The following is a 115,343-nucleotide window of genomic DNA, read 5'->3' as shown; positions in this document are numbered from 1 at the left end:
GCCCGATGATCGACCTCGTCCAGAACCTGACCCCGAACGGGGACACGGCGCTCTACCGGACCGTGGTGGACGCCAATGACAAGATGCGGCGGGAGTTCGTACCGAACCTCATCAACGCCGTCGTCTTCCTGACCGACGGCGAGAACACCGACATCTCGACCACCAAGGAAAAGGTGCTCCAGGCCGTCGACGCCGAACGGCTGGACAACTCCGTCCGGATCTTCACCATGGCCTACGGCGCGCAGGCGGACAGCGGCGTTCTCGACGAGGTCGCGCAGAAGTCCAAGGCCCGCAGCTACAAGGCCGTCGACCCGCAGGGCATCGACAAGATGTTCGTCAACGTCTTCAGTAACTTCTGACATGGCCGATCACGACCACCGCGCGTTCCACACCGTCGCCGGAGTGCTCACGCTGATCGCCGCGCTGATCGGTCACGCCGTCACTGTGCCGCATCCGCAGGCGTGGTTCTTCGGGGCCGCTGCCGCGTTCGCCGTACTGTTTCCCGCCGAAGTCGCGTACTTCGTGTTGAACGCCAAGCGATCGAAGCCGGAGAGGGCGGTCCGCGCGCCGGAGCCCGCCGACGACCACGATTACTACCGACTGCTCGGGCGGGTACAGGCGGCCATCGAAACGGTGCAGCCGGACGAGACGAAGCTTTCGGGTACCTGCCGGCGGGCGGTGGCGAGACTCGAAAGCCGGACCGACCGGAACGCGCCCGAGGTCGTCGCACTGCGGCTGATGCTGAGTCAGCTCACCGAGAAGATGGTGCGACACGCGCGGGACGAGAACCCGGATCCGGTGATGCTCGCCCAGCGGATGAGGATGTACCGGGAGGATCTCGAAGAGGCCATCGCGGCGGTCGAACCAGGCTGATAGCGTCGAGTGTTCGGTGCCGAACAGACTACGGCCGTGCGTCATGCTGATCTGGCAGTATGCCGTTGATCGGGCGCCGGGTTGTCGAGGGCGTGGAACATGTGGTCGTACCGGTGGAGCACCGGTTCAGCCTGGAGGAGGCCGTGCTGGCGGTGATGGCCGCCAAGAGCACCGTGCGGCCCGCTCCGGGAATCAAGGTCGCTCCGCTGAAGGTGTCAGAGGTACGGTCAGCGCTGCTCTACGCGGCGAAGCACGCCGATAGACGACACCAGATCGTGGACAGTTATTTCGTCGAGGCCGAAGACGGACCGCTGCACCGGCTGGCCGAGTGGATCAGGTCGGAACTGGTCCGGCTGGGCATCTTCACCACGCACGATGGTTCCGCCGCCGGATCGGGTGGCCGATTCGGTTACTCTCCGCGATAGGTGTTCACGACTGCCTGGGAGGGTGTTTCGTGGGTTTGGGCCCGGAGGCCGCCGAAGAAAGAGAACGTCCATTCCTGGAGCGGCTGGACGAACCCGTCCGTGCCCGCTTGCTGGAGATGGGCACCCCGCAGACCTACGAGAGCAGGCAGGCGCTGATGCGGGCCGGTGAGCCCGGCGACTTCGTCATGCTGCTGCGGCACGGGTACGTGAAGGTGACCAGCGCCGACCGGATGGGGGCGACGGTCATCCTCGACGTCGGGGTGCCCGGCGATCTGCATGGCGAGATCGCGGTGATCGCGGGTGGCATCCGGATGGCCGACGTCGTCGCCATCGAGGAGGTCCACGTCCGGCGGATCGCGGCGAGCGAGTTCAACCGGTTCCTGCTGGACCATCCGTCGGCGATGCGGGAGGTGCTCGTCAGCGTCGCCCGTCGGTTCGTGCTCGCCCAGCGGCAGCGGACGCAGTCCTGGAAGCCGCAGGCGGTGGCGCGGGTCGCGACGCGACTGGATTACCTGGTCGGCGTCTGTGGCATCCGGACACCGGCTGGCTGGCGGATCGGGATCCCGTTGAGCCAGGACGAACTCGCGCAGTTCATCCCGATGGGACGGACCATGGTCGCGCAGGCGCTGGACAAGCTCCGGAAGGCGGGAGTTGTGGCCAGTTCGCGCCGTGCGATCACCGTCGTCGATCGCGAAGCGTTGCGGATGATCACGGAAAAAGGTGTGACTTAGCTCACTGGCGTTGACCATGGCGGGGTCAGGTTCTGTTCGGTTCCGAACAGAACTTCCGGTGAGGAGTGGGAACACTGCTTCCTGCCGCCAGTTTTCACCGATCAGGGGAGGGGTCGCAGAGATGCAGGTGCTGACCTCAGGCCAATACAACGCGCACACCCACGCCGTGCTCGCCGTCGACATCGTCGGTTCGTCCAAGGCCAGTGACGACCTGCTGGATCCGATGAAGACCGAAATGGAGACGCTGGTTTCCCGCTCCTTCAACGCGGTCGGGCTCGCGCCGGGGGAAGCACGCCACTTCCGGGAGACCGGCGACGGGCTCATGGTGGCGTACCCGGACCGGGCCGTCGGGCAGCTCTGCGAGGTCGTGTTCCATCTGGACCATCTGCTGCGCTCCCGTAACCGCTACGCCCGCGTCCCGATGCGAGCGCGCGTGGCCGTCCACATGGGACCGATGGCGGACAACCACCGCTACCACCGCACCTATATCACGCTGACCCGGTTGCTGTGTGCGTCCACCTTCAACGACGCCGTGGGCTACTGGTGCCGTCTCGACCCGACCGGCGACAAGTTCGGCGCCGGGATGATCGTCTCGCACTCGGTGTGGCGCAACGTGGTCGAGCCCTTCGGTGTCGCGCTGATCCCGCCGGCGCGCTGCGGCCGGATCAGCGTCACCACACCGGATTTCGCCGACAGCGCGTGGATCCACCTGCCCGGCCTGGACGCCGACGCCGTACTGGCCGAGGTGAATCCGGCGATGCCGGCGCCGCTCGTGTTCGACCGGGTGAGCCGGTTGTCGACGACGGCCTGAGACCGGGCGGTCCGGCTTCCAGGGAGGGAGAGCCGTACCGCTCGCCGGTTTCTGGTCCGGTACCCCTACGCCGGGCCAGAAACCGGACCCCCGGCGCGGGGGGCGGGGGCGCGGGTCATCCCCGCCGCGCCCTCGCATTCTCAAGTCCGTGAAGGCCTCCTTGAGGGACCTGAATCCATGCAGTGGTGCGCAGCGTCCCCGTTGGGGGTGGCGGCCGAGGCATGGATGGACCCTTAAGGAGGCCTTCACGGACTTTCGTCAGGTTCGGCAGCGTTTCCCGCTGTTGACGCATTTCACGAGCTGGTTCATCAGTCGCTGTGACATGACGTTCGCGAAGTCGTCGTGGTCGGAGCGCGGGTTGTGCTTCTCCTGCGCGAACGCGTCGACGGCGTACTGCCCGGCGGCCTGGATGTCCGGCGGGATGTCGTACACCAGCGTGATCCGCAGCTGCGGCACGTTCTTGAAGCCGCGCGGGCATTTCCCGTCGCGGTCGGAGAACACGATATGCGTGCGGTGGTTGGCGCTGTCGGTGTTCTTCCCGTCCCAGCAGTTCGGGAACGCGTGGACGCGGGTGACCTTGCTGCCCCGCGGGCAGATCGGGTACAGCTCGGTGAGCCGGTCCTCGAAGCCGGAGCAGGTCCAGCTCGGCCGGGCGTTGGCCGGGCCGTTGGTGGTCTGCTTGGCGTCGCCGTAGAGCACACGCAGGAACTTCGGCATCGCGACGACCCGGCGGGCGCCGCCGCTGGTGAAGGTCAGGTCGACCTTCGCGGGGCGCTGGATCTCGCCCTCGTTGTCGCCGATCTCGTTGTTGTCGTCGACGCCGGGCAGGTCGGCTGCCTTGCCGTCGGACTTCTTCTCTTCGGCGTCACCGGCGGCATTGACGTTGCTGTTCTCGCCGCCGTTGTCGAGGCCGCCTTCGCCGTTCTGCTTCACCGCGCAGACGGCCAGCTGGTCTTCGGGCTTCGCGACCGGTTTGCCCGCCTGCCGCATGGCGTCACCGATCTGCTTGATCGACGGCTGTCGCTCGTTCTTCAGTTCTCCGAGCACCTGGCCGGCCTGCTTTCCTTGCGCCAGCTGGTTGTTCGCGTTCTCGGCGGCCTGGTCGAGTTTGTCGAGGTTCTCGTCGACCGCGGGCATGGCCTGGTCGGAGACCTCTTCGAGTTCACTGGCGACGTCGGGGCAGTCGACCTGGGCGCCGGCCTCGTCCTTGGCCGCGTTCGCGCGGTCGGCGGCGAGTTTCTCCTCGTTCGCCGCCTCGTTCTTTTCCTCTTCCTCGATGTTGATCCGGATGACGGGCCAGAAGTACGCGGATTTGTCGCCGTTCTTGCAGGTGGTGCCCGCGCGCAACAGGCTTTTGTTGTTCGAGTCCGCGTTGGTCGAAAGGTTCCCGACGTAGTCGTGAAGGTGCTCGGCTCCATTGCGGACGCCGGGCTGCGCGATGAAGTTGTCGCCGTTGAAGTGACCGTTCTCGTTGCGGCCACAGTCGACGGTGAACGTCCCGCGGGCGCCTCGTTTCACGAGGTCGAGGTTGACGTTCGTGCCGCGGGGAACCTTCGTGATGTCGATGAAGAACGACTTGTCCGCGCCGTCGGCCCTGGCGGCGTCGGGGGTTCCGGTCGTGTTCACCACGACGATCCCGCCGACGGCGAGGCACAGCGCGAGGGCGCCGGTGGCGACCTTGGTGCGACGCGCCATGCGGTGGCGGCCGGCGGTTCTTGGGTTACGGGGCATGAAATTGTTCACCTCGTTCGGTGTCGTTGCACGGAGCCCGGGGGATGCGTCACCGGCATCACCGGCGTCACTGACTCCGTGTTGGCTGAAACGGCTCCGGCACGAGGGCGGTTCAAAACGCGACCTTGCCGTTATGTTTTCGTTACCTTGCGACGGTGGTGGTAGGCGATGCCCAGAACGACGGTGATCGGCCCCCAGAGCGCGAGCGGGGCGACGCAAATCGCCGCCAGCGTTTCCCAGCCATCGTTGAGGTAGCCGACACCTTCGGTCACGCCGAAAACGGCCAGCCGACGGTCACCGCCGAGCGGAACGGAGCTGAACAGCGCGGTGAGGATCAAGCCTCCCGCCACGGCGGGAACGACCGCCGCCATCGGCCGGACGGGTTTGCCGCCGAGGAACGGGACCCATCGGGGCACCACCTCGCCCCAGCCGCGGACCAGCCCGATGGCCAGGATCGCGAGCACTTCGGTGAGCACGCTGAGCGTGAGGACGTACGGGATGCTCAACCAGAGTTCCGGCATCCCGCGATCGTGGACCTGCCCCATCTCGAAGTGCACGGCGAACGGCAGTCGCCACAGGCACGAAGGCAACAGGAGCCAGGGGAGCGTGTAGGCAAGGCGCATCGCCCAGCGGGGGACCGGTCGTTCGGTGTCGCTGACGGCCGGGGGACGGTGCAGGATCTTCATGAGACCGATCCTGTCGCCGCACGGCGCCGGAAAGATCACTCGCGCGGACAAGCTTTCTCCTCCGGGAGAGGGAGAAGGCCCGGCCTCGGGGCAGTCGAGGCCGGGCCGGTTTCCCGTGGGTCAGGCGTCCACCTTGTCCTTGGGCTCCGCCTCGGGGGCGGTGGGACGGGCAGGCAGGAAACGCTTGATCACCGGGAAGAACAGGATCACCAGGATGATCACGTAGACCACGATCGCGAACGGGGTGTTGAACAATCCGCCAAGGCTGCCGTCGCTCAGTTGCAGCGCACGCCGCATCTGCTGTTCGGCGGCGGGGCCGAGGATGACGCCGATGATCGCCGGCAGCACCGGCAGGCCGTAGCGGCGCATCGCGAAACCGATCAGGCCGATCACGAACATCACCAGCAGGTCGAAGATGTCCGCGTTGACCGCGTACGCGCCGACACTGGCGAAGAACAGGATGCCCGCGTAGAGGTACGGCCGCGGGATCCGCAGCAGCTTCACCCACAGCGGCGCCAGCGGCAGGTTCAGCACCAGCAGCAAGGTCAGCCCGACGAACAGCGAGGCGATCAGGCCCCACACCAGCGACGATTCCCGTTCGAACAGCAGTGGTCCCGGCTGGATGCCGTACTGCTGGAACGCCGCCAGCATCACGGCCGCGACCGCGGTGGTCGGCAGGCCGAGCGTCAGCATCGAGACCAGCGTCCCGGCGGCCGACGCCGACGCCGTCGCTTCCGGACCCGCGACGCCTTCGATGGCGCCCTTGCCGAATTCGTCCTTGTGCTTCGAGAGCCGCTTTTCCGTGACGTAGGAGAGGAACGTCGGGATCTCGGCACCACCGGCCGGCACCGCGCCGAACGGGAACCCGATCAGCGGACCGCGCAGCCACGGCTTCCACGTGCGCTTGAGGTCGGCGCGCGACAGCCAGGGCCTGCCGACCGGGATCGGTTTGAACGCGTTGCGCCGCAGGTGCGCGGCGACCCACAGCGACTCGCCGACCGCGAACAGCGCCACCGCGACGATGACGACGTCGATGCCGTCGGCCAGATGCAGCGAGCCGAAGGTCAGCCGCTGCTGGCCGGTCATCTCGTCCAGTCCGACGAGACCGATGGTGAGGCCGATCAGCAGCGACGCCACGCCGCGGATCCGGGAACTGCCGAGTACGGAGGTGACCGCGATGAACGCCAGCACCATGATCGCGAACAGGTCCGGCGCGCCGATGTCGACGGCGTGCTTCGCGATCACCGGGGCCAGCACGACCAGCGCGATCGTGCCGAGGATGCCGCCGACGAAGTGCCCGATCGCGGCCGCCGCCAGCGCTTGCGCCCCGCGTCCCTTGCGGGCCATGGGATTGCCGTCGATGGCCGCGACGACCGCCGCGCTCTCACCGGGGGTGTTCAGCAGGATCGACGTCGTCGAGCCGCCGAACATGCCGCCGTAGTAGATGCCGGCGAACATGATGAACGCGCCGGTGGGCTCCAGCCCGTAGGTCACCGGGAGCAGCAGGGCCACCGCCATGGCCGGGCCGATGCCCGGCAGCACGCCGATCGCGGTGCCCAGCAGGACCCCGATCGCCGCCATCGCGATGTGGGTCGGGGTCAGCGCGGTGCCGAAGCCGTCGATGAGCTGCTGGAACATCAGAACACCTCCATCAACGGGCCACCGGGGAGCGGGACACCGAGCAGGTTGTTGAAGACCAGGAAGGTCACGACGGACATGCCCGCCGCGATCAGGGGGTCACGCACCAGGTTCCGGCTGCCGAGCGCGTAGGCCGCGCCCCAGAACAGGATCGCGCCCGAGATCGGGAACCCGACCAGCCCGATCAGTGCCGCGTTGGCCAGGAAAGCACCGCACAGCAACAGAACCGTGCGCAGGTCGGCGGGCTCGGTGAGGTCGATGTCCTCGCCGCCCTCGGCCTCGCCCTTGCCGCCGCGCAGCACGTCGCGCGCCAGCAGCACGGCGACGATCAGCAGCAGCGAGCCGACCAGGATCGGCACCGCTTTCGGTCCGACGGGACCGCGCTGGGCGAAATCGGTGGGAATGCTCAGCGCGTCGGTGAGCACCAGCACGCCGAGCACCACGAGCCCGACGCTCACCCCGAGTTCGGAGCGCTCCTTCAGCCACGTGGTCGTCATGCCAGACCCAGCTCTTTCAGCACCGTTGCCACTCGAGTGTTCTCCTCTTCGAGAAACGAACCGAACTGCTCACCTGGGGCGAACGCTCCGGTCCATCCGTTGCGCTGCAAGGCTTCCTGCCACTGCGGCGTCTTTTGCAGCCGCTCGAACAGGCTCACCAGCTTCGCGCGGTCCGCTTCGGTGATGCCGGGCGGAGCGACGATGCCGCGCCAGTTGGTGAACTTGACGTCCACCCCGGACTCCGAAAGCGTCGGCGCGTCGATGCCGGGGATCCGCTGCCCGCTGGTCACCGCCAGCACCCGGAGCGTGCCCGCCGCGATCTGGTCGCGGTACTCACCGACCCCCGAGACGCCGAACGCGACCTTGCCGCCGAGTACCGACGCGAGCAGTTCGCCGCCGCCGTCGAACTGGACGTAGTTGACCGCCTTGGGCGCGAGCCCGACGGCCTTCGCCATCAGCATCGGCGCCAGGTGGTCCGGCCCGCCCGGTGACGAACCGCCGCCGACCTGGACCGCGCCGGGATCCTTCTTCCACGCCTCGATCAGCTGGCCGATGTCCTGGTACGGCGAATCCTTGCCGACCACGACGATGTCCGACTCTTCGATCAGCTTCGCCACCGGTGTGGTGTCGAGCAGCGAAGACGGCGACTTGTTCGTGAACACGCTGCCGACGACACCGAGTCCCATCGACATGACGAGCTTGCCGTTGCCGCGTTCGGCCACCGTCCGGCCGAGGCCGACCGTGCCGCCGGCGCCGGGGAGGTTGAAGACCTCCGCGTTGCCGAGCAGGTCCGCGTCCTCCATGGCCTTGGTCGCCGTGCGGGCCGTGATGTCGTAACCGCCACCGGGCGCGTTGGGCACGAGTACCCGCAACGACCGGATCTGCGAGCCCTCGTCGGCCTCGCCGCCCGGGGTGAGCAACGGTGGCACCAGCAAAACGGCGACGAGCGCCGCCGCGATGGCCAACCAGCTACTGGGCTTCACTGTGATCCCCGCCTCTCTGCCGCGTGGTTGGACATGGTGCACTCGGGTGAACAGGGAAGTCCCGCTTGCGGGCCCAATGGTTGTTGTGGTCGTTTTGGTCAGGAGGAGGTGGCGATGGGTGTTCGGGGTTCCTTGGCCCGTCAGCTCCTCGCGTGGCAACTGGTTGTCGTCACCTGCCTACTGTGCGCGGTCGGCGTGCTGGCCGTCGTCCAAGCGGGGAGCAACTTCCGCACGACCGAGGGACGCCGGGCGCTTTCGGTCGCGGAGAGTGTCGCCGCGCAGGGTGTCGTGGTCGACCTCGAGAACGGCCCGTTCGAACTGAACGCACCCGCGGCGACCGCGCGGAGCTTCTCCGGGGTGGATTTCGTGGTGATCGCGGGAGCGGACCGCCACGTGCTGGCGTCACCGGATCCGGGTCAGCTGAAGACGACGCTCGACATCGGGGAGAGCACCGTCCTTTCCGGACGGTCCTGGGTCGGCGAGATCGACGGTTCTATCGTGGCGCACGTCCCGGTGCTCGACGAGAAGGGCGGCAAGGTGATCCGCATGGTCGCGGTCGGTTCGAAGTCGCCCGGTTTCTTCGCGGGCGTGCTCGACTCGCCGGACAACGCCCTGCGGGTGCTGGGTGTCGCGCTGGTGATCGGCGTGAGCGGTTCGCTGCTGCTGGCGCGGCGGGTGAAGAACCAGACGCTCGGCCTGGAACCACACGAGATCACCGCACTGGTGGAAAACCGGGAGGCACTCCTGCACGGCATCAAGGAGGGCGTCGTCGGACTGGACCCGCAGCACCGGATCACCCTGGTGAACGACCAGGCCCGCGAACTGCTGGCCCTGCCCGGGGACGCCGTCGGCCGGTCGGTCGAGGATCTCGACCTCAACGAGCGGATCCGCGACCTGCTCACCGGCCGCGCGACCGGCGCCGACCAGATCGTGTTGCGGCAAGGGAAGGTGCTGACGCTGAACCGGATGCCGATCGCTGTGCGGGGCGCCGTCGTCACCCTGCGGGACCGCACCGATCTGATGACCCTGCGGGACGAACTCGACGCCAGCAGGCACGCCACCGACACGTTGCGGGCGCAGGCGCACGAGTTCAGCAACCGGCTGCATACCATCTCCGGCCTGCTGGAACTCGGGGAGTACGAAGAGGTTCGCGGGTACGTCAGCCGGATCAGCTCGGCGCAGGGGGAGTGGCGCGCGGAGGTCGGCTCGCGGATCGGCGACCCGGCGGTGGCGGCGTTGCTGATCGCGAAGGCGTCGCTCGCCGCGGAACGCGGGGCCGGGCTGCGGATGGCGCCGGACAGCGAACTGGACCGGGTCGAGGACGCGCTCTCCACGGATTTGGTGACAGTGCTGGGAAATCTCGTCGACAACGCGCTCGACGCGCTGGGTGGTGAGCGCGGCTGGATCGAGGTCGGGGTGTGGCAGGAGGAGGACGAAGTGCGGGTGGAGGTCCGTGATTCCGGGCCCGGTGTCGCTCCGGAAATCGCCGAGGAAGTGTTCGAGCACGGTTTCACCACGAAGGCCGCGGCGCACGGCCAGCGTGGTCTCGGGCTCGCGCTGATCCGGCAGGCGTGTGTCCGGCGAGGCGGCTCCGTCGAGGTGCACAACGACGACGGCGCGGTGTTCACGGCGAGGCTTCCGCGATGATCCGGGTGCTCGTCGTCGACGACGATTTCATGGTCGCGAAAGTCCACAGTGGATACGTCTCCCGCACGGAGGGGTTCGCCGTCGTCGGGGTCGCGCACACCGGCGCCGACGCGCTCCGGCTGGCACGGGAGCTGAAGCCGGATCTGGTGCTGCTGGACGTCTATCTCCCCGACCTCGACGGGCTTTCCGTGCTGCGCGAGCTTCGCGCGACCGAAGACGTCGACGTCATCCTGATCACCGCGGCGACCGACGTGGAGACCGTGCGGCGGGCGATGCGAGGCGGTGTCCTGCACTACCTGATCAAGCCGTTCGAATACGCGTCGCTGCGGGATCAGCTCACCCATTTCGCCACGCTGCACCGGCGGCTGGACCGGCTGGCCGAGGCCGGACAGGCTGACGTCGATCAGGTCTTCGGCGCGCGGCCGAACGCGAAACCCTCGCTGCCCAAGGGACTCACCGTCCAGACCGCGCGGCTGGTGGAGACCGCGTTGCGCGGCGCGCCCGCCGGGATCTCCGCGAGCGAATGTGCCGAGGCGACCGGCGTCGCGCGGGTGAGCGCGCGCCGGTACCTGGAGCACTTCGTGGCGACCGGGAAGGCCGAGGTGAACCTCAAGTACGGCGGGACGGGCCGCCCGGAGCGCCGCTACCTCTGGTCGTGAGCCCCCTCCGCCGCAACTAGAGGACTACTTGCGGGGATCCACGTGACCGGACGAAGGTGTGTCGGCCGTCCAGTCACGTGTGTTGTCCGTTCCGGTACGGGATCGCCGTCCTGTGCCGATGGGCTTCCCGCAACTAGAGGACTACTTGCGGGGGGTCAGAAGGTCGTTGAGGGTGCCGTAGTCGACGGCCTCTTCGAGACGCGAGTAGGTGCCGGTCGAGAAGAGTTCCCTGGCGCTTTCCCGAGCGACGGCGTACGCGGCCGGGAGCGCCGAGGCTCCAGGCCACCCCGACGCTGGTGGTGGCGATCGCCGCGGCGCCCGCGTCCTCGACGATCCGGGCGCTCGCGACGTCCCACGCGTCGGCCGGCACCAGCGGGCTCGACGGGACGTGCAGGGAACGGAACAGCCGGGCGTGGTCGTTCGTCATGCCACCATCCCAGTAGTCATGCGACATCCTGGTCTGGCGGTTTCGCGACATCGACGTCCGCGCGGAGTCCGGCGATCAAGCGGGAGAGACCGTATTCGAACGATGCGGCCGGATCCTCGGCGTGGTCGCTCTCGGTGTGCTGCTGTTCGTCGATCGCGCAGCCGAGGGTGTACCGGCTGACGGCGAGGATCGCGTGTGTCGCGTCCTCTCCGGTGAAACCGGCTTCCAGCAACGGTTTGATCAGCGGCGTCATCGCCGACCGCTCGGTCGGGCGGGAGCAGGCGTGCAGGCGGGCACCGTCCCGGTAGGACAGCAGGGTGCGGCGGATGGTGCGGGCGCGCCGGGTCAGCCACTCGGCCCAGTCGCCCATCGCCGCGGCATCGTCCAGCGGGGCGAGGTTGTCGTCCAGCATGGTTTCGGCCATCCGGTCGAGCAACGCCTGCTTGCTCTTGAAGTGCGTGTAGAGCGCGGGACCCCGCACGCCGAGCTTCTCCCCGAGTTTGCGCAGGCTCAATCCGTCCAGCCCGACCTCGTCGAGGAGTTCGAGCGCGGCTCGAACGTAGCCATCCCGTCTCACGACCATGCGCACACCTTCGCCCGTCCCCATCGGACTTGACAAGCCGAGCGTATCTTATCACCGTTAAGATCTTAACATGGATAAGAACGGCAGGTAGGATGATCGGTCGTACCGATGACGAGCGCATCACCCCCGCTTTGTGGGGGATGGCTTCGATCTTGACTCTCGGCGGGTTCCTGTCGATGTTCACGGCGACCGTCTCAACGTCGCGCTCGGCACGTCATGGATCCTGGTCCGCGCCGAAAAGTCCACAGTGGACTAGAGGGCGTCTGGTGGGTTTGTTCCCGTCCGGGAGTCGCCGAAGGTTCCGAATGTCGTGAGCGCGCCTCCGCCGTGGCCTTCGGGACACCCCGGGGAGAACGCCGTAGGCTCGGCTGAATGAGCACGGCATCCACCACGGAGCATCCGATGGTCGAAACCCGGCACCAGACCCAGTTGCTCACCCTGCTGCGGGACGAAGGGCCCATGTCCCGCGTCGAGCTGGGGGAGCGGCTGGAACTGCCGCGTGCCCGGGTGGGTGCCGAGGTCGCGCGCCTCGCCGAGGTCGGCCTCGTCGAAACCGCCGGTCCGTCGGCGAGCCGGGGCGGCAGACGTTCGACGCTGGTGCGGCTGGCGGGGGACCTGCGCGTGCTGTCGGTCGACGTCGGCGCGACGTCGGTCGGGGTCGCCCTCACCGACGCTTCGTGCGAGGTGCTGGTGCACACCGTCGAGGACTGCGACGTCCGGCAGGGGCCGCACGCCGTCCTCAAACGCATCGCCGCACTGGCGGAGAAGATCCGCGAAGACGTACCGGGGAAGCTGATCGCCGCCGGGATCGGCCTGCCGGGGCCGGTGAGCTTCGCCGAGGGCATGGCGGTCGCGCCGCCGATAATGCCCGGCTGGGACCGGTTCTCCGTGCGCGACCATCTCGGCGGACTGCTGCGCTGCCCGGTCACCGTCGACAACGACGTGAACTCCATGGCGCTCGGCGAACGGCACGCCGGGGTCGCCCGCTCCATCGACGACCTGGTGTTCGTGAAGATCGGTACCGGTATCGGCTGCGGGATCGTGCTGGGCGGCAAGGTGTACCGCGGTGTCGCGGGCACCGCGGGCGACATCGGGCACATCCGCCTCGACGACTACGGGCCGACCTGCGCCTGCGGCGAGACCGGATGCCTCGAGGCGTACTTCGGTGGCGCCGCGCTGGCCCGCGACGGACTGACGCTGGCGCGCAGCGGCCGGTCGGCGTACCTCGCCGACGTCGTCGCCGACCGCGGCGTGATCACCGCCCAGGACGTCGGCCGCGCGGCGGCGTCTGGCGACTTCGGCGCCGTCAACCTGATCCGCGACGGCGGACGGCGGCTCGGCCAGGTGGTCGCCTCGCTGGTGAGTTTCGTGAACCCAGGCATGGTCGTGATCGGCGGCGGTGTCGCGCAGCTCGGGCATCAGCTGCTCGCCGAGATCCGCAGCTCGGTGTACCGGCGGTCGCTGCCGCTCGCGACCGGGAACCTGCCGATCGTGCTGTCCGAGCTGGGGGACACGGCCGGGGTCATCGGCGCCGCTTGGTCCGCTACGGACCGAGCCTTCACCCTCAGTAGCTGAGTCGCGCCCGGCCCTCTCGATACCGGTGCCCTGCCCACCTGAAGTACATGAAGGCCCCCTTGCTTGCGCCTAGGTACAGGTTGGGGTCCTTCATGTACTTGGGGAAGGTGTGAAGGTCGAGTTTCTTCGGCTGAGCCGAGGGAAGGGGTCCTTCACGGACCCGCCTCGCCCACGGTAGGTAGCGAGATAACCCGAAACGCCACTCACGGCCATCCCGACCGACAGCCACCCCGCCGGTGTCCCGAAGGCGCCCTTCCCCGCATCTAGCGCGGCGAAGGGCGCTTTCCTCGCATCGGATGCGGGGAAAGTCCCCTTCAGCCCCGGCCCGGCGCAGCCTCGTGGCGGCACGGTGGGCACTCACCCGATTCCGGTTAGTAACGTCAAGATCGTGCAGACTTTTGATCGAGAAGTACGAAAGTCTGCGCCGATCTGGACGGCTGATCGGGTGAAGGCGGGCATTTCTGTCCTGTTGTCACCTTGACGAGTGACACGCACCACCCTACTTTCGCTGGCTAAGTAACAAAGTTTGTTACCGCCGAATCGTAAGTGAGGCGTCGTCAAAGGGGGCAGTGTGGCCGCGACCGACCCACGTACGGCGACCGGCGCCGACGGGTTCTCGGCGGGGAAACGTACCTCGAACCTCGCCGCGCTCCTGCGGGCGTTGCGTGCGGGGCCGCTGTCGCGTACCCAGCTCGCGGCGCGATGCGGGCTCACCAAGGCGGCCGTCTCCGGGTTGATCACCGAATTGTCCGGACGCGGCCTCGTCCGGTCCGCCGGACTCCAGGCGGGCGGCAACGGCAGGCCCAGCAAGCTGGTCGAGCTGAACGGCGCCAGTGCCTGCGGGCTCGCGCTCAGTGTCGAGGCCGACCGGTTCGCCGCCGTCGTCACGAACCTCGAAGGCCGCGTCGTCGCCGAACGGGTCGAGACGGCCGACGTCGCCGCGCTCGGCCTCCACCGGAGCATGGACGAACTCGCCTTCCTCGCCGGGCAGGTGCTGCGCGACGAGCGGCCGGTCGGGGTCACGGTGTCCGTTCCCGGCCTGGTCGACTCGGCCGCCGCGGTGCTGCGGTTCGCGCCGACCCTGCGCTGGCGTGACGCCGAGATCGCCGATCTCCTGGCCGCCCGGCTCGGGCTGCCGGTCGACGCCATCGCGGTCGACAACGAGGCCAACCTCGGCGCGGTCGGCGAGGCGATCGCCGGTGTCGGTGCCGGGGTGAGCGAACTGTTCTACCTCAGCGGCGGGATGGGCGTCGGCGGCGGACTGGTGTCCGGCGGCGCGATCCTGCGAGGTGCCAGGGGTTTCGCGGGCGAGGTCGGGCACATCACCGTCGACCCCTCCGGCGAGCAGTGCCAGTGCGGCCGGGTCGGCTGCCTGGAGACCAAGGCCGGGCTCAACGCCGTGCTGCGCGGCGCCGCCTCGCCCGGTGACCCGCTGCACGATCCCGCGCTCGGCGTCGACGGCCGGGTCGGGCTGCTCAAGCACCGCGTCCAGCGCGGTGACCAGCGCGCGGTCGCGGCGGTCTCGGAACTCGGGGTCGCGCTCGGCATCGCGGTCTCCACCGTGGTCGATGTGCTCGACCCGGACGTCGTGGTGCTCGGCGGCTACTTCGCCGAACTGGGCGAGTGGCTGGTCGAGCCGGTGCGCCGCGAACTGTCCGCGCGTCCGCTCGGGCACGAGCCCGCCTGCCGCGTCGAGCCGTCGCCGCTGGGCACCACCGCCCCGCTGCGCGGCGCCGCGCACCTCGCCACCGAACGGCTTTTCGCCGATCCGACGCTCGTTCCGCTTGCCACCGAGGCCGAGGAGGCGCCGGCATGACCTTGCTATCCGTCCGGGGGATCGTGAAGACCTTCCCCGGGGTGCGCGCGCTCGACGGGGTCGACTTCGACGTCGAACCCGGCGAGGTGCACTGTCTCCTCGGCCAGAACGGCGCGGGCAAGTCCACTTTGATCAAGACCCTCGCCGGGGCACACCGTCCCGACGAAGGCGAGATCACCTGGCAGGGCGAGCCGGTCACACTGCCCTCACCTGTCGCCGCGCTGAAGATCGGCATCGCCACGATGTACCAGGAACTCGACCTGGTGCCCGGGCTTTCCGTCGCCGACAACATCTTCCTCGGCCGCGAGCGCGCCACCTTCGGCTTCACGCGGATCAGCGAATCCCGGCACAAGGCCGCCGAGCTGATGGCCAGGCTGGGACATCCGGAGATCTCGCCGTCAACCGAGGTCGGCAAGCTGTCCGCCGCCGGGCAGCAGCTGGTCTCGATGGCGCGGGCACTCGCGTACGACGCGAAACTGCTGGTGATGGACGAGCCCACCGCCGCGCTCGCCGGGGAAGAGGTCGACAACCTGTTCCGCATCGTCGGCGAACTGACCGCCGAGGGTGTCGCGATCGTCTACATCTCCCACCGGCTCGAAGAACTGCGCCGGATCGGGCACCGCGTCACCGTGCTCAAGGACGGCAGGACCGTCTCCACCGGCCTCGACGCCAAGGAGACCCCGACCTCGGATCTCGTCGCGCTGATGGCGGGCCGCAAGGTCGAGACCGTCTTCGGCCCGCGTCACCAGGAGCACGTGGACCCGGACACCGAAGTCCTCAAGGTGGAGAACCTGACCACCGTCGGCGAGTTCGAGAACGTGACCTTCACCGTGCACGCGGGCGAAGTCGTCGGGATCGCGGGCCTTGTCGGCTCGGGCCGCAGCGAACTGCTGGAGACGATTTTCGGGGCGCGCAAGCAGGACACCGGGTCGGTTTCGGTCGACGGGAACGTCATCCGGGGAGGCAGTGTGTCCGCGGCGGTCAAGGCCGGGATCGGCCTGGCGCCGGAGGAGCGCAAGAGCCAGGGTTTGCTGCTGGACCTGTCCGTCGCGCACAACGTGACGCTGGCCAGCCTCTCCAAGTACGCGACGTTCGGCTTCTCCGACCGGTCGCGAGAAGCCGAAGACGCCGGGGAAAGCCTGCGGCGGCTCGATCTGCGGCCTGCCGACCCGCAGCGGATCATCCGCACGCTTTCCGGCGGCAACCAGCAGAAGGCGGTGCTCGCGCGCTGGCTGGTCCGCGGCTGCCGGGTGCTGCTGCTGGACGAGCCGACGCGCGGGGTCGACGTCGGCGCGCGGGCCGAGCTGTACCGGCTGATCGCCGAACTGGCCGCGACCGGGGTCGCGATCGTGCTGGTCTCCAGTGAGATCCCCGAAGTACTCGGACTGTCCGACCGGGTGCTGGTGCTGCGTGAAGGACGTGTCCTGGCTGAAAAGCCGTCTGCGGAGCTGACAGAGGCGGATGTGCTCGACGTGATTCTCGAGGGGAGTGCGGCGTGACTGACCAAGCCGAAGCGGTGCGAACGGGAACCGCCGTGGAACCCGTGCCACCCAAGAAGAAGGGGTTCGCCTTCTCACTCGATTCCCGGCTGCTCGCGCTGACCGGGGTGCTGGTGATCCTGTGCGTCGTCGGGAGCGTGACCCGGCCCGACCAGTTCTTCACCGAAGGCAACATCTCCACGATCCTGCGGCTCGCCGCGGCCATCGGCGTGGTCAGCGTCGGGATGACGTTCGTGATCATCGCCGGCGGCATCGACCTCTCGGTCGGGTCGATCGTGGCGCTCTCCAGCGTCTGGCTGACCACACTGGCCACCCAGTCCTACGGCCCGTGGGTGATGATCCTTTGTGGACTCCTCGTCGGCCTAGGCTGCGGTCTGGTCAACGGGATCCTGGTGTCCTACGGGAAGATCGTGCCGTTCATCGCGACGTTGGCGATGTACGTCTCGGCCCGCGGGCTCGCGGAACGCATCAGCGGACGGCGCACGCAGGTGGTGGCGGAGGCGGGCTTCCTCGACTTCTTCCGCGGTGACCTGCTCGGCATCCCGGTGCTGATCTGGATGTTCGCGCTGGTGTTCGCGGTGGGCTGGGTGGTGCTGAACCGCACCACGTTCGGCCGCCGCACCTACGCCGTCGGCGGCAACGCCGAAGCGTCGCGGCTGGCCGGCATCAACGTCAAGCGGCACACCGCCCTCGTCTACGGCGTCGCCGGACTGTGCTGCGGTATCGCCGCGCTGATGGTCGTCGCCCGCACCACCGCGGGCGCCTCGACCAACGGCATGCTCTACGAACTCGACGCCATCGCGGCGGTCGTCATCGGCGGCACACTGCTCACCGGTGGCCGCGGCTCGCTCATCGGCACCCTGATCGGCGTGCTGATCTTCACCGTGCTGTCCAACATCTTCACGCTCAACAACCTGGACACCGACATCCAGAACATCGCCAAGGGCGTGATCATCGTGCTGGCCGCGCTACTGCAATTCCGCTCCGTAAAGAAGACGAAGACGAGTACTTAGTGAGGGAAGGCCAGACGTGTCGTGGTCGGTACCGGTCCGTGAAGGCCTCCTTACCTACCCTGAAGGTAGTGAAGGGGCCCTTCGCTACCGGCCGATGTGGCCCGCCCATGTCGCGAAAGCCACTTTGGGGACACCAGACGTCGCGAAAGTGGCTTCCGCGACACGCCGGATTTGCCTTACCTCGCAGGAGAACCCGACCCCGGCGCCGTCGCCTTACCTCTCGCTCAGTGGTCACCACCTCATCACCGTGGATGGAGAGTCGTCATGACCGAACAATCCCTGCATCGCCGCCGTTTCCTGCTGGGAGGCGCGGCCGTCGGAGCGGGTGCGCTGCTGACCGCGTGCACCTCGAACGAGGCACCGGCGCAGAACAACGCCGCCAACGTGGCCAACGCCGGGGCTGACTCGCAGCCCGGAACCCCGGTCACCATCGGGTTCTCGGCTCCGGCCGCCGACCACGGCTGGATGGCGGCCATCACGAAGAACGCCCGCGCGCAGGCGCAGAAGTTCAGTGAGGTCACGCTCAACGCGACCGAGGGCACCAACGACGTCAACCAGCAGATCTCCCAGGTGGAGACGCTGATCAACGCCAAGGTCAACGTGCTGGTGATCCTGCCGTTCGACGGCAAGGCGCTGACCGCGGTCGGCCAGCAGGCGATGGACGCCGGTATCCAGGTGATCAACCTGGACCGCGTCTTCGACACCCCGCTCGCGTACCGCACCTGGATCGGTGGCGACAACTACCGCATGGGCGTCAACGCCGGGAACTACATCGCCCAGCAGATGAAGGCGAAGAACATCGCCGCCCCCGTCATCGGCGAGGTCGCGGGGATCGACTCGCTGCCGCTGACCCAGGAACGCAGCAAGGGGTTCAAGGACGCCCTGGCGCGTCAGGGTTTCGCTGTCGGCCCGCGGGTCTCCGCGGAGTTCACGCCGGAGTCGGGCGAGAAGCAGACGTCGAACCTGTTGCAGTCCGCGCCCAAACTGGACGCGCTCTGGAACCACGACGACGACCAGGGTGTCGGTGTGATCGCGGCGATCAACAACGCCAACCGCAAGAACTTCCTGATGGTCGGCGGCGCCGGATCGAAGAACGCGATGAACTTGATCAAGTCCGACGCCGAGCCGCTGAAGGCGACGGTGCTCTACAGCCCGTCGATGGCGTCTTCGGCGATCTCGCTCGCGCGGCTGCTCGGCCAGGGCAAGGGCGCCGGTGACTTCGCCGAGCACGAGATCCCCGCCGAGATCACCACGTACTCCGCGGTGGTCACCAAGGAGAACGTCGACAAGTACATGGACGTCGGCTTCGACTCGTAAACCCGCGTACCCGACACGCAGCAGCACGATCTAGGAGGGGCATGAGCACGGCAAAGGAAACGATCGGGATCGGCATGGTGGGTCACGCGTTCATGGGTGCGGTGCATTCGCACGCGTGGCGCAGCGTGCACCGGTTCTTCACGCCACCGCTGATCCCGAGACTCGCCGTGCTCGGCGGTCGTGACGAGGTGCGGGCGAAGGCCGCGGCGGAACGGTTCGGCTGGGAAGCCGTCGAGACGGATTGGCGTGCGCTGATCGCCCGCGACGACGTCGACCTGGTCGACATCTGCACGCCGGGCGACAGTCACGCCGAGATCGCGATCGCCGCGCTCGAAGCCGGAAAGCACGTCCTGTGCGAGAAACCGCTCGCCAACACCCTCGCCGAAGCCGAAGCGATGGCCGAGGCGGCGGCGAAGGCGCGGGCGAACGGCGTCCGGTCGATGGTGGCCTTCAACTACCGCCGGGTGCCCGCGCTCGCGCACGCCAGGAAACTGGTCGCGAGCGGGGCGCTCGGCGAGATCCGCCACGTGCGGTCGGTCTACCTCCAGGACTGGTTGTCCGACCCGCTGTCGCCGATGACCTGGCGGCTGCACAAGGACAAGGCGGGCTCCGGCGCGCTGGGCGACCTCGGCGCGCACATCGTCGACGCCGCCCAGTTCGTCACCGGCGAGGACATCACCGGGGTTTCCGCGCTCACCGACACCTTCGTCAAGGAGCGGCCGGACGGCAGCGGCGGGACCGGGCAGGTCACGGTCGACGACACCGCCCTGTTCCTCGGCCGGTTCACCGGCGGGGCCGTCGCGAGTTTCGAAGCGACCCGGTTCGCGCTGGGCCGCAAGAACGCGATGCGGCTGGAGATCAACGGGTCGAAGGCGAGCCTCGCGTTCGACTTCGAGTCGATGAACGAACTGTCCTTCTTCGACGGCGGGCAACCCGCCACCGAGGCCGGGTTCCGCCGGATCCTGGTCACCGAACCCGAGCACCCGTACGTCGGGGTCTGGTGGCCGCCAGGGCACCTCCTCGGCTACGAGCACACCTTCACCAACGAGGTCGCCGACCTGCTCACCGCGATCGGCGACAGCACGGATCCCGAGCCGTCCTTCGAGGACGGATTGCGGGTTCAGCAGGTACTCGACGCGGTCGAGCGCAGCGCGCTCGAAGAGGCGCGATGGACGGCTGTGCCCGGTGTCACTGCGAAGGGGAGTAACTGAGGAGTAGATCCAGCCGAAAGTCGCATGACGGCTATCACTGCGACTTGGTTCGATCCGGAAACGTCCGACCATCCGAGGTTGGGCTTTCCGGGTTTGGAAAGGTGGAGAAATGCCTGCTCACGAGCGTACGGGCATCTGGTTGATCGGGGCGAGGGGGTCTGTCGCCACCACCGCGGCGGTCGGGCTGCTCGCCCTCCGCGCGGGGGTGACGGGGGGTGGCGGTTGCGTCACCGAACTGCCCGCTTTCGCCGGTGTTGCGTTGCCGGGCTGGGATGATCTGGTCCTCGGCGGCCACGACATCGTGCACACCCCGCTGGAGAAGCGGGCCGAGCAGCTGGCGCACGCCGGCGTGTTCGGGCACTCGGTGTTCTCGGCGGTCCGGTCCGGGCTTGCCGAAGTGGACGCCGAGATCCGCGACGGCTACCACCCGGCGACACATACGGGTGCCCAGGCCGACGCGGCCGCCCGGCTCACCGCGGACATCCGAGCTTTCGCCGGCCGGCACGACCTCGCGCGGGTCGTGGTGGTCAACGTGTCCTCCACCGAGGCCCCGTGTCCCCACCTTCCCGAACACGACGACCTCGACTCGCTGGAGCAGGCGCTGGGCGATCCGGCGCGGGCGGTGCTCCCGGCCAGTTCGCTGACCGCCTACGCGGCGCTGAAGGCGGGGGCTCCGTACGTCGAGTTCACGCCGTCGGCCGGGATCACCCTGCCCGCGCTGCGGCAGCTCGCCGAGCGGGAAGGCCTGCCGTACGCGGGTTCCGACGGCAAGACCGGGGAAACCCTGCTGCGCACCGTTCTCGCGCCGATGTTCAGCGCGCGGGCGCTGAAGGTCCGTTCCTGGGCGGGCACCAACCTCCTCGGCGGCGGTGACGGCGAGACCCTGGCCGACCCGGTGACCGCGAACAGCAAGCTGGAATCGAAGGCACGCGGACTCGCGGCACTGCTCGGCGAGGACGTCACCGCGCCGCTGCACATCGACAACGTGCCGGATCTGGGCGAGATCAAGACCGCGTGGGACCACGTGTCGTTCGAGGGATTCCTCGGCGCGCGCATGAGCCTGCAGTTCACCTGGACCGGCTACGACTCCGCGCTCGCGGCACCGCTGATCCTCGACCTCGCCCGTCTGGTCACCACCGCGCACGCCGCGGGCCAGCGCGGCGCGCTGACGGAACTCGGCTTCTTCTTCAAGGACCCGCTGGGCAGCGACGAGCACCGCTTCGCCGAGCAGTCCGCCCGCCTGATCGCCTGGGCGGGAGCCCTGTGAAGGCTTACGTGGAACTCGTCCGGGCGCCCGCCGCGCTGACGGTGCTCGGTGACACGGTCGCCGGATCCGCCGCGGCGGGACTCAAGATGACCGGGCGACGGCTGCTGCTGCCGCTGTCCTCGGTCGCCTTCTACTGGGCCGGGATGGCCCTCAACGACTGGGCGGACCGGAAGCTCGACGCCGTGGAGCGTCCCGAGCGGCCGATCCCGTCCGGGCGGGTGAGCGCGGGCGCGGCGCTCACCACCGGGGCCGCGCTGACCGCGGCCGGGCTCGGCCTGGCCGCGCTCGGCGGCGGCCGCACGGCGATGAAGGTCGCGGTCCCGCTCGCGGCCGCGGTCTGGGCCTACGACACCGTGCTCAAACCGACCCCCGCCGGACCGGTGGCGATGGCGGCCTGCCGCACGCTCGACGTCCTCCTGGGCGCCGGTGGCGAAACCCGACTCGCCGCCACGGCCGCGGCGGCGGTGGGCGTGCACACGCTCGGCGTCACGGCGCTGTCCACCGGCGAGGTCCATGGCGCGGATCCGGCGACGGCCCGCGCCGCACTCGCCACGAGCTGTGCGGCGACAACGTTGGCATTGACCGGTCCGGCCCGCGGTGGCTGGCATCGCGCGGCCTCGATGGCGGCCGGTTCGGGCTACGCGGGGATGGTCGGCCGGGCGCAGGCGGACGCGGTCCGCGACCCGTCGGCGAAGTCCGTGCGCACGGCGACCAAGACCGGCATCCACGGCATGGTCCCGCTCCAGGCGGCGGTCACGGCCAAGGGTTCGGTACTGGGGGCCGCGCTGGTCGCGGCCGCGCTGCCGATCGCCCGCAAGCTGTCGCGGAAGGTGAGCCCCACATGACGTTTTCTTTGGGATACGGCACCAACGGCTTCTCCAACCACCGCCTCGACGACGCGCTCGCCGTGATCGCCGACCTCGGGTACACCGGGGTGGCGCTGACGCTGGACCACGACCACCTCGACCCGTTCGCCGGCGAGCTGGCGCGACAGGTCGACCACGTGGCCTCCCGGCTTTCGGCGCTGGGCCTGAACCGTGTCGTGATCGAGACGGGCGCGCGGTACCTGCTCGATCCGTGGCACAAGCACTCGCCGACGCTGCTCTCCGACGACCCCGCCCTCCGGATCGATTTCCTGGCGCGGGCTTTGCGAATCGCGGGCGACCTCGGGGCGGACTGCGTCTCGTTCTGGTCTGGTGTGTCCACTGTGGACAACGACGTCGCGTGGTCCCGGTTGCGTGAGGGCGTCGCGGCGGTCCTGGAGCACGCCGCGCGGCTGAACGTCCGGCTGGCGATGGAGCCCGAGCCCGGGCACCTCGTGCAGCATCTGAGCCAGGTACTGGACCTGCGTGAGGAACTCGGTGAACCGGAACTGTTCGGCGTCACGCTCGACGTCGGGCACTGCGTCGCCGTCGAGCCGGTGGACGCGGCCGAATGCGTCCGGCTCGCCGGTCCGCTGCTGTGGAACGTCCAACTGGACGACATGCTGCCGAAGGTCCACGAGCATCTGGAGTTCGGTGACGGGCGGCTGAATCTGCCCGCGACTTTGGCGGCACTGGCGGAGATCGGCTACACCGGGCTGGCCGCGGTCGAGCTGCCCCGGCACAGCCACGCCGCACCGGACACCGCGCGGCGTGCCTTCACGGCACTGACCGCGGCGATGCCGGAGTCGTGGCTGGACAAGGCGGAACGCCGGATCCGGGAGAAGCCGTCGGTCGTCGGCTCGCTCTTCCCGGCCGTCGGCCGTGAGGTCGGCCGGGCCGCGCTGCGACCCGGTACTGATCCGCAGGGGCTGGTCCACGGCACCGTCGACGACCGGGCGCGCGTCCGGCTCGTCACGGTGCTGGCCGACGTCCTCGACGACGCCGCGCTGGCCGCGGAACTGCGCGATCTCTACCGCTATGGCGACGACGCCGAGCGGCGCGGGGTCTTGCGGGCGCTCAACGCGCTGGAGTCCCCGGGCGCCGAAGTCACCGATGCCGGGATCAAGCTGGTCGAGGACGCCCTGCGCGCCAACGACATCCGCCTGGTCGCCGCCGCCATGGGCGCCTTCGCGCGGCACCTCGACGGGCACACCTGGCGGCACGGCGTCCTCAAATGCGTCTTCGTCGGCGTGCCGCTGGCCGCCGTCGCGGACCTCACTTCCCGCGCGGACGACGAGCTCAGACGCATGCTCGCCGATTTCGCCGACGAACGCAGGGCGGCCGGACGTGACGTTCCCGCCGACGCCCTCGAACTCCTCACGAGCCCGGTGGCGGAGCAGCGGGTGGAAGCGGAAACGGGGCCCACGAGTGGACCCGCCCCGGCCGAAGGCCCCGCGATCGCGGGGGCAGGGCGCCCTTCCCTGCGATCGGGACCTATGCCGCGAACCAGCGCCCTGCCGACGTCGATCGCGGACGCGGGTTCACCATCAGACATTCAGGAGAACTAGCACAATGCGCATCTTCGATCCCCACATCCACATGTCCTCCCGGACCACCGACGACTACGAAGCCATGTACGCCTCCGGTGTCCGCGCGCTGGTCGAACCCGCGTTCTGGCTGGGGCAGCCACGCACCAGCGTCGGCTCGTACACCGACTACTTCGACGCGCTCATCGGCTGGGAACGGTTCCGCGCCGCCCAGTTCGGCATCCGGCACCACTGCACGATCGCGCTGAACCCCAAGGAGGCCAACGACCCCCGCTGCCGCGAGGTGCTCGACGTGCTCCCGAGGTACCTGGCCAAGGACGGTGTCGTCGCGGTCGGCGAGGTCGGCTACGACTCGATGACCAAGGAAGAGGACGAGGTCTTCGCACAGCAGCTGGCGCTGGCGCTCGACCACGACCTCCCGGTGCTGGTGCACACCCCGCACCGCGACAAGCTGGAAGGCACCAAGCGCACCCTCGACGTCGTCCGTGAGGCGGGTGTCGCGCCGGAGCGCGTGGTGGTCGACCACCTCAACGAGGTCACCGTCGAGCTGGTCAAGGATTCCGGTGCCTGGATGGGTTTCTCCATCTACCCGGACACCAAGATGGACGAACACCGGATGGTCGAGATCCTGCGCCGGTACGGGCTGGACAAGATGATCGTCAACTCGGCCGCGGACTGGGGCCGCTCGGATCCGCTGAAGACCGCCAAGACCGGGCAGGCGATGCTCGACGGCGGGTTCACCGAGGCCGACGTCGACAAGGTGCTGTGGCAGAACCCGGTCGACTTCTACGGCCAAAGTGGACGCCTCACCCTCGACCCGCTGCCCGGTTTCACCGGTGAGGCCGTGACCTTCGAGGGCAACTCGGTCCTGCGAGGTGCCCGCAAATGATCTCCTACTGTACGAACGTTCACCCCGCCGAGGACGTCGAGGGCATCGTCGCGCAGCTGGATCGGTACGCGCTCCCGGTGCGTGAGCGGCTGGGCGCCGATCGGCTCGGTGTCGGGCTGTGGCTTTCCGCGCCGGTCGCGCGCGGACTCGCCGACGACGCTCGGGCGCGCAAGGACTTCCGCGCGGAACTCGACGCGCGCGGGCTCAGCGTCTACACACTCAACGCGTTCCCGTACGGCGGATTCCACGACGAGGTCGTCAAGCACGCGGTCTACCGTCCTGAGTGGACGAACAGCGACCGGGTCGCGTACACCATCGACTGCGTGAACGTGCTCTCGGACTTGCTCGCCGAGGACGCGACGTACGGCAGCATCTCCACGTTGCCGCTCGCGTGGCGTGAACCGTGGACCGAACACGACGACCGTCGCGCGGCCGAGGCCTTCGGCCAGGTCGTCCGGGCGATCGGTGACCGGCCGATCAAGGTGGCCGTGGAACCCGAGCCCGGCTGCGTTCTCGACACCGTCGCCGACGCGCTCGGCTGGCTGTCCGGCCGCGTCGACCCGGAGTACGTCGGGCTGTGCCTGGACACCTGCCACCTCGCGGTGTCCTTCGCCGACCCGGCGGAGACCCTCAAGGCGATCGCGGCGTCCGATGTGGACATCGTCAAGGTGCAGGCCTCCGCCGCACTACACGTCGAGAAGCCCGCTGAGGCAAGAGAAGCACTGGCTGCGTTCGCCGAACCGCGCTACCTGCACCAGGTCCGGGAGTTTTCGGGCGGTGTCGTGCACAAGGCCGACGACCTGCCCGAGGCCTGGGCGGAGTTGCCGGGGGAGGGTCCGTGGCGGGTGCACTTCCACCTGCCGCTGCACCAGGCCCCGGCCGCGCCGCTGTCCACCACGACCGACGTCCTGCGCACCGTCGCCGCCGGGCTGCCCGGTGAACCGCATATCGAGGTCGAGACCTACACCTGGAGCGTGCTCCCGGACGCGGGTGACCTCGTCGGCGGGATCGCGGCGGAACTCGAGTGGGCACAGGCGAACCTCGTCAAGGAAGGGGCTTCCGCATGAAGCCGCTGGTCGTCATCGACGTCGTCGGACTGACCCCGAAGGCGTTGCGGGACATGCCGAACCTGTCCGCAGTCGCCCGCGACGGCTGGCAGGCCGAACTGGGCACGGTGCTGCCCGCCGTCACCTGCAGCGCGCAGTCGACGTTCCTCACCGGGCTCATGCCAGCGCAGCACGGGATCGTCGGCAACGGCTGGTACTTCCGCGAACTCGGCGAGATCTTCCTGTGGCGCCAGCACAACCGGCTCGTCGGTGGCGAGAAGCTGTGGGAGACCGCGCGGGCGGCGCACCCCGGTTACACGTCGGCGAACGTGTGCTGGTGGTACGCGATGGGGATGAGCACCGACGTCACGGTGACCCCGCGGCCGATCTACCACGCCGACGGCCGCAAATCCCCGGACGCCTACGTGCGCCCGCCGGAACTGCATGATCAGCTGACCGGCGCGCTGGGGGAGTTCCCGCTCTTCCAGTATTGGGGCCCGACGGCGTCGATCAAATCGAGCAAGTGGGTGATCGGCGCGTCCCGGCAGATCCTGCGGGAGAAGCGCCCGGATCTGCTGCTGACCTACGTGCCACACCTGGACTACGATCTCCAGCGTTTCGGCCCCGACGCGCCGCAGGCCGCGTTGGCGGCGCGGGAACTGGACAACGCGCTCGCGCCGCTGCTCGACGACGCCCGCAACGCCGGGGCGACCGTGGTCGCGCTCAGCGAGTACGGGATCACGAACGTCAGCAGGCCGGTCGACCTCAACCGGGCGCTGCGTCGCGAGGGCCTGCTGGAGGTCTACACCCAGGCGGGCATGGAGTACCTCGACCCGTGGGCGTCGCGCGCGTTCGCCGTCGCCGACCACCAGGTCGCGCACGTCTACGTCCGTGACTCCTCGGATAGGGAGCGAGTGCGCTCGATCGTCGGCGAACTGACCGGCGTCGACGAGGTCCTCGACCGTGAGGCGCAGGCTCGATATGGATTGGACCACGAGCGCGCCGGCGACCTCGTCGCGGTCGCGAATCCGGACTCGTGGTTCACCTACTACTACTGGCTCGACGACGAGCGGAAGCCCGACTTCGCGCGTGGCGTCGAGATCCACCGCAAACCGGGTTACGACCCCGCCGAACTGTTCTTCGACCCGGAGGACAAGTTCGCCAAGGCGCGGGCCGGGCTCAACCTGGCGAAGAAGTTCGCCGGGCTGCGGTACGCGATGGACGTCGTCCCGACCGATCCGCGCTGGGTGCGCGGTTCGCACGGACGGCTTCCGGATTCCCTTGAGGACGGTCCGGTGCTGCTCTGCTCGGACCCGTCGTTCCAGCCGTCCGGTCGGGTGGGGGCGACCGACGTCCATCCGCTGCTCCTTTCCCTGCAAGGCCTCAAATGACGGGAGGGGCAGAGGTCGCCTAGCCGGGACGTGTCGCGAAAGCCACTTTCGCGACGTCTGGTGTCCCGAAAGTGGCTTTCGCGACACCCCCCACCCCCAGATCCCACGAAAGGAAGCTCCACCGCATTCCGTTCCTTGATCGCCGCCGCTCATCGAAAGGATCGCCACAGCTATGTCCTTGAAACGACGACTAGGCGTGCTCGTCACGTCGATGGTCACGGCTTTGACAGGCGTCGCGCTACCGGTGCAGGCCGCACCGGAGCACGAAGCGGCGACGGTGCTCGTGTTCTCCAAGACCGCGGGCTTCCGTCACGATTCGATCCCCACCGGGATCGAGGCGATCAAGGAACTGGGTGCGCAGAACCACTTCGCGGTGGAAGCCACCGAGGACGCGGCGGCTTTCACCGACGCGAACCTCAAGCGCTTCAACGCCGTGGTCTGGCTTTCCACCACCGGTGACGTGCTGAACGCGGATCAGCAGGCCGCGTTCGAGCGGTACGTGAAGGGAGGCGGCGGGTACGTTGGCGTGCACGCCGCCTCCGACACCGAATACGACTGGCCCTGGTACGGCGACCTGGTCGGGGCGTACTTCAAGTCCCATCCGCAGATCCAGCAGGCGAACGTCAAGGTCGAAGACCACGACCATGTGTCCACTCATGCTCTTCCGGAGACCTGGCCGCGCACCGACGAGTGGTACAACTACCGCGAGAACCCGCGTAGCAAGGTCAACGTCCTGGCCAGCTTGGACGAGAAGAGCTACCAGCCCGGTGACGGCGCGATGGGCGACCACCCGATCGCCTGGTGTCACGAGAACTCCGGCGGCCGCTCCTGGTACACCGGCGGCGGGCACACCAAGGAGTCCTACAGTGAACCGGCGTTCCGCGCACACCTCGCGGGCGGCATCAAGTACGCCACCAAACTGAGCGAGGCGGGTTGCGCCAAGCAGACCCCGGATCCGGTCGACGCGGACTTCGACCAGATCACCCTCGCCAAGGGCGAAGAGAAGACCGGCGAGCCGATCGCGCTTTCCGTGCTGCCCAACCGCGATGTCCTGCACACCTCGCGCGACGGCCGCGTCTGGTACACCAGCTCGTCGGCGACGACCAAACTGGCCGCGACGATCCCCGTCTACAACCACGACGAGGACGGCCTCCAGGGTGTCGCCATCGACCCGGACTTCGCCAAGAACCGCTGGGTCTACCTGTACTACGCGCCCAAGCTGAACACCCCGGCCGGTGACGCGCCGGAGAACGGCACTCCCGCCGACTTCGAGCCGTTCAAGGGCCACAACCAGCTCTCGCGGTTCAAGCTCGGCGCCGACAACAACCTGGACCTCGCGAGCGAGCAGAAGATCCTCCAGGTCCCGGCCGAACGCGGCATCTGCTGCCACGCGGGCGGCGAGATCGACTTCGACGCGCGAGGAAATCTGTATCTGTCCACAGGGGACGATTCCAACCCGTTCTCCTCCGACGGTTTCACCCCGATCGACGAGCGTGCCGACCGCAACCCGGTTTACGACGCGCAGCGCAGCTCCGGAAACACCAACGACCTGCGCGGCAAGGTGCTGCGGATCAAGGTCGACGCCAAGGGCAAATACACGGTTCCGAAGGGCAACCTGTTTCCGAAGGGCAAGGCCAAAACCAGGCCCGAGATCTACGCGATGGGCTTCCGGAACCCGTTCCGGTTCGCCGTCGACCGCAAGACCGGCTGGATCCACCTCGCCGACTACGGCCCTGACGCCGGCGCCGCCGACCCGAAGCGCGGTCCCGGCGGCACGGTCGAGTTCAACCTGATCAAGAAGCCGGGCAACTTCGGCTGGCCGTATTGCGTCGGGGACAACCAGCCGTTCATCGACCACGACTTCGCCACCAAGCAGTCCGGCGCCGCCTTCGACTGCGCCAAACCGAAGAACACCAGCCCGCGCAACACCGGGCTGACCGACCTGCCCCCGGTCGAGAAGGCGTGGATTCCCTACGACGGCGGCTCGGTGCCCGAGTTCGGTACCGGCCCGGAGTCCCCGATGGGCGGTCCGGTCTACCAGTACGAAGCGAAGAACCCGTCGCAGACGAAGTTCCCGGAATACTTCAACGGCAAGACCTTCGCCTACGAATGGGAACGTGGCTGGATCAAGGAGATCACCGTCGGCAAGAACGGTGAACGCGGCGCCGTCAAACCGTTCTTCGACTCGATGGACCTGGTCCGCCCGATGAACGTCGAATTCGGCCCGGACGGCGCGATGTACGTCCTCGACTACGGCACCGGGTACTTCGGCGGCTCCAAGGAATCCGCGGTCTACCGCATCGACTACACCAAGGGACGCCGGACGCCGGTGGCCAGGGTGGCCGCGGACAAGACCTCCGGGCAGGCACCGCTGACCGTCGAGTTCGACCCGGCCGGGACGAACGACCCCGACGGCGGAGCACTCGCCTACGCCTGGGACTTCGACGGGAACGGCACCACCGATTCCACCGAAGCGGCCCCGGTTTCCCACACCTACGCCGCGAACGGCCAGTACACGGCGAAGCTTTCGGTCACCGACCCCACCGGTCTGACCGGTTCGGCGAGTGTGGTGGTCACCGTCGGCAACACCGCGCCGGTGGTCACGCTCAAGACCCCGGTCAACGGCAGCGTGTTCAGCTTCGGCGACAAGGTCCCGTTCAAGGTCGAGGTGAACGACGCCGAGGACAACCCGATCGACTGCGCCAAGGTGACCGTCGAATACATCCTCGGTCACGAGGGCCACGGGCATCCGCTGAGCCGTGCGACCGGCTGTGAAGGCACCATCGCCACCCCGGCGGACGAAGGCCACGGCGCGGACGCCAACGTGTTCGGCGTCATTAATGCCAGCTATACCGACAAGGGTGGCAACGGTGTCCCGGCGCTGACCGGCGAGGCGGAATCCCTGCTGCAACCCAAGGTGAAGCAGGCTGAGTTCTACACCCGGTCCAGCGGGATCGAGGTCGTCGGGCACGACGGCGCCAGTGGCGGCAAACGCGTCGGTCACATCGAATCCGGTGACTGGATCAACTTCGACCCGGTGAATCTCGTGGGTGTCAGCGGCATCGGCTACCGGGTCTCCTCCGGTGGGGCAGGCGGCACGATCGAGGTCCGCTCGGGTGCGGTGGACGGCCCGCTGGTGCAGACGGTCGCCGTCGCCAACACCGGCGGCTGGGACACCTATGCCGACATCCCGGCCTCCGCCATCACCGACCCCGGCGGGACCGGCCCGCTGTTCCTCGTGTTCAAGGGCGGTTCCGGCGGCCTGTTCGACGTGGACGTAATCACCTTCGAGGAGCAATGATGAGCCGTCCGATCACGCTGTTCACCGGCCAGTGGGCGGATCTCCCGTTCACCGAGGTGTGCAGGCTGGCCGGCGAATGGGGCTACGACGGCCTCGAGATCGCGTGTTCCGGCGACCACTTCGAGGTCGACCGCGCACTGTCCGAAGAGGACTATGTGCCAGGGCGGCTGAAGCTGCTCGCCGAGCACGGTCTCAAGGTGTGGGCCATTTCCAACCACCTCGTCGGCCAGGCCATCTGTGACGACCCCATTGACGAACGCCACCAGGCCATCATCCCGTCCAGGGTGTGGGGTGACGGTGAACCGGAAGGCGTCCGGCAGCGGGCCGCGAAGGAAATGGCCGACACCGCCCGTGCGGCGGCGAAACTCGGTGTGGACACGGTGATCGGCTTCACCGGTTCGAAGACCTGGAAGTACGTCGCGATGTTCCCGCCGGTGTCGCAGGCGGTCATCGACGACGGCTACACCGACTTCGCGGACCGCTGGAACCCGATCCTCGACGTCTTCGACGAGGTCGGCGTGCGGTTCGCGCACGAGGTGCATCCTTCGGAGATCGCTTACGACTACTGGACGACGAAACGTGCGCTCGAAGCTGTCGGAAACCGTCCGGCATTCGGGCTGAATTGGGATCCTTCGCATTTCATCTGGCAGGACCTCGACCCGGTCGGCTTCATTCTCGATTTCGCCGACCGGATCTACCACGTGGACTGCAAGGACACCAGGAAACGGTTCGACGGCCGGAACGGACGGCTCGGCTCGCATCTCCCCTGGGGAGACCCCCGACGCGGCTGGGACTTCGTTTCGACCGGGCACGGCGACGTGCCTTGGGAGGACTGTTTCCGCGCACTGAATTCGATCGGCTACGCCGGTCCGATCTCGGTGGAGTGGGAAGACGCCGGCATGGACCGGCTCCGGGGCGCGGCGGAAGCCGTGACCTTTCTGCGGGGGCTCCTGTTCGACAAGCCGTCGACGGCCTTCGACGCGGCTTTCAGCAACCAGAAGTGAGGGCGGTTTCATGTGCGGTGAAGAAGCTGAGCGGTTCCACTCTCGACGGTCGCTCCTCCGAGGTGCCGCGACGGCGGCGGTCGCGGTGGGTGCGGCGGTAGCCCTGCCGAACGTGGCCAGTGCCGCGACCGAGGGACACGGCCATCACGGCCGGGGCCGGGTCCCGGTGGACAAAATCAGCATCCAGCTCTACTCCCTGCGCACCGCGTTGCAGGCGGATCTGCCGGGCACCCTGTCGGCGCTGGCGGACATCGGCTACCGGAAGGTCGAACTGGCCGGCACCTACGGCCGCACGGCGCAGGAGTTCCGCGGTCTGCTGGACAAGAACCACATCAAGGCGACGTCCACTCACATCGGCATCGACGGGGATCTCGACAAGACCATCGCGGACGCGAAGGTCCTCGGGAACACCCGCGCCAACGTGCCGTTCGCGGCCTTCGACACCATCGACGGCTGGAAGCAGTTCGCCGGACGGCTTGACACGGCGGCGCGGAAGTTCCGCCAGGCCGGGATCCCGCTCGGATACCACAACCACGCGCACGAGTTCGCGCCGATCGGCGGCGTGCGTCCGTACGACGTGCTCACCAGGAACACGAATCCACGTCACGTGCACCTGGAGATCGACCTGTTCTGGGCGGTGGAGGGCGGCGTCGACCCGATTTCGCTGTACCGCCGTCACTTCCCGCGCGTGGTGCAGTACCACGTCAAGGACCGGACGGCCGACGGGAAGATGGTCGACCCCGGCAAGGGGGTCATCGACTTCCCGCGCATCTTCCGGAACACCCGCGCGAACCTGCACGAGTACATCGTCGAGCACGACAACCCCACGGATCCCCTGAGCACCGCCCAGACCGGATTCACCTATCTCCGTAACGTTCGCTTCTGACTGGGGAATCCACCATGGACAAGAACAACCGCGGGCTGTCCCGCAGATCGATGCTCGCGGGCACCGCGGCCGGGGTCATCGCCCCGGTCGTGGTGTCGGCCAGCGCCGGTTCGTCACCCGCCGCGGCGGCCGGGATGACCCGCGACATCACCGTGTACGCCGACTACGTTCCCGGTTCGACCCGGGTCGGTTACGGGCTCGAGCCCGGCAAACCGACCATCCCCGGGCCGCTCCTGGAGTGCTACGAGGGCGACACACTGGTGATCGAGCTGGTCAACAACACCGACCAGCGGCTTTCGATCCACCCGCACGGCGTCAACTACGACACCAAATCCGACGGCTCGCCGTTCAACGATTCCTTCAACAAGCCGTACGAGACCAAGATCTACACCTGGAAGACGCGGACGGCTTACCAGGCGGCCAACGGTTTCTGGATGCCCGGCAGCGCGGGGTACTGGCACTACCACGATCACGCGTTCGGCGGCGACCACGGCACGGTGGGCCTGATGAAAGGGCTCTACGGCGGCCTGATCGTGCGCAAACGCGGGGATCTGCTGCCCAGCAAGCAGTTCACCGTGGTGTTCACCGAAATGTGGATCAACCACCAGATCGCCCCGAACACGCCGATCTTCGAGGCGAACCTCGGCGAACGCGTCGAGTTCATCTGCATCGGGCACGGCAACCTGATGCACACCTTCCACCTGCACGCGCACCGCTGGGCGGACACCCGCACCGGCATGCTCACCAGCGCGACCGACAACGCCCCGATTCTCGACAACAAGACCCTGGACCCCGGCAACTCCTTCGGGTTCCAGGTGATCGCCGGTGACGGCGTCGGGCCGGGCGCGTGGATGTACCACTGCCACGTCCAGCAGCACTCGGACGACGGCATGTCCGGGGTGTTCCTGGTCCGCAACGCCGACGGCGGGATGCCCGCGGGCGCCCAGGCGGCGATCGACCGCTTCAAAGGACACCAGCACTCCACGGCCAAGCCGGACGCCAGCGGCGTCTCGGCCCACGCCCACCACTCGTGAGAGGCGAAGGGACGGGTGGACCCCTGTACCGATCCGGAGGTTTCGCGTGACTGAACGGACGACACGCGTGATCCAACGGACGACACCCGTGTCGTCCCGTCAATCACGCGAGTCGTCCGCCTGATCACGCGAGTCGTCCCTCTGATCACGCGAAATCGCCACCGCCGCCCTGCCCTGATGTGTTTCCCCTCGATAGACTTTGAAAGGAGCGAGACCTTGAGACGAGTCTCTTCACAACGACGCCTCCGCAGACGGTCACTGGCCGCGTTGGCGGTCGGCGCCGTCGTCACCTCCGGGCTTCCACTGGCCATCGCACCGGTGACCGCCGAAGCCGCCCCGAACGTCCCGGTCAACGTCCTGGTCTTCCACGGCACCGCCGCGGACCAGAAGGACCCCGTCCTGCGCGCCACGGACGCGATCACGAGCCTCGGCCAGGCGAACGGGATCTCCGTGTCATCCTCTTCGGACCCCGCGGTGTTCACGAGCGCCAACCTCGCGAAGTACCGCGGCGTCGTCTTCCTTTCCGCACAGGGCATCACGCTCAACCGTGACCAGGAAACCTCGCTGCAGAGCTACATGAAGGCGGGCGGTGGCTTCCTCGGACTGTCGGACGCCGCTCGTGCGCAGGACGGATCGCAGTGGTTCTCCGGGCTGATCGGCGCGCGTCCGGTCGGCGCGCGTCCCACCCCGGAAGCGGTCGCCTCGGTCAGCGCGAGCGCGGAGAACCCGCCCAACGAGAGCAAGGAAAAGCTCGCCGACAACAACGAGAACACCAAGTGGCTGGCTTTCTCCCCGACCGGCTGGGTCGCCTACAAGCTGGCCGCCCCGGTCGCCGTGAGCAGCTACGACCTCGTCTCGGCGAACGACTTCGCCGGCCGTAACCCGAAGAACTGGACCGTGCAGGGGTCCAACGACGGGACGACGTGGACGGATCTGGACACCCGGACCAACGAGGTGTTCACCGACCCGTTCCAGAGCCGCAAGTTCACCTTCGCCAACACCACGGCGTATGCGAACTACCGGCTGAACATCACCGCCAACGCGGGTGACCCGCTTATCCAGTTGGCCGATTTCAAGCTGTACAAGGACAACTCGACCACCCCGCCGCCGCCGGAGAACGACCCGGCCCAGGCGACGGTCGACGTCCTCGACAAGGCGAACCCGGCCACCGCGGGCCTGCCGAAGAAATGGGTCCGCACCGACCGGTGGATCAACTGGGAGGTCAACCCGGTCGGCACCGTGCACACCGTCGCCCAGGTCGAGGAGTCGACCTACAAGCCGGGAGTCGGCGCGAACGGCGCCTTCCACCCGGTGTCGTGGTGCCGTGACTACGACGGTGGCCGTTCCTTCTACAGCGGGATGGGCCGCACCGAAGCGAGCTACGGCGAAGCCCAGTTCCGCAGCCACCTCCTCGGCGCGCTGAAGTGGACCACCGGCATGGTGCGCGGTGACTGCAAGGCGGGCATCGCGGCCAACTACAAGGTCGAACGCCTGACCGCGAAGAACCAGCCCGGTCAGCTCGACCAGATCGGCGAGCCGCACGGGCTCACCATCGCCCCCAGCGGCCGGGTGTTCTACATCGGCCGCGCGGCCTGCCCGACCGGTTTCGTGGAGAGCTGGGACGACCCGAACGTCGGCCTCGGCTGCGGCACGGTCCACCAGTGGGACCCGGTCACCAAGAAGGCGAAGCTGCTCACCACGTTGAAGGTGATGGGCAACCGCGGCAACACCAACGAGATGGTCAAGAACGAGGAAGGCCTCCTCGGGCTCACGCTGGACCCGAAGTTCAGCGAGAACGGGTTCATGTACGCCTACTGGATGCCGCACGAGTCGATCAACCGTGACACGCGGATGGGCAAGCGGGTCGTTTCCCGGTTCACCTACGACCTGAAGAACCAGACGCTGGACCAGGCGACCCGCAAGGACATGCTCTCGTGGGACGTCCAGATCCACAGCTGCTGTCACGCCGGTGGTGGCATGGACTTCGATTCCGGCGGGAACCTCTACATCGGTTCCGGTGACAGCAACTCGTCGGGGGGCTCCAACGGGTACTCCGGCAACAACTGGACCCAGGACTACAAGGGTGTCTCGTTCCAGGACGCGCGCCGCACCGCCGGTAACACCAACGACCTCAACGGCAAGATTCTGCGGATCCACCCGGAGGCCGACGGTACGTACACGAACCCGGCGGGCAACCTGTTCCCCGAGGCGAACGATCCCGGCAACAAGACCAGGCCCGAGATCTACGTGATGGGCGTGCGGAACATCTCGCGTCTGCAAGTCGACAAGAAGACCAACTGGCTGACCGCGGCCTGGGTCGGTCCGGACGCGTCCTCGCCGAGCCCGGAACTCGGCCCGGCGAAGTACGAGACGGCCACGATCATCACCGAGGCCGGCAACCACGGCTGGCCGTACTGCATGGGCAACAAGCAGCCGTACCGCGACCGCAGCAGCACCGACGCCGCAGTCCTCACCGGCTGGTACGACTGCGACAACCCGGTCAACACCTCGCCGCGCAACACCGGCCTGGTGAACCTGCCGCCGGTCAAGAAGAACATGATCTGGTACTCGCCGGACGGCGGCGGACCGGTGTTCCCCAACCGTCCCAACAGCTCCGTGCCGACGTACAACGCGGCCGAGGCCACCTACACACAGCCCTACCTCAAAGGCGGCGGCCAGGCGGTCATGACCGGGCCCACGTACCACCGCGACCTGGTCAACACCAACAGCGGTGTCGCGTGGCCGTCGTACTGGAACGACAAGTGGTTCATCGGTGACCAGAGCAACGGCCAGAACCGGATCGCGGTGACCGTCGACCCGAACGGCGTGCCGAAACAGGATCCGCCGGTGTTCGCCGAAACGGTGCGGCAGATCGTGCCGGCCGGTGGCGGCGACCAGAAACTGCAGAGCTGGATGGACGCCAAGTTCGGCCCGGACGGCGCGCTCTACGCGCTCGACTACGGCAACGGGTTCTTCACCCTGGACGCCAACCAAAAGCTGCTGAAGATCAGTTACACCGGCGGTGAGGCCACCCCGTCCGCCGCGGCGGTGTCGACCATGGTGCAGAACAAGCCGCTCACCGCGGCCTTCACCGGGTCGAAGTCCGGCGGCGTCTCCTACAAGTGGGAGTTCGGCGACGGGACCATCTCGACGCAGGCCGACCCGCGGCACACCTACCCGCGCACCGGGCTCTACACCGCCAAGCTGACCGTGAACTACGCGGACGGCGAGACGGTGACCACGCGGAACTCGGTGAGCGTCGGGTGTCTGGTTGCCGATCCCGGTGCCACGGTGACCATCGGTGACACCGATACCGGGGTGACCAACCGGAACGCGGGCGGCGGTTGCACGGTCGACGACATGATCGACGACGACAGCACGTGGACCTCCCACGCCGGTTTCGTCAACCACGTCACGCAGGCCGTCGACCGGCTCGGTGACCTCGGGGTGCTGAACTCGGCCGAGTCGGACAAGATCAACGCCGCGGCCGCCGCGTCGCCCATCGGCAACAAGGGCGTCACCGGCTACGACGCGATCTACGACGGCACGGCGGAATCGTTCCGCAACTGGTCGCAGGCGCCGTCCGGGCAGTTCGCCATCCAGCCGGACGGGTCGCTGCGACCGTCCGGTGGGCTGGGGATGCTGTGGTACTCGGCACGGCAGTTCGGCAACTTCTCGGTGAAGCTCCAGTTCAAGGACATCGCGCCGACCGGCAGCGCCAACAGTGGTGTGTTCGTGCGGTTCCCGGACCCGCGGACCCCGCTGGAGCAGCGTCCGCCGGGCAGTTGCGGCACGGTCGGGTCGGCGAAGACGTCGCAGGCCTGGGTCGCGATCTACTGTGGACACGAGGTCCAGCTGTACGACGGGGCCACCGGTGAGCCGCAGAAGACCGGGTCGATCTACAACTTCGACCCGCGGCCGCTCGACCAGGCTGGGGTGAAGCCGAAGGGGACCTGGAACGAGTACGAGGTCAAGGTCGTCGGGCAGAAGTACACGATCAGCCGCAACGGCGTCGTGCTCAACGAGTTCGAGAACGCGCCGGGGATCAACTCGTCGCGGGCGGGCGACCCGTCGACCGACTTCCGGCAGTTCGTCAGCGGGTTCATCGGTCTGCAGAACCACGGTGACAACGACCTGATGGAGTTCCGCAACATCCGGGTGCGGCAGCTGTAGCCAAGACCGGCCGGGCGCGACCTCCCTCGCGCCCGGCCGGTCTTCCTGTACGGAAGGTTTTCCCGCGATGTCCCCAAGAAACCTCGCTGTGGCCCTGCTGGCCGCGGTGTTCGCCTTACTGGGCCTGGTAATGCCGGGCTACGCCGCACCCGCCGTCGCCGCACCCGTCCAGACCCTGGAATGGACCGCCGGCGACAGCACCGACCACTACCTCAGCGCGCCCACCACCGCGGTGGCCGGTGAGACCAAGATCCTGTTCAAGAACACCGAAGCCCTCGGCTCGACGATGTCGCACTCGCTGACGTTCGACACGTCGACCCCGGGCTACAACCACGACGTCACCCTCAACATCCTCGCGAACCCTTACGACGAGCAGAACGGTGAGCACGAAGCGACCGTGACGCTGACGCCCGGGAAGTACCGGTTCTACTGCACGGTGCAAGGCCACACCAAGATGATGGGCGAGCTGATCGTCACCGACGGTGGCGGAAACCCCGACACCACCCCGCCGACCGTGACAGCCAACGTCACCGGAACCAAGGACACGGCGGGCAACTACGTCGGTTCCGCGACGGTGAACTTGGCCGCTTCGGACAGTCAGTCCGGTGTGGACAAGGTCGAGTACCAGCTCGACGGCGGCGCGTGGACCGTGTACACGGCGCCCGTGGTGGTCTCCGCGGTCGGCTCGCACATGGTCCACCATCGCGCCACGGACAAGGCGGGGAACGTGTCCACGGAAGCGATGTCGTCGTTCAGCGTCGTCGCGGGCCAGCCCGGTGACCGGACGCCGCCGACGGTGACGTCGGAGGTGACCGGGACCAAGGACGGCGCGGGCGACTACCTCGACACCGCGACCGTGAAGGTGACCGCCACCGACGCCGATTCCGGTGTCGACAAGGTCGAGTACAAAGTGGACGATGGCGCGTGGACCGCGTACACCGCTCCGGTCGCGGTCTCCGCGCCGGGCATGCACATGGTCCACTACCGTGCTTCGGACAAGGCGGGCAACGTCTCGCCGGAAGGCATGGCGCACTTCACCGTCGTCAGCGGTGACACCACCGCCCCGGCCGTGACCTCCGAAGTGACCGGCACCAAGGACACCGCCGGGAACTACGTCGGCAAGGCGACCGTGACACTCACGGCCACCGACGCCGGTTCGGGGGTCGGCAAGGTCGAGTACGAATTGGACGGTGGCCCGTGGCTGACGTACTCGGCGCCGCTCGCGCTCACCGTCGTCGGTGCGCATACGGTGAACTTCCGCGCGACCGACAAGGCGGGCAATGTTTCGCCGGAAGGCACGGCGACGTTCACGATCGTCGAAGGCGACGACAGCACCGCGCCGGTCGTTTCCGTGGTGGTGAGCGGTGATCTGGACGGAAGCTGGTCGTACATCGAGGACGCGACCATCAACCTGACCGCGACCGACACCGGGTCCGGGGTGGACAAGGTCGAGTACAAATTGGACGGTGGTGCCTGGACGGTGTACGCCGCGCCGGTCAAGGTGACCGCGCTCGGTACACACACCCTGACGTACCGGGCCTCGGACAAGGCGGGCAACGTCTCGGCGGAACAGGGCGGCGCGTTCACCATCGTCGCCGCGCCGCCGGGCCCGGACGCGTGCCCGGATTCCGATGTCCGGGACACCGTGATCCTCGGCACGGCGGACAGCCAGGTCGAGAACCGCGACACCGGCAACGGCTGCACGATCAACGACGTGATCGACGACGAGTCGGACTACTCGTCGAACGACCAGTTCGTGACCTACGTGCGGGCCGTGACGCAGGAGCTGCTGGACGGCGAGACCATCTCGTCCGACGAGCGGAACCTGATCGTCACGGCGGCGATCGACTCCGGCATCGGCGGCTCGACCGCCGAACCGCAGAAGCGGCCGGAGACGAAGAACCCCGGCATGAAGAAGGTGGTGAAAACACCGATCCGGGACGTCTGAGCGGAGCCTGTTCGCGCGGCTGTGGCCGCACGCAAGTAGTCCTCTAGTTGCGATCTCGCGATGCGAGGTCGGAGTCCGCCGCGTGATCTCCGTCTGATCACGCGTGTCGTCCGTCCAGTCACGTGACGTGCCCCGCCACCGGTTACCTTTCTCGCGCCGCGTTCGTCATGGCCATGACGGATTCGTCGCGAGAAAGGGAACGACATGACCGGCGAAACCCTGGCGAGCGCGTTCGAGGAGCAGCGTGGTCGTCTGGTGGCGGTGGCCCACCGGATGCTCGGCTCGCGGGCGGACGCCGAGGACGCCGTCCAGGAGGCTTGGCTGCGGCTGGCCCGCCAGGACGCCGGCACGATCGACAACCTTTCCGGCTGGCTGACCACCGTCGTCGGCCGCGTCTGCATCGACGTCCTTCGCTCCCGCAAGGCCCGGCCCGAGGACTCGTTCGACGACGAGCCGCCCGAACTGCTGGTGCTCGAAGACTCTCCCGAAGAAGACGCGGTGCTCGCCGAGTCGGTCGGGCTGGCGCTGCTGGTGGTGCTCGACACGCTCGGCCCGGCCGAGCGGCTGGCCTTCGTGCTGCACGACCTGTTCGCGGTCCCCTTCGCCGAGGTCGGCGAGATCCTCGGTAAATCCGCGGACGCCGCCAAGATGCTCGCCAGCCGCGCCCGCCGCAAGGTGCAGGGCCGACGCCCCGCCGACGAGCCTCAGCAGCGCGCGGTCGTCGAAGCGTTCCTGGCGGCCGCTCGCGAAGGAGACTTCGACGGGCTGCTGAGGGTGCTCGACCCCGACGTGACGTGGCGTTCGGAGACCGCGCGCGGCGTGGTCGTCAGGCTGGGCTCGGCCGAGGTGGCCACCCGCGCCCAGCGTGGCGCCCGTGCCGTGGCGACCGTGCGTCCCGCGCTGGTCAACGGCAAGCCCGGCGTCGTGACCTGGGACAAGCGTGGCAGGCTGGGCGGCGTGATGGCGTGCACGATCGTCGACGGCCGCATCGTCGCGATCGACTCCGTGAGTGACCCACGTCGCCTCGCGGCCATGGGTGTTACCTCTCCGGAGGCCTCCTCGTCCAAGTAAGTGAACCTGGACGAGAAGGAGAAACCCATGCAGGCACGACTCGAAGTCTTCAAGACCGCTCTCGCGCCGAAGCTGGTGAAGCACCTCGTCGCGGCGGGACGGGTCCTCGAAGATAGTGAACTTCCCGCTGCGACAAGGGAACTGGTGAACATCCGGGCCAGCCAGATCAACGGCTGCTCGGGTTGCCTCGACATGCACACCAAGGACGCGGCGCGAGCGGGGGAGACGTCGACCCGGCTGAACCTGGTGGCGGCGTGGCGGGAGGCGACGGTCTTCACCGAGGCCGAACGCGCCGCGCTGGAACTCACCGAGCAGGGCTGCCGTCTCGCCGACAGCGCCGGTGTCACCGACGAGGCGTGGGACGCCGCCGCCAAGCACTACGACGAAGAGCAGCTTCTGGCGCTGGTGACGCAGATCGCGCTCATCAACGCCTTCAACCGGCTGAACGTCATCACCCGGCAGCCGGCGGGCGACTACCAGCCGGGACAGCTGGTGCACTGATGGACACGACACTGTGGATCGTCGCCTCGCTGCTGGCGATCATGTATCTCGTCTCCGGTGTCGGCAAGGTACTGATACCGAGGGAAAAGATCGCCGGGGTGGCGTCGGCCGCGGGCTGGGTGCTGGACTTCAGCCCGGGGGCGGTCAAAGCGATCGGGGCGGTCGAGATCGCGGGCGCCGTCGGCCTGGTCCTGCCCGCGCTGCTCGACATCGCGCCGGTATTGGTGCCGCTGGCCGCAGTGGGATTGGCGCTGGTCATGGCGGGGGCGGTGGTCGTGCGGATCCGCCGTCACGAACCCTGGGTCGCGTTGCTGGATCTGGGCTATCTCGCCCTGTGCGTCTTCGTGGCCATCGGCCGCGCCTGATACGCGTGAAGGCCCCCTTCCCTCGATTGAGCCGAGGGAAGGGGGCCTTCACGCGCGGATCAGCTCAGGACTTCTGCTTCGAGCGTCCGAGGATGCGACGGCGTCCGTGGCCGCTATTGGTGCGTTCCTCGTGCAGTTCCTTCAGCGACAGCATCATCGCGTCTTCCTGCTTCATCAGCGGGTCGTTGCGCAGGTCCTTCCAGACCGACGCGCACAGCCCGACCATCACGAACACGAACGGCACCGCGATCAAGATGGTGAGATTCTGCAGACCGGTCAGCGCCTTGTTCCCGCCGACCAGCAGCATCACCGCCGCGACGGCGCCCATCAGGACGCCCCAGAAGATGACGACACCCTTCTTGGGATGCACGCTTCCGCGCTGGGACAAGGTGCCCATCACCACCGACGCCGCGTCCGCGCCGGAGACGAAGAAGATGGACACCAGGATCATCACCAGGATCGCGATCGGGATGAACCACGGCAGTGTCTCGAGCAGTTCGAACGTCGCCGACTGGGCGCTGCCCGCACCCGCGATGTCCGTCCCCGACCGCTGCCTGCTGATCGCCGCGCCGCCGAAGATCGCGAACCAGATCAGGCTCACGATGCTCGGGATCGCGATGACGCCGAAGATGAACTGCCGGATGGTGCGGCCGCGGGAGATCCGCGCGATGAACATGCCGACGAAGGGCGTCCACGAGATCCACCACGCCCAGTAGAAGACCGTCCAGCCACCGAGCCAGGTCTGCATTTCGTCGCCGCCGGTCATCCCGGTGCGGCCGGACATCTCCGCCAGTTCGCGGAAGTAGTCGCCGATCGCGCCCGGCACGATGTTGAGGATCAGCACGGTCGGCCCGACCACCAGCACGAACACCGCGAGCACCGCGGCGAGCACCATGTTGATGTTGGACAGCCACTGGATTCCCTTGGCCACCCCGGACACCGCCGACGCGATGAACGCGATGGTGAGGATCGCGATGATCGCGACCAGCAGGCCCTTGCCGGGGTCGTCGATCCAGCCGACGGCGCCCATGCCGCCACCGACCTGAAGCGCGCCGAGCCCGAGGGAAGCGGCGGAACCGAACAGGGTGGCGAAGATCGCCATGATGTCGATCGCCTTGCCCAGCGGGCCTTCGGTGCGCCGCTTGCCGATCAGCGGCGCGAACACCGAACTGATCAGCTGGGTGCGGCCCTTGCGGAAGGTGCTGTAGGCGATCGCGAGGCCGACGACGGCGTAGATCGCCCACGGGTGCACGGTCCAGTGGAACAACGTCGTGGCCATCGCGGTGTGGACGGCTTCGTCGGAGTTCGGGGCCACGGTGCCCGGGGGCGGGCTCGCGAGGTGGGAGACCGGCTCGTACACGCCGAAGAACATCAGGCCGATGCCCATACCGGCGCTGAACATCATCGCGATCCACGACGACGTCCGGAATTCGGGCAGTTCCTTGTCCCCACCCAGCGGGATGCGGCCGTAGCGGCTGATGGCCAGACAGACCGCGAAAAGGACGAAACCGCTCGCGATGAGGACGAAAGCCCAACCGCCGTAAGGGATCACCGCGTCATTGAGGAGGGTCGACGCGACACTCGCGAGGCTCTCCGGCGCGAGCACGCCCCAGACGATGATCGCGAGCGCGAGGGCCGCGGCCACACCGAAAACGGTCCGGTCGGTCTCAGCGGGTCGTTCGGAGGCGAGGTCGAGGGGCACGTGCTCATCGGGCGTGTGCCCGGGACCTGTCGTATCCGGTGCGTTGGCGAGGTCTGTCGCGGCACCCGCGACACCCTCTTCTTCCGCTTGTTTACCGTCCTGCGAACTCATGTTCAGCCACGCGCCGATGACAGCGCGATCTCCTTCCGCCCGAGTTAACCCGTTTGCACCACTGCACCCTAACCAGAAAACTGGTAACCGGCAGAAAATACGGATCGAGAGGTTTAACCCGTGATTATGGGTCTGACCACGGCGGGGAAGGTGTCGCTCGTGACACCGGCGGTCAGGAGATCGGGCCGATCTTCGCGCAAAGAGCCCAGTTCAGACCGTGATGCCGCCACGCCAGAAGGGGCGGCCGAGCGGGTCGCCACCAGCGGCGCCGGGGCGGCCCTGCCTCGTGTGGTTGCGCTGCAGGAGGTAGGCGACGAGGGCGATGAAGGCGAAGGTGACGATGAGTGCGGTCATGGCAGTAAGTTTGCGCCAAGGGATATCCTGCCAAAAGTGGCAGTTCTGTCGTTGTGCGTCAAAATCCTGCCAGCTATGCTTCGGTCATGCTGACGAGCGTCGCGGTAGTGCTGCTGGACGACTTCGCCCCCTTTGAATTCGGGGTCGTCTGCGAGGTGTTCGGCTACGACCGCACCGACGACGGGGTGCCGCTGCTCGACTTCCGCGTATGCGGGGAGCGGGCGGGAGAACCGCTCAGCCTCGGCTATGGGGTCAAGATGACCCCGGAACACGGTCTCGAGGCGACCGAAAACGCGGACCTCGTCGTCGTCCCCGCCTGCGACGTGCGCGACGAGTATCCGTCCGCGGTGCTCGAAGCGCTCCACGCGGTTTCGGCGCGGGGCGCCACGCTGCTTTCGGTCTGCACCGGCGCTTTCGTGCTGGGCGCTGCCGGGCTGCTCGACGGGCGCCGGTGCACGAACCACTGGCGGCACAGCGCCGGGTTCCGGAAGCGGTTCCCGCTGGCCCGCCTCGACCCGGACGTTCTCTTCGTCGACGACGGCGACATCATCACCAGCGCGGGGACGGCCGCCGGCATCGACGCCTGCCTGCATCTGGTCCGGCGCGAACTGGGGTCCGCCGCGGCCACCGCGATCGCTCGGCGCATGGTGGTGCCGCCGCAGCGTGAGGGCGGGCAGCGGCAGTTCGTCGAGGTGCCGATCCCCGAGTGCGCCGGCGACAGTCTCCAGCCGGTGCTCACCTGGATGCTCGACACCATCGACCGGGAGCATCCCGTCGCCGATCTCGCCCGCCGCGCCCAGATGTCTGAACGCACCTTCGCCCGCAAGTTCGTCGCCGAGACGGGCACCACGCCACACCGGTGGCTCTCGACGCAGCGGGTGCTGCACGCACGGTCTCTGCTGGAGGAGACGACGATGGGCATCGACGAGGTCGCGCGCCGCTGCGGGTTCGGCTCGGGCGCCCTGCTGCGTCACCATTTCCACAAGGTCGTCGGTGTTTCCCCACAAGACTATCGCCGGACCTTCGCACCGCAGCGCGTCTAGTCCACAAGGGACGATCCAAGGGCGAAAACAGTGACGTATTCCGCGTCTCGCACGACGTAACCGAAGCGTGCGCGGAGTTCACGGACGACCGCGTGCAGGTGTTCGGCGCCGTAGACCACGCCGACCGTCCCTGGCTCGTGATGGCGCCGCTCGTGCCGTCCGGCCAACGCGTCCACGAGGAGTTTGTCGCGGCTGCCGTTGATCAGGCCGTCGAATTCAGGCATGGTCTCGGCCGGCTCGACCCAGGAGTCTTCTTCGCCGTCGACGGTCAGGAACACCCCCAGCGTCGGCGCCAGCACGGAGATCATCAGCCTGTCGCCGAGCGGGACGCGCCGCCGGCCCTCGGAGAAGCCGGGGCCGTCGAGGTCGGGGCGGACGGTCGGCGCGATGAAGGTGTCCGCCTTCAGGTCCTGCACCACCAGTCCGAGCCGGTTGTTCCGTACCGCGAGCCGATAGCTCGCGGTCAGCCGCGACACTGGCTTCACGTCGCCGACCCCGTCGGCCACCACCACGTCGCAGGCGTTCGCCTGCCGCCGCACGGTGTCGAAGTAGGCCTGCGTGCCGATGTGCGCGGCGGGTCCGGAAGGTCGCCGTGGCTCAGGCGCGACGTCGCCCGACGGCGTCCGAGATGTCGTTGGCCAGCAGGGCGGCGCCTTCGGTGAACCCGTTGATGAGGATCTTCTTGCCGTCGGTGAGCTTGACGAGGCAGCCGACGTCGCCACCGAGGGCCTTGGCGAGGACGTTCTTCTTGGTGTGGTCGATGACCGCCTCGACGTCGTGCCACGGCACGACGGTGGTCGACTTGCTCCAGGTGTGCACGAATCCCCGCTCGTACAGGGTGAAGGTCTCGCCCCGTTTGCTGATCGCGTGCCAGCAGGCCCAGGCGCCCATCAGCATCAGCCCCAGTCCGCCGCCGATGACGACGCCGAGGAACATCTCCCCGCCGGAGGCCCCTGCCTCCTGTCCCATCAGGAACAGGACGACTCCGAAGAAGGCGATCGGTGCGCCGATCGCCATCGCGGCCAGCCCCCGGAGTGCGCGGCTGCGGGAATTCGTCTCGAAGCGTTCGATGTAGGCACCCAGTTCGGTCACGCGCGGAACGCTAACGGCGAGCGCGGGGACCGGTCCCTGATCCTTGTCTCGCGAAGCGCGCGGCCCGCCTCCGCGAATCCGAGGCCTCCGACCGAAAAGAAACGCGCGCGCGTGCCCTCGTCCCACCTGCCGACTCCAGTCCGGGAGACACGCCCTAATCCTTCGGTGCCTTGGTGAAGAGACCGAGGGACTGGGCGACGACCGCTCCGCCGACCAGCACGGCGATGGGCAGGGTCCTGACCCAGAAGGCGCCCGCCTCGAGCGAGACCAGCAGCGCGATCGTTGCGCCCGCCAGCACCACCAGTACGAGCATTCCCAGCGCGACGCGGGGCTTCGAGACCATGTGTCCTCCAAAGTGGATCGGAGGAGCAAGCCTTGCGACGGCTCAGCCGCGGAGCGAGGTCATTTTTGCCGCTTCCGGACTCGTCTCCGTGCAGAGCACGACATGCGGCATGCCGCTGTCCGGGTACTCGCCGAGCCGTGCGCCAGTGGTACCCGTCCAGCTTCACCTTGCTCCGACGCCTTGACCACCGAGTTTGCGGCGAGACCGCAACCGGGCATACGATCAGGGCAGTCGTACAAGACGAACGCCCTAGGAGGCGGATGTGGCAGGCTCCCCGGCCGCGGAACGTGGTCAGGCCGTGCGGCGGCGGTTGCTGGAGGCCGCGGTCGAACTGGTGCCGGAACGAGGCTGGTCCGCGGTCAGCACCCGGACCCTTGCCGAACGCGCCGGGGTCACGCCGAGCGTCGTGCACTATCACTTCCCTTCGTTGCAGGCCTTGCTGATCGAGGGCGTGCTGGGGGCGATGCGCGAGGTCGCCGGCGCCTTCGAAGCGGCGCTGGAAACCATCGGCACGCCCGCGGGGGCGGTGGACGCGCTGCTGGCGTCGGTCGGCGAGTACAGCGGCGTCGATCCGATGTCGTTGCTGTTCGCCGAGGCCTCTTTGACGGCGACTCGCGACGACACCTTGCGCCAGGGCATCCAGGAGATCCTCGCCGGTTTGCGCGCCCGCTTCGGCCGTTGGCTGGCGGAGCACGGGGTGGCCGACGCCGACGGCACGGCCGGGGTGCTCCTCGCCGCGGTGGACGGGCTTCTGCTGCATCGCGCGCTCGAACCGGAGTCCGATCGCGGTGTCGCCGCGGCCGTCCTCCGTCGTCTGGTCAGCTGAACCCACAAGGGAGGAACCTCGATGAAGGTGGCGATCTGCGGTGCCGGGATCACCGGACTGGCGCTGGCGCACCGGCTCGCGGCGCGGGATGTCGAGGTCGTGGTGCTCGAGCGTGCCGCGGGCCCTCGGGAACAGGGCTACATGATCGACTTCTTCGGGCCGGGTTTCGACGCGGCCGAGGAGATGGGCCTGCTTCCACAGGTCGAAGCCGCGGCGTATCGGGTGGACGAAGCGAGTTTGCTGGACGATCGGGGACGCCGCCGGGCGGCGATCGACTATGTCCGGTTCGCCAAATCCGTGGGCGGCAGGCTGTGCAGCATCATGCGGCCGGACCTGGAACGGGTACTGCGCACCACTCTGCCGTCCACAGTGGACATCCGGTTCGGCGCCGGGGTCGCCGGAGTCGAGGATCTCGGCGATCGGGTGCGGGTCACGCTCGCGGATGGTGAGACACTCGAAGCCGATCTGCTGGTCGGCGCCGACGGGATTCACTCGACCGTGCGGCGGCTGGTTTTCGGTGACGAGAGCGGGTTCCTACGGCACCTCGGTTTCCATACGGCGGCGTTCGTCTTCGAGGACGAAGAGATCCGTGAGTGGGTGGGGGAGCGGTTCTGCCTGACCGACACCATCGGGACACAGATGGGTTTCTACGGTCTCCGCGACGGCAAACTCGCGGCGTTCGCCGTGCACCGCGTGACGGATCCGGCCCTGCCGGACGACGCGCGAGCGGCGTTGCGCGCGACCTACGGTTCGCTCGGCTGGGCGGTGCCGAAGGCGCTCGATCTCTGTCCACCCGCCGAAGAGGTGTACTACGACCAGGTCGCGCAGATCGAGATGCCGTCGTGGAGTCGCGGTCGAGTCGTTCTCGTCGGCGATGCCTGCTACGCGGTCTCGCTGCTCGCCGGTCAAGGCGCTTCCCTGGGAATCGCGGGCGCGTTCGTGCTGGCCGAACAACTCACCCGGACGCCTTCGACCGAAGCCGCCTTCGCGGAGTACGAAAAGCTGCTCCGCCCGGTGGTGACCGAGAAGCAGCAGGTCGCCCGCAGGGGAGCGCGCTGGTTCCTGCCCGCGAACCGGTTCCTGCTCCAGGCACGCCGGGTCTTCCTCGGGGTGGCACGGCTTCCGGGCCTCGAACGTCCGCTCGCGGCTGCCGTCACGGGGAAGTCGACGGCATTGGTGACGAATCCGAAGCATGGGGCCGTGATCCGGACCCGGTGAGGCACGGCTCGGCCTAGGACCTGGGTGTCGTGAAAGCCACTTTCGCGACGTCTGATGTCCCGAAAGTGGCTTTCGCGACACGGCCACTAGGCAGTCGCGAGGAGACCTCACGGCGGGCTGGACGACACGCGCGTGGCCGGGCTACGCGGCGAGTTGTCCCTCTGGACACGCGTGTCGTCCATCCCATCACGTGAGTCGTCCCGCTAATCACGCGAGACCGCCCTAGGACACCGTTGGCACTGCTCATCCTTACCGCTCACGACCCCACGACGCTTCCGGTGCCGCCTTTGCCCACCTGAAGTACGTGAAGGCCCCCTTCCTTGCGCCGTGATCACCAGGTGGGGCGCGCGGACACGCCTCCGTCCACGGTCAGGTTGTGCCCGGTGATCCACGCCGCGAGCGGCGAAGCGAGGAACAGGCAGGCGTTCGCGACGTCACCGGGGGTGCCGAGCCTGCCCAGCGGGGCGGCCTGTTCCCAGCGGCGGACGCCTTCCGGCCAGGCGGCGCCGAGTCCTGGACGGTCGATGAGCCCAGGGGAGACGGCGTTGACACGGACACCTCGCGGGCCGTATTCGAGTGCGGCGGCGCGGGCGTGCATGACCAGGGCGGCTTTCGCGCTGCTGTAGTGCGCGTGTCCCGGTGCGGGCCCGGCCGCCTCGATCGAGGCGATGTGGACGACGCTGCCGCCGTTCATCACCTCGGCCGCGGCCTGCGTGCACGAGAACGCGCTGGTGAGGTTCGCGTCGAGGACGGCACGCCAGCTTTCCGCCGACATCCCCGGCAGTGGTTCGACCGGCTGCACGCCGGCGTTGTTGATCAGGGTGTCCAGCCGTCCGGTCCAGGCCGCGGCGGCGGCCACGAGCCGACGGCACTCGCCGTCGTCGGTGAGGTCGGCGGTGAACGCGGCGGCCGTGCCTCCGGCCGCCTCGATGTGTTCGACGAGAGCGAGCGCCGAGGCTTCGGCGCGGTGGTAGTGCACAGCGACGGCGCTGCCCGCTTCGGCGAAACGCAGGGCGATTCCCCGCCCGATGCCGCCGCTGGCCCCGGTGACGAGTGTGGTGGTGCCGGTCAGATCCATGGGTCTCCCTGTCGCTTCCGCAGTGCGAGCACGCCCGAAACGGCGACGAACACCAGACCCGCGACGATGTAGCAGTTCCCCAGCCACTGCTGGGTGGCCGTCCACGTCTGCCCAGGCCGGTCGAAGGCGGGGAAGTACCGGAACGGCGCGGTGACGAAGATCGTGGCGACGACCCCCGTGACAGCGAGCCAGGCCAGGGCCCGGCGGTGATTCCGGCGGTGCAGTACCGCGCAGGCCGCCGTGGTGAACAGCGCCGGGGCGATCCACACCCAGTGGTGTGACCACGACGTCGGCGAGATGAGCAGGGCGAAGGCCGCGTTCAGCAGCAGCGCGGGCACCACCGCCGAGCGGTACATCGTCAGCGTCACCAGCACCAGCAGCACGCCGGTCAGGATGAGCCACAACGGCTTCGCGGCGGCGGAATCGACTCCGAACCGCGCCAGCACGGCTCGCAGGGTCTGGTTGGTGTGGAACGAGGTGCCACTGATCCCCGACGCTCCGGCCAGCCCGCCGAACCAGTAGCGCGCGGAGGCCTCGGGGGCGACCGCGAACGCGACGGCCGAGGCGGCCACGAACGTGCCCATCGCGGTCAGCGCGCCACGAAAGTCCTTGCGTATCAGGAAGAACAACAGGAACGCCATCGGGGTCAGCTTGACGGCCGCGGCGAGGCCGACGCCGATCCCGCGGTAGCGGCCCCGTGCCAGCAGGCAGTCCGCCGCGACCAGCCCCATGAGCAGCAGGTTGATCTGGCCGAAGCCCAGTGTCTGGCGGACCGGTTCCAGGAAGAGCGCCGGTGTGATCGCCGCCGACGAGACGAGCAGCGCCTTCCACCGGTCGCCGGACGGCCACAGCGTGCGGGTGATCGCGTGGAACGTGACGCCCAGCGCGGCCAGGCTGAGCACGAACAACAGGAACACCGCGCCAGGCCACGGGGCCAGTGCCAGCGGGGTGAGCATCAGCGCGGCGAACGGCGGATAGACGAACAGCAGCGGGATTCCGGCGTCCGAAAGCGGCAACGCGCCGTAGAGGTCGCCGCCGTTCCACAGGGTGTCGACGCCGAAGCGGTAGATCTCCAGGTCACTGTGGGAATTGCCCGCCGTCAGCATGGCGACGACGTACGCCACCGCCAGCGCGGCGAGCGCGCCGGCCGACCACCAGGACCGCCCGCGCGACGAGGCAGGAGACATCGCGTGGTGAACCCTTCAACGGCGGTGAGGGATCCGACTGTACCGGGCCGGGCCCACCGCGCCCGCCGGGCTCACGCCGCCAGACCTGCCCGAGTACCGGACGGGGCTGATCACGCGACGCCGGCCGACGTATCGCCGTGGTGAGCATCGGGAACGACCACGGCGGGGGACCCCGAGGCAGGCGCTGATGCACGGCTTGTCGATTGAGGTCAGGCAAAAGCGCCGGCGTCCGCACCTGTCCCCGGCCGGGATCGCAGGCCGATCCGGCTCGATCAAGCGACTTCCGTCGGCAGCGGTGGCACCGCATATTGGTCTAGACTTTTATCCCCAGTGTGGTGAAAGGGACCGGTCCATGCGTGGAACAACGGTGTTGCCGAGGACGCCTTGCCTGCAGCCGAAGGCTGGCGAATTGCCATTGCACCGGCTGGAGGTCCGCGCGCCGGACGCCCTGCCGTTCACAGTCGGCACTTTCGACACGATCGGCCCGATGTCGCGGGCGTCTTTCCCGCACCGGCACACTTTCTACGAAATCGTCCACGTCACCGGCGGTACCGGTGACCACGTCGTCGATTTCACGCGCTGGGAATTGGGACCACCACAACTCGCGGTCATAACACCGGGGCAGGTGCATCATTGGGATGCCCGCGATCTCACCGGATTCGTCGTGTTGTTCACCGACGACTTCCTTCTCGAGCATCCGGCGGACCGCGAAACCCTGCGACGGCTGAGTCAGCAGCCGTGGCGGCTCGACGAACGCGCGGCCGAGGAGACGGCGCGGCTGGTCGCCGAATTGGACGAGGAGTTCCGTTGTGGCGGCCAGGGCACCGAATCGGTGTTGCGTGCCTTGATGCACGTGCTGATCGTGCGGGCGGGGCGGCTTCCGGGACTGGCGGACGCGCGTCCGCCGGCCAGGGCGCAGTCGGTGGGAACGGAATTCACCCGGCTGCTCGGCAGACCCGATCTCGGACTCTGGTCGGTGGGCGCGCTCGCGGAACGCATCGGGGTCACCCCGGGATACCTGACCGACGCGGTCAAGACGGCGACCGGCCGGACGGCGGCGCAACTGATGCGTGAGGCCAGGACGAGGGAAGCGAAACGGTTCCTGCTCGGCACGGATCTCACCGTGCGGCAGGTCGCCAGCCGGGTGGGATTCGCGGATCCCGCCTATTTCTGCCGGTTCTTCCGGCGGGAAACCGGATTGAGTCCCGGTGATTACCGCCGGACCGGCGACGCGCCCCCGGAGATTCACCACGACTGACCACACCAGTCCATCGTCCGCAGCTGATCTTCTCCATACCGTCGAGGGTGATTCCCGAAGCCCCCACGAGGAGCAGGTATGGACGAAGAAAAGAAGCTCAGCCGAAAGACTGTGCTGAAAGCCGCACTCGCCGCGGGCGTCGCGGCGCCGGTCGCGCTGATCGGCGGCCCCGCCCTCGCGCGCACCACCGTCGCGACCGGCCAGACACCCGAGCTGACCCCGTCCTGTGACGACGGCGACGACCCGACCCCGGCGCAGACCGAGGGGCCCTATTTCAAGCCGAATTCCCCGCAGCGCACCTCGCTGGTCACGCCGAACACGCAGGGTACGAGGCTCACCGTCTCCGGATACGTCTTCGGTCTCGGCTGCCTGCCGATCGCACGGGCCCTGCTGGACTTCTGGCAGGCGGACGTCAACGGCGCCTACGACAACGTGGGGTACACCTTCCGCGGTCACCAGTTCACCAACGACCAGGGCGCGTTCACGCTGAGCACGATCGTGCCCGGCCTGTACCCGGGTCGTACGCGGCACATTCACGTCAAGGTCCAGGCGCCGGGCGGGCGGGTGCTGACCACGCAGCTCTACTTCCCCAACGAGCCGCGCAACAACACCGACTCGATCTTCGACCCGCGGCTGCTGATGACCGTGCGTGACGCGCCTCCCGCCAAGCAGGCCGCGTTCGACTTCGTGCTCAACGTGCCGCAGACGCCGACGTCGACCACCCGGCCGACGCAGACGCAGACGACGTCGAATCCGCCCACCACCTCGACCTCCAACCCGCCCGGCGGGACGACCTGGGCGGCGGGAACCGGCTATTCCGCGGGCGCCCGGGTCACCTTCAGCGGTCGCGGTTATGTGTGCTTGCAGGGGCACACGGCCCAGCCTGGCTGGGAGCCGCCGTCCACGCCCGCGTTGTGGCGCGCGGAGTGACGAGCAACCGCTGCGGAGGGAGATAAACGCGGGTGGACTCCCGCCGCCGGGACCCACACCCCGGCGGCGGGGTCCACCCGCTTTTCGCGGGGTGGGGTTTTCCCCCATCCGAAGTCGGGGTCCTGCTACAGCGCGCCACCCTCGATGCGCGGGCGATGATCGCCAACGACATCGAGTGAAGGGTGGACGACATGACGGACACGAAAAGGCACTGGGGCAGACGGGGACTGGCGGCGGCCGCGGTGGTCGTGACGGGAGCGGTGCTCGCTTCGCCGGCGAGCCCGGCTTTCGCGAGTCCCGCGGAGACGGCCTGGCGGGACCCGGTGCGGTCGCTGGATCGGGCGGCGCATCCGCTGTTCTCGACCGAACCCGGCCGGAACACGGCCGACCTGCGGGCGCTGGGCACGATGATCGGCGGTGCGAAGGTGGTCGGCCTCGGCGAGGCCACCCACGGGTCCCACGAGTTCTTCACCATGAAGGAGCGAGTCTTCCGCCACCTGGTCGAGGAAAAGGGATTCCGGGCCTTCGCGCTGGAGCTGAGCTGGTCCGCCGGTCTCGAGATCGACGAGTACGTCCAGACAGGCAGGGGTGACGCGCGAGAGGTCGCGAAGCGGACCTTGACCGGTTCCCCTTGGGACCGCGAGGAGTTCGTGAGCCTGATCCGGTGGATGCGTGACTACAACCGCGCCCATCCCGGCCGCACCGTGCACTTCGTCGGAGACGACCTCGGCGCGCCTTCGGTGAACGACGCGTTCTTCGCCAAGATCACCGACTACGTGCGGCAGCACCATCCGGCGGCGCTGCCCCGGCTGAATCAGCTCTACACCGGCCTTCGCCCGATCGATGACGCGTTCGCCTACCTCCGCAAGCCCCTCGACGAGCGCCAGCGGCTCGCCGGTCAGGCGGAGCGAGCCTTCGAGCTGGTCCAGGGCCTGACGGGCATCGACTCCCTCGACTGGACCCGGCAGCACGCCAAGTTCGTCGCGCAGACCGCCCGATTCCTCGCCGTCGACCTCACGGACCCGAAGTCGCTGCCCGCCGCGCAGATCCTGCGTGACCGCGCGATGGCGGAGAACGTGGCCTGGTGGCAGCGGCGGACCGGCCACAAGGTCCTGCTCTCCGCGCACAACGGTCACGTCTCCTACGTCTCCGACAACCCGGCGCTGTACCCGAAGACCCAGGGCGCCTTCCTGCGCGAGACGCTGGGCAGGGACTACCTGCCGATCGGGTTCAGCTTCGACCAGGGCTCCTTCCTGTCCAAGGACACCGCCGTCGGCGGGGACTGGAAGCGGTTCTCCGTCCCGTCCGCGCCGCCCGGCTCGAACGAGGACACCCTCGACAAGGTCCGCTTCCAGGACTTCTACCTCGACGTCCGCACCGCGCCGCCCGCCGCGCGCACCTGGCTGGACACCGCCCGGCCCACCCGCACCATCGGCACGCTGTTCCCCGTCGACCCCGCGGCCATCTCCCTCGGGCGTTCCTACGACGTCGTCATCCACCTGCACGACGTGCGTCAGGCCGAGCCGAGAAAGTAGTGACATCGCGCCCGTTCAGGGGGTCTTAACCCGATTTGCCTGGCGTGCCACGGCGAATCTCGGTAGTAGTCGAAGTGTTCCGGCACCCTTGTTCCAGTACCCAGCGGAGGAAATCCCTGATGTTCAAACGGATGCTCAGCGCCTTCGGGGTCGGCGGCCCGTCCGTCGACACCGTGCTCGACTCACCACACGCCGTGCCCGGCGAGGTGATCACCGGCCAGGTCCGCATCCAGGGCGGTTCGAGCGACGCCCAGATCGAGGAGATCCTGCTTTCGCTGGTGACCAGGGTCGAGGTCGAGCACGGCGACCACGAGCGTGCCGGCACCGCGGAGTTCCTGCGGGTCAGCGCCGGCCGGAAGGTGCGGGTGGCGGCGGGGGAGCTGACCACCGTCCCGTTCCGGATCGCGCTGCCGTGGGAGACGCCGATCAGCGCGGTCGGCGGACGTGAACTGCCGGGCATGGTCGTCGGCGTGCGGACCGAACTCGTCATCGCGGGCGCGCCGGACAAGGGTGACCTCGACCCGGTGCTGGTCGGGCCGCTGGACTCGCAGGACCGGGTGCTGGAGGCGTTCGGCGAACTGGGCTTCTCCTTCCGCAGCGCCGACGTCGAAGCCGGGCGCCTGCACGGTGTCCGGCAGGAACTCGGGTTCTTCCAGGAGATCGAGTTCTTCCCGCCGTCGCGTTACGCCGGCCGTGTCAGCCAGGTGGAGCTGACCTTCGTCGCGAGTCCTGGCGAGCTGGTGGTGGTGCTGGAGGCCGACAAACGCGGTGGCATGTTCCGCTCCGGCGGCGACACCTTCGGCCGTTTCCACGTCTCGCACGAGGAGGCCCTGCGCACCGACTGGGCGGCGGCCATCGACGGCTGGCTGGCCAACGTCGCCGAATCCGGCGGCGGGCACGCCATGTTCGGCGGTCACCAGGGGCACCACGACTACGACCACCATGGCCACCACGGTCATCACGACAGGCGTGGCCCGGGGATGGGCGGAGTGGTCGCCGGTGCCGCGGCGGGTGTGGTCGGCGGCATGATCCTTGGCGAGGTCGTGGAGGACGTCTTCGAAGAGTGAGACGGCTCCAGGGCGCCCTGGCCTGATCCCGCGTGAAGGCCCCCTTCCCTCGGCTGAGCCGAGGGAAGGGGCCTTCACGCGCAAAGTGGCAGGGCTCAGGTGTACCAGGTGGGTTCCGGGAGTTCGTTCAGCAGCGCGTAAGCTCCGACCTCGCGGCGCTTGTAGGCCACCGGGTCGTGGAGCGAATGTGTGCGCAGGTTCCGCCAGAAGCGGTCCAGCCCGTATTTCGTGGCGGTCGCGCGGGCACCGGTCAGCTCGAAGACCTTCGTCCCGATTTCCAGTCCGGTGTCGATCACGCGCTGCTTGGCGGCGGCGATGAGGACCGCGACCTCGCCGCGCGCCTCGGGCGTGAGTTCTTCGCGCGGCGCGTGCAGGACGGCCGAGATCGCCGCTCCTGCCTTGTCCACGAGCGCTTCGGCGGCCCACAGTTTCGACTGGAGATCGCCGTAACCGTCGAGGATGTACCACTCCTCACCGGAGGACGTCTTGTTGTCGCCGCCGTACGGCCACGCGCGGGTGTGCTCACGGGTGTAGGCCAGCGCGGTTTCCAGCGCTCCTTGCGCGATGCCGAGGTAGAAGTTGGCGAACACCAGCTGGATCGTCGGAACGTTGAGCGTGTTGTAGGTGAGCGGGTGGAATTTCTTGTCGACGTAGCCTGCCGCGCCTGCCCATGGGACGCGTACGTCGGTGATGGTCACACTGCCCGACTCGGTGAGCCGTTGACCGATGTTGTCCCAGTCGTCGTGGAAGACGATACCGTCCTGTTCGGACGGAACGATGGCGAAAACGTGCTCCTCGGTGCCATCGTGGATGCCTTCGAGCACGGTCAGGTCGGAGACCTTGCTGCCGGTGGAGAACGACTTGTGTCCGTTGTAGACGATCTCGTCGCCGTCTTCGGTGATCTTCAGATCGGCGTCACGCGGGTTGACCGCGCCGCCGAACACGAAGTTGTTCCGGGTGTACAGTTCTTCGACCGCGGCCACCTGCTCGTCGGTCGCCACCAGTCGCGCGGCCCAGGCCCAGAGGTAGTGGTAGCCGAGGAGTTGACCGATCGACCCGTCGCCGCGCGCGACCTCGCGGGTCACGCGGTAGGCGGTCTCCCAGCTCTGTCCGCCACCGCCGTGCTCGACCGGGCCGAGCAGTGTCACCAGACCGGAATCCTTGAGCAGCTGGACTTCCCGGTACGGCGTTTCGTTTTTCCGGTCGCGTTCGGCCGCGTCCACCGCGAGTTGCGCGGCGACGTCCTTCGCGACGGCCAGCCATTCCGTGGCGGACCGGACCCGGTTCTCGGTCGTGGTCATGCTGAATTCCGTTCTGTGCGAGGGTGAATGGGAAATTCGGGCAGGGTGGAGCGCCCGGAATTCCCGGGTGTATCCCAGAGCGAACGCGGAGACTGCGTCAGGCCGTACAGAGAGTGCCTTCCCTGCGTCCGAGTAGAGCAGTGGCACTACGGGGTGTCAACGAACGTCCGCGCTCTGAGACCGGGGTAATCTCCGGGCGTGCCGGATCACGTTGACCACATTCTCCGCCAGTGGGCCGAAGCCCGTCCCGACCTGGACGTCTCCCCGATGGCCGTCATCGGCCGGCTGTCCAGGCTGACCCGGGTACTGGACGCCGAACTGCGCGAGACGTTCGCGCGGCACGGCCTCGACCGGTCCTCGTTCGACGTGCTGGCCACCCTGCGCCGCGCCGGCACGCTGACCCCGGCCGACCTGATGCGTTCGGCGATGATCACCTCCGGCGCGGTCACCCAGCGGCTCGACCGTCTCGAAGAACGCGGCCTGGTGGCCCGCGCGCCCGACGAGACGAACGGCCGCCGCGTGCTGGTCGACCTCACCCAGCGAGGCCGCGAACTCATCGACCGGGCGCTGCCCGACCACGTCGACACCGAGCACCGGCTCCTGAGCGCGGTCAGCCCCGAGGAACGGGACCAACTCGCCGTTTTGCTGCGGAACCTGTTGCGGTCACTGGGAGACGTCGCTCTGGAGGACTGACGCTCGCCGCCTTCGGTCACCCGTTTGACTTAGCGCTAAGCATCGAATAGCTTAGCGCTAAGAGGTTCGCGGGGCTGTCCCGCGTGCCGCGATCTTCCTGGGGATGAAGCACCCCGCGGCCGGAATCGCCGGTCCCGCCGGGGTTCTTCGTCATGCTCGTGAATCGAGAGAGAAGAAATGGTCACCCAAACCGAAAGCGCGCATTCGACAGTGAAGGGCTGGGCCGGGGTCGCCGCGATCACCGCCAGCCTGTTCGTCTTCCTCACCACCGAACTGATGCCCGTCGGCCTGCTCACGCCGGTGAGTTCCAGCCTGGGCATCCCGGTGGGCGTCGTCGGCTTGATGGTCACGCTTTACGGCGTCTCGGCCGGGCTCGGCGTGCCGTTCATCGTCGCGTGGACGCGACGGATCAACCGGCGCGTCCTGCTCTCCACGTTGCTCGCGATCCTGGCCGTCGGCAACCTGATCACCGCACTCGCGCCCAGCTATCCGCTGGTGCTGGCGACCCGGCTCGTCATGGGCTTCGCCAACGGGGCGTTCTGGGCCATCGGCGTCGGCATGGCGATGCGGATCGTCCCGGACCGCCACGCGAACCGGGCGGCGGCGGTGGTGATGTCCGGGATCTCGATCGCCACGGTGCTGGGCATGCCGCTGGGCACGATCCTGGAGAGTCTCACCAGCTGGCAGACCACGTTCCTGATCTGGAGCGGGCTCAGTGTCCTGGTCTTCCTCGCCGTCCTCGTCCTGGTGCCGTCGCTGCCGTCGGTGAACGCGGTTCCGGTCCGCGAGGTCTTCAGCCTGCCGCGGGTGAACGTGCGCCTGCGTTCGGTCCTGATCACCGTGGTGTTGTTCGTACTCGGGCATTTCGGCGTCTACACCTTCATCCGTCCCTTCCTGGAAGGCACTTCCTCGGCCTCACCCACCTTCATCACGGTGTGCCTGATCGTCTTCGGCGTCGGGGGAGCGGCGGGGAACTTCGTCGCCGGATACTTCGTGTCGAGGAACGTGCTGGCGAGTTTCACGGTCGGGGCCGTCTCGCTCGTGGTGTCGCTGGTGTTGCTGCTCACCATCGGCCACGGACAGGTCGGGGTGATGATCGCGCTGGTGCTCTGGGGGTTGTCCTACGGTGTCGTGCAGCTGAGCCAGCTCACCATGACGCAGAATTCCGCCCCCGACACGTTCGAAGCCGCGATGTCGCTCAACACCTTGGCTTACAACACTTCCATCGCCCTCGGCGCGTTGTTCGCGGGGCTGCTCGCGGACAACGCCGGCCTCACCAGCGTGGTGTGGTTCGGCGTGGTGCTGACCGCGGCGTCCCTGCTGTTCACGGTCGGCACCCGCCGGGCCACGGCCTAGCGTCGCGTGATCCCGCGGGTCTCACCCGTGATCAGACGGCGATCACCCGTGACTGGACGGCGATCACGCGACACTGGCGTCAGAACCAGTGCAGGCAGTGCGGGGAACGTTCGGCGCGGAAGAGGGCGTCGGCGAGCGCGGGCGCGTCCGGGCGGTGGGCCCGGATGTTCCCGGCGCGGACGAGCAAGCTCGGGGCGGTTCCGCCGAGGTAGATCGACCCGAGGTCGCTGACGTCCAGGGACAGGTCAGGTTCCCGGTCCGTCGGGACGCACTCGGCCGCACCGTCCCGGACGGTCAGCAGGTAGCGGCCGTGCTCGCCGAGCGCCGGGTCGTCGACGTCGAGGACGAGCTCGCCGTCGGTGAACCAGCCGCGTGCGGTGAGCGCGCGAGGGATGTCCAGCAGCCGCACCCAGAGCCAGTCGGTGTCGCCGCTGACCTCCCCGGCGCGGAAGTCCGCGAGCTGCCAGCGCAGCGGATGGTCGGGTGGGCACTGCTTGAACACGGCCTGGGTGATCAGGTCGTGTTCGAGTACGAACCGGGACAAGGCCGTGGAGACCGCGTCGTCGGCGGCGATGGTTTCGTCGACCGTCAAGGTTCCGGGTTCGGTGCGCGAATAGCTGGCATACCCGTCCGGGACACCGTCGGCGTCACGGTGAACGGCGACGTAGCGCGGCGCCGTGGAGATCGGGGGCTGCCCCGCCCCCGAGGCCCACCATCGGTGCGGACGCGACAGCGCGCCGGGCCGGGTGCGGCGGTACCGGTCGTAGACCTCTTCCAGGATCTCGCCGCAGTCGGCACGACGCAGCAGTTCGATCGCGCCGGGCGCCGTATCACCGGCGGCGAAGGCGGCCCCGCGGCGCGGCACCGTCAGCCGGTGGGTGTAGGTCGCCGGTCCGTAGCCGAATCTGCGGTAGATCAGGGCCTCCGAGGCCAGCAGCACGGAGAGGATCTCACCCCGTGCCCGGAATTCGGCGAGCTGATGCCGCATCATCGCGGTGAGCACGCCCCGGCGCCGGTGCGTCGGCAGGACGCCGACGGCGGTCACCCCGGCGGCCGGGACGATGACCTGACCGGGGAGGGTGAGCTCGAAGGAGTACGCGGCGGCCGTGCCGACGGGCCGTCCGTCCGCCGTCACGGCGAACAGGCCGCGGTCCAGTTCGAGGGCCGACCAGGTCTTGAGCGGAGGTTCCGGAAACTCCGCGAAAGTGGCGAACATGGTGTTGACGAAGACGTCGTGGTCCTCGTGGGTGGTGGCACGGATCTCCATCGGCACAGTGCATCGCCGCCCCGTGGCCGGGTCAAGCGTTTTGTGGGGCCCGGGCGCAGGACGTCGCCAAGCTCGGCGATCTGGTGGCGCGACACGTCGGCGGACAGGATCGCCCGCGACCCGGGGAAGGCGCCGGGCCGCTGGTGCGGTTCGACCGGCACACTCGCGTGCGTCAGGCGGACCGCGTAGTCGATGTTTCCGCGCCACGGGTTCCGTACGCCAGGCCGCCGACGCCTTGCACCTGCACCACAGCGTCGCGCGGCGGCTCGCGCAAGTCGGGAAGAGCCTGGCCGTCGACCTGAACGAGCCCGGCGGACCAGGGCCAGGATCACCCTCGCGTGGCGCCTGCTCGGCGAGTGAAGCACTACCTAATGATCTTCGCCGGATACTCAAATAACGTCCACAGCCGTCATGGAAATAAATAGGTAGCCCACGCAAACTTTCGTCGGTGTTCGGCTTCCGTTGGCACGACACAGAATCAGCGCGTTGGTCCCCACTGACGCGGCTGTGCATCGGCCGCAGAAATGAGTCGGAACATGCGACTGCGCTCCCTCGTCCTGCTGGCAGGCACCGCCTTCATGGCGCTGCTCGGCTCGACAGCCCCCGCGACCGCCGCCGAGCCCTCCGGCGCGCAGCCGATGATCATCGGTGGCCAGTACGCGCAGAGCGGTCCTTGGGCGGCCCGGCTGTTCGTGAACGGCCAGCAGAACTGCAGTGCGACCATCATCGCGCCGCAGTACATCCTCACCGCGAAGCACTGTGTCGCGAGCAGCGGCAGCTACACCTTCCGGATCGGCAGTCTCGACCAGCAGAGCGGCGGCACCATGGCCACCGCGTCGACCATCACCCGCCACGCGAGCGCGGACCTCGCCATCGTCCGCCTGACCAGTTCGGTCAACGCCACCTACGCGCCGCTCGGCACCACGAGCAGTGTCGCGGTCGGTCAGAACGTCCAGGTGTACGGCTGGGGCGCGACCAGTCAGTGCGGGTCCGAGATCAACTGCCAGTCCCGCTATCTGAAGGTCGCCACCGTCCGGGTCAACTCGGTCAACTGCAGTGACTACAACGGTGGTGTCGCGGTGTGCGCGAACCGCGTCGACGGCATCACCGCCGGTGGTGACTCGGGCGGCCCGATGTTCTCCGGCGGGCGCCAGGTCGGCGTCGCCTCGACCAGTGACCGGTCGAACAACACCGCCTACACCAACATCACCCGCTACCGCCCCTGGATCCAGCAGGTCGCCGGCGTCTGACCCCCCTGAACACGGAGCCCTCCCCGGCGCGGTCGGGGAGGGCTCCGTTCATGGTGAGGAAATCACCGGCACGGAAAAGCGCTGACTTATTTGTCATCTGATACGCAAGTCCGGGGCGATCGGCGCATAATGTGGCGGTCGGCGCCGGTGGGTCGGCGCCGTGGACCTTGGGAGGGGGCCAATGGCGCAATCGACGCAGGCTCTCGACCGCACGATCGTCGTCGTGGACGTCGAGGGCTTCACCTCCCCGGATCGGAACCCACTCGATCGGCTGGCCGTGCGCCAAGGCATGTACGAGGTGCTGAAGACCGCGTTCGGCGAGAGCGGTGTCGACTTCGATTCCTGCGCGCGGGAGGATCGCGGCGACGGCGCGTTGATCCTGCTACCGCCCGGCACGACCAAAAGCCTGGTCGTCGACCGATTACCGGACCGCATGTCGGTCGCCCTCGTCCGGCACAACCACACGCGGACCCCGCAGGCGCAGATCAGGCTGCGAGTGAGTCTCAACTCCGGCGAGGTGCTGAACGACGGGAACGGATGGGTCGGCGAGGCGGTCGACACCGCTTTCCGCATCCTGGACGCCCAGCCGGCGAAGGACGCGTTCGCGAAAGCCGGTGGAATGATCGCGTTCATCGCGTCGGAGCGGTTCTTCGGCGACGTCATCGCGTCGGATCCGGGCCTGCTGCCCGAGTTGTACCGGCCGATACCGGTTTCGGTGAAGACCTTCACCGGAACGGCTTATTTACGACTACACGGTGAACTCGCCGCACCCGTCCCGAAACCGCGCCCAGCCGAACCCGAACCTCTCGCCGACCGGCTTCCCGTCGACTTGAACAGCGATGTTCTCGAGTTGATTCCGCGCAAGGAGCTGGCTGAGCTGCACGGCCGCTTGACCCGAATGGATGTCCCCCATTTGGCGGTCATGATGAGCCGAGCGCTCGGCCCCGGCATTTCGGTGCCCCGGTTGGAAAGCGGTGCCGACGCCTGGGACGTGTTCTGTCTGCTCACCGATTTCAACGCGGGCCCGGACGGAATCCCGCCCTCCGTGACATTCCTGAGACTGCTGGCCGAACATGTCGGCGGCGGGGTGGGCGCTATGCTCCTCGGCTGGATCGACAGCCAGGCACGTTCGCTGCGCCTCGTGCCCGCGCTCGACCATCAACGGCGGACCAGGCCACCCATTCCGGAAAACCCCCATCTCCATTTGATGATCATGCTGGAACCGGTTTCCGCGGATCCGACCCGGTGCACTCTCGCATTCTGGCGTCAAGATGACCCGGAAGTGTGGCCCCCCGCACTGGCGGGAGTCAGGGAAATAGCGATAGACAGGGTCGAGTTCGAGGTCGATGAAGTCATCTTAGAGACTGAAGGAGTCTGGTCCGGTCAGAGTGTGTCCGCGTCGGTGGAATTCCTGTTGCCGCGCACCTTGATCACCTTGCCGGTGCAGCGGTGGTCCAAGGAACACGGCACGGGCAGGCCTCAGCCGCTGCGGTACGGGTACCAGCTGGGAATAAGATCACTGGAAAGGATGCGGGCGAAGCATTGGCATCGCGAATGGCGCGTTCGCTGGGACTCGATGGGGAAAGACCCATCACCCGACCGGCTGCATTATTCCGGCTGCGCGGAGTTCGAGGATCACCCGATCGACGCGATTCTGAGCAACGAGCACTGGGTCGGGCTGGTGCTGGCGAAACCGCCGTCAACCCAAGTGGAACCGGCTGCCGCGCCGGACGAGTTGACGAGTGCCCTACGCAGCGGCCTGCCGGTGATCCTGTGGCATCCGGACGCCGGGCCGGAGAGCCTGCGCGAGCTGCTGGACTGGGTATTGGCCACCCGGCACGGTTTGCGGGAACTGCCACAACGCCGCAAACTCGCCAATTCGGGTGCTGCCGTACCGGTCAAGAAATCCCTGGCTCACGATCTGGTGGTAATGTGGGACGACCCGGATCGGGTAATCGTTCTCGACCAACCGTTGATCCCGGCTCGACCGTAGGGGGAGACCGCGGATGAGCGTGAACGACCAGGACGCGACCGTGAAGGGCCGGACGACGCCCCGGGAAGCCCCCGACTGGTGGATCTATCGGGGCACCGGCAGGCCGATTCACGACATCGACCTCGCGCAGATCCTTCCGGCTCCACCGCCGTGGCGTGCTTATCGCGGGGACCCGCCGGAGCACGACGTGCCACCACCGGACGACGGTGAGGTGGAGCGCCGTCTCGGCACCGCGTTCACCCTTTCCGAGCAGGACGTGAACGTCGGCGAACTCAATCTGGTCAACGCCGCGCTGTTCCTGCGGCGTCCGCTGCTCGTCACCGGGAATCCGGGCACCGGGAAGTCGAGCCTCGCCTATCGGATCGCCAGGGAACTGGGTCTCGGGCGGGTGCTGCGCTGGGCGATCACCAGCCATACCGCGCTGAGTTCCGGGTTGTACGGCTACGACGCGATCGGCCGGGTCCAGGCCGCGGCGACCGAACAGGCCCAAACCGGTGAAGAAGCGGAAGAGCCACCGATCGGGGATTTCGTCCGGCTCGGCCCGGTGGGAACGGCGTTCCTGCCCAGCAGGTTGCCGCGCGTGCTGTTGATCGACGAACTCGACAAATCCGAAGCCGATCTGCCCAACGACCTGCTGTCGATCTTCGAGGACGGCGAATTCACCATCGAGGAACTGGCGAGGGCGCGCAACCGGCACCCCGAGGTCATCGTGCACACCGCGGACCCGCAGCGCACCGCCGTCGTCCGTGACGGCCGCGTCGCCTGTCACGCTTTCCCGATCGTCATCATGACCAGTAACGGAGAGCGGGAGTTCCCGCCCGCTTTCCTGCGCCGATGCCTGCAATTGCGGATCGAGAACCCGGATCACGACCAGCTCGCGGCGATCGTGGCCAGTCACCTGGTCGGCGAGGACGGCGAACACCGTGACAGCCTGATCCGCGAATTCGCCGAACGGAGCAAGGCCGAAGGCGGCCTGCCCACCGACAGGTTGCTCGATGCCGTGTACCTGGCCACTTCCGGCGCGTACCAGCCGGATCAGGAGGCATGGCCGCGGCTGGTGGATGCCCTCTGGCAACGACTGACGGTGCGGTGACATGGGTGGGCCGGGCGGTGCCCCCGATTCGCGTGCCGTCCGGGCAGCGGCACGGGCATCTGACTTTCCCAGTGATGCCAAGCGGTTCGAGTTCGAAGACCTGAGCTGGACCGATGTCGCGGACATCGTGTGGCTGGCCGCGGCCATCACCCCCGCGCGCCCGCCCGCACCCGTTGCCGCCGAGGAGCCGGAGCCCGCCCCCGGGAACGACGTCCGGATTCGCAACCAACCTCCGGAACGCCGGGGCGATCCGCCGACCGCGCCGAGCGAACTTCAGGCCTCCGCCGTCCAGCCGGCAGGACAGGACGAAGGGGACAGCGACGCGGAGATCGGCACCGTACCCGCCGATCTGCCCGAACCGACGGTGGACAGCACGGGAACCGGTGGTTCCGCGCTACCCGAGTCGCTGAAGTATTTCCGTGCGCTGAGAACCTTGAAACGCGAGACCGTCTCCCGGCGATCTCATTCGGTGGTCCTGGACGAAGAGGCGACTGCCGTCCGGGCAGCCGAGACCGGACGGTGGTGGCCGGTCACCCGATCGAAAAAAGAACGCTGGCTGGACTTGACGCTCGTCGTGGACAACGGCCCTTCGATGGCGTTGTGGCACCCCCGCGTGTCGGCGTTCGTCGAATTACTCGACCGCGTGGGTGCTTTTCGCACCATTCAGGTCCGCTTGTTGGAAACCGCGAAGGACAATGGCCAGGAGGATCTCGTTCTCCGTGGTGGCACGCCCGGCGGGCCGGCCCGCGACCCGAACGAGATCCTGGACTCCTCGGGGCGGCGCGTCGTCCTCCTGCTGACCGACGGGGTCGGCGATGCCTGGCAGAAGAAGGACGCGCTGTACCCGATTCTGGCGCGTTGGGGCCGTACGATGCCGGTGAGCATCGTGCATCTGCTCCCGCACTGGCTGTGGGGACGCTGCGGCATGAGCCCGCGCAAGGCCCGGCTGCGGGTGCCGAACGCGCTGACCCCCAACGACCGCTGGGGCCTCGACCTCGCCGACGCCTGGCTCGAACCCGGTTCGGCGGTGCCCGACGGCACCGTGCCGATACCGGTGCTCGAACTGCGGCCGAGCGCGCTGGCCTGGTGGGCCGGGCTGATGACCGGCGAAGACGCCGGCGCGGCCGAAGGCACGGTCGTGCTCACCGCGGAACGGATTTCTCACTCCGAACCCGATGACCCGTCGGTAACTTTGTCATCTTTCGAAAGGGTTCGGCATTTCAGGAGCGTGGCGTCGCCGCCGGCGCTACGCTTGGCTCAATTGCTCGCGGCCGTACCGGTCCGCCTGGACGTCGTCAAGGTGGTGGGACAACGCTTTGTGCCGGAAGCGGGTCTTGAGCACCTCCTTGAACTCCTTGTTTCGGGCATCATGTACTCTCCCGGACTTAAGGAAGGGCAGTCCACTTGGGACAAAGGTGGGCTCTTCGCCTTTCCCAAGGCAGTCCGTGAATTGTTGCTCAGTGGCGCGCGGCGTTCGGAAACGGCGAGCGTCGTACGAGTGGCGGCCACTCATTTCGGTGAACGGATTCCGCTGCTCGGCCACCTCCGAGACGCTATCGCCGACCCGCACAACACGCCGGATCCGATTCTTACCCACGAGTCGTCGGCCGACGTTGAGCTGGAGAGCGCGCTCCTGCGCGCTCTCTCGGGCCCGTATCTATCGCGGGCCGATCGGATACAGCGGCAAGGGCCCCCTGTATTCGAACCCGGATCGACAAAGACCTCAATCGAGACTGCGAGCCCCAAGATGCCTGAGCTGGCCGAAAAGCCCCCCGCTTCGACGCAACGGACGGAGGGGCGTTCGTCCCATCTCGGCGAACCCGATTCGAATGAACCGACGACGAGGATCGCGCATCCCTCCGCTTCGGATACGGCCCGGAGCTTCCCGGCACGTCAGGCCGACGACCCGCCCTTGGTATTCGGGAACGTGCCTCCGCGCAATCCGAACTTCACCGGCCGTGACGAACTTCTCGAGCAGCTCACCAAGCGGTTGAGCAGCGGCACCACAGCCGTGCTCCCTTCGGCATTGCACGGCCTCGGTGGTATCGGCAAGACCCAGATGGCCACTGAGTATATTTATCGACATCTGCAGGATTACGATCTCGTTTGGTGGATCGACGCCGCGCACACCACGCAGATCCGGGCAGGCCTCACCGAACTCGCCGGGATCCTCGGCCTCCAGGGCGCGGCTGAGGCCAACGTCGCGGTACCGGCGGTGATCGAGGCATTGCGGACCGGGCGGCCGTTCCGCCGCTGGCTTCTGATCTTCGACGCGGCGGAGAGCCCGGAGACCGTGCTGCCGTTCTTCCCGCGCAACGGTCCCGGCGAAATCCTGATCACGTCGCGGAACTCCGACTGGGCGGGTATCGCGCGCCCGTTGGAGCTGGCGGTGTTCAAGCGTGCGGAAAGTGTCGAACTGCTCGGGCGCCGCGGGCCGGAGATCGACCCGGCCGATGCCGACGAACTCGCGGAAAAGCTCGGCGATCTGCCCTTGGCCGTGGAACAGGCGGCGGCTTGGCGCGCGGTGACCGGAATGCCGGTGCAGGAGTACTTGCGCCTGTTCGACGAGTCGGTCGAGGAAATCCTCGATACCGCCTCGGCGCCCGACAACGAGGTTTCCGTCGCCGCGGCGTGGAACGTCTCTTTCGAGGAACTGAAGACCCGCAACCCGGCGGCTCATCAGATCCTGCACATCTGTGCTTTCTTTTCCCCGGAACCGATTTCGCGTGATCTGCTCACCGGAGTCAGCCGGGTGTCGATTTCCCCGGAACTCGACGCCGCGCTGCGTGACCCGATCAAACTGGCGCGCGCCATCCGTGACATCAACCGATACGGCCTCGCCAAGATCGACCACGGCAACAACACCCTCCAGCTGCACCGTCTGGTCCAGCTGGTCCTGCGTAACCGGGTCATGGCCCGTCAGGTGCACGCGCGGATGCAGCACGGCGCCCATCAGCTGCTCGCCGCATTGGACCCGAACGACCCCGAGTCCAGCAGGCACTGGTCGCGCTACCGTGAACTGCTGCCGCACGCGTATGCGGCGAAAGTGCTGGATTGTGACGACGACTGGCCGCGTCAGCTCCATATCAACCTGATGCGCTATCTGTTCGAGTACGGCGACCACGAAGAAGCGGCCCGGCTCGGCCTCGAAGCGCGAAAGAAGCTCACCGTCACCCTCGGCCCCACTCATCCGCAGACACTCGAAGTGTCATCGAGGCTCGGTCTCTATCTCTGGGCGATCGGCCGGTACGCCGAAGCCGCGGAGCTCAACCAGCGCACCCTCGCGTTGCGACTTCAAATATCGGGCGAAGAGAACGAAGAGACTTTCGCGCTCCAGCGGAACATCACGATCGATCTCCGCGCACAGGGTGACTTCGCGGCGGCGACCAAACTGAGCGAAGAGATCTACCACAAGGCCAAGCGCATGTTCGGCGAGGACGATCCGGAGACGCTCTACGCCGCGTACCAGCACGCGATCAGCCTCCGGCTGGCCGGCGCCTACCAAGAGGCCCTGGAACTGGATCGGGACACCCTCAGGCGGCGGATCGAGGTGCTCGGCCGGGACCATGTCCGCACCTTCGGGGTCAACAGCGCGCTGATCGTGGACCTGCGTGAGGCGGGCGAGTACGGCCAAGCCCGGGTCCAGCAGGAAAGGCTCACGGAGAACTTCTACGCCCGTTTCGGCGCGGACCAGCTGGACGCGACCGGCAACACCCTCATGCTGTCGATCACCCGGCGGAAGGACGGCGACCATTTGGGCGCGCTCAGCCTGTCCACGGAAGCCCTCAAGAGGTTCCGGCTCGCCTATGGTGACGACCACGCCACGACGATGGCCTGCGCGCTCGCCCATTCGATCGACCTTCGTCATTCGGGTGATCTGGCAGCGGCGAAGAAGCTCGGCGAGCAAACCTTCGAGCGGTACCGGGGTGGTCTCGGCGAGCATCACCCGCACACTCTCGCGGCCAACGTCGACCTCGCGGTGACGCTGCGGCTGCTGGGCGACCCGGCGGCCGCCCGCGTCCTCGACGAGCGCGCGCTCGAGCATTTCCGCAGCACCATCGGCCCGGATCACCCCTATGCCGTCGTCGCCACGATCAACCTGGCAAGTGATCTCGCGGCATTGGGTGAATACGACAGGGCGGTCGAACTGGGACGGGACGCTGTCGAGCGTGGCAAGCAGAAGCTCGGGGAAGACCACCCCTCCGTGCTCGCCGCGGCCTTCAACCTGGGACTCGACTTGGCCGCTCTCGGCCGGGACGAGGAGGCCGCGCCGTACCGTGACCCGATTCTGGTGAAATACCGCCAGGTTCTCGGCGAGGCCCACCCGGGGACGCAGGCGGCGGGCCGCGGCACCCGTGCCGACTGCGACATCGACCCGATGTTGATGTAGGTCAGCCCGGGACGAGTTGCCCTATCCACGAAGCGAGCTGTTCCACGGTCGGGGGCCGGGGGACGGCTCTCAGCTGCCGGTGGACCGCACGGACGAGTTCGGGGCAGCGCAGCAGGGCACGGGCGGCGGGATGAGGGCCTCGCGCGGAAAGTGCGAGGCCCAGCCCGACCAGTGAGGCAGGCCGGTCCGGATCCGTGGCCAGTTCCTGTCGATAGCCCTTGATGGCTTCGAGGTAGTCACCGCCGGTGTAGGCGAAATCCGCGGCGGTGGCACCGGGTACCGCCGGTGGCCGTCCGCCGGGCGGCACCGGTGTGTCGTCGGACGCCAGCCGGATCAGGTCCATCCGGGCGTGGGACCAGCTACCGTCCGGTACCGGCGTCGGGGGAAGATCGGTGGCGTCGAGGGTGGCGGGTGGCCTCGGTCTGCCGCCGAGCCAGGCGGCCACCAGCTCCGTGACCACGGACGGGTCCGGGCGCAGGTGGCGGGCCCGCCAGCCCGCGAGGTGATCCCGGCGGGCGGCCGTGGCCAGCGCGCTCGACTCCGACGGCACGGGCTCGTCCCGCCAGGGGCCGAGGCGTCCGGCGATGTTTTCGAGGAATCGTCGCCCGGCGACGGTCAGCGTCGCGTCCGTGCGCAGGACCTGGAGAGTGCGCCACGTCTGCTCGCGCCAATACGCGAATTCGAAGCCGGAGCGCCGGGAATTCCGGCCCGCCTGGTGCAGTGCACGCCAGAACGCCGTGACGCCGAAGTAGGCGTAGACCCCTTGCAGAGCGCCGCTCAACGGCCGCGGATCATCCCGCCAGGCCACGTAGATCCGTTCCCGTGGATCGGTTTCGTACAGCTCGACGAGGTGCAGCAGACCGCCGAGCACGATGTGCTGGAACTCGTGGATCAGGGTATCGGCGAGGGAGGTGCCGTCGGCGGGAAGGCCGACCACCGCGCTTCCGAACGCTTCCCCGGTCGAGGCGCTCGGATTCCGGAACAGCACCTGCGGTTTCGGTACGAGTGAAGCCAGCCCCACCGGCATGATCCGGGCCAGGCCGGGCAGATGCGCGGCGATCAGCCGACAGGCCTCGTCGATCAGCCGTTGCCAATCCGCCAAATCCTTGTCCGGCAGTCGTTCCGGTGGAACCGGCTCGTAGAGTCCGCGATAGGGATCGAGATCGTCCAGCCACAACGAGAACCGGTGCACGCCGACCTGGCTCCGCACCCGCCGGATTCCCCACCAGCCGGGCGCGTCGGCGTCCGGCGCACTCGGCAAGCGCACCGTCGTTTCGCCGTTCGAGACGAAGTAACGGCCGTTCACGCCCCGGACGACGGCCGAAGAAAACGGTTCGCTAAGGGGAAATCCGGCCATCCCGAGGGACGGGAGCATGGCGTTGCCCTGCCAGGCCGGGATCGCGGTTTCGAAGTCCAGCTCGGCCCGGATCGCCGCGGCCGCCGCGATGGCGTGCGCGTGCCCGAGGTGCATCCACAACGGACCGACGCCGTCGATTCCGTTGCGCATCAAGCGAGTCGTGTAGCCCGCCCAGCTACCGGTGTACGGATTGGTGAGGATCCGGTTCACGGCCCGTGGTGCTCTTGCTTCGGCACGTGCGAGGAGTTCCCACGCGGAATCCAGTGGAGGCAGCGGACCCACGTGGTCGTCGGTCTTGGAGGCTTCGGTCAGCAACGCGTGGATCAGCAGTTTGCGCCGGCTCCGCTCGGCCCGTCGCAGACGGCGCGCCATCTCCTCGTCGCCGTCAAGGCGCGCGAGTGCGTCGAAGTCTCGCCACGACAAGCGGTGAAACACGGGGCGAGACCCGGCTGGTGGCGACATCAGTCGATCCGTTCACCGCCCCCGGTGCCGGCGCTTCTGTAGCGCGCGCGGACGTTGGTGGTGCGTTCGACGACGTGGTGCGCCGAATGCCGGAAGGCTTCACTGTCCAGATCCCGTAACGCGGTGAACGAGACCGCGTCGAGATCGATCAACGTGGATTCGATGTCCGGTTCCGTGCTTGCCGAGAAAGAACTCATCGTGCCGATTCCCTCCACCCCGTGAAACGGTTGCGAGAGTTGAACCTTGACCAGGATAGCCGAGATTTCCCGGCTGTTCAGGCCTCTTCTGCTGGTGGCGGCCGTCCGGCGGCCAATTCTCGGAGTGCGCGAGGGCGGGTGATGGTGACGCGCTGGCGCGCGGTGCGCACCACGCCCAGCCGCCGGAGTTCTTCGAGGCCGCGGATCAGCGTGCTGCGGGAGACACGGGCGAAGCCGGCCAGCTCCCCTTGATTGAAATGGAGAACGACCTGTTTCTCGTCCGTCCAGTCGAGGGCGTGCTGGAGGGCCAGTTCCAGGAGCACCGCCGCGAGGCGTTGCGGGAAATCCGGCCCGCCGGACTCGAGGCGCAGCCGATCCGACTGTTGCAGCCGGATCGCCGCGGTCCGGAAGATCTCCTCGGCGATGCGCGGCCGGTCGCGCAGCACGCCGAGGAACTTCTCCCGCGACACGACGAGGGTGTGCACCTCGTCTATCGCCGACATGGTGGCGGAACGGGGGAGTCCGCTGATCGGCGCCACTTCGCCCACGATTTCCGCGGGGCCACGGGCGGCGAGCGGGGCGTCTTCGCCGCGATAGTTGGTGGCGCTGATCTTCACCCAGCCGCGCAGGACGACGAACATGCTCGTGGGCGGGCTGCCCTGGAGGGCGAGAATCTGGCCGGGGCGCCACACCTTCAGATGGCCCGCGCCGCGGAGAGCGGACTGCTCGGCGGGCGTCAGTCGTCGCCAGATCCCGTACTCGGTCATCCTGGCGCCGTCGGGCTCACGGGAATCGGCTCGGCGCTGTGTTCCATATGACGCATCAGTCACTCCCCCGACTCGTCAGCATGGTCAGTGGGCAGAACGACCCGGAAGTTTCGAACCGCAACCGGTAATTGTGCCAGGCGAGAGGTGACTTCACCAGGCCTCGGCCCGGCGACGGGGGAGGATGTCATGCGCAGTGCCGAAAGTGTCATGGGACGGCCGAAGGATCACCGCCACGAGCCGGCCGGAGAAAATCTGCGGACGCCCAAGGCGTTCGGGCGAAGGCCGGCTTTTTTCGCGCCGCACCCGCCGCTGATGTCCGGCGGGTGGTACCAGGGCGCCGACCACGAGGTCACCGGCCCCGGCCGGTACCCGGTTCCCCGTCCGCCTGCCAAGTCCGTGAAGGCGGCATTGTTGTGGGCCCTGTTCTTGGGGCCGTTGGGTCTTTGTTACGTGTCGCCCGTCGGCGGGCTGATCGTGACGGCGGTCGCGGTCACGGTGATCGCCTTCGGGGGAGCCTCGATGGTGGCCGTGATCTGGCCGCTCGTCATGGCGCTCTCGCTGACGGCCTTGTCCCGGCGCTCCGGGAACGGGAAATAGGCGTCCGGCCGATTTCGGCCGGATGAACCGGGTGGGGGCCGCTCAAGGGGGGCGGCCCCCACCGCGGTGTCGCGTCTTGTTGCTCCGATCATGCAGCCCACCGGCGGAACCCTGGTACCGAGTAAGCGACTATGTTTCCTTCTGATCGGCGGGAACCTCGCTTGCCTACGCGATCGACGACCAGTTCATGGCCGACGTCGACCACAGCTGGTCCGGCGGCCACCGGGCGTGGAACAAGGGCCGTCACGACGCTTGGTGCGGCGCCAAGGGTGTCCGGTCGCTGACCTATCACACGCGGTTCTACCACGAGCTGGCCGACGCCTTCACCGTCTGCGACGCCTACCACTGCTCGGAAACGGGACCCACCAACCCGAAGCGGATGTACCTGTTCACCGGCGAACTCGGCTTCGAACCGGACGGCAGGACCCGCGCCATCGGCAACGACGCCTGGCGGCACACCGGCTACACCTGGAAGACCTACGCCGAGCGCCTCCAGGCGGCGGGCCTATCAGGAATGGGACAACTACGGCGACAACTCGCTGGACTACTTCAGCGGCTTCCTCGCCGTCGGCACCAAAGCGCTGTCGAAGGTGAAGGACTCCGCGGGCAAGGCCTTCCCGAAGCTGGAGTACTTCTCTTACACGCTGGACTCCGCCTCGGCCGCCGTCCAGGGTGTCGCGAAAGCCACTTTCGGGACATCAGACGTCTCGAAAGTGGCTTTCGCGACACGACCACTGGCCTGGCTTGTATCATGGACTTGATACAAGGGAGGCTGATCGTGCCGTTCGACAACATCGTGGCCGTGGCCCTGTTCATGGGTTTGATCGGGCTGGTGATCCTGGTCTTGCTGTGGCCGGGCGAAAAGCAGGGCAAGAAGGTGCTGCGCCGGTGGGGCGTCGACGATCCTTCGCCGTCCGATGTCACTGAAGCCGTGCGTTATCTGCGGCGCCGCCGGTTCTGGTATCCCTGGCTCTTCCTCGGGCTGCCGGTGCTGGCCGATCTCACCGGAATTCGCGGCGACACCACGTCGTTCTTCCTCGCCACGTTGCTCATCGGCGCGCTGATCGCCGAGGTGCTGGCCCAACGGCCGCGAAAGAGCGCTCGCCGTGAGGCCGGGCTGGAGCGGCGTGGGGTGCGCGGGCTCATTCCCGTCTGGGGTCTGGTCACCTACGCGGCGATCGTCGCGGCGGCGGCCGCCTGGCTCGTGGTCCATCAGTGGTGGGGGTTGCTCGGGGTCGCCGCCGCGGTCTCGGCGGTCACCTGGCCGGTCATCCTGCTCGCGGTGCGCCGACCGTCCACAGGGGACAGTGCGGCGGACGGCGCGTTGCGGGTCCGCAGCGCGCGGGTGGCCGCGGGGCTGGGCCTGGCCGCCACCGTGACACTGGCCATCCCGGACGTGACGAACCTGGCCTCGTGGATCCTGGTCGTCGCCGGGTTCGCCGGCTGGTTCAACCTCGCCCACCGATCGCGGGCCGAAACCGCCTGATGCCGCTCAAGGTCGTCGTCGACACGGATCTCGGGGTCGCGCCGTGGCGGCAGGTCCGGGACCAGATCGTCCGGTTGATCACCGCCGGCGCGCTGGCGCCGGGTACCCGGCTGCCGCCCATCCGGCAACTCGCCAGGGATTTGGCGCTGGCTTCGGGCACGGTGGCCCGGGCGTACCGGGAGCTGGAAGAAGGCGGCTGGGTGCGTACCGCCCGCGCCAAGGGCACGGTCGTCGCCGATGCCGCCGAGCGTCCCGGGAAGGCCGCCCTCCTGCGGGCCGCGGCGGACGAGTACGCCCGCGCCGCCCGTGAACTCGGCGTCGACCGTGGCGCCGCGCTGGCCGCTGTCGCCGCCGCGCTGGACAGAGCTTGACCCGGCGCCCGCCGACTTGCGCTTTCCGTCGGTGGACTGGTACGAACTCCTCGCCGTCACCCGGGGAGGGCGACCAGGTTGAGAAGGAACAGCGGTAGTTTTGAATAAGACTTTGAGCATCCACGTGGGTGTCTTGGTTTGGCCGATGTCATACGCCGCCCTGATTCATGGTGGAGATTTCGATCGGGTGGCAGGTGGGATCCGTGGATGAGCCGCTGCAGAAAACGGTCGTCATGGTCGACGTCGCGGGCTTTGGCGCAGGGAGTAATCCGCATCAGCTGACGGTGCGCGAATGGCTCTTCTCCACTCTCGAAGAGATTTTGGGCGAAACAGGCCGTTCGCTACCAGGTTTCTCCCTTGATGAACGAGGCGACGGCGCACTCGTCGTCATTCCGCCCACCGTGTCGGTGCTTCAGGTAGTGCGTGTCTTCACGGTCGATCTTGCTCGTAGACTGCATGAGCGGAACAAAGATCGCCCTGCGGCGGAGCGGATCGCCTTGCGGGTGGCTGTTCATGTCGGGCTTGTGCATGCTGATCCGTGGGGCTCGGTGGGATCTGACGTGAACCTCGTGTCCCGTCTCGAAGGTTGCAAAACCTTCCGGCGAATGATGCGGTTGCTTGAGGCCGAGTTCGGCGTGATCGTTTCCGGTACGATTTTCGAGCAGGTCGTCCGCCATCGCTATGAGGATATCGACCCAGGCATCTACCGACAGATATCGGTCTCCAATAAAGAAACTCGTACGCGGGCATGGGTGGCGTTCCCCGGCGTCGACTCCCTGAGCTGGCGAAAGAGCCTAAACAGGCGCCGAAAAAGAACTTTTTTCTCGGTGACCGCAGTGGTCGTGGTGGCCGCAGTCGTCGGAGCGGTCTTGGTTACCGCACCCTCGGCGCCCGAGGGCGGCCCCGCTTACCAGGTTCCGTTCACTGCTCAGGCGGACTATCTGCTCGAGGGATATCCGCAAGCCGTTCACCCGGACCTGCTCACCCCGGACGATATTCCCGGATCGAGGCGTTGCCGGGATTTGGAAGGTGCCGTCGTCAGCCGGGGTGGATGGTTCGCCAGCGGGACACCGGTGCGGCTCACGCTGATCGGACTCGGCAAGCGGACGGTGGTGATCCGCAGTATGCAAGTGCAGGTCGTGGAGCGGGCAAAACCCGCGACCGGAACAGCTTTCGCCTGCTCCAGATGGATTGATGCCAGGCTGAGTATCCCGCTCACCGTGGACCTTGACGGCACTGACCCGCGGGTGAGGAATTCGGCGGAGTCGGTGAATGGGTCGCCCTCCTACTTTGCCGACACCGTGGTAGAGCTGGCTCCAACCGAAAGTGTCACCTTCGACATCAATCCGGTCGCCAAGGATTGCGCGTGCGGCTGGATGGTGAAGCTTTCGTATACGGATGAAGGACAGGGCCGAGAAATGGAGATCAAGGGAGAGTCAGGGCAACTGCTCCGTACCTCGTCGGTCCTGGCCGCTGGGCAGGAATACATCGAAACCGGAGGTGTCTGGCGGCGTTCATCGTAATGGTCGAAGTTCCTCTCCTGCCGCTGCGCTGGTCGCCGCCGCGCCGGATCCAGGTCGGGCAGAAGCCGGGCCTCGTTCTCCAGATGGAGCACGAAGACCTCGTCCACGACCTGGCGCTGGCCTATCCGCTGTGGTTCCACGGCATCGACCGCCTCGCCCCGACGTCGGCCAGACCCTCACCGGCTGGCAGCTCACCGGACTCGCCGTCGCCCTCACCGCGCTGACGCTCAGTCAGACACTCGCCCGGCCGGGTCGCGCAGAAGCCCGGCGAGTTCGGTGACGGTCGGGTGATCGAACAGGACGCGCGCGGGCAGCTCCAGTCCGGTCAGCTCACGGAGCCGGGTACGCAGGTCAATGACGGCCAGCGAGTCCAGTCCGAGGTCGGTGAACGGCTTGTCCTCCGGGATGGCGCCCGGGTCCGGGTGGCCGAGGACCTCGGCGAGTTCGACGCGGAGCAGGTCTCGCAGTTCCTGGTCCGACGGCTGTTCCGGCCAGCGCCGATCCGGTGACGGCGGCGCCGGTCTCGGTGCCCGTCCACTGATTTCGACGGCGATCGGAGGCAGGTCGAGAGCTGAGGGGTCGAGCCGGGCGGCGATCAGGACCGGTTCGGCGTGCCCGATCGCGGCGTCGAACAGGGCGAGTCCCTGCTCCAGGGTCAGTGCGGCCACGCCAGAGGCCTGGATGCGATGCCTTGCCGCGTCGGGAATCCGGGAGCCGAGCCCGATTTCCAGGTCCCAGAGGCCCCACGCGATCGACGTCGCGGGCAGACCCTCGGCCCGCCGTCGGACGGCCAGCGCGTCGAGGTAGCGGTTGGCGGCGGCGTAGTTCGCTTGCCCGGCATTGCCGAAAGTGCCTGCCAGTGAAGAAAAGAGCACGAATGCCGACAGCGGAAGACGCCGGGTGGCCTCGTGCAGGACCCGGGCGGCGTCGGCCTTCGGGCGGAACACGGTGTCGAGCCCGGCGGTCGTCTGCGCGGTCAGCGCGGCGTCGGCGACGACAGCGGCGGCGTGCACCACGGCGGTCAGCGGCGGGTCGCAGGTGTCGACCAGACGCCGGACGAAGCCGGGATCGGCGATGTCGCCCGCGGCGATCCGCACGTCGGCGGGTAGCTGAAGGAGTTCTTCCGCGCCGGGTGCGGCCGGGCCGCGGCGGCTGACGAGCAGCAGGTGCCGGACACCGTGCGCGGACACGAGATGCCGCGCCAGTGCCCCGCCGAGCGCGCCGGTGATCAGCACGGTGCCCGCCGGATCGATCGGCCGGGTGGACGCGGGAGTGGTCCGGGTGATCCGCAGCGCGTGCGGCATGCCGTCCCGGATCGCCAGCTGCGGTTCGGGGTTGCCGCCGACGAGTTCGCGCACCTTCTCCATGGGCACTTCGGTACCGGCTTCGACCACGGTGACCAGGCCACGGTATTCGGTCGAAGCGGCGGTTCCGAGCCCGAAGATCGCTGCTGCCGCCGGATCGGTCGCGTCGCGGGTGACCACGACAGTGCGTTCTCCGCGCGGGAGCGTGTCCTGCAATCCGGTGAGCACGGTCCGGACGTCTTCGTCCCGGGCGTCGACGATCCGGACATCGTCGGCGCGCGCCGCCGGTACGGGAATCCATCGCGGGCGGTACAGCATCATGCTCCCGGCGGGCAAAGGCCGGGTCAGCAGGGATTCCACGAGCGCGAGCGGCACTCCGGTGGGGTCGTAGAGTTCGACGCGGACTTCGCCGGGACCCGTCCGTACACAGTGGACTCGGGCTCGGCGCGCGGCCGGGGCGAACACGTGGACGCCACCCCAGAGGAACGGAACACGTGTCTCCGCGTCCGGCGGTTCGGCCAGCGCCACGGTGTGCACGGCCGCGTCGAGCAGTACGGGGTGCAGCTCGAAGCGACCGTCGACACCCTCGGGAAGTACGACGTCGGCGAACAGCTCGTCACCGTCCCGCCACAAGCCCGTCACGGCGCGGAAGGCGGGACCGTATTCGCGGGCCGCGTAGGCCCGGCTCAGATCGACCGGTTCGGTGGCGGGCGGCGGCCACTCGCCTTTCCACGGCAGCGCGAAGACGTCGGATGGCCGCAGGCGGCCCGTGGCGTGCCGTGTCCAGTCGCCGGAATCCTGGGCGTAGAGGTCGATCCGGGGCCCGTCCACGACTACCTGGAGTGCGACGTCCTCGGTCCGGTCGAGCCGCAGCGGCGCCTCGATCGTCAGCTCGGCCAGACTCTGTTTCCCCGCGTGCAAGGCGATCTCGATGAAAGCGGTCGCGGGGAACAGGGTCGCGCCGCCGACGACGTGGTCGGCGAGCCACCCGTGCGTGCGCACACCGGCCGAGCCACCGTGCACGATCCTGGGCGAGTCGGGCGCGACCAGCGCCGGCCCGAGCATCGCGTGCCCGGCGCCCGCCGGGCTCCGGCGTGGTTGCGGGTCGAGCCAGAAACGCTCGCGCTGGAAGGGATAAGTCGGCAGGCCGACTCTCCGGGCGCCGCTGTCGGCGAACACCGATCGCCACGAGACGGGCACTCCCGCGGTGTGCAGCTCGCCGACCGCCTCCAGCGTCCCGCGTGTGGTGTCCAAAGTGGACACTGCCGGGAGTATCGCTCCGGCGGCCCTGCCGAGCACGGCCGACGGGCCGATCTCCAGGCAGATCCCGGTTCCCGCCGCGGCCACGGTGTTCAGCGCGTCGGCGAACCGGACCGTGTCCCGGGCGTGCCGCACCCAGTGCTCCGGGCCGACTTCGGTGATCGCGCGGCCGGTCAGCCCGGAGATCAAGGTGCTTTCCGGGCTCCGGTAGGTCAGCTTCGCGGCGACCTCGCGGAATTCGGCGAGCATCGGATCGATCAGCGGCGAATGGAACGCGTGGCTGACACGCAACCGGGTCGAACCCGGCCACTGGGCCGCGATCGCCTCCGTCACGCTCTCGGTTCCGGACAGCACAAGGGATCGAGGGCCGTTGACCGCGGCGATCGCCACCTGGTCGGCGAATTCCCCCACCAGCGGCGCGACCTCGTCCTCGGCCGCCCTCACCGCGATCATGACGCCTCCCGGCGGCAGGGCGGCCATCAGACGGCCACGCGCGGCCACCAGCACCCCGGCGTCTTCGAGGGAGAGCACACCGGCGACGTGCGCGGCGGCGATCTCCCCGATCGAATGCCCGGCGACGGCACCCGCCCGCACACCCCAGGATTCCAGCAGCCGGACCAGCGCGACCTCGAACGCGAACAAGGCGGACTGCGCGTGGTCGGTGCGGTTCAGCAGTTCGCCGCCGTCGAACGCGACGTCACGGACCTGGCCGCCCAAGGCCTGGCAAGCCGCGTCGAAAGCCTTACGGAACACGGGGAAAGCGGCCGACAGTTCTTTTCCCATGCCTGCGCGCTGCGCGCCCTGCCCGCTGAACAGGTACGCCGCCGTCGCCGGTGCGCGCACGGTCCGGCCGCGGCGTTCACCGGTGGCGAGGGCGCGCAGGGCGCCGAGGTCGCCGGACGGGAGCATCGCGCGGTGCTCCAGCGCGGTGCGGGTGGCGAGGGTGAACGCGACGTCACTTTCGTCCCGGCCGCCCGCTGTCGCCAGCAGCCCGGAGGCGACCGCGCGCAGGGCGCTGTCGCCGGTGGCGCTCAGCAGCCACGGCGCGGGGAGAGACACCGGGCGCCCGGATTCGATCGGCGGTGGTGCTTCCGAGACGAGAACGTGCGCGTTGGTGCCGCCGATCCCGAACGCGGACACCCCGGCGTGCCGGGTTTTCGTTCCTGCCCGCCATTCCTGGGCTTCGGCGAGCAAGGCCACCTCGCCGGCCGACCAGTCGACGCGGGGACTCGGATCGTCCGCGCCTGCCGACGGCGGCAACTGCTCGTGCCGCAGCGCTTCCACCATCTTGATCACCCCGGCCAGTCCCGCCGCCGCCTGGGTGTGCCCGATGTTGGCCTTCACGGATCCGAGCCACAGCGGCCGGTCACGTCCGGAATAGGCGGCGATCAGCGCCTCCGCCTCGATCGGATCGCCGATCGGGGTGGCGGTGCCGTGCCCTTCCACGGCGTCGACGTCCGTCGCCGAAAGCCCGGCGTCGGCCAGCGCGGACTCGATCACCGCGCGCTGCGCCCGGCCGCTCGGCGCGGTCAGCCCGTTCGACGCCCCGTCGGAGTTGACGGCCGAACCGCTCACCAGCGCCAGCACCGGATGCCCGTTCCGGCGAGCGTCCGACAGTCGCTCCACCAGCACGACACCCGCGCCCTCGGCCCAGGCCGTGCCGTTCGCGCCCGCGGCGTAGGAGCGGCAGCGTCCGTCCGGGGAGAGACCGCGCTGGCGGCTGAATTCGAGGAACGTGCGCGGCGTCGACATCACCGTGGCGCCACCGGCCACGGCGAGCGAGCACTCCCCGGCCCGCAGCGCGCGCACGGCCCAGTGCAACGCGACCAGCGAAGAGGAGCACGCGGTGTCGACCGTGATCGCCGGACCGGTCAAGCCGAAGGTGTAGGAGATCCGGCCGGACGCGAGGGCGTGCGACGACCCGATGCCCAGCCGTCCTTCCAGCCGATGCCCCTCGAAACGGCTCGCGTAGTCCTCGTGCATCACCCCGACGAACACGCCGGTGTCGCTGCCCCGCACCGTGGCGGTGTCGAGACCGGCCCGTTCGAACAGCTCCCACGACGTCTCCAGCAGCAGCCGCTGCTGCGGGTCGGTCGCCAACGCCTCGCGCGGCGACATGCCGAACAGGGCGGGGTCGAAGTCCGCGGCGTCGTACAGGAAACCGCCGCGGCGGGTGGTGGACCCGCCGATGCGGTCGGGATCCGGGTCGTACAGCGCGGCCAGGTCCCAGCCCCGGTCGGCCGGGAAGTCGCCGGTGGCGTCGACCCCGCCTGCCACCAGGTTCCACAGGTCCTCTGGCGAGGTCACGCCGCCGGGGAACCGGCACGCCGTCGCGACGATGGCGATCGGTTCGTCGGCGCGAGCGGGCGTGGTCGCCGTCGTGACGGGCCGGGTTTTCCCGGACAGCAACCGTTCCAGCTCACCGATGACCGCCGCCGCGGTCGGGAAGTCGTAGACGAGCGACTGGGGAAGGTCGAGGCCGGTCGCGTCGGCCAGCCGGTGCCGCAGGTGCACGCCGCCCACCGAGGTCAGGCCGAGTTCGGTGAACGCCCGGTCGCGCCATCCCTCGCCGAGGTCGCACAGTTCGGCGATCTCGTCGCGCACGAGGGCTTCCACGTCGTCCGGCCGGGGGATCCGCAAGGCTTCCCGCATCGCCTTTCCCGACGGCGTCCGGGGAAGCCGCTCGACCCGGTGAAAAGCGACCGGAACCTTGAAGGGGGAGAGCTTTCGGCGGCACAGACGGCGTACCTCGTCGAGGTCCAGTTCGCCGGATCGGGGGACGAGGAACGCCACCGGCACCGAGCCGAGGACCCCATCGGGTCTTCCCGCCACGAGGACGTCGCCCACTTCCGGGATTTCGGCGATGACCGCTTCGATCTCGGTCGGATGCACGTTCTGGCCGCCGCACACGATGACGTCGTCCACCCGGCCGTCGACCGTGAGCCGTCCTTCGGCGAGTCTGCCCGCGTCGCCGGTCCGGTACCAGCCGTCCACGCCCTCGACGCCCGGTGCCACTCCGGGGCCCCGTACCTCGATCTGCCCGTCGACGACGCGGATCTCCATGCCCGGCAACGGAGTCAGGCCGTCTTCGCCGGGGAGCTGGGCGGCGATCTTGCCGGTGGTCTCGGTACTGCCGTAGCCGTCGAGGACGGGGATACCGAACAGTTCCCGGACCGCGGCCCGTGCCGACGGCGTGCAGGGCGCGCCTCCGGACAGGCACAGCCGTGGCGCGGGGAGTGGGCCCTGAATCTCCTGCCGCAGGTTCAGGAAGGTCGCCGGGGTACCGGCGAGGACACTGCCGGGATACGCCGTGAGCGCTCCCCGCAGCTCGCGGTCGACGATCCTCGTATGCGTGCCCAGCGCGATCGTCCCGGCGAAGGCCTGCGACATCGCGTACGCGTGGTGCAGCGGAAGCGGCCAAAGAACGGTGTCGGCGCCGGAGATCCCGAACATCGGGCCGTAGCAGGCCGCCGACGACCACAGGAGCGCCCGTTGCGTCGTCAGCACGCCTTTGGGGAGGCCGGTGGTGCCCGAGGTATACAGCAGCCACGCGGGTTCGTCGAGGTCGAGGTCGTCCCTTGGCTCGCCCTGCGCGGAAAGCTCGTCCTCGATGAACACCACCCGCAGCCGCGGCCGCTCCGCCTGAACCTCGCGTGCGGTCGCCGCGTGCCGGGCTTCCGTGATCAGCAGACCGGCACCGGCGTCATCCACGATCCGCGTCAATTCCGTGACCGTCGACCGCGCGCTCGCCGGAACACCGATTCCGCCCGCCCGCAACACCGCCAGACAGTATTCGGTGAATTCCACCCGGGCGCCCAGATGCAGCAGAACCCGGTCGCCGCGGGCGATTCCGAGCCCGGTCGCCAACCGGCCACTCGAATCCAGCAAATCCCCGAAAGTCAGGGTCCGGCGCTCGTCGGTGAACGCGGGCCGATCGCCCGCCTGTTCCTTCAGCAACGTCACCAACGGCCGCAGCAGCCCGCCGCGAATCTCGGTCATCGTCCGAAGGTATAGCCGCGCCGCGTCACGGTGGTTGCCCGATCGTGCAGTATTCGGTGACTCAAGGCTCGTGCGTGGCAGGAATGGTCAGAGCCGACGGTGTCTCAGGTACCTGCCGCGGGGCGCGGATGGCGGTTTCGCGTGACGGGATGGACGCCACGTGTGTCCAGAGGGACGACACGCGGCGGGCCGGCTGTGTCCGCGTGTCGTCCATCCCGTCACGCGTGTCGTCCGTCGGATCACACGTGTCGTCCCGGCAGTCACGCGAAACCACCGGCTCGGTCGAGGTGGTCAGGGCCGCTTTCGCTGCTCACGAGAGGCGCCCGGGTGTCGCGAAAGCCACTTTCGAGACGTCTGACGTCTCGAAAGTGGCTTTCGCGACATGGCCAACGGCCAGTCGCGAGGAGGCACTCACGATGCTAGGCCCAGGTGACCGGCAATGCGTGGACGCCGTAAATGTTCATGTCGGTCTTGAGCTTCACCTCGTCGGCGGGGACGGCGAGTTCGAGGGACGGGAAGCGGCGCAGCAACCCCTCGAAACCGGCGCGCATCTCGATCCGGGACAACTGCTGCCCGAGGCACTGGTGGATGCCGTGACCGAAGGACAGGAGACCGCGTGCGTTGCGGTGGATGTCCAAGGTGTCGGGGTCTTCGAAGCGCCGCGGGTCGCGGTTGGCGGCCAGCAGCGACACGATGACGGTCGAACCGGCGGGGATCGTTTCGCCGCCGAGTTCGAGATCTTCCGTGGCGTAGCGGAAGAAGATGTCGGCGACGGACAGGTAGCGAAGGAGTTCCTCGACGGCGCCGGGGAGCAGTTCCGCGTCGGCACGCAGCTCGGCCAGTTGCTCCGGGTTTTCCAGGAGCGCGAAAGTGCCCAGCGCCAGCATGTTCGCGGTGGTCTCGTGGCCGGCGAGCAACAGCAGGAACGCGGCGCCCGCGAGTTCCTCGATGGTGAGGTCGTCGTGGCGGCCCAGGTCGGACAGGATGTCGTCGCCGGGGGTCTCGCGTTTGCGCGTGACCAGTTCGGTGAGGAACGTGTTCATCCCGATGAACGCGGCCATCTTCTCTTCCAGCGTCTGGTCCCTGACCATGAGCTGGGCGGAGTTGGCCTGGAACTTCTCCCGGTCCTCGTAAGGGACACCGAGCAGTTCGCAGATCACCAGCGACGGCACCGGCAGCGCGAACTCCTTGACCAGGTCGACCGGCGGGACGAGGGTGGCCATCGCGTCCAGCTGGCGCTCGGTGATCTCGACGATGTGCTCTTCGAGCTGCTTCATCCGCTTCACGGTGAAGGCGCCGGTGAGCCGCTTGCGCAACCGGCCGTGGTCCGGCGGGTCCATGGCCACGAACATGCCCGGCATCGGCGGGGACGGTTCGGTCGGGGCGGGCATCCCCGGGGTCTCATAGGGCAGGTGGAGGATGCCGATGTCCTGGCGGGAGCTGAACCGGGTGTCGGCCATCATCTGCCGGACCTCGTCGTAGCCGGTGACGAGCCAGCCCTCGTGACCGTCGGGGAAGACCATGGGACTCACCGGGCGCGCTTCACGCAGCCGGGTGATCTCGCGGGGCGGATCGAAAGGACCCGCGTCGCGCTGCATGGGGAGGCCCTGCGGGACGGGAACGGTCTGGGTCATCGGGTCGCCTTTCGTGGTGGTTGTGACGACCACGATCACCGAGGGGCCTGACACCGGACTGACACGGCGCTGACATCGGCGCCGGACGTGTCAGCGGCGTGGCGGCGGCGTGTCAGGCCCGCCGTCCACTGTTGCTCCCATGACAGAAACAGCGATCGCGGCCTCCGGGCTGCGGAAGACCTTCGGCGACAAGGTCGTGCTCGACGGCATCGATCTGGAAGTACCGGCGGGCACCATCTTCTCACTGCTCGGCCCGAACGGGGCAGGCAAGACGACCACGGTGAACCTCCTGACCACCTTGATGAAGGCCGACGGCGGGACGGCGAGGGTCGCCGGGCACGACCTCGCGACCGAGGCCAAGGCGGTCCGCGCGGCGATCGGGGTCACCGGCCAGTTCGCGGCGGTGGACGAACTGCTGACCGGCCAGGAGAACCTGCGGCTGATGGTGGACCTGAACCGGAACGCCCGTGGTGGCGAACGGATCGTGACCGAGCTGCTGGAACGCTTCGATCTGGTGGAATCGGCGAAGAAGCAGGCGTCGACCTATTCCGGCGGGATGCGCCGGAAGCTCGACCTGGCGATGACGCTGGTCGGGAACCCGCGGATCATCTTCCTCGACGAGCCCACCACGGGACTGGACCCGCGCAGCCGCCGCACGATGTGGTCGATCATCCGCGAGCTGGTCGCCGACGGCGTGACCATCTTCCTCACCACCCAGTACCTCGAAGAAGCCGACCAGCTCGCCGACCGGATCGCGGTCCTCGACCAGGGTCACCTGGTCGCGCAGGGCACCGCCGACGAACTCAAACGCCAGATGCCGGGCACGCACGTCCGGCTCCGGTTCACCACCGTCGCCGAACTCGACGCGGCGGCGCGGATCTTCCCCGGGGCCACCCGGGACGACGAGACGCCGGCCCTGCGGGTCCCCAGCGACGGCGGGACGAAATCGCTGCGGTCGCTGCTGGACCGGCTCGACGAGTACTCGATCGCCGCCGAAGAGTTTTCCGTCCACACCCCTGATCTCGATGACGTTTTCCTCGCCCTGACGGGCCACAGCAGCACGGAGGCCAAGAAATGACGACTCAAGCCAGGAGCAAGTCCCCCTCGATGGTGATGTTGCGCCGCAACTTCAAACACCTCGCCCGCAATCCGACCTCGGTGTTCAACGCGATCCTGATGCCGGTCGTGATGATGCTGATGTTCGTGTACGTGTTCGGAGACGCGTTCAGCGTCGGCGTCGACTACATCGATTACGCCACACCGGGTTTGATGCTGCTGGCCGTCTGCTACGGACTCGGCGGCACCGCGACGGCGGTCAACTCCGACATGACGAAGGGCATCATCAACCGGTTCAAGGTCATGGACGTCTCGCGGGGCGCGGTGCTGACCGGGCACGTCGTCACCAGTGTGCTGACCAACCTGGTCGCGATCGTCGCGCTCACCGGCGTGGCCTTCTTGCTGGGTTTCGCCCCGGCGGCGGGTTTCCTCGACTGGCTCGGCGTCGCCGGAATCGTCGTCCTGCTCGGCTCGGCGGCGGGCTGGCTCACGGTCGCGCTGGGCTTGGCGGCGAAGTCACCGGAGACCGCGGGCATGGCCTCCGTGCCGCTGGTCATGCTGCCGTTCTTCAGCAGCGCGATCGTGCCCGCGGAGAAGATGGGGCCCGGACTCCGGGAGTTCGCGGAGTACCAGCCCTTCACGCCGATCATCGAGACGTTGCGCGGGCTCCTCAACGGGGCGCCGGCCGCCGGCGACGTGTTCCCCGCCCTCGGGTGGTGCGTCGGGATCGCGCTCGCCGGGTACCTGTGGGCGTCCTCGACGTTCAAGAAGCGAGCGTGACCTCGGCCAATTGCTTCCAGCTCGTCCGCGCGCCCTCCTGCGCCGCCTCCGCGAACTTCTCTTCGCCGAGGCGGCGCAGCACTGTCCGCTCGATGCGGGTCACGTCCGGGCGCGAACGATCCGGCAGCCCGCGCAGCTCGTCGGCCGCCCCGAGCAGCCGCGCGGCCTGCTCGGGTTCGTCGCGGCGCAGCGCCAGGTCCGCGACCCCGACGAGCATGTGGGCGACCAGCGGCACGTGCCGCACCTCGGACGCCGCTTGGAAGGCCGACTCGCGGTGCGCGCGGGACTCCTCGACGTCTTCGGCGAGATAACCCAGCAGGTCGTGGGTGATGGCGCGGACGTGCCCCAGCTCCGCTTCCTCGCCCATCACGGTCGCCGCGAGGGCGAGTTGCCGCGCCGTTTCTTCGGTTTCGCCGCGCCAGTGGGCGAGTTCCGCCCGGGAAAGGGCGAGCATGCCCAGTGCTCCCGGCCACGTGACCCGTCGGGAGTACCGCTCCGCCTTGGCCGAAGCGGCCGCGCTGGAGTCTTCGTCGCCCATCAGCCAGTACAGCTGTGCCTGCCGCGACCACAGCCGGATGAGGTCCTCGATGGAACCGATCTCGGTCACGACCTCGGCCGCCTGTTCGTAGTACTCGCACGCGGTGGCGAAGTCGCCGCGGGTGGCGAGCCGGTCCGCCAGCTCGGTCAGGGCGAACGAGATCCCGAACCGTTCGCCGAGGGCGCGGAACTCGGCGAGCGCGCGCTCGAGACAGGTTTCCGCGTCCGGTCCTGGGTGGCCGAGCGTGATCCGCATCTTGCCGAGGTGCAGCCTGGCCAGCGCGCGGACCCAGGCGTTTTCGTCCTCCAGCACCGGTTCCCAGGCGGACAACGCCTCATCACCCCGCAACATGTGTACCAGCGGGACGATGAGTCCCACCAGCGGGTGATTCGCTTCGTTGTCCCGGCTGAGCCGGTACGACTCGTGGATCCACTTCGCCGCGGTGTGTTCGTCGGCGTAGCCGGAACTCACGAACAGCGAGACAAGCCCGTACACCACGGCCGCGACCTCGTCGGGTACCTCACCTGGCGCTTCGACGGCCGCGCTGACCAGCTCCATGCCTTCCGACCGGTGCCCGCTGAGCCACCAGTACCAGCCACAGGCCGCCGCGAGCCGCATCGCCGCCGGTGCCTCGCCCGCCGCGAGGGCGCCGCGCATCGCGGAACTGATGTTGTCGTGCTCGGCGTTGAGTTTGGCGAGCCAGTCCAGCTGCTCGGGGCGGCGGAGCATCGGTTCCGCCGCCTCGGCGAGTTCGGTGAAATAGGCGAGATGCGCGTGACGCGCCAGCAGGGTTTCCTCCGCCTCGGCGAGCCGTTGCGCGGCGTACTCCTTGATGGTGCCGAGCATCCGGTAGCGCGGCGCTTCGTCGCCCGCGGCCACCAGCAGCGACTTCTCGGTCAGCGCGGTGAGCACTTCGAGGACCTCGTAGTGCTCGACGGACTCACTGACGCAGACCTGCTCGGCCGCTTCCAGGCTCGCCCCGCCCGAGAACACCGAGAGCCTGCACAGGACCGTCCGCTCGGCGTCGGTCAGCAGTTCCCAGCTCCAGTCCACCATCGCGCGCAGCGTCCGGTGCCGGGGCAGCGCGGTCCGGCTGCCGCCGGTCAGCAGGCGGAAGCGGTCGTCGAGCCGGTTGGCGAGCTGGTCGATGGACATGGTGCGCAACCGCGCAGCGGCCAGTTCGATCGCCAGCGGCATCCCGTCCAGGACCCGGCACACCCGCGCCATCGTGGCCAGTGTGGCCTCGTCGGCGACGAAATCCTTGCGCACCACGCTCGCCCGGTCCCGCAGCAACCGGACGGCGGGGGAGGCTTCGATTTCGCGGGGATCCGCGTGCCGGTCCGGCACGGCCAGCGGCACGACATGCCACAGCGCCTCACCGGTGATGCCGAGCGGCTCCCGGCTCGTCGCCAGGATCCGCAGCCGCCGGCATTCCCCCAGCACGCGGTGGGCGAAGGCCGCGGCCGACTCGATCACGTGCTCGCAGTTGTCCAGGATCAGCAGGACTTCCCGTTCGCGGATCGCGGCGATGACCCGGTCGGTGGGTTCGGCGCTCGGCGTTTCGCCCAGCAGGGCGTCCCGCAGGCCGAGCGCGACGAGTGTGGATTGCGCGACGTCTCCGTCCGCGCCGATGGCCGCGAGTTCCACCAGCCAGGCCCCGTCGGGCAGATCCCCGAGGAGGGTGCGCGCGGTTTCCGTGGCCAGCCGGGTCTTTCCCGAGCCGCCGGGCCCGATCAGGGTGGTGAGGCGGTGCTCGGCGACGAGTTCACGAACCGTGGCGAGATCGGCGTCCTTGCCGACGAAACTGGTCAGTTCGGCGCGCACGTTGGTCTTGCGGTTCTCCTCCCGCCGTCCCAGCTCACCCCGCAGTAGCGCGACGTGCACGGCGGCCAGCTCCGGCGAGGGGTCGACGCCCAGCGCGTCGGCGAGAGCCTCCCGCGTGCGCTGGTACACGAGCAGCGCCTCGGTGTCGCGCCCTGTCGCCGCGAGAGCCCGCATCAGCGCGGCGACGAGCCGTTCGCGCAGGGGATGCGCGGCCACCAGATCGGTCAGTTCGGTGACCAGTTTCGCGCTGTGGCCGAGGTCGATCTCCGCGTCGAACCGATCCTCCATGGCCGTCAGGCGAAGCCCTTCGAGCCGGGTGACCGCCGCGTCGAACGCGCCGCTGTCTTGCAGGCCGACGTCCTGCATGGCCGCGCCGCGCCACAACGCGAGGGCCTCGCGCAACCGCCGTGTCTCGTCGCCGCCCGCCTGGCCGAGGAGGCGCTCGAACCGCACGGCGTCGACGTCGTCGGGGTCCACCTTCAGGCGGTAACCGTCGGTCTGGCCGTCGACGACACCCTCCGGCAGCACCTTCCGCAGCCGGGAAACGAGACGTTGCAAGGCGTTCGCCGCGTCGGCGGGCGGGTGCTCGCCCCAGATCCAGTCGACGAGCGCCGACTTCGGGACCACCCGGCCCGGTTCGAGCGCGAGGGCGATCAACAGCCCGCGCAGCCGGGCGCCCGGAACGTCGGCGAGGACGCCGTCAGCGGTGCGAACCTCGAAGGGGCCGAGCATCCCGATCTGCATTGGGCCGATTTTGCCACGGGTGATCAGCGGGCCTCCGGCCGCGGACCTGGGATGGCGCTGGGTGTTCCGCCGACGTCACCGCGCTACGACTCGCCGCTGATTCTCGCCGAGCCGATCGATGCCGCGGTGATCGCCCTGGCGGCCGTCTGGGTCGACGAACTGGAGTTCAGGCTGGTCAGCGACGTCTGGTTGAGGGCGTGCACGACGAACTCGTAGGTGTTCACCGTCGAGGGCGAGCATGGGCCCTGGTAGCCGTAGAGGCTCGCGCTGCCGCGGTAGTAGATCTGCCTGGCTCCCGCGGGCACCGCGGGCCGGTAAGCGTGCTGGACGTTCTGGGGGAGCGAGGCGGTGGCCGCCGGGATGTCGTAGATGACCCAGTGGATGAGGTTGGCGTTGTCGAGGTCGCGCATCACGATCGCGTAGCTCTTGGCCGCGGCGGGGGCGCCCGACCAGGCCAGGGGCGGCGACTCGTTCTTCTTGGCGGGGTCGTTCCCGCCGCCGCTGGTGCACTCGTGGACCTTGGGCATCACGCCGCCGTCGGCGAAAGCGGTGCTGGACAAGGTGAACGCGTACTGCTCCGCTGACGCCGACGGCGCCGAAACAGCGGCCAGGCCGGTGACGAGCAGAGCGCAGAACACGATTCTCGTGCTTCTCATCGAGGCTCCCGAGGATACTTCGGTCCGTGGGGCGAACGGGGTGCACGCGCGCTCAATTCAGCGTAGGCATTCCGGATTCCGGCGGCTAGCGCACTTTCCGGGGTGAACAAGGTGAATTCACCGGCTCGCGGTCTCGCCGTCCAATGCCGAACGGCGATCTCGCGTGATCAGACGGACGACACACGTGATCGGACGGCCATCAGGGGTGGCCCGGAACTTCTGACCTGGTCAGCGCGAGGGGAAGCCGACCACCGGGGCGTCCCCGCCGCGGGCGGCGACCAGGGCGCCGGGGGCGGGGATGAGCGCGTGACGTGCCCTTCCGGTGAGCAGGCTGCCGGTCGTTTCGGTGGGCGGCGGCCACGCGATCGGGAGGGTGGACGACGCCGAGCCGTCGAGCTCCTGCCGGTGCACCACCATCCCGCCACCGGGTGAGGCGCACAGGCGCAGGTAAGCCGTCGGCGTGGTGGCGTGCGCCCGCCGGTCCGGGCAGGCGGCGAGGTCGACGGCCACCCCGCCGTCCAGGGTGGCCGCGGTGATCTTCCCGCTCTCGTCGCGTTCCGAGACGGCCACTGGGCCGACCGTGATCCGCTTCGGCGCCCGGGGGTCCATTGTGGACAGGATGGTGCCGGTGGCGGCGTCGAGGACGACGTCGGTGTTCGCGCCGGTGGCCAGCCCGGAATACCGCAGTGTCAGGGAAACGGTGCCACCGCCGGGGGCGGAGCGCAGGAAGAAGTCGGCCTTCTCGTCGGAAGGCCGCGTCACCGGCAGCCGGTGCTCCCAGCGCGGCGTGCCGGTGCGTTCGTCCAGGCCGAGCACGCTGAGCCGGTCTTGGCACAGCATCGGCGCCAGCACCACGTCCCGTCCGCTCGCGGGCAGCGCGAACGGGGAGACACAGCCCTCGGGCGCGTTCCAGGACCACAGCCGGTTCCCGCCGCGCAGATCCAGCGCGTCGACGCGAAAGTTATTGTCCCCCAAGTGAGTGAGGGTCGGCAGTACGGCGGAGGCCGGTGCGAGCAGGTCCGCGCTTCGCACGTTCTCGATCGGCGTCTCCTGGACCGGTTCGCCAGTGAACGCGTCGAGAACCGTGAGGTGGTGGTGGCGGTCCGCGCCGCCACCGGGGGCGTAGACGGCCAGCAGCAGAAGCCGGTCCGGTGTGGGGACGAGCGCGCGGACGTGGGCTCCGGGCCGGGCGTAGGTCCAGCGCACCGCGCCGGTCGGCCCGTCGAGCGCGGTGACCACGCCGCCTGCCCCGGCGACCGTCACCCCGGCGCCCGCCGCGACCACGTCCAGCACCTTGGCCGGCGAGGTCCAGGTCCACGGTGCGGACGTCACCCGGTCGGCGAGCGCGGGGGCCGCGATGGCCGCGGCCGTCATGGACCGCACCGCCAGCCCGGGCACGACCGTCACCGCGGTCACCGTCCCCGCCGCGAGCATCACCACCAACGGGACGGCGAGCCACCACCGGACCGGTCGCGGGAGTCCCGTCGCCACCAGCGCCACGACGGCGGCGACCACGAGCACCGCCGTCGAAACACCGGGGGCGCCACTGCCGAGATCGGTGCTCAGGCCGTAGACCGCCCAGCCCGTGGCACCCGCCGCGAGAACCAGCGCGGAAATCCTCGCCCCTTGGGACTTCCCGAACGTCAGCAATGCCGCGAGCACCAGCGCCGCCGCGACCAGCGCCACCTCGAGATCCGGCCGATCCGGGCGGATCGCCCCTCCGGAGAGGAACACCGCCGCCACCGCGCAGCCCGCGGCGAGCGCCGCGACCACCACCCCCATGTTCCGCCCCTCAGCCTTCGCCTGCCGCTACCGGGGAATCCTCTCCCGGCCGGATTCCCGGCGGGACCGTCGAAATGACCACACCTTTCGCCGACTCGGTGGTGAGCGTCCGCCGCCAGTGTTCGGCCGCCTCGCTCATGTCCTGGTGCAGATGCCGGAAGAACCGGCTGGTGGCGTCCAACCGGGCGCCCGCCGGGCCACCGGACAACCCGGCCCCGCGCCGGGTGACGTCCGCCCACCTGGTCATCGAATCGAGGCTCGCCTGCCAGGCCCGATAGCCGAACTGGTCGTCGACGACATACCGCTGCCGCCTGCCGTCGCGTTCGCGGCCGATCAGGCCACGCTGTTCGAGCCAGCCGACGGCCTTGGAGACCGATGCCGGGCTGACCTCCAGACGCGCGACGAGTTCGGCGGCGGTGCTGCCCCCGGTGTCGCTGGTGAACAGGCAGGCCAGCACCCTGGCCATCATCGCCGGGACCCCGGTTTCGGCCATCATCTCGGCGAATTCGCTTTCGAAGTCGCGCAGCGCCTCCGGGGAACGCTCGCCGGCGACGGCCGGCGGACCGGGTTTGCGACGGCGCGCCCGCCATTGGGTCGCCTGCTGTGCCTGGTTGGCCCGATAACCGTGGGCGCCGCCGTTGCGGGCCACCTCGCGGATGATCGTCGACTTGGGGCGCCCCATCCGCCGGGCGATCTCGGCGTAGGTGAGTCCCGCCGCCAGTCCCGAGGCGATGCGCCCGCGCTCTTCGTGGGTCAGACGGTGTCCCGGCACCCGTCCTCCGGTGCGTTCAGCTCCATGGTCATTGCATCGATTGTAGGCCTTTCACCTCGAAAGAGAGTGAAGAGACGTTGCCGCTGCCCGAAATTCGGACTTACTGTTTCGTCAGCAGCGAAGAGAGAGCAGGAGGTGCGAGCGAGATGACGGCCAAGGTATGCCTGGTCACCGGCGCTTCGTCAGGGATCGGCCACGCGACGGCGCTGGAGCTTCTCCGCGCCGGCCACACCGTCTACGGCGCCGCGAGGCGCGTGGAGAAGATGGACGACCTCCGCGCGGCGGGCGGGCATTCACTGAAGATGGACGCCCGGGAGGAGGGCGACCTCCGCCACGCGGTCGACACCGTCCTCGCCGAACAGCGGCGGATCGACGTCCTGGTGAACAACGCCGGGACCGTTTTGCACGGCGCCATCGAGGACGTCGCGCTCGACAGCGCGCGAGACCAGTTGGAGGTCAACCTCCTCGCGCCGGCCAGGCTGGTCCAGCTCGTGTTGCCCGCGATGCGGGACCAGCGGTCCGGCACGATCGTCAACGTCTCGTCCATCGGCGGCGAGATCGCCTTGCCGCTCGGTGCCTGGTACTACGCTTCGAAACACGCGCTCGAAGCCTTTTCCGACACGCTCCGGATGGAGGTCGAGCGGTTCGGCATCGACGTCGTGATCATCCAGCCCGGCATCATCAAGACCGAATTCGAAGACCGGACTTCCGCGCAGCTACGGGAAATCTCCGGTGGCGGGGCGTACCGGGAGATGGCGGAAGCCATGGCGCGGCACGGTGAAACCGGGCTCAAGGACGGTTCCGATCCCAGCGTCGTCGTGGACGCCATCCGCCGCGCCATCGAGGCTGAGCACCCGGACACGCGGTACGCCGTCGGCCATCTCGCCGAGAAACTCCTCGAACTCAACAGGACACTGCCGGACCGCGAGTTCGACGCGCTGGCCACCCGCGCGACGAAGTAGTTCAGCTCCCCGCCCGGCGGCGGGTGCGCGCGACACCGATCCACAGCAGAACGGACACCACGGCGCCCGGCACCGCCGTCAGATAGACCGGCCACGCACGGAATCCCGACACCCACAGCATCGTGGCGAGGCCGAGGGTGATCAACGTCCAAGCCAGCGCGAGGCTGTTCCCTCGCCGTCTCCAGCTTGCGATGAGGCCGCGCATCCTGCTCTCTCCTCGCGATACTCGGGTCACAATGGTGGATACCCGCTCAGCGCCAGGTCAACCCCCAGAAATCAGGCGCGGAGATAGCCGGTGATCATCGCCACCAGTTCGTTCTCCAGCCGCGTGGTGTCGATCGAGCCGGGGGCCGCGATGAGCTGGTGCACGGTCATCTCGACGGTGGACGAGACGAGCCGGGCCGCGGTGTCCTTGTCCTGCACGCGGACTTCGGGGTGGGCGTCGAACAACTCGCGCAGGTCGGTGATCATCTCCCACTCCACCCGGGTGACCCGCTCCATCAGTTCGGCGGAGCGGGGCGCCTGCTCGATCATGATCCGCAGCAGTTCCGGATCGTCGAGATGGTTGTCGATCACCGCGCGGACGAACTCGCGGATGATGGTCTCCAGCGATTCCGGGCTTTTCTTGTACCCGCGGAGCGTCGCGGTGGCCCGGTCGCCGTCGAGGTGGCGGGTCAGCAACTCGGCCAGGATCGCGTCCTTGTTCGGGTAGTACTGGTACAGCGAACCGATCGAGATCCGCGCCCGTTCGGCGATCCGGTTCGTGGTCCCCGCGGCGTACCCGTACTCGGCGAAAATGTGAGCAGCGGCGGCGAGGATGCGCTGACGGGTCAGCTCGGCCCGGACCTGACGCGGCTGTTTACGTGGCTGGATCCGTCGTTGCTCCGAGGTCATGGCACTCCCGGTGAAGCGGCGCGAAAGCGAGTAGCGAACCGACTGAGTAATTGCTCATAATTGTGCCATGACCAGCACTGATCTCGTCCACGGGACGCGTCCGCGCCGGATCTCGTTCGAGGAGGTGCGGGCCCGGCTCGGGGAGCCGGAGGCCATGATCAAGGCCAAGGTCCACGATCGCGTCGACCGGCACGGCCATCGGTTCATCGCCCATTCCCCGCTGCTGGCGATGGCCACGTCGGACGCGTCGGGCCTGCCGGACTGCTCACCGCGCGGCGATTACCCGGGCTTCGTCAAGGTGCTCGGTGAGCGCCTGCTCGCGATCCCCGACCGGCCGGGCAACAAACTCGCCGACTCCTTCCGCAATCTCGCCGGGAACGACGGGATCGGCCTGATGTTCCTGGTCCCCGGCCTGCGGGAAGTGTTCCGGGTCAACGGTCGCGGGTATCCCACCGACGAACCGGACGTGCTCGCCCGGATGCGGACCGAGGGCAAACCGGCGGAGCTGGCGATCATCGTGGAGGTCGAAGAGGCCTTCTTCCACTGTGGACGCGCGCTGGTCCGCTCCCGGATCTGGGATCCCGCGAGCCAGGCGCTCGCCGAAGAACTGCCGTCCGTTGGAGAGATCGCCGTCGAGCAGATGCGACTCGACGTCGACCCGACGGTACTGGAGAACATGCTCGAAACCAGCTACCGGCAGTTGTACTGAGGTGACTTCGTCGATGCAGCGGACCATTCTCGACCACGTCGAGCCGGTCGCCGAGGGCACCGTCTCGCTCGTCCTGCGCGGTGCCGAGGGCCCGCTGGCCCCCTGGGCGCCGGGCGCGCACGTCGATCTGGCCCTGCCGAACTGGCTGACCAGGCAGTATTCGCTGTGCGGGGATCCGGCCGATCGCGGCAGCTACCGGGTCGCCGTCCGGTACGACCGGCTCAGCCGGGGTGGCTCGGAGTACGTCCACCTGTTCCTGCGCACGGGTCGCCCGCTCGAAGTTTCGTTGCCACGCAACAACTTCCGCCTGTTGCCCGCACCGGAATACCTGTTCGTCGCCGGCGGCATCGGCATCACTCCCCTGAAGCCGATGCTGGCGGCCGCCGTCGAAGCGGGAGCGGCGGCGACGTTGGTGTACGTGGGCAGGTCGAAGGACGCCATGCCGTTCGCGAGTGAACTCCAGGCGACCTATGGCGACCGGGTGCGCGTCTACCCCACCGAGGAGCACGGCAGGCCCGATTTCATCGCGCTGGCGGCCGGGCTCGGCCCGCAGGCGCTGGTGTACTGCTGTGGCCCCGCTTCGATGCTCGCCGCGGCCGAAGCGGCATTCCCCGCGCAGGGACTGCACCTTGAGCGTTTTCAGCCCGTCGTCAAGGAATTCGCGCCCAACAAGCCGTTCGAGGCGCATTGTGTCCGATCAGGACGGACGGTGCCGGTCGCCGCGGAGGAGTCACTGCTGGACGCGTTGAACCACGCGGGGTATCCGATACCGTCCGGGTGCCGCGAAGGGGTTTGCGGTAGCTGTGAAATCTCCGTCGTCGGTGGTGAACCGGAGCACCGTGACGACATCGGCGCGCCGCCGGGACGGATGTACTGCTGTGTCTCCCGCGCGTCGTCCCGTCTCGACCTCGACCTCTGATCCGGTGGGTCACCCGAGAGTGTCTCGCCGCGGGTGTTCGAATTGCCGCGGTCGTGGAGCGGTGTAACCCTGGACACACCGAACGACACCACCACCACGAATCGCAGGAGTCGTTATGACCACCACCGAAATGCCCGCTGTCCACGAATGCACGGTCAGTGGTTGTTCCTACAACCATGACGGCTGTCACGCTTTCGCCATCACGGTGGGCGGAGGCAATGGTTCCGCCGATTGCGGAACATTTGTCCCGCTCAACACCAAGGGCGGTCTCGATCGGGTGACCGCTCAGGTGGGGGCCTGCTCCCGGTCCGATTGCCGCCACAACTCGGCCCTGGAATGCACGGCGTCGAGTGTCCGAGTCGGACCCGGTGAAGGAGACCACGCCGCGAATTGCCTGACCTACGCCCCATAACGCGAAAAGCTTCCTGTTTCGCGTACAGGCCCCTTCCCCCGGGCTCAGCCCAGGGTCTCGGCAAAGTCGTAGAGCTGCTGGTTGAGTGCCTGTGAGTGCTCGGGGGTGTGTTCCGGGTGGCCTGTCTTTTCGTTGATCAAGCTCCGCCACCGGTGCGACCCCGCGACGATGGAGGAATCGGGACACTCGACGTCCCAATTCCTCCATCGTGAGCCTTAGGCAGCGACGAATTAACGCCTGACCTGCAAGATCCTGACTTTGCCGGTACCCCCCGCGCCCAGCCGAGGGAAGGGGCCTTCACGCGCACTCGGGATCAGCTTCCGGTCTGGGCGCAGGTCGCGGCGTCGGCGCCGAGCACCGGGTCAGTGACCGGGCGAGAGGTGATCGGCAGGCTGCTCCGCGTGGTCAGCGCGCCGTCGCGAAGGGTGTAGACGGTGCGGGTGCCGCTGTAAGTGAGCGGTTCCGCGCTGACGTCGTCGGCTTCGGAGGCGACGACCTCGAAGGTGCGTCCGCCGCCGTTGAGCGGGGTGCACTGGTAGCCGAGGTGGGCGGCCACCCCGCCGCCCTCGGCGACGAAGAGCGGCTTGCTGTGCTCGTCGACGACCTGGCTGAGGTTGCGGCCGTCGTAGTGCAGAGCGGTGAAGAAGGTCGTGTTGGCCCCCACCGACTGGGCGACGATGAGTTCCGCGCGGCCGTCACCGTTGAGGTCGGCGACGCGCGGGGCTTCGAGCGGGACGGAGCTGTCGGCCCCGAGGTGGATCGAGGTGAACGACCCGTTCACAGTCGCGGAGATGACCTGGTCGTTGTCCCCGGTGAGCTGGGCGGAGACCCTTTCGATCTCGCCGTCGCCGTCGAGGTCGGCCACTGTGGTGACCGGGTCGGCGGCCGGGGCTGCCAGCGGGTTGGACAGCGGGCTCGCCTGCGGGGCGGCCAGCGCCGGGACGATGGCGGCGAGGCTCAGAGCTGCGGCGACGCCGGTGATGGTGGCGGTACGGATGATGCCCGTGCGGTTCATGATCTCTCCCTCCAGGCTCCCGGTGAACTTTTCACCGAAAGTGTTCTCGTAAGGGGAGACGGCCACGAGGTCGGGAAGTGCACCAAAAGTGTGATGGGCCACACAGGTGCAACCCGCCGGTGAAAGCCGCGTGTGGCCCGCCTTGGGGTGGGACGGGCCACGTTTGAGGGAGTTCACGTGCTGGGATGGCGATCAGGCGTGATCGAGCGGCGATCAGGCGTGATTGGGCGGCGATCTCGCGTGCTTGGACGGCGAACGCGCGTGATTGGGTGGCGATCAAGCGTGATTGGGCGGCGATCGCGTGTGCCTGAGTGGCGATCGAGCGTGATTGGGCGGCGATCTCGCGTGTCGTGAGGAGTCCTGCACGGATCGCGGGCCCGAGTGGCGCCTGGAACGCGGTCGACCGGTCGTGGCCTGTTCACTCGTTCCGGTGACCGGCGCCGTCTCGCGGCGGTCCGTGGGTACTCCTCGGGAAACAGAGGAGGCAACGATGCCCGACAACGAGCTTCCCGGATTTCTGATCATCGGACTGATCTTCATCGTCGCGGACGGCCAGATCCTCTACCGCGGCGCCCGCCGCTTCCTGAGTGGGCCGGACGGCGGCGAGGGAAGCGGATCGGTGGCCTGGATGGTGGTGACGGTCTTCCACCTGGCCGCGGTCGGGGTGCTGGCCCTGCTCTCGGTCGTGGCACCGGACTGGTCCGGTTCGAGCGCCGCTTTCGTCGGCAGGCTGGGCGTTTTCCTGTTGCTCCTGGCCGTGGCCCACGTCCTCACCTTGTCGGTGCTCGCCCGCCGTCGGGAGGAGCGCGTCGTCGAAACCCGCTACCGCGAACGTGAGAACGAGCGGTCGGCGCGGACCGAGGCGATCGTGGAGCCGACGGTCACCCCGGTGCCGGGACAGGAGGGCCATCATCCGCGGGTGAGCCCGGACCTCGGGGATCACGGTCCTTATCGGACTTGAGGCCGAGCGCGAGGTGGAGCTGGCGCGCCCACCAGCGCACCTGGGCGGCTGAATCGTCCGAAGCGGCGCCTGTGGCTCCGGCACTGCGCCGGAAAGCGCCTCCGTACTGCGCCTCCATGGCCATCGCCTGATGCACGGCCGCTACGGCGAGCCGGGTGTCGTCGATCGAGGGGCCGGCCGGCCGGAGCCGGTGGAGGGCATCGACGACCGGGGTGAGCATGCCGCTGCCGGGGTCGCGCCATCCCGCCGCGTGCAGAGCCACCGCGAGTTCGCCGTATCCGTGCCGGTAGAGCGCATGGAGAGCCTCGACGAGTTCGAGCAGGTCGGCGTCGCGGTCCAGCCAACCCGCGAGGAGGTCCTGGAGCGCGTCTCGGAGTCGGCGGCCGCCGTGCCGGAGGAGTTCGGCGAGCAGCTTTTCGCGATTGCCGAAGTGGTGGGCGACGCCGGCGTCGGTCATGCCGATCCGCGCGGCCACCGCGCGCATCTGGACGGCGGCGACGCCCGACTCGGCGAGCAGCGAAGCCGCGGCGTCGAGGATCAGGCGCCGAGCCTCTTCCGGAGTCCTTCTGGCTCGGGATGTCGTCACGTCCGGCATCGTACCTTGAGACGCCAAGGTATGTGAGCTACCTTGGCATCTCAAGGTAACTGGGTGGGGAGAAGACGATGACCGAAATCAGTCTCACGCTGCGCGATGTCACCCTCCGGGGCACGGTGACCGGCAGTGGCCCGACGGTTTTGCTGCTTCACGCGGGCGGGGAACGGCGGAGCGTCTGGGTGCCCGTCGCGGCGATATTGGCCAGCCAGGGACTGCGGACGGTGGCCTATGACCTGCGTGGTCACGGCGACAGTTCCGGCAAGGCGACCAGGCTCCGGGCCCTTGCCGACGACGTGGTCGAGATGATCGGCCGCGAGCCCGTGCCGATCGTCCTCGTGGGTGCGTCGGTCGGCGGGATGGCCGCCATCGCCGCTCTCGCGGAACCCGCCGTCGCGCACCGCGTCGCCGGGCTCGTGCTGGTCGACGTCGTACCGGGCCCCGAGCCGGCGCGGGTGCGCTCCTGGCTCGACTTCCACGGGCTCAGCGGCCGCTACACCCACCTCGTGGACGACATTCTCGGGGCGGGGCCCGCCCTTCTCGCCACGGCCGGGGCCTTGGACCTGCCCATCCTGGTGGTGCACGCCGGGCCGGATTCGCCGCTCAGCGAGGCCGATGTGCGCCGGCTGCGCGCGGCCAACCGCCGGGTCACGGTCGCCAGGGTTCCGGCCGCCGGGCATCTCGTGGCGCGGGACGCGCCGGAAGGGCTCGCGCAGCTCGTGTCGGCACACGCTTTCGCGTGGCAGGACGCGGATCCGACGGTTGAACGGTGCTAAGGTTGCCTCGAACGAGAGTGGTCTCCGTCACTGGACGGTTACGGCACGCGGGCCGGGCGGGCAAGATCTCTTGTCAGCTGTCATGGTGCAGGTGAGCGGGGATGCCGGGCCGGAGGGAACAGCACAGCGTGCACGCGGCGCTACCCACCGGTAACGTAGTGTCGGCGTGTCGAAAACCCCGTCCAAGGCGGCGGCAGCATGCTGCCTACAATGTCCGCCATGACCTACAGCGAACCAGCGCGATCAGAGGCAAGTCGCTCCCGATCGCTGGCGTCCGCGCCCTCCTCGGCCGACGAGGCAAGGGGAATCACGATTTATGGCTGCGGTCAGGACGAGGCCGTCCTCTTCAAGGAGATGGCGCCTCGCTTCGGCATAATGCCGACCATCGCGGAAGCGCCGGTATCCGAAGCCACTATCGAATTGGCGTCAGGTAACCGATGCATCAGTGTCGGTCATAAGACTCCGATCTCGAACTCCATTCTCCTCGCGCTCCGTGAGGCGGGTGTGGAGTACATCTCCACGAGGAGCATCGGGTTCAATCACATCGACGTGAAATACGCCGAGAGCATCGGCATCACCGTCGGTAACGTCGCCTACTCGCCGGACAGCGTCGCGGACTTCACGCTGATGCTGATGCTGATGGTGATACGCGACGCCAAATCCATCATCCGCCGCACGGAAGTCCATGACTACCGGCTGAACGCCGTACGCGGGAAAGAACTGCGCGACCTGACCGTCGGGGTGGTCGGAACAGGGCGCATCGGTGTCGCGGTCATGGACAGGTTGAAGGGCTTCGGCTGCCGGGTGCTGGCCTATGACACGATCCCCAACGCCTCCGCCGATTACGTCCCCCTCGACGATTTGCTGCAGCAGAGCGATATCGTGACACTTCACGTGCCACTCAACACGGACACGTATCACCTCCTCGATCGTCGGAACATCGAGGAGATGAAGGGTGGCGCGTACATCATCAACACCGGGCGCGGTCCACTCATCGAAACCGAGGCCCTCATCTCGGCCCTGGAAAGCGGAAACCTCGGCGGAGCGGCGCTGGACGTCCTCGAAGGAGAGGAAGGGATCTTCTACGCCGACTGCCGGGACAAGGCAATCGACGGCAACAAGCCGTTGCTGCGGCTGCAGGAGCTGTCGAACGTGATCATCAGTCCGCATACCGCCTATTACACGGACCACGCTCTGAGCGACACTGTTGAAAACTCCATCATCAATTGCCTCGAATTCGAAAGCGGGAAGTAGTATGGATAGGTTGAAAATCGGAATTCTGTTCGGCGGCCTTTCCGAAGAACACCCTATCTCCATCAAGTCCGCGCTGGAGGTCCAGAAGCACCTCGATCTCGGGAAGTACGAGCCGTACTACATCGGGATCACGCAGGGTGGCGCCTGGATGCTCTGCGACGGCCCCGCCGCGGATTGGGAGACCAGCGGGAACTGCCGTCCGGCCGTCCTGTCGCCGGACAGGGGCGTGCACGGGCTGCTGGTACTGGACGAGGGCAAGTACGAGACGATCGCCCTCGACCTGGTGCTGCCCGTCCTGCACGGCAAGCTCGGTGAAGACGGCGCGATGCAGGGCCTCCTGGAGATCTCCGGCATCCCCTACATCGGCTGTGACGTCCCGAGCTCGGCCATGTGCATGGACAAGTCCCTCACCTATTCCGTCATCAAGGCCGCGGGCATCCCCACGCCGAACTTCTGGATCGTCACGGAAGACACCGACGTCGACGCCGACGCGTTCGACTACCCCGTCTTCGTGAAGCCGGCCCGTTCGGGTTCGTCCTTCGGTGTCAGCAAGGTGTCCGGCAAGGAAGAACTGGCCGCCGCGCTGGCGGAGGCACGCGAGTTCGACTCGAAGGTGCTGATCGAAGAAGCCGTCATCGGCAGTGAGATCGGCTGCTCCATTCTCGGCAACGACGACGAGCTGCTGGCCGGCGAGTGCGACCGGGTCGCGCTGACCCACGGATTCTTCAAGATCCACCAGGAAGAGAGCCCCGAGACCGGCTCCGAGAACTCGAGCTTCATCGTTCCCGCCGACATCTCGGCGGAGTCGCGCGCGGTCGTCCAGGACACCGCGAAGGCCATCTACCGCGCCCTGGGCTGCCGGGGACTCGCGCGGGTCGACCTGTTCCTCAAGGAAGACGGAAGCGTGGTCCTCAACGAGGTCAACACCCTTCCCGGCCTGACCTCGTACAGCCGTTACCCGCGGATGATGGCGGCCGCCGGCCTCTCGCTCGGCGACGTGATCGACAGGCTGGCGACGCTGGCCTTGGCGAGGCGCAACGGATGAAAGACGATTTCGTCTTCGTAGACGAGGTTGTGCCCGGAATCCGCTGGGATGCCAAATACGCCACCTGGGACAACTTCACCGGCAAACCGGTGGACGGATATCTGGTGAACCGCGTCGTCGGCACGCGGGCTTTCTGCGCGGCGTTGGAAAAGGCGCGGGAGAAAGCCGAGTCTCTCGGCTTCGGCCTGCTCCTTTGGGACGTCTACCGTCCGCAGCGCGCCGTGGACTGCTTCATGCGCTGGGCGGAACAGCCCGAAGACGGCCGCAAGAAGCTCAGGCACTACCCGAACATCGACCGGCCCCAGATGTTCGAAAAGGGCTACGTGGCCACCAAGTCGGGCCACAGCCGGGGCAGCACGGTGGACCTGACGCTGTACCACTTGGACACCGGTGAACTCGCCGACATGGGTGGCGACCACGACGTGATGGACGTCGTTTCACACCACGGCGCGGCGGGAATCACGCCGGAACAGGAGAAGAACCGTGAACACCTCTGCTCCATCATGGTGGACAGCGGGTTCGGCTCCTATGAGTTCGAGTGGTGGCATTACAACCTGAAGAACGAACCTTATCCGGACACCTATTTCGACTTTCCCATCGCGGGCTCGTGAGTGCTCTGGCGTTAGAACGGCCCGGAACCAGGGCTTGAGTAAGTGAAGGACCCCTTCACTGCGCTAGGCGCAGTGAAGGGGTCCTTCCTTGCGCTAGGCGCAGTGAAGGGGTCCTTCACGTACCTGGGGGCAGGCCCACCGTGGCCGTTGTCGAACTCGCGAGTGCGGGGTTCGATCCAGGCGCATGAACCTCCGGCGCGGGGTGTTGGGCGCGGTGAAGGGGTCTTCGCGTACGTGCCGAGCGCTGCGGCGCCGCACTGTCCGGCTGGACGCTTGACGGGCCTCCTGTCGCCCTCTCCACGGTGTCGTCCTCGCTTCGCGACGAGACATCCGGTGGTTGGTTCTTTTTCCCCTGAGCCCACACGGCGGCCTCGTCGCCGCAACCGCCATCAGGATGAAAGGGCCCTTTTCGTCTTCGTGGGTCCCTTTTCGTTGGTTACCCACTAATGGACCTTGACGCTTTACCGAGCGGTGAGTATCGGGCGACGGGCGAGAAAGCAAAGCGAGAACCCTGATGGCGAATGCGCTTGGTGACCTCGCCATACCGGCCGGTTCGGACTCTCTGCATCACCCGCACGGAGGAAATCCCGGCCAAGGTGGACGGAGAGAACCGTTCGCCTGGGCCAAAAACGCCCCGGCCGAATCGTCGAGACCGGAAAAAAGAGACCTGCGAACGGCCTAATCAGGACGGCGAACAGCCTAGCTGGTTTCGCTCGCGCTGATACGAAAAGCGTAGGTTCTCGAGTCGATCTTGAACGAAGACCTTGGGTGAAGACCTTCGCTGTGAGGTATCCCCATTGTTCGTCAATTGCCGACAAGGATTGGTCGTGCCATGCTGTCCAGGTGTGCACTCACTGGGGACTGAGGGGGCGCGGGGTTCACTCGCGACCACAGGGCAAGCGCAGATTCCAGCCGTCGGAACCACTGAGCCGGTTCCGGCCTGTCCTCACGCGGTGTGTCCAAACGGGCCTTGGCCTTGGTCTGGCCGAGGTCGTCGAGCAAGAGCTTCGGTAGTCCTCCGGAGTACGCGCCACCGCCGGTCATCTGGGAGGCCGGGAAGGCGGTCCGTCGACAGGCGGGCCTGACCGGTGGCGCTCATCGGGATCCTCAACGTCGAGGGCGCCCGCCGCACGGTATGGCGCTTGTGCGAACGGGTTCGTGGTGTCCAACCATCGTGGCTAAGCAGTTGGACGGTGCGGTTCTCTGCCGTACCGCAAGTGGACGGATAAAGATCCAATGGGGGCTAGGTGGATCCGATGAGGGTTGACATATTCGCTCTCCCGGTTGTCGAAATCGAGCTGTCCCGGTTGTCTTCCGTGTCTTCGCCGAGAACCTCTGGTGAAGATCCGGAACACGTCGAGACACTGTTGTCGGCCGAGGGGGAACTCCCGCCGATTCTCGTTCACCGACCGACGATGCGGGTCGTCGACGGCCTGCACCGGCTCAAGGCGGCGCGGGTCAGGGGCGACACGACGATCGTGGCGAGGTTCATCGACGGCGCCGAGTCCGACGCGTTCGTCCTTGCCGTCGAGGCGAACATCCGGCACGGCCTGCCGCTCTCGCTCGCCGATCGCAAACGCGCGGCCGTCCAGATCATCGGGACGCATCCGCAGTGGTCCGATCGGCGGGTGGCGTCGGCGACCGGTATTTCCGCCGGTACGGTGGCCGACCTGCGCAAATGTGGAGGAGACGCCGGAAACGAGGCCAGGATCGGGCGAGACGGGCGTATCCGCCCTGTCGACAGTTCGGAGAGGAGAAGACACGCGGCCGACCTCATCCGCAGTGATCCGGGCCTTTCGCTCCGGCAGGTCGCCAAGCAGGTCGGCATCTCACCGGAGACGGTCCGGGACGTGCGCGGCCGGTTGGAGCGTGGCGAGAGCCCGACGCCGGACGGGAGCAGGAGGTTGCGGACCAAACCGCTTCCGCTCGGCCGGGCGGAACCCGACATCGGCCGGGCCGTGGATCGAGAACGTCTCGTCGTGCTGGAGCAGCTCAAGGCCGATCCCGCGCTGCGGTTGAGCGAAGTCGGCCGGATCCTGCTGCGCATGCTCTCCATGCATTCCATGGACGGGCAGGAGTGGGAAAGAATTCTGCACGGTGTTCCGCCGCATTTGTACGGTGTGGTCGCCGGGTTCGCCAGAGATCATGCCCGGGTCTGGGCGGGGTTCGCGGATCACTTGGAGAACCGGGCGACCGATCTCGCCACGGGATGACCCGTGAAACGGCATAAGGAGTAGCGGTGCCCATCGAGAAGGCGCTTGTGGTCGGCACTGGTCTGATCGGCACCTCGGCCGCGCTGGCCCTTCGTGAGAAGGGCGTGGCGGTCTATCTCTCCGACGTCGACGCGCACGCCGTCCGGCTGGCGTGCGAACTCGGCGCGGGCCAGGAGTGGATCGGCGAGGAAACGGATCTGGCGCTGATCGCCGTGCCACCGCATCTGGTGGGGGAACGGCTGGCCGGGTTGCAGAAAGAGGGGGCGGCGCGGGCGTACACCGACGTCGCCAGTGTCAAGGCCGATCCGATCGCGGACGCGGAGCGGCTTGGCTGTGACCTGACCTCCTTCGTGCCGGGGCACCCGCTCGCCGGCCGGGAGCGATCCGGTCCGGCCGCGGCCCGCGCCGATCTGTTCCTGGGACGGCCCTGGGCGCTCTGCCCCGGGAACGAGACGGGAGCGGATGCCCTGCGGCTGGCGCGGGAGCTGGTCGTGCTGTGCGGGGCGAACGTGGTGACCGTCGGTGCCGCCGAGCACGACTCGGCGGTGGCGCTGGTGTCGCACGCCCCGCACGTGGTGGCGTCGGCGGTGGCGGCGAGCCTGGCGGGCGGTGGTGACGTGCCGCTGAGCCTCGCCGGGCAGGGGTTGCGCGACGTGACCCGCATCGCCGCCGGAAATCCCTTGCTGTGGCGGAAGATCCTCGCCGGGAACGCCCTGCCGGTGGCCGGGGTACTCGACCGGATCGCGGCCGACCTCGCCTCGGCTGCTTCGGCGCTGCGGTCCGGCGAATGGGACGACGTGCTGGATCTGCTGCGGCGGGGGGTGGACGGCCACGGCCGGATCCCCGGCAAGCACAGCGGGCCGGTGCGCGATTTCGCCGTGGTGCAGGTGGTGTTGCGGGACCGGCCGGGGGAGCTGGCCCGGTTGTTCAACGCGGCGGAGCTGGCGGACGTCAACATCGAGGACATCCGGTTGGAGCACTCGACGGGGCTGCCGGTCGGTGTCGCCGAGATGTCCGTGCGCCCGGAGGACACCGGCAAGCTCGCCGAGGCACTCCGGTTCCACGGCTGGCACGTTCCGCCCGTGCCGCGTTAGTTGCTGCTCCCGATGTCGCATTGGGGGCACTGAGTGCGCCCAAGGCGACATCGGGGCACTGACCGGTACCCCTCGACAGCCCAAGACGGCATCCGGACGATGAGTCGCTTGTGGACGGTCATCGGGAATTTTCCGTGTGATCACGGAGATGTTCGCTTGGACCCACTCGTGGACATCGGCACGATTCAGCACGATTGAGATCGCGGACTTCGCGCGTGGGAGGAATGACCGTATGGACGTAGTGATGCGCTTCGGCGCACCGAACCCGAGGGATGACGACCCCGATCCCTGGTCGACGAAGATCCGCCCGGGGACGGTGCGCAGAGTGCTCGGCTACTTTCGCCCGCACATCGGGAAGGTGGCGCTCTTCGTTCTCATCGCCGTGCTGGAGGCCGTCGCCATCGTCGCGACCCCCTTGATCATGAGGGAGCTCATCGACAACGGCATCTTGAAGAACGACCTCGACGTCGTGCTCTGGATGGCGGGCCTGACCGCCCTCCTCGCCGTGCTGGGCGCGGGCTTGTCACTGGTTTCGGCTTATATCGCGGGGAAAATCGGGGAAGGGGTCACCTACGACATCCGGACCCAGGTGCTCGACCACGTCCGGCGGCTGCCGATCGCGTTCTTCACCCGGACCCAGACCGGAGTGCTGGTGAACCGGCTGCACACCGAAGTGATCATGGCGCAGCAGACGTTCGGCCACCTGTTGCTGGTCGCCACCAGCGCGATCGCGGTCGTGCTGGTACTGGCCGAGCTGATCTACCTGTCGTGGCTCGTCGCCGTCGTCACGCTGGTGGTGATCGCGCTGTTTTTGGTGCCGTGGGTCTACGTGGGACGGCTCATCGGGCAGCGCACCGGGAAGATCATGGACGCCAACGCCAGCCTCGGCGGTCTTCTCCAGGAGCGGTTCAACGTCCAGGGTGCGATGCTCTCCAAGCTCTACGGCCGTCCGGACGAGGAGATGGCCGACTACGAGAACCGTGCCGGGCGGATCCGCAAGCTCGGGGTGAGCCTTTCCGTCTGGGGCCGGATGTCCTTCGTCATGATGACGCTGATGGCCTCGCTCGCCACGGCGCTCGTCTACGGCATCGGCGGCGGGCTCGTACTCGACGGGGCGTTCCAGCTCGGCACGCTGATCGCCATCGCCACCTTGCTCGCGCGGCTGCTCGGGCCGATCACCCAGCTGTCCGGGATGCAGGAGACCGCGCAGACCGTCGTGGTGGCCTTTTCCCGGTTCTTCGAGATGCTCGATCTGAAGCCGCTGATCAAGGAAAAGCCCGAGGCGGTCGAGCTCGCGAAGGACGTGACACCGGACATCGAGTTCCAGAACGTGAAGTTCCGCTATCCCACCGCGGACGAGGTCTCGCTGTCGTCGCTGGAGCATGTGCGGGCCGCGAAGGGGCGGGGGGAAGTGACGTCGGATGTCCTGCGCGGCGTGGACTTCCACGTGCCCGCCGGAACCCTCACCGCGCTCGTCGGCCCGTCCGGCGCCGGCAAGAGCACCATCACCCATCTGGTGACCCGGCTGTACGACCCGACCTCCGGAACCATTCGCGTCGGCGGACAGGATCTGCGGGACCTCACCTTCGACTCGCTCCGCGAATCGGTCGGGGTGGTCAGCCAGGATTCCTACCTCTTCCACGACACGATCCGGGAAAACCTGCTCTACGCCCGCCCGGCCGCCACCGAGGAGGAGCTGATCGAGGCCTGCAAGGGCGCCCAGATCTGGGATCTCGTCCAGTCTCTCCCCAGCGGGTTCGACACCGTCGCCGGTGATCGCGGCTACCGCATGTCGGGCGGGGAGAAGCAACGACTGGCGATCGCCAGGCTGTTGCTGAAGGCGCCGTCGATCGTCGTGCTCGACGAAGCCACCGCGCACCTCGACTCCGAGTCGGAGGCCGCGGTCCAGCGGGCGCTCAAGACCGCCCTGCGCGACCGCACTTCGCTGGTGATCGCCCACCGGTTGTCCACGATCCGCGAAGCCGACCAGATCCTCGTGATCGACGGCGGCGGGGTCCGCGAGCGCGGCACGCACGACGAACTGCTGGCCGCGGGCGGGCTTTATTCGGAGCTCTACCACACGCAGTTCGCCAATCCGGAAAGCAACGGGACCAAGGCGGACCGCGACGGAACCGGGTTCGACGACGAGCCGGAGCCCGAGCCGGTGTTCTACGGCCTTCACGGAGGATGACGATGAGTTCCGCAGCGGGGGCCACACCGACGGTGCTGGATCTGTTCGCCCGGCAGGTGAACCGGACACCCGACGCGGTGGCGGTGGCCGACGGGGCCCGGGTTCTGACGTATCGGGAACTCGATGAACTCGCCTGCCGGTTGTCCGGCCGGTTGATCGGCGAGGGCGTCCGCCTCGGCGACCGGGTCGCGGTCATGCTGGACCGTTCGGCGGACTTGCTGGTCTCGCTGCTCGCCGTCTGGAAGGCGGGGGCGGCGTACGTACCGGTGGACGCCACCTATCCCGCGCCGCGGATCGCCTTCCTGCTGGCGGATTCGGGTGTGTCCCTGACGGTGTGCTCGATCACGACGCGCGATCGCGTACCGGAGGGGATCAGGCCGATCGTCGTCACGGACGATCACGCGAACGACCCGTCGGCGGTCACGGTGCGCCCGGACGATCTGGCGTATGTGATGTATACGTCCGGTTCGACGGGGACGCCGAAGGGCGTTGCCGTTCCGCATGGGAGTGTCGCGGGTTTGGTGGGGGATCCTGGTTGGTTGATGGGGTCCGGTGACGCGGTTCTTATGCATGCGCCGCATTCCTTCGACGCGTCGTTGTGTGAGATTTGGGTGCCGTTGGTGTCGGGTGCGCGGGTGGTGATCGCGGAGCCGGGTGCGGTGGATGCTCGTCGTTTGCGGGAGGCGGTCGCGGGTGGGGTGACGCGGGTGCATTTGACGGCGGGCAGTTTCCGTGCGGTGGCGGAGGAATCGCCGGAGTCGTTCGCGGGGCTGGCCGAGGTGCTGACCGGTGGTGATTCGGTGCCGGTGCGCGCGGTGGAGCGGGTGCGGGAGGTCTGCCCCGGGGTGCGGGTCCGGCATTTGTACGGCCCGACGGAGACGACGTTGTGCGCCACCTGGCACGTGCTCGAACCGGGTGACGTCCTGGGTTCGGTGCTGCCGATCGGCCGTCCGCTCCCGGGACGCCAGGCGCGGGTGCTCGACGCGTCGCTGCGGCCGGTGGCGCCGGGAGTGACCGGCGACCTGTACCTCTCCGGCGCCGGTCTGGCGGACGGCTACCTCGACCGGGCGGGGCTGACGGCGGAGCGGTTCGTGGCCGATCCGTTCGCGCCAGGCGAGAGGATGTACCGGACCGGGGACCTCGCCCAAGGGACCACCGACGGCGAATTGCTGTTCCGGGGCCGGGCCGACGACCAGGTGAAGATCCGCGGGTTCCGGGTCGAGCCCGGTGAGATCGAGGCCGCGCTGACCGCTCAGCCGGACGTCCACGAGGCCGTGGTGGTGCCGATCGACGGCCGCCTGATCGGGTACGTGGTCGCCGACGCGGATCCCGTCCTCGTCCGCGAGCGTCTCGCGGCGGTGCTTCCGGAGTACCTGGTGCCTGCCGTGGTGCTCCCGGTGGCCGCGCTGCCGCTGACCGGCAACGGCAAGGTGGACCGGACGGCGCTGCCCGCCCCCGATTTCACCGCGAAGGCCGCGGGCCGAGAACCGGTCACCGAGACGGAGAGCGTCCTGTGTGGACTGTTCGCCGAGGTGCTCGGCGTGGCACGAGCCGGTGCCGACGACGGCTTCTTCGACCTGGGCGGGGATTCGATCCTCGCGGTGCGCCTGGCGGCCCGTGCGGCCAAAGCCGGTCTGCTGGTGACGCCCGACCAGATCTTCAAGGAGAAGACCCCCGGACGGCTGGCGGCCACGGCGCGTGCCGTGCCGGTCGACAGGCCGGTCGACGGCCCCTTGATCACCCTGACCGCGGACGACGAGGCGGAACTGGCGATCACCGTTCCCGGTGCCGAGGAGGTCTGGCCGCTGGCGCCGCTCCAGGCGGGACTGCTCTTCCAGTCGACCCTCGACGACCAGGGTCTCGACATCTACCAGACCCAGTGGATCGTGGAACTGACCGGACCGCTGGACGTGCCCCGGCTGCGGTCGGTGTGGGAAGGGGTTTTCGCCCGGCACGCCGAGCTTCGGCTGACCTTCCACCGGCTCGCGTCGGGCAAGACGGTGCAGGCCGTCGCCGGGCGCGTCGACCTGCCGTGGCGCGAGGTCGACCTGACGGGGGCGGCCGACATCGAGGCGGCCGTCGACGCCGTGGCCGCGGCGGAACAGCGGGAACGGTTCGACCTCACCAAGGCACCGCTCTTCCGGCTGGTGCTGGCCAGGGTCGGCGAGGATCGGCACCGGCTGCTGATCGTCAACCACCACATCCTGACCGACGGCTGGTCGGTGGCGGTCATCCTTAACGAGGTGTCCGCGGCCTACACGTCCGGTGGCCACTTCCCGGACCGGACCGGCGCAGCGTCCTATCGGGACTATCTCGGCTGGCTGGAGCGGCAGGACAAGGACGCGGCGCGCGTGGCGTGGCAGGCGGAACTGTCCGGCATCGACACTCCGGCGCTGGTCGCCAAATCGGACTCCGTGACGGACTACGACTACCGCGTCACTTATCTTCCGAAGGATCTCTACGCCCGCCTGAACGAGTTCGCCCACGACCACGGGTTGACGCTGAACACGGTGGTGCAGGGTGCGTGGGCGATCGTGCTGGCGCGGCTCGCGCGGCGGACCGACGTGGTGTTCGGCACCACGGTCGCCTGTCGTCCCGCGGAACTCCCCGGTGTCGAGTCGATGCCGGGGCTCATGATGAACACGGTGCCGGTGCGGGTGCGGCTGGACGGCGAAGAGTCCCTTGTGGACATGCTCACCGGCCTGCAACGCCGTCAGGTGGATATGATGCCCCATCAGCACCTGGGGCTGACGGACATCCAGAACACCGCCGGGCCGGGCGCGCTGTTCGACACGCTGCTGGTGTTCGAGAACTATCCGAGGGATTTCGCCGACCAGTTCGCCTATCTGGGCACGATCGAGGGGACCCACTATCCGGTCACCGTCGGCGTCATCCCGGGCGAGGAGTTCAGGATCCAGCTCGCCTACTGGCGGGGGCAGATCGACGAGGCCGTCGCCGACTCGCTCCTCGAATGGTTCGCCGGCGCGCTCGGCGCGGTGACCGCCGACCCGTCCGGTCTCGTGGGACGGACCGGCATGGGCGAGATTCCGTTGCCTCGCTGGGATCCGGCGTTGCTGGACGGGGAGCCGCTGCCGTCGCTGATCGGGCGGATGGCGGCGGACCGGCCGGACGCGGTGGCGGTGGCGGACGGCGACGGCGAACTGACGTATGGGGAACTGTGGGACCGGGCGGCGCGGTTCGCCGCCGTCCTGCGTGCCCGCGGGGTCGAGCGGGAGCGCCACGTCGGCCTGGTGGTCGGGCGGTCCGCGTGGTGGCTGATCGGGATGCTGGGGGTGTCGCTGGCAGGCGGCGTCTTCGTCCCGGTCGATCCCGCGTATCCGGCCGAGCGGGTGAAGCTGATCTTCGGCAGCGCCGATCCGATGCTGGTGGTGTGCCAGGGAAAGACCCGCGAGGCGGTGCCGGAGGAGTTCGGCGGCCGGATCGTGGTGCTCGACGAACTGGACCTCGCGGCGGCCCCGGGCGCGGTCTTGCCCCGGGTGGGAATGCGTGACGCGGCGTACGTGATCTACACGTCGGGATCCACCGGAACGCCGAAGGGTGTCGTCGTCACCTACTCGGGCCTCGGCAACCTGGCGATGGCGCATATCGAACGGCTCGCCGTGACGTCGTCGTCCCGGGTCCTGCAATTCGCGGCGCTCGGCTTCGACACCATCGTGTCCGAGGTGATGATGGCGTTGCTGGCGGGGGCGACGCTGGTGATGCCGCCGGACCGGGATCTGCCGCCGCACGCGTCGCTGACCGACGCGCTGGAACGGTGGGACATCACGCATGTGAAGGCTCCGCCGTCGGTGCTCGCCACCGCCGACACGATCCCGGACCGGCTGGAGACGGTGACCGCGGCGGGAGAACTGTGCCCGCCCGGCCTGGTGGACCGGCTGTCGGCCGGACGGCGGATGATCAACGCCTACGGGCCGACCGAGACCACGATCTGCGCGACGGTGAGCATGCCGCTGGCGCCGGGCGGAGAGGTGATCCCGTTCGGGGCGCCGATCGCCGGGGCCCGCGGTTATCTGCTCGACGCGTTCCTGCGCCCGCTGCCGCCGGGTGTCACCGGTGAGCTGTACCTGGCCGGGATCGGGGTGGCCCGCGGCTATTTGGGGCGTCCGGCGCTGACCGCCGAGCGGTTCGTCGCCGACCCGTTCGTCGCCGGTGAGAGGATGTACCGGACGGGCGATCTGGCGTATTGGACCGGAGACGGCGAGCTGGTGTCCGCCGGGCGGGCCGACGACCAGGTCAAGATCCGCGGGTTCCGGGTGGAACCCCGCGAGATCGAGTTCGCCCTGTCCAGCCACCCTCAGGTCACCCAAGCCACGGTGACCGTCCACGAGGGCCGCCTGGTGGCCTACGTGTCGCCCGGCGACGTCGATCCGCGGGCGCTGCGCGACGATCTCGCGGCCCGGTTGCCGCTGTACATGGTACCCGCGGCCGTGCTGGCGCTGGACGCCCTGCCGCTGACACAGCACGGGAAGATCGACCGGAAAGCGTTGCCGGAACCGGACTTCTCCTCGAAGTCGGCGGGCAGGGAGCCGGCGACCGAGGCCGAGCGGATCCTGTGCGAGGTGTTCGCCGAGGTCCTCGGTCTGGAGCGGGTCGGGGTCGAGGACAGTTTCTTCGAGCTCGGCGGGGATTCGATCTCCTCGATGCAGGCCGCCGCCCGCGCGCGCCGCGACGGGATCTCGCTGACCCCGCGGCAGGTGTTCGAGCACCGGACCCCTGAACGGCTCGCGCAGCTGGTGGGGGAAACGCCGCTGCCGGACCGTGCGCGCGCCACGGTGGCCGACGGCGTCGGCGAAGTCGCGTTGACGCCGGTGATGCGCATGTTCGGGGACGGCGTCGTGGCGCCGGGGTTCGCGCAATGGGTGGTGGTGTCCACGCCGCCGGATTTGACGGAGAAGGCGTTGACGGCGGCGTTCACGGCGCTGGTGGACACGCACGACATGCTGCGGGCACGGGTCGTCGACGGTGGGGACGGCCGTCGGATGGTGGTCGGTGCGCCCGGGTCGCTGAAGGTGGCCGGGGTGGTCACCCGCGTGGAGGCCGGCGACGACTCGCTGGACGAGGCGGTGAAGGCCGCGGAACGCGATGCCATCGGCCGGTTGGCTCCGGCGGCGGGCGTGATGATCCAGGCGGTCTGGGTGGACGCCGGGCCGGGCGAGGTGGGCCGGTTGGTCGTGGTGGCCCATCACCTGGTGGTCGACGGGGTGTCGTGGCGGGTTCTGCTGTCGGATCTGCGGCAGGCGGCCGACGCGGCGATCGCGGGACGGGAACCGGCGCTGGAACCGGTGGGAGTGTCGTTCCGGCGGTGGGCGGGGCTGCTTCAGGACTGGGCGGTCTCCGCCGAGCGGACGGCGGAATTGGCGGCGTGGCAAGAGATTCTCGGTCAGGGACGGCCGGAGCGGGCCGCCGTCGCGGGTGCCGGTCCGCGTTCGCGGTCGTGGGCGATCCCGGCGGCGGAGACGGCGGTGCTGGTGGGGCGGGCTCCGGTGGTGTTCCACTGTGGGGTGCACGAAGTCCTGCTGGCGGGGCTGGCCGGGGCGGTGGCGCGCTGGCGCGGCGGGGACACGGTGCTGGTCGACGTGGAAAGTCACGGCCGTCATCCCGTCGAGGGGATGGACCTGTCCAGGACGGTCGGCTGGTTTACCAGTACGCGTCCGGTGCGGCTGGACGTGGCCGGGATCGATCTGGCCGGTGCGCTCGCCGGGGACGCGGCGGCCGGGACGCTGCTGAAGGTGGTCAAGGAGCAGTCGCGGGCGGTGCCCGGCGACGAACTCGGCTACGGATTGCTGCGTTATCTCAACGCCGAGACCGGTCCGGTCCTGGCGGCACTGCCGTCGTCGCGGATCGGTTTCAATTACCTGGGCCGGTTCGTCGCCGGTGACCAGAGTGACCGGCGAACATGGCAACTGGTCGGGGAAATGGGCAGTGCGATGGAACCGGGGATGGAATTGCCGCACGCGATCGAAGTCAACGCGATCGTCCAGGATCTGCCGAACGGTCCCGAACTGACCCTCGTCATGGAATGGCAGGACGAGCTGATCGGCGAGCCCGAAATCGAACGACTGGTCCAGGAACTGCTGGCCATGTTGTCCGGGCTCGCCCGGCAGGCGGACGATCCCGCCGCGGGTGGACACACCGCATCCGACTTCGGCCTCGTGGATCTGGACCAGGACGAGATCGAGAGCTTCGAAGCATTGGCGGCGGAACTCAGTGAGGGGCAGACATCGTGACCACTTCGACCACGTCCTCCGGATCGGCGCTCGACGAAGTCTGGCCGTTGTCGCCGATGCAGGCGGGAATGCTTTATCACGCCTCGTTCGACGACGAAGCTCCCGACATCCACGTCATCCAGCAATCGCAGATCATCGACGGGCCACTGGACACGGAGCGGTTCCGGATCTCCTGGGAAGCCCTCCTCGGCAGGCATGCGGCGCTTCGCGCGAGTTTCCAGCGGCGGAAGACCGGCGAACCGGTCCAGCTCATCACCCGGAAAGTGAAACTTCCCTGGGCCGAATTCGATCTGTCCGGCCTGGCCGAGGAAGACGCGCAGGCCGAGATCGACGCGATCGCGGAGAAGGAACGCTTCAGGAGATTCGACCTGGCGAAGCCGCCGCTGCTGCGGCTGACGCTGATCCGGCTCGGCCGGGAGAAACACTGCCTGGTGACGACGAGCCATCACCTGCTCATCGACGGATGGTCGCGGGCGATCCTCGAGGCGGACCTTCTCGAGATCTACGCGGCGGGCGGCGTCGCCACGATGCCGCGGCCCGCGGGTTCCTACGGGGACTACCTGGCCTGGTTGGGCAGGCAGGACAAGCAGGCGGCACGGGCGGCGTGGCAGGCGGAACTGGCGGGCGCCGACGCGTCGAAACTCGCGGTCCGCGACCGGTCCGGGCCGGCGTCGGAACTGCCGGAGCGTGAGGTGTTGCGCCATTCACCCGCCTTCATGTCCGCCCTCGTCGAGTTCGCCCGCGGCCACGGGTTGACGCTGAACACGCTGGTGCAGGGGGCGTGGGCGGTGGTGCTGTCCCGGCTGGCGCGCCGTCGTGACGTGGTGTTCGGCGCGGTGGTTTCGGGGCGTCCGGCGGATCTTCCCGGCGCCGAGCAGGTCGTGGGACTGTTCATCAACACCGTGCCGGTGCGCGTGCGGTTGGACGGCGGGCAGTCGGTCCTCCAGCTGCTGACCGGACTGCAGGAACGGCAGTCCGAGCTGATGTCGCATCACCACCTCGGCCTGCCGGAGATCCAGAAGCTGGAGGGCGCGGATTTCGACACGATCGTGGTGTTCGAGAACTACGCCGACCCGGCGACGAAAGCGGACTCCCCGAGCGGTCTCAGCCTGACCCTGCGGGAGTTCCACCAGGCGACGCCGTATGCGCTCACGCTGGGTGTCCTGCCGGGCGAGAGCCTGGACACCGTCCTGGAGTACCAACCGGAGGTGGTCGACGCCGACGTCGCCAAGCAGGCGCTGCACCGGCTCGCCAGGGTCCTGGAGCGGATGATCGAGGAGCCCGCGGCGCCGGTCGGCAGGCTGGACGTGGTGGACGACGCCGAACGCGAGCTGGTCGTCGCGCGGTGGAACGAGACCGGCGACGCGGTGGCCGCGCCGTCGGCGCTGGAGCTGTTCCGGCGGCAGGTGGAAAGGGCACCCGACGCGACCGCCGTGCTGGCGGGTGACCGGGTCTGGTCGTTCGCGGAACTCGACGAGTGGTCCGGCCGGGTGGCGGGGGCGCTGACGGAGCGGGGCGTGCGACGCGGCGACCGTGTCGGGGTGGTGCTGGAACGGTCGGCCGAGGTGCTGGCGGCCTGGCTCGGGGTGTGGAAGGCCGGAGCGGCGTTCGTGCCGGTCGCGCCGGACTACCCGGCGGACCGGGTGGCGTTCATGTTGGCCGACTCCTCGGTCACGGCGGTGGTGTGCCGCGCGGAGACCTCGGACGTGGTGCCGCCGGACTACGCGCCGATCATCGTGGACGAAGCCATCGAGGGCGCGGCTTCCCCGGTCCCGATCGGCGCGGACGATCTGGCGTACGTGATGTATACGTCCGGTTCGACGGGGACGCCGAAGGGCGTTGC

At 68.3% G+C, this 115,343-nt stretch carries 91 protein-coding genes (1 of these 91 only partly in view); 62 read left to right on the top strand and 29 right to left on the bottom strand.

Going from position 1 to position 115,343, the window contains the following annotated elements; translation table 11 throughout:
• The 5 genes from BS329_RS14600 to BS329_RS14580 all read left to right on the top strand — a co-directional run.
• Window positions 1-359: the end of a substrate-binding and vWA domain-containing protein gene (locus BS329_RS14600; RefSeq protein ID WP_076160765.1), read on the top strand. Its footprint begins 1,396 nt before the window's first position; 359 of the gene's 1,755 nt are visible here — the last part of the coding sequence; its start codon lies off the left edge, out of view; it ends in the stop codon at window positions 357-359.
• 1 nt (window position 360) lies between these two features.
• Complete coding sequence (locus BS329_RS14595) at window positions 361-873, top strand: hypothetical protein (RefSeq protein ID WP_076160762.1); 513 nt, start codon at window positions 361-363, stop codon at window positions 871-873.
• Between the two features lie 59 nt (window positions 874-932).
• On the top strand, window positions 933-1,298 hold the full coding sequence (locus tag BS329_RS14590; protein ID WP_007034234.1) for a hypothetical protein: 366 nt from the start codon (window positions 933-935) through the stop codon (window positions 1,296-1,298).
• A 29-nt stretch (window positions 1,299-1,327) separates the two neighbouring features.
• Entirely contained in the window at window positions 1,328-2,029 is a 702-nt protein-coding gene (locus BS329_RS14585; RefSeq protein ID WP_076160760.1) for a Crp/Fnr family transcriptional regulator, read from the top strand.
• Window positions 2,030-2,150: 121 nt separating this feature from the next.
• Window positions 2,151-2,840 carry a hypothetical protein gene (locus BS329_RS14580; protein WP_076160757.1) on the top strand — a complete coding sequence of 230 codons (690 nt, stop codon included), beginning with the start codon at window positions 2,151-2,153 and terminating at the stop codon, window positions 2,838-2,840.
• A gap of 258 nt (window positions 2,841-3,098) precedes the next feature.
• On the opposite strand, the gene BS329_RS14575 is transcribed toward BS329_RS14580, so the two are convergent.
• The 5 genes from BS329_RS14575 to BS329_RS14555 form a co-directional block, all read right to left on the bottom strand.
• Window positions 3,099-4,535 carry a DUF1996 domain-containing protein gene (locus BS329_RS14575; RefSeq protein WP_143253034.1) on the bottom strand — a complete coding sequence of 479 codons (1,437 nt, stop codon included), beginning with the start codon at window positions 4,533-4,535 and terminating at the stop codon, window positions 3,099-3,101.
• Window positions 4,536-4,702: 167 nt separating this feature from the next.
• Complete coding sequence (locus BS329_RS14570; protein WP_076161109.1) at window positions 4,703-5,257, bottom strand: hypothetical protein; 555 nt, start codon at window positions 5,255-5,257, stop codon at window positions 4,703-4,705.
• A gap of 120 nt (window positions 5,258-5,377) precedes the next feature.
• A complete protein-coding gene (locus BS329_RS14565; protein WP_076160754.1) occupies window positions 5,378-6,895 on the bottom strand; it encodes a tripartite tricarboxylate transporter permease in 1,518 nt (505 codons plus the stop codon).
• Complete coding sequence (locus tag BS329_RS14560; protein ID WP_076160752.1) at window positions 6,895-7,392, bottom strand: tripartite tricarboxylate transporter TctB family protein; 498 nt, start codon at window positions 7,390-7,392, stop codon at window positions 6,895-6,897. The genes BS329_RS14565 and BS329_RS14560 overlap by 1 nt, the downstream gene beginning before the upstream one ends.
• Window positions 7,389-8,357, bottom strand: a complete 969-nt coding sequence (locus BS329_RS14555; RefSeq protein ID WP_084749702.1) for a Bug family tripartite tricarboxylate transporter substrate binding protein — start codon at window positions 8,355-8,357, stop codon at window positions 7,389-7,391. The genes BS329_RS14560 and BS329_RS14555 overlap by 4 nt, the downstream gene beginning before the upstream one ends.
• A gap of 132 nt (window positions 8,358-8,489) precedes the next feature.
• Between BS329_RS14555 and BS329_RS14550 the strand changes: the two genes are divergently transcribed.
• Entirely contained in the window at window positions 8,490-10,022 is a 1,533-nt protein-coding gene (locus tag BS329_RS14550) for a sensor histidine kinase (RefSeq protein ID WP_076160746.1), read from the top strand.
• Window positions 10,019-10,681 carry a response regulator gene (locus tag BS329_RS14545; protein WP_076160743.1) on the top strand — a complete coding sequence of 221 codons (663 nt, stop codon included), beginning with the start codon at window positions 10,019-10,021 and terminating at the stop codon, window positions 10,679-10,681. The genes BS329_RS14550 and BS329_RS14545 overlap by 4 nt, the downstream gene beginning before the upstream one ends.
• A gap of 133 nt (window positions 10,682-10,814) precedes the next feature.
• Here BS329_RS14545 and BS329_RS44555 read toward each other — a convergent pair whose 3' ends face one another.
• Window positions 10,815-11,108, bottom strand: coding sequence for an isocitrate lyase/phosphoenolpyruvate mutase family protein (locus BS329_RS44555; RefSeq protein ID WP_244197155.1), 294 nt, complete (start codon window positions 11,106-11,108; stop codon window positions 10,815-10,817).
• Between the two features lie 16 nt (window positions 11,109-11,124).
• On the bottom strand, window positions 11,125-11,691 hold the full coding sequence (locus BS329_RS14535; protein WP_076160740.1) for a TetR/AcrR family transcriptional regulator C-terminal domain-containing protein: 567 nt from the start codon (window positions 11,689-11,691) through the stop codon (window positions 11,125-11,127).
• 372 nt (window positions 11,692-12,063) lie between these two features.
• On the opposite strand from BS329_RS14535, the gene BS329_RS14530 reads away from it, so the two are divergent.
• From BS329_RS14530 to BS329_RS14430, 21 genes are all read left to right on the top strand, one after another.
• A complete protein-coding gene (locus BS329_RS14530; protein WP_076160737.1) occupies window positions 12,064-13,266 on the top strand; it encodes an ROK family transcriptional regulator in 1,203 nt (400 codons plus the stop codon).
• Window positions 13,267-13,837: 571 nt separating this feature from the next.
• Window positions 13,838-15,082 (top strand): ROK family protein, encoded by a 1,245-nt coding sequence (locus BS329_RS14525; RefSeq protein ID WP_076160734.1) that lies wholly within the window; start codon window positions 13,838-13,840, stop codon window positions 15,080-15,082.
• Window positions 15,079-16,581: a sugar ABC transporter ATP-binding protein gene (locus BS329_RS14520; protein ID WP_076160731.1), complete on the top strand. Its 1,503-nt coding sequence runs from the start codon at window positions 15,079-15,081 to the stop codon at window positions 16,579-16,581. The genes BS329_RS14525 and BS329_RS14520 overlap by 4 nt, the downstream gene beginning before the upstream one ends.
• 35 nt (window positions 16,582-16,616) lie before the next feature.
• Window positions 16,617-17,594 carry an ABC transporter permease gene (locus BS329_RS14515; protein WP_425266367.1) on the top strand — a complete coding sequence of 326 codons (978 nt, stop codon included), beginning with the start codon at window positions 16,617-16,619 and terminating at the stop codon, window positions 17,592-17,594.
• Window positions 17,595-17,858: 264 nt separating this feature from the next.
• On the top strand, window positions 17,859-18,911 hold the full coding sequence (locus tag BS329_RS14510; protein ID WP_076160728.1) for a substrate-binding domain-containing protein: 1,053 nt from the start codon (window positions 17,859-17,861) through the stop codon (window positions 18,909-18,911).
• A 41-nt stretch (window positions 18,912-18,952) separates the two neighbouring features.
• A complete protein-coding gene (locus BS329_RS14505) occupies window positions 18,953-20,122 on the top strand; it encodes a Gfo/Idh/MocA family protein (RefSeq protein ID WP_076160726.1) in 1,170 nt (389 codons plus the stop codon).
• 109 nt (window positions 20,123-20,231) lie between these two features.
• Window positions 20,232-21,389, top strand: a complete 1,158-nt coding sequence (locus tag BS329_RS14500) for an inositol-3-phosphate synthase (protein WP_076160723.1) — start codon at window positions 20,232-20,234, stop codon at window positions 21,387-21,389.
• Window positions 21,386-22,234: an SCO3242 family prenyltransferase gene (locus tag BS329_RS14495; RefSeq protein WP_076160720.1), complete on the top strand. Its 849-nt coding sequence runs from the start codon at window positions 21,386-21,388 to the stop codon at window positions 22,232-22,234. The genes BS329_RS14500 and BS329_RS14495 overlap by 4 nt, the downstream gene beginning before the upstream one ends.
• Entirely contained in the window at window positions 22,231-23,820 is a 1,590-nt protein-coding gene (locus BS329_RS14490) for an EboA domain-containing protein (protein WP_244197154.1), read from the top strand. Before BS329_RS14495 ends, BS329_RS14490 begins: the two co-directional genes overlap by 4 nt.
• A gap of 4 nt (window positions 23,821-23,824) precedes the next feature.
• Window positions 23,825-24,688 carry a TatD family hydrolase gene (locus BS329_RS14485; protein ID WP_076160717.1) on the top strand — a complete coding sequence of 288 codons (864 nt, stop codon included), beginning with the start codon at window positions 23,825-23,827 and terminating at the stop codon, window positions 24,686-24,688.
• On the top strand, window positions 24,685-25,755 hold the full coding sequence (eboE, locus tag BS329_RS14480) for a metabolite traffic protein EboE (protein ID WP_076160715.1): 1,071 nt from the start codon (window positions 24,685-24,687) through the stop codon (window positions 25,753-25,755). The genes BS329_RS14485 and eboE overlap by 4 nt, the downstream gene beginning before the upstream one ends.
• Window positions 25,752-27,125 (top strand): alkaline phosphatase family protein, encoded by a 1,374-nt coding sequence (locus BS329_RS14475; protein WP_076160712.1) that lies wholly within the window; start codon window positions 25,752-25,754, stop codon window positions 27,123-27,125. Before eboE ends, BS329_RS14475 begins: the two co-directional genes overlap by 4 nt.
• A 211-nt stretch (window positions 27,126-27,336) precedes the next feature.
• The gene (locus BS329_RS14470; protein ID WP_076161103.1) at window positions 27,337-30,426 is read left to right on the top strand and encodes a ThuA domain-containing protein; all 3,090 of its coding nucleotides are present in this window, start codon (window positions 27,337-27,339) and stop codon (window positions 30,424-30,426) included.
• On the top strand, window positions 30,426-31,430 hold the full coding sequence (locus BS329_RS14465; RefSeq protein ID WP_076160709.1) for a sugar phosphate isomerase/epimerase family protein: 1,005 nt from the start codon (window positions 30,426-30,428) through the stop codon (window positions 31,428-31,430). Before BS329_RS14470 ends, BS329_RS14465 begins: the two co-directional genes overlap by 1 nt.
• 10 nt (window positions 31,431-31,440) lie before the next feature.
• On the top strand, window positions 31,441-32,316 hold the full coding sequence (locus BS329_RS14460; protein ID WP_076160706.1) for a sugar phosphate isomerase/epimerase family protein: 876 nt from the start codon (window positions 31,441-31,443) through the stop codon (window positions 32,314-32,316).
• 14 nt (window positions 32,317-32,330) lie between these two features.
• Complete coding sequence (locus tag BS329_RS14455; RefSeq protein ID WP_076160703.1) at window positions 32,331-33,350, top strand: multicopper oxidase domain-containing protein; 1,020 nt, start codon at window positions 32,331-32,333, stop codon at window positions 33,348-33,350.
• Between the two features lie 216 nt (window positions 33,351-33,566).
• A complete protein-coding gene (locus tag BS329_RS14450) occupies window positions 33,567-37,523 on the top strand; it encodes a ThuA domain-containing protein (protein WP_076160701.1) in 3,957 nt (1,318 codons plus the stop codon).
• Window positions 37,524-37,590: 67 nt separating this feature from the next.
• Window positions 37,591-39,471 carry an OmpL47-type beta-barrel domain-containing protein gene (locus tag BS329_RS14445; protein ID WP_076160698.1) on the top strand — a complete coding sequence of 627 codons (1,881 nt, stop codon included), beginning with the start codon at window positions 37,591-37,593 and terminating at the stop codon, window positions 39,469-39,471.
• A 204-nt stretch (window positions 39,472-39,675) separates the two neighbouring features.
• A complete protein-coding gene (locus BS329_RS14440; protein WP_076160695.1) occupies window positions 39,676-40,542 on the top strand; it encodes a sigma-70 family RNA polymerase sigma factor in 867 nt (288 codons plus the stop codon).
• Between the two features lie 27 nt (window positions 40,543-40,569).
• Window positions 40,570-41,043 (top strand): carboxymuconolactone decarboxylase family protein, encoded by a 474-nt coding sequence (locus tag BS329_RS14435; RefSeq protein WP_076161101.1) that lies wholly within the window; start codon window positions 40,570-40,572, stop codon window positions 41,041-41,043.
• On the top strand, window positions 41,043-41,408 hold the full coding sequence (locus BS329_RS14430; protein WP_076160692.1) for a DoxX family protein: 366 nt from the start codon (window positions 41,043-41,045) through the stop codon (window positions 41,406-41,408). The genes BS329_RS14435 and BS329_RS14430 overlap by 1 nt, the downstream gene beginning before the upstream one ends.
• A 64-nt stretch (window positions 41,409-41,472) precedes the next feature.
• On the opposite strand, the gene BS329_RS14425 is transcribed toward BS329_RS14430, so the two are convergent.
• Together BS329_RS14425 and BS329_RS43860 are read right to left on the bottom strand one after the other, a co-directional pair.
• A complete protein-coding gene (locus BS329_RS14425; RefSeq protein WP_208619212.1) occupies window positions 41,473-43,221 on the bottom strand; it encodes a BCCT family transporter in 1,749 nt (582 codons plus the stop codon).
• A 210-nt stretch (window positions 43,222-43,431) separates the two neighbouring features.
• The gene (locus BS329_RS43860) at window positions 43,432-43,575 is read right to left on the bottom strand and encodes a hypothetical protein (protein WP_167480013.1); all 144 of its coding nucleotides are present in this window, start codon (window positions 43,573-43,575) and stop codon (window positions 43,432-43,434) included.
• A gap of 86 nt (window positions 43,576-43,661) precedes the next feature.
• Between BS329_RS43860 and BS329_RS14420 the strand changes: the two genes are divergently transcribed.
• Window positions 43,662-44,618, top strand: coding sequence for a GlxA family transcriptional regulator (locus BS329_RS14420; RefSeq protein ID WP_076160690.1), 957 nt, complete (start codon window positions 43,662-43,664; stop codon window positions 44,616-44,618).
• Here the strand turns inward: BS329_RS14420 and BS329_RS14415 are convergent.
• The 3 genes from BS329_RS14415 to BS329_RS14405 form a co-directional block, all read right to left on the bottom strand.
• Window positions 44,615-45,157 carry a hypothetical protein gene (locus tag BS329_RS14415; protein ID WP_076160687.1) on the bottom strand — a complete coding sequence of 181 codons (543 nt, stop codon included), beginning with the start codon at window positions 45,155-45,157 and terminating at the stop codon, window positions 44,615-44,617. The two genes, BS329_RS14420 and BS329_RS14415, sit on opposite strands and share 4 nt — an antisense overlap.
• 58 nt (window positions 45,158-45,215) lie before the next feature.
• Window positions 45,216-45,710, bottom strand: a complete 495-nt coding sequence (locus BS329_RS14410; RefSeq protein ID WP_076160684.1) for a hypothetical protein — start codon at window positions 45,708-45,710, stop codon at window positions 45,216-45,218.
• A gap of 154 nt (window positions 45,711-45,864) precedes the next feature.
• Window positions 45,865-46,053, bottom strand: a complete 189-nt coding sequence (locus tag BS329_RS14405; RefSeq protein WP_076160682.1) for a hypothetical protein — start codon at window positions 46,051-46,053, stop codon at window positions 45,865-45,867.
• Window positions 46,054-46,315: 262 nt separating this feature from the next.
• On the opposite strand from BS329_RS14405, the gene BS329_RS14400 reads away from it, so the two are divergent.
• Entirely contained in the window at window positions 46,316-46,879 is a 564-nt protein-coding gene (locus BS329_RS14400) for a TetR/AcrR family transcriptional regulator (RefSeq protein WP_084749697.1), read from the top strand.
• A 21-nt stretch (window positions 46,880-46,900) separates the two neighbouring features.
• Complete coding sequence (locus BS329_RS14395; RefSeq protein WP_076160679.1) at window positions 46,901-48,097, top strand: FAD-dependent oxidoreductase; 1,197 nt, start codon at window positions 46,901-46,903, stop codon at window positions 48,095-48,097.
• A gap of 331 nt (window positions 48,098-48,428) precedes the next feature.
• On the opposite strand, the gene BS329_RS14390 is transcribed toward BS329_RS14395, so the two are convergent.
• Window positions 48,429-49,175, bottom strand: a complete 747-nt coding sequence (locus BS329_RS14390) for an SDR family NAD(P)-dependent oxidoreductase (protein WP_076160676.1) — start codon at window positions 49,173-49,175, stop codon at window positions 48,429-48,431.
• Window positions 49,166-50,362 (bottom strand): glycosyltransferase 87 family protein, encoded by a 1,197-nt coding sequence (locus BS329_RS14385; RefSeq protein ID WP_076160674.1) that lies wholly within the window; start codon window positions 50,360-50,362, stop codon window positions 49,166-49,168. The genes BS329_RS14390 and BS329_RS14385 overlap by 10 nt, the downstream gene beginning before the upstream one ends.
• Window positions 50,363-50,714: 352 nt before the next feature.
• Here BS329_RS14385 and BS329_RS14380 point away from each other — a divergent pair, with 352 nt between their 5' ends.
• From BS329_RS14380 to BS329_RS14365, 4 genes are all read left to right on the top strand, one after another.
• Window positions 50,715-51,620, top strand: a complete 906-nt coding sequence (locus BS329_RS14380) for an AraC family transcriptional regulator (RefSeq protein WP_076160671.1) — start codon at window positions 50,715-50,717, stop codon at window positions 51,618-51,620.
• Window positions 51,621-51,698: 78 nt separating this feature from the next.
• The gene (locus BS329_RS14375; RefSeq protein WP_076160669.1) at window positions 51,699-52,550 is read left to right on the top strand and encodes a dioxygenase family protein; all 852 of its coding nucleotides are present in this window, start codon (window positions 51,699-51,701) and stop codon (window positions 52,548-52,550) included.
• A gap of 191 nt (window positions 52,551-52,741) precedes the next feature.
• Window positions 52,742-54,085 carry an erythromycin esterase family protein gene (locus BS329_RS14370; protein ID WP_076161092.1) on the top strand — a complete coding sequence of 448 codons (1,344 nt, stop codon included), beginning with the start codon at window positions 52,742-52,744 and terminating at the stop codon, window positions 54,083-54,085.
• Between the two features lie 119 nt (window positions 54,086-54,204).
• A complete protein-coding gene (locus tag BS329_RS14365) occupies window positions 54,205-55,152 on the top strand; it encodes a sporulation protein (RefSeq protein WP_076160666.1) in 948 nt (315 codons plus the stop codon).
• A 95-nt stretch (window positions 55,153-55,247) separates the two neighbouring features.
• Here BS329_RS14365 and BS329_RS14360 read toward each other — a convergent pair whose 3' ends face one another.
• Window positions 55,248-56,453 (bottom strand): acyl-CoA dehydrogenase family protein, encoded by a 1,206-nt coding sequence (locus tag BS329_RS14360; RefSeq protein WP_076160663.1) that lies wholly within the window; start codon window positions 56,451-56,453, stop codon window positions 55,248-55,250.
• Between the two features lie 198 nt (window positions 56,454-56,651).
• On the opposite strand from BS329_RS14360, the gene BS329_RS14355 reads away from it, so the two are divergent.
• Together BS329_RS14355 and BS329_RS14350 are read left to right on the top strand one after the other, a co-directional pair.
• A complete protein-coding gene (locus BS329_RS14355) occupies window positions 56,652-57,146 on the top strand; it encodes a MarR family winged helix-turn-helix transcriptional regulator (RefSeq protein WP_076160660.1) in 495 nt (164 codons plus the stop codon).
• A gap of 177 nt (window positions 57,147-57,323) precedes the next feature.
• Window positions 57,324-58,502, top strand: coding sequence for an MFS transporter (locus BS329_RS14350; protein ID WP_076160658.1), 1,179 nt, complete (start codon window positions 57,324-57,326; stop codon window positions 58,500-58,502).
• Window positions 58,503-58,581: 79 nt separating this feature from the next.
• Here BS329_RS14350 and BS329_RS14345 read toward each other — a convergent pair whose 3' ends face one another.
• Window positions 58,582-59,769, bottom strand: a complete 1,188-nt coding sequence (locus BS329_RS14345; RefSeq protein WP_076160656.1) for a GNAT family N-acetyltransferase — start codon at window positions 59,767-59,769, stop codon at window positions 58,582-58,584.
• 536 nt (window positions 59,770-60,305) lie between these two features.
• Here BS329_RS14345 and BS329_RS14340 point away from each other — a divergent pair.
• From BS329_RS14340 to fxsT, 4 genes are all read left to right on the top strand, one after another.
• On the top strand, window positions 60,306-61,019 hold the full coding sequence (locus tag BS329_RS14340) for a S1 family peptidase (protein WP_076160654.1): 714 nt from the start codon (window positions 60,306-60,308) through the stop codon (window positions 61,017-61,019).
• A 181-nt stretch (window positions 61,020-61,200) separates the two neighbouring features.
• On the top strand, window positions 61,201-63,012 hold the full coding sequence (locus BS329_RS14335) for a VMAP-C domain-containing protein (protein WP_076160651.1): 1,812 nt from the start codon (window positions 61,201-61,203) through the stop codon (window positions 63,010-63,012).
• Between the two features lie 13 nt (window positions 63,013-63,025).
• Entirely contained in the window at window positions 63,026-64,105 is a 1,080-nt protein-coding gene (locus BS329_RS14330; RefSeq protein ID WP_076160648.1) for an AAA family ATPase, read from the top strand.
• 1 nt (window position 64,106) lies between these two features.
• Window positions 64,107-68,495 carry an FxSxx-COOH system tetratricopeptide repeat protein gene (gene fxsT, locus BS329_RS14325; protein WP_084749695.1) on the top strand — a complete coding sequence of 1,463 codons (4,389 nt, stop codon included), beginning with the start codon at window positions 64,107-64,109 and terminating at the stop codon, window positions 68,493-68,495.
• Between the two features lies 1 nt (window position 68,496).
• Here fxsT and BS329_RS14320 read toward each other — a convergent pair whose 3' ends face one another.
• The 3 genes from BS329_RS14320 to BS329_RS14310 form a co-directional block, all read right to left on the bottom strand.
• Window positions 68,497-70,275 carry an aKG-HExxH-type peptide beta-hydroxylase gene (locus tag BS329_RS14320; protein ID WP_244197151.1) on the bottom strand — a complete coding sequence of 593 codons (1,779 nt, stop codon included), beginning with the start codon at window positions 70,273-70,275 and terminating at the stop codon, window positions 68,497-68,499.
• 38 nt (window positions 70,276-70,313) lie between these two features.
• Window positions 70,314-70,511 (bottom strand): hypothetical protein, encoded by a 198-nt coding sequence (locus BS329_RS14315; RefSeq protein WP_208619211.1) that lies wholly within the window; start codon window positions 70,509-70,511, stop codon window positions 70,314-70,316.
• 77 nt (window positions 70,512-70,588) lie between these two features.
• Window positions 70,589-71,278, bottom strand: a complete 690-nt coding sequence (locus BS329_RS14310) for a Crp/Fnr family transcriptional regulator (protein ID WP_076160640.1) — start codon at window positions 71,276-71,278, stop codon at window positions 70,589-70,591.
• A gap of 312 nt (window positions 71,279-71,590) precedes the next feature.
• Here BS329_RS14310 and BS329_RS14305 point away from each other — a divergent pair, with 312 nt between their 5' ends.
• From BS329_RS14305 to BS329_RS44545, 5 genes are all read left to right on the top strand, one after another.
• A complete protein-coding gene (locus BS329_RS14305; RefSeq protein ID WP_244197150.1) occupies window positions 71,591-71,875 on the top strand; it encodes a hypothetical protein in 285 nt (94 codons plus the stop codon).
• A gap of 187 nt (window positions 71,876-72,062) precedes the next feature.
• A complete protein-coding gene (locus BS329_RS44550; protein WP_244197149.1) occupies window positions 72,063-73,361 on the top strand; it encodes an alkaline phosphatase family protein in 1,299 nt (432 codons plus the stop codon).
• Entirely contained in the window at window positions 73,361-73,732 is a 372-nt protein-coding gene (locus tag BS329_RS14290; RefSeq protein ID WP_076160634.1) for a GntR family transcriptional regulator, read from the top strand. The genes BS329_RS44550 and BS329_RS14290 overlap by 1 nt, the downstream gene beginning before the upstream one ends.
• A gap of 203 nt (window positions 73,733-73,935) precedes the next feature.
• Window positions 73,936-75,255, top strand: coding sequence for a nucleotidyl cyclase domain-containing protein (locus BS329_RS43855; protein ID WP_167480012.1), 1,320 nt, complete (start codon window positions 73,936-73,938; stop codon window positions 75,253-75,255).
• The gene (locus BS329_RS44545) at window positions 75,255-75,479 is read left to right on the top strand and encodes a hypothetical protein (protein ID WP_076160627.1); all 225 of its coding nucleotides are present in this window, start codon (window positions 75,255-75,257) and stop codon (window positions 75,477-75,479) included. Before BS329_RS43855 ends, BS329_RS44545 begins: the two co-directional genes overlap by 1 nt.
• A gap of 3 nt (window positions 75,480-75,482) precedes the next feature.
• On the opposite strand, the gene BS329_RS14270 is transcribed toward BS329_RS44545, so the two are convergent.
• A complete protein-coding gene (locus BS329_RS14270; RefSeq protein WP_076160624.1) occupies window positions 75,483-81,818 on the bottom strand; it encodes a beta-ketoacyl synthase N-terminal-like domain-containing protein in 6,336 nt (2,111 codons plus the stop codon).
• 419 nt (window positions 81,819-82,237) lie between these two features.
• The gene (locus BS329_RS14265) at window positions 82,238-83,452 is read right to left on the bottom strand and encodes a cytochrome P450 (RefSeq protein WP_076161085.1); all 1,215 of its coding nucleotides are present in this window, start codon (window positions 83,450-83,452) and stop codon (window positions 82,238-82,240) included.
• A 139-nt stretch (window positions 83,453-83,591) separates the two neighbouring features.
• Between BS329_RS14265 and BS329_RS14260 the strand changes: the two genes are divergently transcribed.
• Together BS329_RS14260 and BS329_RS14255 are read left to right on the top strand one after the other, a co-directional pair.
• Window positions 83,592-84,530 (top strand): ATP-binding cassette domain-containing protein, encoded by a 939-nt coding sequence (locus BS329_RS14260; protein WP_076160622.1) that lies wholly within the window; start codon window positions 83,592-83,594, stop codon window positions 84,528-84,530.
• Window positions 84,527-85,288: an ABC transporter permease gene (locus BS329_RS14255; RefSeq protein WP_076160619.1), complete on the top strand. Its 762-nt coding sequence runs from the start codon at window positions 84,527-84,529 to the stop codon at window positions 85,286-85,288. The genes BS329_RS14260 and BS329_RS14255 overlap by 4 nt, the downstream gene beginning before the upstream one ends.
• Here BS329_RS14255 and BS329_RS14250 read toward each other — a convergent pair.
• From BS329_RS14250 to BS329_RS14235, 4 genes are all read right to left on the bottom strand, one after another.
• Complete coding sequence (locus BS329_RS14250; protein ID WP_076160616.1) at window positions 85,272-88,394, bottom strand: AfsR/SARP family transcriptional regulator; 3,123 nt, start codon at window positions 88,392-88,394, stop codon at window positions 85,272-85,274. The genes BS329_RS14255 and BS329_RS14250 overlap by 17 nt on opposite strands.
• An 83-nt stretch (window positions 88,395-88,477) precedes the next feature.
• Window positions 88,478-89,050 (bottom strand): YbhB/YbcL family Raf kinase inhibitor-like protein, encoded by a 573-nt coding sequence (locus BS329_RS14245; RefSeq protein WP_208619210.1) that lies wholly within the window; start codon window positions 89,048-89,050, stop codon window positions 88,478-88,480.
• A 228-nt stretch (window positions 89,051-89,278) separates the two neighbouring features.
• Window positions 89,279-90,832, bottom strand: a complete 1,554-nt coding sequence (locus tag BS329_RS14240) for an outer membrane protein assembly factor BamB family protein (RefSeq protein ID WP_076160611.1) — start codon at window positions 90,830-90,832, stop codon at window positions 89,279-89,281.
• A gap of 10 nt (window positions 90,833-90,842) precedes the next feature.
• Complete coding sequence (locus BS329_RS14235; RefSeq protein WP_084749691.1) at window positions 90,843-91,604, bottom strand: helix-turn-helix domain-containing protein; 762 nt, start codon at window positions 91,602-91,604, stop codon at window positions 90,843-90,845.
• 146 nt (window positions 91,605-91,750) lie between these two features.
• Here BS329_RS14235 and BS329_RS14230 point away from each other — a divergent pair, with 146 nt between their 5' ends.
• Window positions 91,751-92,566 (top strand): oxidoreductase, encoded by an 816-nt coding sequence (locus BS329_RS14230; protein WP_076160608.1) that lies wholly within the window; start codon window positions 91,751-91,753, stop codon window positions 92,564-92,566.
• Window position 92,567: 1 nt separating this feature from the next.
• Here BS329_RS14230 and BS329_RS14225 read toward each other — a convergent pair whose 3' ends face one another.
• Together BS329_RS14225 and BS329_RS14220 are read right to left on the bottom strand one after the other, a co-directional pair.
• Window positions 92,568-92,771, bottom strand: a complete 204-nt coding sequence (locus BS329_RS14225) for a hypothetical protein (RefSeq protein ID WP_076160606.1) — start codon at window positions 92,769-92,771, stop codon at window positions 92,568-92,570.
• Between the two features lie 71 nt (window positions 92,772-92,842).
• Window positions 92,843-93,460 (bottom strand): TetR/AcrR family transcriptional regulator, encoded by a 618-nt coding sequence (locus tag BS329_RS14220; RefSeq protein WP_076160603.1) that lies wholly within the window; start codon window positions 93,458-93,460, stop codon window positions 92,843-92,845.
• A gap of 67 nt (window positions 93,461-93,527) precedes the next feature.
• On the opposite strand from BS329_RS14220, the gene BS329_RS14215 reads away from it, so the two are divergent.
• The 3 genes from BS329_RS14215 to BS329_RS14205 all read left to right on the top strand — a co-directional run bounded on the left by BS329_RS14215 (window position 93,528) and on the right by BS329_RS14205 (window position 95,500).
• A complete protein-coding gene (locus BS329_RS14215) occupies window positions 93,528-94,169 on the top strand; it encodes an MSMEG_1061 family FMN-dependent PPOX-type flavoprotein (RefSeq protein ID WP_076160601.1) in 642 nt (213 codons plus the stop codon).
• A 13-nt stretch (window positions 94,170-94,182) separates the two neighbouring features.
• Window positions 94,183-95,088: a PDR/VanB family oxidoreductase gene (locus BS329_RS14210; protein WP_076161082.1), complete on the top strand. Its 906-nt coding sequence runs from the start codon at window positions 94,183-94,185 to the stop codon at window positions 95,086-95,088.
• A 115-nt stretch (window positions 95,089-95,203) separates the two neighbouring features.
• On the top strand, window positions 95,204-95,500 hold the full coding sequence (locus BS329_RS14205) for a DUF1540 domain-containing protein (protein ID WP_016331847.1): 297 nt from the start codon (window positions 95,204-95,206) through the stop codon (window positions 95,498-95,500).
• 313 nt (window positions 95,501-95,813) lie between these two features.
• Here the strand turns inward: BS329_RS14205 and BS329_RS14200 are convergent, their stop codons facing one another.
• Complete coding sequence (locus BS329_RS14200) at window positions 95,814-96,515, bottom strand: FG-GAP repeat domain-containing protein (protein WP_076161080.1); 702 nt, start codon at window positions 96,513-96,515, stop codon at window positions 95,814-95,816.
• A 490-nt stretch (window positions 96,516-97,005) separates the two neighbouring features.
• Between BS329_RS14200 and BS329_RS14195 the strand changes: the two genes are divergently transcribed.
• Window positions 97,006-97,476: a hypothetical protein gene (locus BS329_RS14195; RefSeq protein WP_076160598.1), complete on the top strand. Its 471-nt coding sequence runs from the start codon at window positions 97,006-97,008 to the stop codon at window positions 97,474-97,476.
• Here the strand turns inward: BS329_RS14195 and BS329_RS14190 are convergent.
• Complete coding sequence (locus tag BS329_RS14190) at window positions 97,397-98,062, bottom strand: TetR/AcrR family transcriptional regulator (RefSeq protein ID WP_244197148.1); 666 nt, start codon at window positions 98,060-98,062, stop codon at window positions 97,397-97,399. The genes BS329_RS14195 and BS329_RS14190 overlap by 80 nt on opposite strands.
• A 77-nt stretch (window positions 98,063-98,139) precedes the next feature.
• Between BS329_RS14190 and BS329_RS14185 the strand changes: the two genes are divergently transcribed.
• The 9 genes from BS329_RS14185 to BS329_RS44540 form a co-directional block, all read left to right on the top strand.
• Window positions 98,140-98,844, top strand: a complete 705-nt coding sequence (locus tag BS329_RS14185; protein ID WP_076160595.1) for an alpha/beta fold hydrolase — start codon at window positions 98,140-98,142, stop codon at window positions 98,842-98,844.
• Window positions 98,845-99,054: 210 nt separating this feature from the next.
• Window positions 99,055-100,098: a D-lactate dehydrogenase VanH-Ac1 gene (gene vanH-Ac1, locus BS329_RS14180; RefSeq protein WP_076160593.1), complete on the top strand. Its 1,044-nt coding sequence runs from the start codon at window positions 99,055-99,057 to the stop codon at window positions 100,096-100,098.
• A gap of 1 nt (window position 100,099) precedes the next feature.
• Window positions 100,100-101,143, top strand: coding sequence for a D-alanine--(R)-lactate ligase (gene vanA / locus BS329_RS14175; protein ID WP_076160590.1), 1,044 nt, complete (start codon window positions 100,100-100,102; stop codon window positions 101,141-101,143).
• A complete protein-coding gene (locus tag BS329_RS14170; RefSeq protein ID WP_063856768.1) occupies window positions 101,140-101,754 on the top strand; it encodes a D-Ala-D-Ala dipeptidase VanX-Ac1 in 615 nt (204 codons plus the stop codon). Before vanA ends, BS329_RS14170 begins: the two co-directional genes overlap by 4 nt.
• 1,247 nt (window positions 101,755-103,001) lie before the next feature.
• Window positions 103,002-103,967 (top strand): ParB/RepB/Spo0J family partition protein, encoded by a 966-nt coding sequence (locus BS329_RS14165; protein WP_208619209.1) that lies wholly within the window; start codon window positions 103,002-103,004, stop codon window positions 103,965-103,967.
• Between the two features lie 26 nt (window positions 103,968-103,993).
• Window positions 103,994-105,061, top strand: coding sequence for a prephenate dehydrogenase (locus BS329_RS14160; protein WP_076160587.1), 1,068 nt, complete (start codon window positions 103,994-103,996; stop codon window positions 105,059-105,061).
• 232 nt (window positions 105,062-105,293) lie between these two features.
• A complete protein-coding gene (locus BS329_RS14155; protein WP_076160585.1) occupies window positions 105,294-107,252 on the top strand; it encodes an ABC transporter ATP-binding protein in 1,959 nt (652 codons plus the stop codon).
• Window positions 107,253-107,254: 2 nt separating this feature from the next.
• Window positions 107,255-113,500: a non-ribosomal peptide synthetase gene (locus BS329_RS44125; protein ID WP_244197147.1), complete on the top strand. Its 6,246-nt coding sequence runs from the start codon at window positions 107,255-107,257 to the stop codon at window positions 113,498-113,500.
• The coding region (locus BS329_RS44540) for a condensation domain-containing protein (RefSeq protein ID WP_143253025.1) at window positions 113,497-115,343 on the top strand (1,847 nt) is incomplete at its 3' end. The genes BS329_RS44125 and BS329_RS44540, both read left to right, overlap by 4 nt.

Source organism: Amycolatopsis coloradensis (assembly GCF_001953865.1).
Lineage (GTDB): Bacteria > Actinomycetota > Actinomycetes > Mycobacteriales > Pseudonocardiaceae > Amycolatopsis > Amycolatopsis coloradensis.
This window is presented reverse-complemented; position numbering and strand designations above follow the sequence as displayed.

Excerpts from the sequence above, each read along its gene's own strand:
- BS329_RS14470 (WP_076161103.1), top strand. The coding sequence starts at position 27,337 with ATGGTCACGGCTTTGACAGGCGTCGCGCTACCGGTGCAGGCCGCACCG.
- BS329_RS14210 (WP_076161082.1), top strand. The coding sequence starts at position 94,183 with ATGCAGCGGACCATTCTCGACCACGTCGAGCCGGTCGCCGAGGGCACC.
- BS329_RS14220 (WP_076160603.1), bottom strand. The coding sequence starts at position 93,460 with ATGACCTCGGAGCAACGACGGATCCAGCCACGTAAACAGCCGCGTCAG.
- BS329_RS14455 (WP_076160703.1), top strand. The coding sequence starts at position 32,331 with ATGGACAAGAACAACCGCGGGCTGTCCCGCAGATCGATGCTCGCGGGC.
- BS329_RS14270 (WP_076160624.1), bottom strand. The coding sequence starts at position 81,818 with ATGACCGAGATTCGCGGCGGGCTGCTGCGGCCGTTGGTGACGTTGCTG.
- BS329_RS14375 (WP_076160669.1), top strand. The coding sequence starts at position 51,699 with ATGGACGAAGAAAAGAAGCTCAGCCGAAAGACTGTGCTGAAAGCCGCA.
- BS329_RS14345 (WP_076160656.1), bottom strand. The coding sequence starts at position 59,769 with ATGGAGATCCGTGCCACCACCCACGAGGACCACGACGTCTTCGTCAAC.
- BS329_RS44550 (WP_244197149.1), top strand. The coding sequence starts at position 72,063 with ATGGCCGACGTCGACCACAGCTGGTCCGGCGGCCACCGGGCGTGGAAC.
- BS329_RS14430 (WP_076160692.1), top strand. The coding sequence starts at position 41,043 with ATGGACACGACACTGTGGATCGTCGCCTCGCTGCTGGCGATCATGTAT.
- BS329_RS14465 (WP_076160709.1), top strand. The coding sequence starts at position 30,426 with ATGAGCCGTCCGATCACGCTGTTCACCGGCCAGTGGGCGGATCTCCCG.
- BS329_RS14255 (WP_076160619.1), top strand. The coding sequence starts at position 84,527 with ATGACGACTCAAGCCAGGAGCAAGTCCCCCTCGATGGTGATGTTGCGC.
- BS329_RS14340 (WP_076160654.1), top strand. The coding sequence starts at position 60,306 with ATGCGACTGCGCTCCCTCGTCCTGCTGGCAGGCACCGCCTTCATGGCG.
- BS329_RS14460 (WP_076160706.1), top strand. The coding sequence starts at position 31,441 with ATGTGCGGTGAAGAAGCTGAGCGGTTCCACTCTCGACGGTCGCTCCTC.
- BS329_RS14245 (WP_208619210.1), bottom strand. The coding sequence starts at position 89,050 with ATGAGAAGCACGAGAATCGTGTTCTGCGCTCTGCTCGTCACCGGCCTG.
- BS329_RS14185 (WP_076160595.1), top strand. The coding sequence starts at position 98,140 with ATGACCGAAATCAGTCTCACGCTGCGCGATGTCACCCTCCGGGGCACG.
- BS329_RS14560 (WP_076160752.1), bottom strand. The coding sequence starts at position 7,392 with ATGACGACCACGTGGCTGAAGGAGCGCTCCGAACTCGGGGTGAGCGTC.
- BS329_RS14380 (WP_076160671.1), top strand. The coding sequence starts at position 50,715 with ATGCGTGGAACAACGGTGTTGCCGAGGACGCCTTGCCTGCAGCCGAAG.
- BS329_RS14595 (WP_076160762.1), top strand. The coding sequence starts at position 361 with ATGGCCGATCACGACCACCGCGCGTTCCACACCGTCGCCGGAGTGCTC.
- BS329_RS14505 (WP_076160726.1), top strand. The coding sequence starts at position 18,953 with ATGAGCACGGCAAAGGAAACGATCGGGATCGGCATGGTGGGTCACGCG.
- BS329_RS14405 (WP_076160682.1), bottom strand. The coding sequence starts at position 46,053 with ATGGTCTCGAAGCCCCGCGTCGCGCTGGGAATGCTCGTACTGGTGGTG.
- BS329_RS14370 (WP_076161092.1), top strand. The coding sequence starts at position 52,742 with ATGACGGACACGAAAAGGCACTGGGGCAGACGGGGACTGGCGGCGGCC.
- BS329_RS14485 (WP_076160717.1), top strand. The coding sequence starts at position 23,825 with ATGCGCATCTTCGATCCCCACATCCACATGTCCTCCCGGACCACCGAC.
- BS329_RS14240 (WP_076160611.1), bottom strand. The coding sequence starts at position 90,832 with ATGGGGGTGGTGGTCGCGGCGCTCGCCGCGGGCTGCGCGGTGGCGGCG.
- fxsT (WP_084749695.1), top strand. The coding sequence starts at position 64,107 with ATGGGTGGGCCGGGCGGTGCCCCCGATTCGCGTGCCGTCCGGGCAGCG.
- BS329_RS14365 (WP_076160666.1), top strand. The coding sequence starts at position 54,205 with ATGTTCAAACGGATGCTCAGCGCCTTCGGGGTCGGCGGCCCGTCCGTC.
- BS329_RS14155 (WP_076160585.1), top strand. The coding sequence starts at position 105,294 with ATGGACGTAGTGATGCGCTTCGGCGCACCGAACCCGAGGGATGACGAC.
- BS329_RS14265 (WP_076161085.1), bottom strand. The coding sequence starts at position 83,452 with ATGACCCAGACCGTTCCCGTCCCGCAGGGCCTCCCCATGCAGCGCGAC.
- BS329_RS14580 (WP_076160757.1), top strand. The coding sequence starts at position 2,151 with ATGCAGGTGCTGACCTCAGGCCAATACAACGCGCACACCCACGCCGTG.
- BS329_RS14260 (WP_076160622.1), top strand. The coding sequence starts at position 83,592 with ATGACAGAAACAGCGATCGCGGCCTCCGGGCTGCGGAAGACCTTCGGC.
- BS329_RS14310 (WP_076160640.1), bottom strand. The coding sequence starts at position 71,278 with ATGACCGAGTACGGGATCTGGCGACGACTGACGCCCGCCGAGCAGTCC.
- BS329_RS14200 (WP_076161080.1), bottom strand. The coding sequence starts at position 96,515 with ATGAACCGCACGGGCATCATCCGTACCGCCACCATCACCGGCGTCGCC.
- BS329_RS14225 (WP_076160606.1), bottom strand. The coding sequence starts at position 92,771 with ATGCGCGGCCTCATCGCAAGCTGGAGACGGCGAGGGAACAGCCTCGCG.
- BS329_RS14435 (WP_076161101.1), top strand. The coding sequence starts at position 40,570 with ATGCAGGCACGACTCGAAGTCTTCAAGACCGCTCTCGCGCCGAAGCTG.
- BS329_RS14315 (WP_208619211.1), bottom strand. The coding sequence starts at position 70,511 with ATGAGTTCTTTCTCGGCAAGCACGGAACCGGACATCGAATCCACGTTG.
- BS329_RS14335 (WP_076160651.1), top strand. The coding sequence starts at position 61,201 with ATGGCGCAATCGACGCAGGCTCTCGACCGCACGATCGTCGTCGTGGAC.
- BS329_RS14530 (WP_076160737.1), top strand. The coding sequence starts at position 12,064 with ATGAGCACGGCATCCACCACGGAGCATCCGATGGTCGAAACCCGGCAC.
- BS329_RS14350 (WP_076160658.1), top strand. The coding sequence starts at position 57,324 with ATGGTCACCCAAACCGAAAGCGCGCATTCGACAGTGAAGGGCTGGGCC.
- BS329_RS14290 (WP_076160634.1), top strand. The coding sequence starts at position 73,361 with ATGCCGCTCAAGGTCGTCGTCGACACGGATCTCGGGGTCGCGCCGTGG.
- BS329_RS14490 (WP_244197154.1), top strand. The coding sequence starts at position 22,231 with ATGACGTTTTCTTTGGGATACGGCACCAACGGCTTCTCCAACCACCGC.
- BS329_RS14590 (WP_007034234.1), top strand. The coding sequence starts at position 933 with ATGCCGTTGATCGGGCGCCGGGTTGTCGAGGGCGTGGAACATGTGGTC.
- BS329_RS14420 (WP_076160690.1), top strand. The coding sequence starts at position 43,662 with ATGCTGACGAGCGTCGCGGTAGTGCTGCTGGACGACTTCGCCCCCTTT.
- BS329_RS14520 (WP_076160731.1), top strand. The coding sequence starts at position 15,079 with ATGACCTTGCTATCCGTCCGGGGGATCGTGAAGACCTTCCCCGGGGTG.
- BS329_RS14535 (WP_076160740.1), bottom strand. The coding sequence starts at position 11,691 with ATGGTCGTGAGACGGGATGGCTACGTTCGAGCCGCGCTCGAACTCCTC.
- BS329_RS14545 (WP_076160743.1), top strand. The coding sequence starts at position 10,019 with ATGATCCGGGTGCTCGTCGTCGACGACGATTTCATGGTCGCGAAAGTC.
- BS329_RS14500 (WP_076160723.1), top strand. The coding sequence starts at position 20,232 with ATGCCTGCTCACGAGCGTACGGGCATCTGGTTGATCGGGGCGAGGGGG.
- BS329_RS14425 (WP_208619212.1), bottom strand. The coding sequence starts at position 43,221 with ATGAGTTCGCAGGACGGTAAACAAGCGGAAGAAGAGGGTGTCGCGGGT.
- BS329_RS14170 (WP_063856768.1), top strand. The coding sequence starts at position 101,140 with ATGAAAGACGATTTCGTCTTCGTAGACGAGGTTGTGCCCGGAATCCGC.
- BS329_RS14360 (WP_076160663.1), bottom strand. The coding sequence starts at position 56,453 with ATGACCACGACCGAGAACCGGGTCCGGTCCGCCACGGAATGGCTGGCC.
- BS329_RS14215 (WP_076160601.1), top strand. The coding sequence starts at position 93,528 with ATGACCAGCACTGATCTCGTCCACGGGACGCGTCCGCGCCGGATCTCG.
- BS329_RS14475 (WP_076160712.1), top strand. The coding sequence starts at position 25,752 with ATGAAGCCGCTGGTCGTCATCGACGTCGTCGGACTGACCCCGAAGGCG.
- BS329_RS14390 (WP_076160676.1), bottom strand. The coding sequence starts at position 49,175 with ATGGATCTGACCGGCACCACCACACTCGTCACCGGGGCCAGCGGCGGC.
- BS329_RS44125 (WP_244197147.1), top strand. The coding sequence starts at position 107,255 with ATGAGTTCCGCAGCGGGGGCCACACCGACGGTGCTGGATCTGTTCGCC.
- vanA (WP_076160590.1), top strand. The coding sequence starts at position 100,100 with ATGGATAGGTTGAAAATCGGAATTCTGTTCGGCGGCCTTTCCGAAGAA.
- BS329_RS14230 (WP_076160608.1), top strand. The coding sequence starts at position 91,751 with ATGACGGCCAAGGTATGCCTGGTCACCGGCGCTTCGTCAGGGATCGGC.
- BS329_RS14565 (WP_076160754.1), bottom strand. The coding sequence starts at position 6,895 with ATGTTCCAGCAGCTCATCGACGGCTTCGGCACCGCGCTGACCCCGACC.
- BS329_RS43860 (WP_167480013.1), bottom strand. The coding sequence starts at position 43,575 with ATGACCGCACTCATCGTCACCTTCGCCTTCATCGCCCTCGTCGCCTAC.
- BS329_RS14575 (WP_143253034.1), bottom strand. The coding sequence starts at position 4,535 with ATGGCGCGTCGCACCAAGGTCGCCACCGGCGCCCTCGCGCTGTGCCTC.
- BS329_RS14330 (WP_076160648.1), top strand. The coding sequence starts at position 63,026 with ATGAGCGTGAACGACCAGGACGCGACCGTGAAGGGCCGGACGACGCCC.
- BS329_RS14510 (WP_076160728.1), top strand. The coding sequence starts at position 17,859 with ATGACCGAACAATCCCTGCATCGCCGCCGTTTCCTGCTGGGAGGCGCG.
- BS329_RS14550 (WP_076160746.1), top strand. The coding sequence starts at position 8,490 with ATGGGTGTTCGGGGTTCCTTGGCCCGTCAGCTCCTCGCGTGGCAACTG.
- vanH-Ac1 (WP_076160593.1), top strand. The coding sequence starts at position 99,055 with ATGTCCGCCATGACCTACAGCGAACCAGCGCGATCAGAGGCAAGTCGC.
- BS329_RS14195 (WP_076160598.1), top strand. The coding sequence starts at position 97,006 with ATGCCCGACAACGAGCTTCCCGGATTTCTGATCATCGGACTGATCTTC.
- BS329_RS14440 (WP_076160695.1), top strand. The coding sequence starts at position 39,676 with ATGACCGGCGAAACCCTGGCGAGCGCGTTCGAGGAGCAGCGTGGTCGT.
- BS329_RS14205 (WP_016331847.1), top strand. The coding sequence starts at position 95,204 with ATGACCACCACCGAAATGCCCGCTGTCCACGAATGCACGGTCAGTGGT.
- BS329_RS14305 (WP_244197150.1), top strand. The coding sequence starts at position 71,591 with ATGTCCGGCGGGTGGTACCAGGGCGCCGACCACGAGGTCACCGGCCCC.
- BS329_RS14385 (WP_076160674.1), bottom strand. The coding sequence starts at position 50,362 with ATGTCTCCTGCCTCGTCGCGCGGGCGGTCCTGGTGGTCGGCCGGCGCG.
- BS329_RS14250 (WP_076160616.1), bottom strand. The coding sequence starts at position 88,394 with ATGCAGATCGGGATGCTCGGCCCCTTCGAGGTTCGCACCGCTGACGGC.
- BS329_RS44555 (WP_244197155.1), bottom strand. The coding sequence starts at position 11,108 with ATGACGAACGACCACGCCCGGCTGTTCCGTTCCCTGCACGTCCCGTCG.
- BS329_RS14445 (WP_076160698.1), top strand. The coding sequence starts at position 37,591 with ATGTCCCCAAGAAACCTCGCTGTGGCCCTGCTGGCCGCGGTGTTCGCC.
- eboE (WP_076160715.1), top strand. The coding sequence starts at position 24,685 with ATGATCTCCTACTGTACGAACGTTCACCCCGCCGAGGACGTCGAGGGC.
- BS329_RS44545 (WP_076160627.1), top strand. The coding sequence starts at position 75,255 with ATGGTCGAAGTTCCTCTCCTGCCGCTGCGCTGGTCGCCGCCGCGCCGG.
- BS329_RS14395 (WP_076160679.1), top strand. The coding sequence starts at position 46,901 with ATGAAGGTGGCGATCTGCGGTGCCGGGATCACCGGACTGGCGCTGGCG.
- BS329_RS14570 (WP_076161109.1), bottom strand. The coding sequence starts at position 5,257 with ATGAAGATCCTGCACCGTCCCCCGGCCGTCAGCGACACCGAACGACCG.